Here is a 115,343-nt window from a genome sequence, read left to right as displayed (position 1 = left end):
GCGCGGTCGTCGTCGCCAAGGGCGCAGAGCCGGTCACGGCCATGGGTGTCGTTCCTCCCGCAGGTAGCGCGTCCCGCCGCGCGCGGCGAGCGGGGTCACGGCGCGACCGCGGCCCCCTCACTTCCAACGACGGGAAGGGCGCGGGAACACGGCCCGGCGGAAGATCCTTGGGCCTCGTCACGGTCCGGCGGTGCGGCACCGCAGCCGGCCGCTCCACCGGGGGATCTCGACGTGCCAGGCGCCACCGGACCCGTAACGTTTCCGCCGGGCCGCCTCACATCACCCCTGGCCACGGCTTCGTACCGACCGGCGCTGTGACGGAACCGTTGCGCTCCCGTCTGCCGTCTCCCACAGGCACCGGCATAGTGTGAGGGGCCGTTCGGCACCGGCCACTCGGGCGGGCCGCCGGGCGGTGGCACACGGCACCGCCCGGCCCTCGGCCGGAGAGTGCCCGGGCCGGAAGGCGGCACCGTCCCGTTCGGGCGGGCGCGTTGCCCGGCCGCGGCGCACCGCTGCCGCATCGAACGTCGTTCCAGGGGGAGTCAGACCATGCGATCCATACGCCCGTTCTTCGCCGTGCCCGAGGGGAGGGCGGCGCGCCGCAGGGCCCCGGTGGCGGCGGTGGCCGCACTGGGCGCGGTTCTCGCCCTCACCGCCACGGCCTGCGGGCCCGGTGACGACAACGCGGGGGGCGCACCGAGCCCGAGCGCCTCCGCGACGGCCGGCGACGGCGGGGTGCGGTTGCCCGACGGCCTCGCGGACCGGCTCAGGAAGCACGGCATCGACCCGGACAAGTGGAAGAACGGCGGCTGGCGGAACTGGGAGAAGGACGAGTGGCTGCGTGAGGCGCAGGACTTCGTCAACCCGATCATCGCCGGCCTCTGGAACCCGGACCGCATGCGGGACGCCAACCCCCCTGACAAGGGAGTGGACGGCGACGGCGTCTCGGGCGACCAGGGCGTGACGGACCCGACCCCGGCGCCGGTGCGGGCGCAGGAGGTGCGGGCGCCCTACCACGAGGACGCGGCACAGTCGGGCAAGCTCTTCTTCGACGGCCCCAAGGGGTCGATGGTCTGCTCGGCGACGGTGGTCGAGGACCCGGCGCACCCCGGCAAGTCCGATCTGGTGTGGACCGCGGGGCACTGCGTGCACGCCGGCAAGGACGGCGGCTGGTACCGCAACATCGCCTTCGTGCCCTCGTACAACGACGGCGGCAGGACGGCGAAGGAGCTCCAGACCGCGCCGAAGAGCGAGGTCGCCCCGTACGGCATCTGGTGGGGCACCTGGGCGCAGACGTCTCAGCAGTGGATCGAGCACGGCGGTCCGACGGGCGGCCAGGGAGCGCCGTACGACTTCGCGGTGATCCATGTGACGCCGGAGAAGGGCGGCTCGGGCAAGTCGCTTGAGGAGACGGTCGGTTCGGCTCTTCCGGTGGACTTCGACGCTCCGCCGGCGCCGACGATCGCCTCGCTGACGGCCAGGGGCTATCCCGCCGCGGCGCCGTACGACGGCCAGAAGCTGTACCAGTGCGCCGACAAGCCGGGGCGGCTCTCGCTCACCGCCTCCGACCCGACGATGTACCGCATCGGCTGCACGATGACCGGCGGTTCCTCCGGCGGCGGTTGGGTGAGCACCGGGGCGGACGGCAGGCCGGCGCTCGTCTCGAACACCTCCATCGGCCCGATCACCAGCGGCTGGCTCGCGGGGCCGCGGCTGGGCAAGGAGGCCGAGGGCGTCTACGACGCGGTGAGCAGGAAGTACGCCGCCCAGTAGGATGCGCCGTCTGCGGACCCCATGACGGGCCGGCCGGCACCCCGGCCGGGCACAGTGGGGTGTCACAGGTCAGGGGCGTACGGGCCCGCCCCGGTTACTGACAAGTACACGACACGATCCATCAGGCAATCTCTCAACTCGCCATCACAGCCACACGATCTCGGGGGTTACTGCACCATGCGTTCCATACGTCCGCCCTTCGCGCGCGGCCGGGGGCGGCGCGCCGTCCTCGCCGCCACCGGGCTGGTCGCGGCCCTGGCACTCACGGCCACCGCCTGCGGCCCCTCCACCGACGACGACGCGAGCGGCGCGTCCGACTCCTCCGCCGCCGCCCAGAGCGCCGGCGGCTCCTCCGGCTCCGACGCCGCCGGTCTCGCCGACGAGCTCTCCAACCGCCTGAAAGAGCACGGGATCGACCCCGACAAGTGGAAGAACGGCGGGTGGAAGAACTGGGACAGGGAAGAGTGGCTGCGTAACGCCAAGGACTTCGTCAACCCGTACATCAAGGACCTCTGGAAGCCGGAGCGGATGAAGTCCGCGAAGGATCCGGCCAAGACGGTCGCCAAGGACGCGGTGGCCGACCAGGGCGTCACGGATCCCGAGCCGCAGCCGGTCGAGGCCCAGGCCGAGAAGACCCCGTACCACGAGAACGCGGCGCCGGTCGGCAAGGTCTTCTTCGACTCGCCCAAGGGTCACATGGTGTGCTCCGGCACGGTCGTGAAGGACGTGCGCCACCCGGGCAAGTCCAACCTGGTGTGGACGGCGGGCCACTGCGTGCATGCCGGTGCCGGCGGCGGCTGGTACCGGAACATCGAGTTCGTCCCGTCGTACAACGACCTCGGCAAGCCCATGGCCGACCTCCAGAACGCCACGTACCAGGAGGTCGCCCCGTACGGAAAGTTCTGGGCGGACTGGGCCTCCACCTCGAACGAGTGGATAAACGAGGGCGGTGAGACCGGCGGAAACGGCGCACCGTACGACTACGCGGTGCTGCACGTGAAGCCGGAGCAGGGCGGCAAGTCGCTGGAGGAGACGGTGGGCGCCGCGCTGGACGTGGACTTCTCCGCGCCGTCCACGTCCGAGGCCGGCACGATGGGCGCCTGGGGCTACCCGGCTGCCCCGCCGTACGACGGGCAGAAGATGTTCAAGTGCCTCGACCGGCCGGGCCGGCTGTCGATCGAGCCGAGCAAGCCGACGATGTACCGGATCGGCTGCACCATGACGGGCGGCTCCTCCGGCGGTGGCTGGTTCCGTGTGGTGGGCAAGAAGACCGAGCTGGTCTCGAACACCTCGATCGGCCCGATCACCAATGGGTGGCTTGCGGGGCCGCAGCTCGGTGAGGGGGCTAAGGCTGTGTACGACAACATGAGCCAGAAGTACGGGGGTCAGTGAACTGACCGGTTTGCCCCGGGGTGGTGGCTGTGGGCCTCGGGGCGCCGGTTCCTCGGTGGGCGCGGCCTTGCGGGGCTGCGCCCCGGGGCCGGCCGGCAAGGGAGTTCTGCCGGCTCCGGGTCGGCGGGCTGCCTGTGGGTGCTTGCGCAGTTCCCCGCGCCCCTTTGTGCGGGGGCTGCGCCCCATCCCGCAGGGGGGTTCTGGCGGCTCCGGATCTACGGGCTGTTCCTGGTTGCTCGCGCCGTTCCCCGCGCCCCCAATACAGGGCTGCGCCCCACCCCGCCCGAAGACGGGACTTCTCACAGCTCCCGATCCACAGGCCATTCCCAGTGCTCGCGCCGTTCCCCGCGCCCCTTTTGGGGCGCGGGGAAGTGTGTCAGCGGAGGCCTGCGGGGACGTATGGGGCGAAGTCCGCGGCCAGTTCCTCGTGGACCCGGACCTTCAGGAGGGTGCCCTCCGGGGTGTGCTCCTCGGAGATCACCTCGCCCTCGGAGTGTGCGCGGGCGACGAGCTTGCCCTGGGTGTAGGGCACCAGGGCCTCGATCTCGACCTGCGGGCGCGGCAGCAGCGCGTCGATGTGACCGCGCAACTCCTCGATGCCCGCACCCGTGCGCGCCGACACCGCGATGGCGCGCTTCTCGGCGCGCATCAGGCGCTGGAGCGTGAGCGGGTCCGCGGCGTCCGCCTTGTTGATCACCACGATCTCGGGGACCTCGGTGGCACCGACGTCACGGATCACGGAGCGGACCGCGGCCAGCTGCTCCTCGGGCATGGGGTGCGCGCCGTCGACCACGTGGAGGATCAGATCGGCCTCGCCGACCTCCTCCATCGTGGAGCGGAACGCCTCCACCAGGTCGTGCGGCAGATGGCGGACGAAGCCGACGGTGTCGGCGAGCGTGTACAGCCGGCCGCTCGGGGTCTCCGCGCGGCGCACGGTGGGGTCCAGGGTGGCGAACAGGGCGTTCTCCACCAGGACTCCGGCGCCGGTGAGGCGGTTGAGCAGCGAGGACTTGCCCGCGTTGGTGTAGCCGGCGATGGCGACGGACGGGACCTTGTTCCTGCGGCGCTCCTGGCGCTTGACCTGGCGTCCGGTCTTCATGTCCGCGATCTCACGGCGCATCTTGGCCATCTTCTCGCGGATCCGCCGCCGGTCCGTCTCGATCTTCGTCTCACCGGGACCGCGGGTGGCGAGGCCGCCGCCCTTGCCGCCGCCCATCTGCCGGGACATCGACTGACCCCAGCCGCGCAGCCGCGGCAGCATGTACTGCATCTGCGCGAGCGCGACCTGCGACTTGCCCTCACGGGACTTCGCGTGCTGGGCGAAGATGTCGAGGATCAGGGCCGTGCGGTCGATCACCTTGGCCTTGACGACGTCCTCGAGGTGGATCAGCTGGCCCGGGGAGAGCTCACCGTCGCAGATGACCGTGTCGGCACCGCTCTCCAGCACGAGCTCCTGGAGCTCCTGCGCCTTGCCCGAACCGATGTAGGTGGCGGCGTCGGGCTTGTCGCGGCGCTGGATGACGCCGTCCAGGACCAGCGCACCGGCCGTCTCGGCGAGCGCGGCGAGCTCGGCCAGGGAGTTCTCCGCGTCGAGCAGCGTGCCGGACGTCCAGACGCCGACGAGCACCACGCGCTCCAGGCGGAGCTGCCGGTACTCGACCTCGGTGACGTCCTCCAGCTCCGTCGAGAGACCCGCGACGCGTCGCAGCGCCGCGCGCTCCGAGCGGTCGAGCTGGTCGCCGTCCCGCAGGCTGTCGATCTCATGGCTCCAGGCGACGTCCTCTTCCATCAGGGCATCGGCCCGAAGTCCTTCGGGGTGGTTCTGCGCGAGGCGCTGCGCGGCCTGGGAAGAGGAAGAAGAGGAGGTCATTGGATCCTTACGTCGAAGGGAGAAGGGCCGGCGGGACGGACACGTCTCCGCCACCGCTCACAACGCTCCGAGCGGCCCGAAGATTCCCCGTGCGCGCCCGGACCGGGGTCGCCGAGCGGGGGTCCGGTGAGCCGACCGTATCCGTTCTCGTCACCGTGTGCGACCGCCGTCCGCGTCGTCGACTCCATGATGGTCGCACGGTCCAGGCCGTCTCGTCACCGGGTTTTCACGCGTTCGCGTCCGGTCGGGCGCTCGTCCGCCGGGCGTGCGCGCGTCCTCGCCGGGCGGTCGTCCGGCTCGGTCGGCCGTGCCCGGTCGCGCTTCGCCCGGCACACGGGCCTCACCGAGGGTGAACGTGTCCGGGTGGCATGGGGTCGCTCGTCGCCCCACCCTGTGTAGCCGCCGTCCCGGGCAGGGGTGCGGCCCTGCGCGTGGAGCCGGCCGGGGCACCCGCCTTGGCGGGCGCCGCCGAGTGCCAGTCCGGATGCCCCGGCATGGGCGGCGTCTTCTTGCCGTAGAGCCACGGGCGGAGGAAACCGTCCAGGTCACGCCCGGTGACCCGGGACGCGAACCGGATGAAGTCCTCGGTGCCGACCGTTCCGTTCCGGTTCGCGCTCACCCATTCGCGCTCCAGGCGCTCGAAGGCGGGGACCCCGATGTGCTGCCGCAGCGCGTAGAGCACCAGGGCGCTGCCGTCGTACACGATGGGCCGGAAGATGCCGATCTGGTTGGCGGCGCCGGCGGGCTTCGGCGCGGCGGGCGGGCCGCCCGCGGCGCGCCACTGGTCGGAGCTCAGGTAGGCCGCGTGCATCCGGTCCACCAGGGTGGGGCCGCCCACCCGCTGCGCGTACACGTCCTCGTACCAGGTCGCGTGGCCCTCGTTCAGCCAGAGGTCGGACCAGGTGCGGGGGCTGACGCTGTCGCCGAACCACTGGTGCGCCAGCTCGTGGACCATGAGCGCCTGGACGTACCAGGCGGGGAACTGCGCGGAGCCCGTGCCGGCGAAGAGCCGCCGCTCGAAGAGCGAGAGGGTCTGCGTCTCCAGTTCGAAGCCGGTCTGCGCGTCCGCGACGAGCACGCCGTAGGTCTCGAAGGGGAAGCGGCCGGCCCTGGCCTCCATCCAGCGCATCTGGGCGGGCGTCTTGCCGAGCCAGGGCGAGAGCAGCGCGCGGTCCTGGCTGGGCACGACGTCGCGGATCGGCAGGCCGTGCGGGCCGGTCCTGCGCAGGACGGCGGAGCGTCCGATGCTCACCTGCACCAGTTCGGTGGCCATGGGGTAGGTGCTGCGGAACACCCGGGTCGACTGGCCTCCGCGCCGGGTGGTGCGCACGGGCAGGCCGCCGGCGACCACGGTGAGGTCCCGGGGAGCGGTGACCCGGAAGGTGAAGCGCGCCTTGTCGGAGGGGTGGTCGTTGCAGGGGAACACCCGGTGCGCGGCGGCCGCCTGGTTGGCCATGGCCAGCCCGTCCGAGGTCTGCACCCAGCCGCCCTCGACGCCCTTCTGCGGGGTGGGGTCGCTGGTGTGGCGCACGGTGATGTGCACCCGTTCGCCCTGGCGGATCCCGTCCTCGGGGGTGATGACCAGGTCTTCCTTGGCGGTGGCGAAGCGGGCTGCGTGGCCGTTGACGTCGACGGAGCGCACGCGGCCGTGCGTGAAGTCCAGGTTGATGCGCTCCAGCGGCGCCGTGGCGCGGGCGTCGATGCTGGTCACGCCGGTGAGCGGGGTCTTGTTGGAGCCGCGGTAGGTCAGCGCGACGTCGTAGTCCAGCACGTCGTAGCCGGGGTTGCCGAGCAGCGGGAAGAGCCGGTCGCCGACGCCCAGCGCGCCTCCGGGAGGCGGGGAGTCCGCGGCGACGAGGCAGACGCTCGCGGCGACGGCCAGCAGGCCGGTGCCGAGGCGTCGGCCGCGGGTACGGAGGGCGCGGGAGCGGGGCGTGAGCGGCGGCATGGATCACCGTTACCAGGGCCGCCCCGGGGGCACGCCGGCGACGCGCACCGGGCCCACCCGAACGGCAGCGGGCGCGGATCCGTTCGACGGCGCTCCGGACGGGACCGCTCCGGGCCCCGGGCCGGTCCTAGGGCATGGTGGTGGCGGGCCGGCGGGCCCGGCTGACGTCGTACACGCCCGCGACCTTGCGCATCGCCCGCATCAGGGACGGCAGGCAGGACGCGTTGGGGAGCTGGAGCGTGTACGTGTGCCGGACGCGCTGCTCGCTCGGGGGCTCCACCTCTGCCGAGAGGATCGCGACCCCTTCGACGGCGATGGCCTCGGTGAGGTCGGCGAGCAGCTGGGGCCGTCCGAAGGACTCCGCGAACAGCGTCACGCGGCAGGCGTCACCCTGGCCCCAGCGCACGCCCACCTCCGGGCGCCCCGCGCTCTTCATGCGCGCCACGGCCCCGCACTCCTGGCGGTGCACGGTGACGACGCCGCCGCGCACGGCGAACGCGGTCACGCTGTCGGGCGGCACCGGAGTGCAGCACCCGGCCAAGCGCACTGTCGCACCCGGGATGTCGACGATGGCGTTGGCGGGAAAGGGGCGCACGCCGGGCGTGCTGACGGGCGCACGTCGGGTGTCCTGGGGTGCTTCGGCGTTCTCCGGGTCGTGGGCGTCCTCCGGGTGGCACGCGAGCCAGCGCTCGATGGCGATCCGTGCGGCGGGGGTGCGGGCGTGCTCCAGCCACTGGCTGGAGGGCCCCGAGGAGGCGGCGTCCTGGCCCATCAGGAGCTGCACGGTGTCCCCGTCGCGCAGGATGGTGCCCAGCGTGGCCAGCCGGCCGTTCACGCGGGCGCCGATGCAGGCGTGGGCGTCCTCGCCGTACTGGGCGTAGGCGGCGTCGACGCAACTGGCACCGGCGGGCAGGCCGAGGGTGCGACCGTCCGGCCGGAAGACGGCGATCTCGCGGTCCTGGGCGAGGTCCTCGCGCAGCGTGGACCAGAAGGTGTCCGGGTCGGGCGCGCCCTGCTGCCACAGGAGGAGGCGGGAGAGCCAGCCGGGCCGGGTGGGGTCGGCGCGCTCGTCGTCGGCCGGTTCCTCCCCGGGCGCCGGCGCGGGCGGCACCTGCGCCGGCGCTCCCGGGGCGGGGACCCATGCGCCGGGCCGGGGGGCGGGAGCGGTGGGCGGCGCGCCGGGGGCGGTCCGCCCGGCGGGCACGGCGGGCGCGGGCTGGGCGTAGGGGTTGCCGAGTGCGACGACGCCGGCCTCGGCGGTGCGGTGCATCCGGTGGGTGCGGATGAGGACTTCGGCGACCTCGCCGTCCGGCCGGGCGACGGCCGTGTGCAGCGACTGGTAGAGGTTGAACTTGGGTACCGCGATGAAGTCCTTGAACTCCGAGATCACGGGCGTGAAGCAGGTGTGCAGCTCGCCGAGGACGCCGTAGCAGTCGGCGTCCTCGTTCACCAGCACCAGCAGCCGTCCGAAGTCGGCGCCCCGCAGCTCGCCTCGTTTTCGGCGGGTGCGGTGCACGGAGACGAAGTGCCGCGGGCGGATGAGGACTTCGGCGCTGATCCGGGCGTCCCGCAGCACGGCACGCACCTCGTGGGCGGTCTCCGCGAGGGGGTCGTGGCCGCCGCCGACGTGGGCGGCGATCAGCTCGCGGGTCTCCGCGTACTCCTCGGGGTGCAGGATCGCGAAGACCAGGTCCTCCAGCTCCGTCTTGAGCGCCTGCACTCCCAGGCGCTCTGCGAGCGGGATGAGCACGTCCCTGGTGACCCTGGCGATACGGGCCTGCTTCTCGGGGCGCATCACGCCGAGCGTGCGCATGTTGTGCAACCGGTCCGCGAGCTTGATCGACATGACCCGGACGTCGTTGCCCGTGGCGACGAGCATCTTGCGGAACGTCTCCGGTTCCGCGGCGGCGCCGTAGTCGACCTTCTCCAGCTTGGTGACCCCGTCGACGAGGTAGCGCACCTCCTCGCCGAACTCCTCCCCCACCTGATCGAGCGTCACCTCGGTGTCCTCGACGGTGTCGTGGAGCAGCGACGCCGTCAGGGTGGTGGTCTCGGCACCGAGTTGGGCGAGGATGAGGGTGACGGCGAGCGGGTGGGTGATGTACGGCTCGCCGCTCTTGCGGAGTTGGCCGCGGTGCGAGGTCTCGGCGAGGAGGTAGGCACGGCGCAGCGGTTCGAGGTCGGCGTCCGGGAAATGGGCGCGGTGGGCCTCGGCAACGTGCGTGATGGCGTCCGGCAGCCGGTCCCGGTCGGGACCGCCGAGCAACGCGGCCCGGCCGAGTCTGCGCAGGTCAAGGCGGGCACGCCCGCGCTTGCGCTGGGCTTCCGGTGACTGGGCATCAGCGGATCGGGTCGCCTGCGCACTCATGGGCACCTCCGGCTGCGTCGTCCGGCGGAGCGGCGGAGAGCCCAGGCATGCCCCTGGGGGAAGGGGGCGGTTCCCCGTCCGGGCCGGTGCTTGATGCTACCGAGCACACCGTCATGGCCCGACCGGCGCCCCCCGACCATCCGTCCGATCACTCCAAAGAGCGACACATCAGGGGGTACAACTACGAAGCGTGCTCAAAACACTCCGCATCGATCTCACCCTCGGCGACGATGACCGCGGGGCCGGTGAGTTCGATCTCGCCGTCGGGGCGCTCGGTGACCACCAGGCGCCCGCCGGGCACATCGACGGTGTACACGGCCGGGGAACCCGTCGCCGCCGGGTCGACGCCGTCCCTGCGGGCCGCGGCGACGGCCACCGCGCACGCGCCCGTTCCGCACGAGCGGGTCTCGCCCGAGCCGCGCTCGTGCACCCTCATGGCGACGTGCCGCTCGCCTGCGGGCACGACGAACTCCACGTTCACCCCCTGGGGGTATGTGGAGGCGGGGCTGACGGGCGGGGGCGCGAGGAGGTCGCCCGCGTGGCCGAGGTCGTCGACGAAGGCGACGGCGTGCGGATTGCCCATGTTCACGTTCCGCGCGGGCCAGCTGCGCTCGCCGACGCGCACCGTGACATCGCCGGAGGGCAGTGCGGCCCGGCCCATGCCGACGGTGATGTCGCCGTCCTTGTCTATGTGCGCGCTCTTCACGCCGCCGCGGGTGGCGATCGCGAGGTCGCCCTCGGTGACGAGTCCCGCGCGCTGGAGGTGGCGGGCGAAGACCCGCACGCCGTTCCCGCACATCTCCGCGACCGAGCCGTCGGCATTGCGGTAGTCCATGAACCACTCGGCCTCGGCGGCCATGTGCCGCGCCTCGGGGTGCGCCGCGGAGCGGACGGCGTGCAGCACTCCGTCACCGCCGATGCCCGCCCGGCGGTCGCAGAGCGCGACCACCGCGGCAGGGGTCAGCTCGACGGCGTTCTCAGGGTCGGGAACGATGACGAAGTCGTTCTCCGTCCCGTGCCCCTTGAGGAAGGTGATACGCGTGCTCATGCCCCGATCGTACGGGGTCGGTACGACAACGCGCCTGGCAGTGGGCCGCAGGCGGGCTCCCGACCGGGCCTCGGGCCGCCCGCGACGGTCCGGCGGGCCGCGTCACGGCGGCCTCGCGGACGCTCAGCGCAGGCGGGCCACCCGCCACACGGCGAGCACCGCCACGGCGGCGACCAGCACGGCGTAGCCGGCGATGACCCGCCAGTCGGGGCGGCGGCCCGAGCCGCGCGGCGGCAGGCCGGGCCAGGTGGAGCCGACGCGGCGGGCGGCCATCACCCCCCATCCGGCGGCGCAGGCGCAGATCAGCAGCCCCAACATGGCCACCACGGCACCGCCGTCGCCGAACTCGAAGGCGAGCGGGAACGCGAACATCAGGGAGCCGATGGCGGCCAGCACCACGATGGGCGCGAGCTGCCAGATGCGCAGCCTGCGCTGGGGCCGGAGCTCGACCTCGACCTCGGGCTCGGGGGCCAGCTCGGCGGGGTCCGGACCGTCGTCCACGGTATCCATCGGAGCGCTGTCCGGACCGTCAGGAGTGAGGCCGTCGGCCGCCGGGCCGTCCCCCACGGTGAGTTCGCCACCATCCCCAGAGGGCCCCTGGGTGTCCCGCGCGACGTCGTACTCACCGCCGTGTGCCGGGTTGCGAGGGCCGGCCTCCATCGCCACGCGCCCTCCCACTCGGACTCCAGGTCGATCGATGGTCGATGATGGCACGCCACCGGGGGGCCGGATGACGGCCGGGGCGTCCCGATGCCATGACGTGATCAGGCTGTGACCGGTCGTTCGACCAACGTCAGCGCCCGTGCGGGGAGTTCCGGTCGGTCCGCTTCCGCGCCGCTCAGCCAGTGCACTCTGGGGTCTCTCCGGAACCAGGAATCCTGACGGCGCGCGAAGCGCTTCGTAGCGCGTACCGTCTCCGCACGCGCCTCCTCTTCGGAGCACTCGCCGGCGAGCGTCGCGAGGATCTGCTGGTAGCCGAGCGCACGGGAAGCGGTGCGCCCCTGCGGCAGCCCCCGCGACTTCAGCGCGCGCACCTCGTCCACGAGGCCGCCTGCCCACATCCTGTCGACCCGCCCCGCAATGCGCTGGTCGAGCTCCGGGCGTGACACGTCCACCCCGACCTGGAGAGTCTCGTAGAACGAGTGGGACGACTGATGGGAGGGCAGGTTCGCCGTGAACGGCCTGCCGGTGATCGCGATGACCTCCAGCGCACGGACGATCCTGCGGCCGTTGCTGGCCAGGATGGCGCGGGCGGCCTCCGGGTCGGCGGCGGCAAGGCGCGCGTGCAGCGCGCCGGAGCCGCGCTGCACGAGCTCCTCCTCCAGGCGCGCGCGGAGCACCGGGTCCGTGCCGGGGAACTCCAGCTGGTCGATGGCGGCTTTGATGTACAGCCCCGATCCCCCGACCAGGACCGGCGTGCGCCCCAGGGCGAGGAGCCTGTCGATCTCCGCGCGCGCCAGCCGCTGGTACTCGGCGACGCTCGCCGCCTCGGTCACGTCCCAGACGTCCAGCAGGTGGTGCGGCACTCCGCCGCGTTCGTCGGGGGCCAGCTTCGCGGTGCCGATGTCCATCCCTCGGTAAAGCTGCATCGAGTCGGCGTTCACCACTTCGCCACCGACATGCTGGGCCAGGAAGACGCCCAGATCGGATTTTCCGGCGGCCGTCGGTCCTACGACGGCGATGACTCGCGGGGGGGTGGCTGCACTTCTCACCGCTTCAGTCTCCCAAATCGACCGGCCCTCCTCGAACGAGTTAGGTGACGTCACAGGCACGGAGTCGTTGCCCGTTGCGAGGTCCCGGCCGTCTGTTTCGGGGACCGGTGCCGCGGGTGCCGCCCTGGCACGCACGGAGCACGGGCTCTGTCCGCTGAAGACAATGGAGTTGATATGGGCGTTTTTGCGCGTTTCTTTCGTAGGTCCAAGGACACGGAGGTGGCGTCCACGGCCGAGACGCCGGCCGGCGCCCTGACGGCCGGGGCGGAGGAGCAGGAGACCGGAGGCCCCGCCGTGGACGGCTCCACGGGCGAGGGCTCCAGTGGAGCCGGATCCGGATCTGAAGCCGGAGTCGGAGCCGGTGCCGGAGCCGCTGCGGCCGCCGAGAAGGCCGAGCCCCCGGCGGATGACACCGCCGAGTCGCCCGTCCCCGCGCCGCCGACGGAGGCCGCAACGGATGCGGTGCCGGCGTCAGCGGGCGGGTCGACGGCCGCCGTCACCGATCGCCCGGCCAGGGAGGCCGACGAGGGTGGAGAGGACGGAGAGCGCGGGGAGGGCGCCGGAATCCCGAAGCAGCAGTCCGCGGACGAGGCCGCCGACAGCGAGACGGGCGAGGGCGCCCGGCAGTAGCCGGCTCCCGCTTCCCGTTCCGCGGGGCACGTCCGCGGGGTCCCGGGTCCGCAGGGCCCTCGGGGACGGGACGGCGCCAGGACCACGCCCCGGGTGCGGGACCGCGCTAGGACCAGGCCGCGACCATGTAGCCGACGCCATAGGGCGCTTCGTCGTGCAGGAGCGTGCCGTGCAGGTCCGCGCCCTCGGCGGCCCCGGCGAGGACCTGCCAGGGAGCGCGGCCCGCGGCCTTCAGCTCCCGGGCGAGTTCCACGTCCACCCCCTTGAGCGCCTGGGTATCGGCGGCGGCCAGGGCCTCTGCGACCGCCGCGTCGAAGGCCGCGGCACGCTGGTCGAGGTAGCCGGGCGCCTTGAGCGTGCGGCATGCGCTGCCGTCACCCATGGCCAGCAGCGCCACGCGCTCCGGTGCGGCCGCGATCTCCGTGCCCGTCCGGACGCACTGGCCGGCGTCGAGGTCCTCCGCCACGGCCATCCCCTCGACGGGCGCGCGGGACCACGCGGCGTACCCGAGCAGCCAGGCGCCCACCGCGAGCGGCAGCGGCAGAACGCGACCCGGCCCGACGTCGCCCTCCCCGGCACCCGCCCCGCTCGCCCCGTCCGCCGGGGTTCCGAGGATCACGTCCAGGTCCACCCCGAAACCGCGGAACGAACCGGTCGCGCCCGCCGGGAAGGCCGTACGCCCCTCCCCCGCCGCCGGCCCCACGACGATCAGGCGGTCGGGCCGGGCGCCGGCCAGCACCGCGACGGCTCGCGCACAGGCCGCCCGCACCGCGTCCATCTCGGGAGCCGCCCCCGCGGCGACCTCGGGGACCAGCAGCGGCGGACAGGGGCAGACTGCGGCGGCGACAAGCATGATCCACAGCCTAGCTCCGAGCCCCCGCAGGGCGGCCGGAGAAGGCGAGCCGAGCGAGGCAGGCAGTCCACGCCGATCAGAAGCGGGCCAAGCCGGTCAGAAGCGGGCCGACCCGATCAACACAGGGGTAAGTTGAGCGACATACCGCAAACTGGCCATATCGACCGATTCGGAACCGATCAGCGGCCGTTCAGTCGCCGCACCCGCAGGCGCCGGCCGGTGCGGTCGGCAGTGGCGCGGGTGCGCCCACCGTCGGCAGGCCCAGCATCACCCCGGCGGGCTTGTCGGCCCCCTGCCCAACCGCCTCACCGGCGCGCCGGCGCTCCCACGCGTCACCCGCGCGCGTGCGCCGCACGTCGAGGACGGGGCCCTCGGCGAGCAGATGATGGGGGGCGGCGTAGCTGATCTCGACGGTCACCACGTCCCCGGGGCGCACCTCCTGCTCCGGCTTGGTGAAGTGCACCAGGCGGTTGTCGGGGGCGCGGCCGGACAGGCGCTGGGTGGAGCCGTCCTTGCGGCCCTCGCCCTCCGCCACCATGAGGTGCAGGGTGCGGCCGAGCTGCTTCTTGTTCTCGGCCCAGGAGATGTCCTCCTGGAGGGCGACCAGCCGCTCGTACCGGGCTTGGACGACGTCCTTCGGGATCTGCCCCGGCATGTCCGCCGCGGGCGTCCCCGGCCGCTTCGAGTACTGGAAGGTGAAGGCCTGGGCGAACCGGGCCTCGCGCACCACGTGGAGGGTCTCCTCGAAGTCCTCCTCGGTCTCGCCGGGGAAGCCCACGATGATGTCGGTGGTGATCGCGGCGTCCGGGATGGCGTCCCGCACCTTGCCGATGATGCCGAGGTAGCGCTCCTGCCGGTAGGAGCGCCGCATCGCCTTCAGCACCCGGTCGGAACCGGACTGCAGCGGCATGTGGAGCTGCGGCATCACGTTGGGCGTCTCCGCCATGGCCGCGATCACGTCGTCCGTGAAGTCGCGCGGGTGCGGTGAGGTGAAGCGGACCCGCTCCAGGCCGTCGAGCCCGCCGCAGGCACGCAGCAGCTTGGAGAAGGCCTCGCGGTCGCCGATGTCCGAACCGTAGGCGTTGACGTTCTGGCCGAGCAGGGTGATCTCCGAGACCCCCTCGGCGACCAGCGCCTCGACCTCCGCCAGGATGTCCCCGGGCCGGCGGTCCTTCTCCTTGCCGCGCAGGGCGGGGACGATGCAGAAGGTGCAGGTGTTGTTGCATCCGACGGAGATGGAGACCCAGGCCGCGTAGGCGCTCTCGCGGCGGGTGGGGAGCGTCGACGGGAACGCCTCAAGGGACTCGGCGATCTCCACCTGCGCCTCCTCCTGGACGCGGGCGCGCTCCAGGAGGACGGGCAGCTTGCCGATGTTGTGCGTGCCGAAGACGACGTCGACCCAGGGCGCACGCCGCACGATGACGTCCCGGTCCTTCTGCGCGAGGCAGCCGCCGACCGCGATCTGCATGCCGGGCCGCCTGGACTTCACCGGGGCCAGCCGGCCGAGGTTGCCGTACAGCCGGTTGTCGGCGTTCTCGCGTACCGCGCAGGTGTTGAAGACGACGACGTCGGCATCACCGTCGGAGCCCTCGGGCGCGCGCACGTAGCCCGCGTTCTCCAGCAGGCCGGAGAGGCGTTCGGAGTCGTGGACGTTCATCTGGCATCCGTACGTGCGGATCTCGTAGGTCTTGGATGATCGAACGTCCACTGCCGGGCTCCGGTCGCTGCTCGTGGTCATGGCTCAAGAGTAGGCGCCCTCCAGGATGCCCCGCCCCCGGCTTCACCGTCGCCGCGCAGTGGCACGGCGACGTGCACCGCCACCGCGGTAAGGCCGGGGTCCGGCCTTGTTCTCGACCGACGATGCGGACTTCCCTCGGCGGGTGCTCCCTGTTGACCACAGATGATGTTACTGAGGAGTAATGCTCGGCGTGCGCACACCGCCGTCGTCGGACCCGGCACCGCGACCGGAGCGCTGGTGGCCGACCACTGGGCCCTGACGAACCAAGGCCGAACGCCGCTTTGACCGTTGGGCGGCGACGCCCGGACGGCACCGGCATCGACCCGGGTGGCGAATCGCCGCGGTTGCGACGGCGAGCCGATTCGCCCGGCCACGCGCGGCCGGTCGGCTCTGCCCCGAGGCGTTCCGCCGATGTCGCGGCTCTCGCCACCGCACCGGCGGAAGGATGCGTTTCCGCCGAACACCGACCACTTCGATCCCTCGACATGCCGGGCGAGCGGAGCGCCCGCACCGGCCAGGGGCGCCGGGTGAGCTCCAATGATCACCCACGAGAGCCACCCGGGGGCGAACTGGCGCTCTTCACCGGTACACACCACCATGGACAATGTAATAAAATGTAATAAATGCCCCTTTCCTCTGGCATGAAGGCCAGGTACGGGACCATGGACACACCCGGCGACCGCACGTGCGGTCGAATCGCGCCAGGGCTGGCCGGCATACCCGTCGACGCATCCCTCGCCGTGGCGGTGACGGACGAGGCCGGCCGGGTGACCGGCTGGAGCAGCGGAGCCCGGCAGCTGCTCGGGCACACCACTGGTGAGATCGTGGGCAGGCCGGTGGCCGACCTGTTCGTCCCGGACGGTGACGGGGGCGTAGTGGTGCGGCACCGCGACGGCCGGCGGCTGGGTGGCCTGGAGGGGAAGGCGTGTCCGCTCCTGGACGGCGAGCGGGTGTCCGGGCTCCTGCTCATCGCGGCTCCCGAGGACAACGCGCATATGCGCTGGGCGTTCGACCAGTTCCCCAAGGCTCTCGTGATCTACGACCGCGATGGACGGCTGCTGCGGATCAACGACAGCATGGCCCGGGCGATCGGCAGGTCCGAGAGCGCGGTCCGCGGGCTGCGCCTGACCGAGTTCATGCAGGGGCCTTCGTATGAGGAGGCCGAACAGCGGGTCCTCCGTGTGGCGGCGACGGGTGAGCCGGAATACATGGAGCACTTCGTGAAGGTTCCGGGCGAGCCCAGAGCACACGCCTGGGCCGTCCACATCTTTCCGCTCAAGAACGCGGACGGGCAGGCGCGTGCGGTCTGCCTTGAGGCGTTCGACCACTCCCAAGAGCACGGCTCGCGGGAACGGCTGGCCCTGCTGAGCGAGGCCAGGACCCGCATCGGCAGTAGCCTGGACGTGGTGGGCACGGCCCGGGAACTGGCCGATGTCGCCGTGCCGCGCTTCGCCGACTTCGTCACGATCGACCTGCTGGAAGCCGTCATCAGGGGCGAGCTCCCCGCATCGGCCGCGCCCGGCCCAGCCCTCCTGCACCGCGCGGTACACCAGTCCGCCGATCCGCAGGTACACGAGGCCGTACTCTCTCTCGGCGAGATGCACGCCCATCCAACGTCGTCGCCCGTATCCCGTTGCCTGGCCACCGGCCGCGCGGAACTGCACGATGTCAACGACCCCGAAATCGTTCGCTGGCTCGCCGAAGACACCACCCGCGCGGCTCGGAGCCGTCGCTACGGGACACACTCACTGATCGCGATACCGATCCGCGCCCGGGGCACCACCCTCGGCGTGGCCATGTTCTTCCGTCACGCGCGAACCCCCGAACCGTTCACCCCCGATGACCTGACCGTCACCGAGGACCTGGTCGCCAGAGCCGCGATCTGCCTGGACAACGCCCGTCGGTACACCCGCGAACGCGGCATCGCGCTCGCACTGCAACGCAATCTGCTCCCCCGGGGACCGGCCCCGCACACCGCTGTGGAAACAGCCATGCGCTATCGGCCCGCCGGCGGCGAGGCTCAGGCGGGGGGCGACTGGTTCGACGTGATCCCACTGCCCGGTGCCCGGATCGGCCTCGTCGTCGGCGATGTCGTCGGCCACGGCATCAACGCGTCCGCCACCATGGGCCGGCTGCGCACCGCCGTACGCACCCTGGCCGACATCGACCTGCCGCCCGGCGAGCTCCTCACTCACCTCGACGACATCGTGACCCATTCCGCACATGAGGAATCCGCCTACGGTGCGGGCGACATACCGGGCGATGTCGGAGCCACCTGCCTGTACGCCGTCTTCGACCCCGTCTCCCTTACCTGCACCATGGCCAGAGCCGGTCACCCTCCGCCCGTCCTGATCCACCCCGAAGGCACGGCCCAGGTCATCGACCTGCCGGCCGGCCCCCCTCTCGGCCTGGGCAGCCTTCCCTTCGAGTCGACCGAGGTCGAGATGCCCGAAGACAGCCTGTTGGCGCTGTTCACCGACGGACTGGTCGAGGCCCGCAACCGCGATGTCGACACCGGGTACGACATGCTGCTGCGCGCTCTCACCCGGCCCGCACCGTCACTGGAAACCCTCTGCGACAACGTCCTGGAAAGCCTGCGCCCCCGCCCTCAGACCGACGACATGGCCCTGCTCATCGCCCGCGCCAACGCCCTCGGCCCCGACCACGTCGCTTCCTGGGACCTGCCATCCGACCCCGCCGTCGTGGCGGAAGCCCGCAAACACGCCGGTGAACGTCTCAGCGTATGGGGACTGGACGAGGCGGCGTTCACCACTGAACTGGTCGTCAGTGAACTGGTCACCAACGCCATCCGGCATGCCACCGGCCCGATACGACTACGCCTGATCCTTGACCAGGCCCTGATCTGCGAGGTCTCCGACGCCAGCGGCACCACTCCGCGCATGCGCCGCGCCCGCCTCTCGGACGAAGATGGCCGCGGACTCCTCCTCGTCGCGCAGCTCACCGAGCGCTGGGGCACCCGCCCCACCCCGACGGGCAAGGCCATCTGGGCCGAACTGACACCTCGTCAAGCGGATATGAGCACATGTGCCCGCCGAAGCCCGCCTCGTGGCGGAGGATCCGCCCGGTGAGCCCGCCCGGTGGGTCCGGCCGCCGCGCACGGCAATCGGCCTGGCACCGGCCGGGGGCGGGGCGCGGCCGAACACCGCGATGGGGGGCGACAGGCCGGTCAGGACCACGAACGGTCCTCGTCGGACCAGCCGGAAATCCGGCTGGTCCGAGGGGTCCGGCTATCCGAGGGGTCCGGCTATCCGAGGGTCCGGCCGAGCAGGTCGAGGAGGGCCGCCCAGTGCCGCTCGTCGCCGTCCTTGTCGTAGTCGGAGGTGTCCGTCTGGGTGTAGCCGTGGCGCGCGCCGGCATAGACCTCGCAGCGGTGCCGGACGCCCGCCGCGGTCAGCGCGGCTTCCAGGCGCTCGGCCTGCTCAGGCGGCATCGAGGGGTCCTCGTCGGCGTGACCGAAGTACACCTCGGCCGTGACGCGGTCGGCCACCAGGTGGGGGCTGTCCGGGTCCTCGGTCGCGAGCCGGCCGCCGTGGAACCCGGCCGCGGCCGCGACCCGGTCCGGGTACGTGCCGGCCGTGAGCAGGGACAGCCTGGCGCCCAGGCAGTAGCCCGTCAGCCCCACCGGACCGTCGTTGACCAGGGGGGAGTCGGCCAGCCAGGCCAGGTACGCCTTGGCGTCCCGCATCGCCAGGTCCGGCGTGAGGGCCCTCAGCACCGGACCGAGCTGCTCGAACAGGTCGGACCGCGTCGACAGGTCGATGAGCTCGGGCAGCTCGAACACCGGCGTGCGGCCGTGCCGGTAGAAGAGGTTGGGCACGATCACCGAGTAGCCGGCGCCGGCGAGCTTGTCGGCCATCGACCTCAGGTGCGGTCGCAGCCCGAAGGCGTCCGAGTAGAGGAGCACGCCCGGCCGCGGCAGATCGCCGGACGGGTGCGTGAAGTAGGCGTCGGCGGTGCCGTCCTCGGTGACGATGTCGACGGCGGTCCCTTGTACAGATGTCATGACCATTCCTTATGACGCATGTCGAGCTGTTTCACGGTTCGCATGGGGTGGAGTACGGGGGCACGAAGGGGCGCTGCCCGCGGATCGGGGGCGCCCGAGAGTCCGCCGGGCCCGGGTTCGCCCACCGCCTGGACGGTGGCCGCCGGTTGGGTGTCGATGAGGGCTGTCCCGCCCATGACCGGCGGACGGCGGGCGCGGTGCAGGGTACGGCCACGGACCGCGCCGCGGATCGCGGAGCCGAGGGTGAACAGCACGGTGCACAGCGGAGCCTTGCGCGGGGAGTTGGGTATGCCCTGCTGGGGGGATGAGGACAGCACGGCGGAGGGCCCGGTGGAACCACCGTACAGCGCTGCCCCGACGGAAGATCCGGCCCGGTGGGTGCATCCCCGGAACGGGTGAGCACGCGAGCCCGGACGCCCACTGCGCGCGCAAGAAGCGCTGCCCTCTCCGCGGCAGTGGCCGTATGACCGTGCGTGCGGGGCGGTTCGCCGCCCGGCCCCGGGCCCTGGTCCGTACGGGGCCGGGCTGGCAGGATCGCGCGCATGCGTCTGGAATTCTCCCGTCTCGGCAGGGCCCGCGCCCTGGAGGGCTCGGCCGCGGGCCTCGTGGTCCTAGGCTTGCTGCTGTGGTGGCTGCTGCCATGGGGCGAGAGTTCGCCGCATGGCACGGTGGTGATCAGCACGGGCGCCCACAACGGCGTCTACGAGCAGTACGGCGAGCTGCTGAAGGGCGAGCTCCATGACGACATGCCGGACCTGAACGTCCGGTTGACGAACAGTGCGGGCTCCCAGCAGAACGTCGAGCGGGTCGCGACGGGCCAGGCTGACTTCACCATCGCGGCCGCGGACGCCGTCGAGGCGTACCAGCTGCGGAACGGGCCGGGCGCGGCGCACCTGCGCGGCTGTGCCCGGCTCTACGACGACTACGTGCAGCTCGTCGTCCCGCGGCGCTCCTCGGTGCGGTCGATCACGGACCTGCGGGGCAGGACGGTGGCCATCGGGCAGGTCGGTTCGGGCGTGCGGCTGATCGCGGAGCGGGTGCTCAGGGCGGCGAAGCTGGACCCCGCGAAGGACATCCGGGCGCGATCCACCGGCATCGACACCGTGCCCGAGGCCCTGAAGGACAAGAAGATCGACGCCTTCTTCTGGTCGGGCGGCCTGCCGACCGTCTCGGTGGCCAAGCTCTCGGCGAAGGTCGACATCCGTTTCATCCCGCTGGGCAACCTGGTGGACGCGTTGCACCGGCAGGGCGGCGCATCGGCCTACTACCGGTCCTCCGTCATGCCCTCCGACGCGTACCGCAACGCCGAGAAGGACGGACCCGTGGACACCCTCGCGGTGGCGAACCTGCTGGTCACCACGGACCGGATGGACGACGAGCTGACCGAGCGCGTGACCCGTTCGGTGATCGACAGCCGGGACCGGATCGGCAACCGGGTGCACGCGGCACAGAAGGTCGACCTCCGTACCGCCCTCTACACGGACCCGCTCACGCTGGACGCCGGTGCCAGCCGCTATTACCGCTCGGTCAAGCCCTGAACGCCCCGGACCGGCGGGAACGACCGCGACAACCGGAACGGCCGAAAGAACCGGAACGATCGCACGAACCGGAACCGTTGCGGGAGCCGGAACCGTTGCCACAGCCGGAACGGCCGCAACGATCGGAATGACCGGAGGGAGCCCGCGGGCCCCGGCCGGAGGCAGAGGCGCGACCCACGGGCGGCCCGGGCGCCCTCACGCCCTGGGCGCACCGCGGGGCACCCGCACGGTCACCTTCAGCCCCCGCGGCTCGTGGTGGGTGTACTCCAGGGCGCCGCCGCCGGCCGCGAGCAGGGCCCGGGTGATGGACAGGCCCAGTCCCGAGCCGTGGACGTTCTGGTGGCGGCTGCTGCGCCAGAACCGGTCGCCGATCCGGGCGAGTTCGTCCTCGGTGAGGCCGGGTCCGCCGTCGGTGACCACGATCGTGGACGTCTCGCCGTTCGAGGAGACCGTGACCGCGACCTCCTCGCCCGGCGGGGTGAACTTGAGGGCGTTGTCTATCACCGCGTCCAGCGCGCTGGACAGCGCGATCGGATCGGCCCAGGCGGTGACGGCCGGGCACTGCCCCGTCAGGCGCACGCCCTTCTCGTCGGCGACGGGGCGCCAGGCGTCGACGCGCTCGGCCGCCAGTTCCCCGATGTCGGTGAGCTCCAGGTCGGCGTCGGCGTGCTCGGCGAGCGCCAGGTCGAGCAGGTCGTCGAGCACCTGGGCGAGGCGCTTGCCCTCCGTGCGCACCGAGGCGATCTCCTCGTTGCCCTCGGGGAGGTCGAGGGCGAGCAGGTCGATGCGGAGCAGCAGCGCGGAGAGCGGGTTGCGCAACTGGTGGGAGGCGTCGGCGACGAAGGCGCGCTGCTGCTCCAGAACGCCTTCCACGTTGTCGGCCATCTCGTTGAACGACCTGGCCAGGCGCCTGAGTTCGGGCGGACCGCCGGCCTCCGCGACGCGGGACTTCAGGCGTCCGGTGGCGATGTCGTGGGTGGTGATGTCGAGCACCCGAACCGGGCGCAGCACCCAGCCGGTCAGGCGCAGGGCGGCGCCCACCGCGACCAGCATGGCGGCGAACTCGCCTGCGGCGATGAGCAGCCAGCCCCGCAGGATCTTGCCCCGCATGGCGTCGGTGGGCGACTCGGTGACGACGACCGAGACGACGTCGCCGTCGCGGACGACGGGCGTGGCGACCACGAGCCGGCCGTGCTCCCAGGGCCAGACCTGCTCGGGGTCGTGCCCGGGGCGGGACGCGAGGGCCACGTCGAAGGTGCTGCGGAGGTCGCCGGTCTTCGGCAGGTCCCATTCCGGGGGCGCCGCGGCGATGGGGGCGCCGTTCCGGTCGAAGACGCCCACCTTGATCCCGTACACCTGGTAGTAGCGGGTGAGCTCCTTCCTGAGGGTCTCCTCCCGCTCGTCCGGAGGGGCGGACCGCACCGTCCTGCCGGGCGGCAGGATCACGGTCGTGCCCGGGTTCGGCACGCCCTGCTTGATGTACTGGGCGAGGGAGGCGAAGCGGGCGGTGTCGTCGATGCGGTCGACGACGACCTTCTGCTGCTGGCTGCTGGCCATGCTGATCGCGAGCGGCATGCCGAGCGCGATCAGCATGGCCGCCATCAGGATGATGAGGAGCGGGAGGAGTCTGGTGCGCACGCCGCCCCGCTACGACGCCGGGGGGACGAGCCGGTAGCCCACACCCCGCACGGTCTCGATGAGGGACGGCATGGCCAGCTTGGAGCGCAGCGAGGCCACGTGCACCTCCAGCGTGCGCCCCGTCCCCTCCCAGCTGGTGCGCCACACCTCGCTGATGATCTGCTCCCTGCGGAAGACCACCCCGGGCCGCTGCGCGAGCAGCGCCAGCAGGTCGAACTCCTTGCGGGTCAGCGACACGGCCCCACCGTTCACACTCACCGCGCGGGTCAGCAGGTCGACCTGGACGGGGCCGAAGTGCAGATCCGTCTCGGCCGGTGCCGGCTCGCCGTCGCCGGGCGCCTTGCCCGCCCCGGCGAGCCCAGGGCGCCGGATGACCGCGTGGATACGGGCGATCAACTCGCCCGTGTCGTAGGGCTTCACGATGTAGTCGTCGGCGCCGAGGTTGAGGCCGTGGATGCGGGAGCGCACGTCGGAGCGGGCGGTCACCATGATCACGGGGATGCTGGCGCGTGCGCGGATCTTGCCGCAGACCTCGTAGCCGTCCTGATCGGGCAGGCCGAGGTCGAGCAGCACGACGCCGAAGGGGTCCTGCGCGGTCGCGGGGCTCGGCAGCAGCGCGCGCAGCGCCTCGTCGCCGCTGCGGGCGTGCACGACGGTGAAGCCGTGCCGTCTCAGGATCGCCGACACGGCGGCGGCCACGTGGTTGTCGTCCTCGACGAGCAGCAGTCTCACCCCGGCCCCCCTTCTGTCGGTCGTCTGTCCGGGCGCCCGAACATGCTCCCGTTCGCCCCCTGTTCCCGAGCCCGTACCCCGGAACCCGGTGGTCGGCCCCGTATCCCGCGCGTGGAGGGCCCTTCCTAAGAAGGCATCCACGCCGATACCCCGGGACGGCGTCAAGAGCGCGTGGCCCGGCGGAGGGTTCCGTTACGGACCCGGTACGGTACGCGACCCCAGCGGCGATCACCCACCGCGCACGGTTGCTACCGGATCGTTATCCTCAATTCTCCCTCAGATGTAATGCGCCTTGATCTGAGGGGTTATTACTGTCCTCCCAACCGAGGAGGACGGAGCAAAAGGCCGATGACGGAAGTTTCGGTTACCAAGGCCGACGCCGTGTCCGTGGCCGACCTGGTCGTGCTGCGAGACGTCAACAAGCACTTCGGCGCGTTGCATGTCCTCCAGGACATCGACCTGACCATCGCCCGCGGGGAGGTGGTCGTGGTCATCGGGCCGTCCGGCTCGGGCAAGTCGACGCTGTGCCGGACGATCAACCGCCTGGAGACCATAGATTCGGGCGCCATCACCATCGACGGCATCCCGCTGCCGGCGGAGGGCAGGGAACTGGCCCGGCTCCGTGCCGACGTGGGCATGGTCTTCCAGTCCTTCAACCTCTTCGCGCACAAGACGGTGCTGGAGAACGTGACGCTCGGCCAGGTCAAGGTCCGCAGGACGGACCGGAGGAAGGCCGAGGAGAAGGCGCGCGCGCTCCTGGACCGCGTGGGGGTGGGCTCGCAGGCGGACAAGTACCCCGCCCAGCTCTCCGGCGGACAGCAGCAGCGCGTGGCCATCGCCCGCGCGCTCGCGATGGACCCGAAGGTCATGCTCTTCGACGAGCCGACCTCCGCGCTCGACCCCGAGATGATCAACGAGGTCCTCGAGGTCATGCGGCAACTCGCCAGGGACGGCATGACGATGATCGTCGTCACCCACGAGATGGGGTTCGCCCGTTCGGCTGCCAACCGGGTCGTCTTCATGGCGGACGGCAGGATCGTCGAAGAGGCTGTGCCGGACCAGTTCTTCAGCAATCCGCGCAGCGACCGCGCCAAGGACTTCCTCTCGAAGATCCTGCACCACTGAGACGGAAGCGGCCGGCCCCTCGTGCCCGGCCCCGCCCGGAGGCTCCGCAGTCCGCCGTCCGGGCGCCACTTCGCTCCAGCCGGCGGCACGCCGCCCGCGGCCGTGCCGGCCGCGCCGAACCCGCTGATCGCGCCGACGCAAAAGGATGTTCACCATGAAGCTTCAGAAGGTCACCGCGACGGCCGCCGTCGTGCTCTCACTCGCCGTCACCGCGACCGCCTGCGGTTCGAGCAAGGACGACAACAGCGGTTCCGGCGGTGGAAGCAAGATCACCGTCGGCATCAAGTTCGACCAGCCGGGCCTCGGCCAGAAGAAGGCGGACGGCTCCTTCGCCGGCTTCGACGTCGACGTGGCCAGCTACGTCGCCAAGCAGCTGGGGTACGCCGCGAAGGACATCGAGTGGAAGGAGACCCCGAGCGCCGACCGGGAGAACGCGCTGGCGCGCGGGGACGTCGACTTCATCGTCGCCACCTACTCCATCACCCCCGAGCGCGAGCAGAAGGTCGCCTTCGCCGGCCCCTACCTGCTGGCGCACCAGGACCTGCTGGTCCGCAAGGACGAGAACATCAGCACGGGCACGGACCTGAACGGCAAGAAGCTCTGCTCGGTGACGGGCTCGACGTCCGCGCAGAACATCAAGGAGAGCATCGCCCCCAAGGCGAACCTCAAGCAGTACGGCACCTACTCGGAGTGCCTCGACGGGCTCGTCGGCGGCGCCGTGGACGCCCTGACCACGGACGACTCGATCCTCGCGGGCTACGCCTCCCAGGAGCAGTACAAGGGCAAGGTCAAGCTGGCCGGGCTCAAGCTCAGCAACGAGAACTACGGCATCGGCGTCAAGAAGGGCGACACCAAGCTCAAGGGCCAGATCAACGACGCCCTGGAGAAGATGGTGTCGGACGGTTCCTGGGACAAGGCCGTGAAGGCCAACTTCGGCCCCGCCGGCTACAAGAACGAGCCCGCCCCGAAGATCGGCGCCATCGTCAGGTAACAGCAGGAACGGGGGGTGTGCCGTGCTCGGGCAGGGCACACCACCGTCTCGACACACGCGGAAGCGCGGGAGATCGTGTTCGACTTTCTTGAAGGCTACGACGTGCTGGGGGCGTTCTGGACGACCGTCCAGTTGACGTTCTTCGCCGCCATCGGCTCGCTCATATGGGGCACGATCCTCGCGGGGATGCGTGTCAGCCCCGTTCCGCTGATGCGTGCCTTCGGCACCGTCTACGTGAACGTGTTCCGGAACATCCCCCTCACCGTCATCATCGTGTTCACCTCACTCGGCCTCGCCGACGTCTTCGGGATCACCCTCGGAGTGCCGGACGACTTCGACGCGCTCGGCTTCCGGCTCGCCGTGCTGGGCCTGATCCTCTACACGTCCACCTTCGTCTGCGAGTCACTGCGCGCCGGCATCAACACCGTTCCGGTGGGCCAGGCGGAGGCGGCGCGGGCCCTCGGGCTGGGCTTCACCCAGGTGCTCAGGCTGATCGTGCTCCCCCAGGCCTTCCGCTCGGTGATCGGCCCGCTGGCCAACGTCCTGATCGCGCTGACCAAGAACACCACGGTGGCGGCGGCCATCGGCGTGGGAGAGGCCGCACTGCTGATGAAGGAGATGATCGAGAACGAGGCGCAGCTGCTGCTGATCTCGCTGGTCTTCGCCCTCGGCTTCGTGGTCCTCACCCTGCCCACCGGCCTGATCCTCGGCTGGCTCGGCAAGCGGCTGGCGGTGAAGCGATGAGCTCCGTCCTCTACGACGCGCCGGGCCCCCGCGCCCGGCGGCGCAACGTCCTCTACACGGTCGTCTTCCTGGCCCTGCTGGTGCTCCTCGGGTGGTGGGCCCTGGGGGTGCTGTCCGACAAGGGCCAGCTCGCCTGGGTGAAGTGGAGCCCGTTCTTCACCGAGGCCCAGGCCTGGACGACCTACCTGCTGCCCGGCCTCGCCAACACCCTGAAGGCGGCCGCCCTCGCGGTGGTGATCGCCCTTCCGCTGGGCGCGGTCTTCGGCGTCGCCCGGCTCTCCGACCACGCCTGGGTACGGGTGCCCGCCGGTGTGGTCGTGGAGTTCTTCCGCGCCATCCCGGTGCTGCTGCTGATGGTTTTCGCCAATCAGCTCTACTCGGAGTCGACGAGCGTCAGCACCGACTCCCGCCCGCTGTACGCGGTGGTGACGGGTCTCGTGCTGTACAACGCCTCGGTGCTCGCCGAGGTGGTACGCGCGGGCATCCTGGCGCTGCCCAGGGGGCAGACGGAGGCGGCCCAGGCGATCGGGCTCCGCAAGGGCCAGACCATGGCGTCGATCCTGCTGCCGCAGGCCGTGACCATCATGCTGCCGGCGCTCATCAGCCAGCTCGTGGTCATCGTGAAGGACACCGCACTCGGCGGCGCCATGCTGAACTTCACGGATCTGCTGGACGCGCGCAAGACGCTGGCCGCGAACTACGCCAACGTCATCCCGAGCTTCGTCATCGTCGCGGTGGTCTTCATCGTCCTCAACCTCCTGCTGACCACGCTGGCCTCCCGGCTGGAGCGCAGGCTGCGGCGCAGCAAGCGCGGCACGGGCGCGGTGCTCGGCGCCCAGGCCGTGGGCGAGCTCAACGCCGGCGGCGAGGCACCGGACACCATGATGGTTCCGCAGATCCGGGTTCCCGGTCAGGGCACGGCCGGCAAGACGCCCTGAGCCAGCGGTTCCCGTTCCGGTGGAGTGCGGACCGCAGGCACGGGCTCCCCGGACCGAGGCGCTCCGGGTGCCGGCCAGGTTGCCCCGGCCGGCGTGGCGCACCGCCCCACGCCGGCCGCCGCATGGCCGGGATGCACACGGACGGAGGCACCGGTGATCGCGCCGGTGCCTCCGTCGCTTGACGGAGGCACCCCCAGTGGGTTGCATACGTTCTGTGATCGCGCACCCTGCACCTCCCTGTCCGACAGCACATCTCCTCACGAGGCTCAGGACTCCGCACCGGGCAGGGAGCGCCACGCCGTGGACCCGGTGATCATCGTCGGCGCCGGGCCCGTCGGGCTCGCGCTCGCCCTCGGCCTCGCCCGCCAGGGCGTGCCGTCCGTGGTCCTCGACGAGGGCAACGGCAAGCCCGAGCCACGGCCGGCGCGCACGGTCGTACTGCGCGAGGACACGGCCGCGCTGGCCGAGCGGCTGGCGGGCACCCGGCTCGCGGGCCTCGGTGCCTACTGGACCGGCTGGCGGAGTTTACGGCGCAAGCAGGTGATGCGCGAGGTCACCTTCGGCCCCGAACGGCCCGCCCCGCTGCACATCGCCCAGCACGCCCTGACCGCGGTCCTGCGCGACGCCGCTGCCGGGGCCCACCTGGTGAAGATCGCCACGGAGAGCCGCCTCGACTCCGTCGAGCAGGAGACGACGGGCGTGACCGCGCACACCCGCGGCCCCCGCGGCACCTGGTGGCGCGGCAGCCACCTGGTGGGCTGCGACGGGTCGCGCTCGACCGTGCGCAAGCTGCTGGACATCCGCTTCCCGGGGCGCACCGGCGTGGAGCGCCACGCCGTCGCGGCGCTGCGTGCCGAACTCCCCTGGCCCGGCCAGGCGGTGCTGCACCGTATGCCGCCCTGGCGGCTGGGGACCAGCGAGGTGACGGCCCGTCCGCTGCCCGGCAACGTCTGGCGCCTGGACTGGCTGCTGCCGCCGCGCAGCGAACTCGTCACCCCGGAGGCGCTGGTGGCGCGCGTACGGGAGACCCTGGCCGGCTGGTGCGGAGGCGACACGCCGCCCTACGAACTGCTCGACACGGGAGTCCACACCGTCCACCACCGGCTGGCCCGCCGCTGGCGCTCCGGCCGGGTCCTCCTCGCCGGGGACGCCGCCCACCTGCTCGGCGCGCTCGGCACCCACGGCGTCGACGAGGGGCTGCGCGACGCCGACAACCTCGCGTGGAAGCTCGCCCACGCCTGGCACCACGGCCACGGCGACGCGCTGCTCGACAGCTACCAGACCGAGCGCCGCGCCATCGTGGCCGCCCGGTTGCGCGCCGCCGACCAGGCGCTGCCGATACTGCGCGGCGGAGGGGGCCTGCGGGCCCACATGCCGGGCTCGGCCCGGGGGCAGGACATGCTGCTCACCGACGGCCACCTGGGGAGCGGGGCGCTCGGCGCGCCGGGCTCCTACGCCGCCTCGCCACTGGCTCCGGCGCGCAGCGAGGCCGAGGTGGAGACCGCCACGCCCCGGGGTTCGCTGACCGCCGACGTCCAGGTGACCGCGGAGGACGGCACCTTCGTACGGCTGCACGACCGGCTGGGCCTCGGCCGCCTGATGGTCGTCCTCGTCGCCCCTGGCACGGGGGTGTGGGCCCGCGAGCACTGGGTCGGCGCGGGGGTCATGCCCCGGCTCGCGGCCGCCGTGACCGCGCTCCCCCACCCTGCCGAACTCCTCGTCGCCGAGAACTATCCGGGGGCCGCGGCCCACACCGTGCTGCTGATCCGCCCGGACGGCCACCTCGTGGCGGCGTTCGGGGGCGTGCATCCCGGCGCGCTGTACGCGGCCGCGGAGACTGCGCTGGGGGGTGCGCGCGAGACCGCCGCCGCGCAGCCGCGCCAGATCGGCGGCGGGCAGGGAGGGGAGCGGGCGTGAGATCGGGGTGCGTGTGCTCGGGGGATGCGTGAACTCCGGGGACGCGCTAATCCGGTGGGCAGGGGCGCCTGGTGGGTGCGTGAAGCCGCCGAGGGTGCGTGAAGCCGCTGACCCTCGGTAAGCCAGGAGCGCGCGGGGCGCGCGAGAGACTCTCGCGCGCCCTATTTCCGGCGTGTCCCCCACATCCCCCACTCGCCCGTCGCGACCCAGTTGACCTGCGGTCTTCACCCATGGTGTACTCCGCTTCATGACCGACACAGCTGTGTACCTCTGGCGCCGGGTCCATATGGACCTCGTCCGCTACGTCGGCTGCGTATGTCTTCCGTCCGCCTGAATTCGCCTCTCCCCCTCACGCGTCACGCGTGTCCCGCACCACCCCGTATCCGGGGCGTGCGCGGTCCAGCGAACTCTCCGGACGGATCTGATGTCTCTCCCCCTCTCCCCGGCCTCCCCTTCTCCTGCCACCGACAGCGGCCGTGAAGCGGCCACCCACGCCCCGACGGCCGCCGAGCTCCTCGACTTCGTGCGCCGCACCGCCGAGGACGCCGAGCTGATCGCCTCCCTGCCGCTCGACCCCGAGGGCCGTACATGGGTGCGCCTCGAAGGCCCGGCGGGCAGCGAAGCCTGGCTCATCGGCTGGCCGCCCGGCACCGGCACCGGCTGGCACGACCACGCCGACTCCGTCGGCGCCTTCCTCACCGCCTCGGGTGAGCTGATCGAGAACTCCCTGGCCGCACGGCTCCCCACCGACGGCTGGCAGACCCTGGAGCTCACCGAGGGCGTCGACCGCACCCGGCAGCTGACCTCCGGCAAGGGCCGCGCCTTCGGCAGGCACCATGTGCACGAGGTCCTCAACGAGTCCGTGAGCGAGCACGCCATCTCCGTGCACGCCTACTACCCACCGCTTCCGCAGATTCGCCGTTACAGCCGCACCGGCCAGATCCTCAGGCTGGAGCAGGTCGAACGTCCGGAGGACTGGCAGTGAGCACCAGGGACCACGCACCCGTCTCCATCGACGACCACCTGGAGCGGGTCCGCTCCGGCCTCGACCGCGTCGAGGCCCCGGACGCCCACGCCGCCGCCGGGTCCGGTGACGCGCTGCTGGTGGACATCCGGTACGCGGCGCTCCGGGAGCGCGACGGGCTGATCCCCGGTGCGCTCGTCGTCGAACGCAACGAGCTGGAATGGCGTCTCGACCCGCAGGGCAGCCACCGCCTCCCCGAGGCCGAGGGCCATGACCTGCGGGTCGTGGTGATCTGCAACGAGGGCTACGCCTCCAGCCTGGCGGCGGCGTCCCTGCGGCAGCTCGGGCTGCACCGGGCGACCGATCTGGTGGGCGGGTTCCAGGCGTGGCGGGCGGCGGGCCTGCCGGTGACACCCGCTCCCTGACCCGGCGCCCACCCGATGCGGCCGCCACCCGGCACGGGAGCCGGCTGCTAGGTCGTGTCCGGCGGATCTTCGTGGATCAGCCTGCGGCGTCTGGTGCCGTGCATCGCAAGGCGGAGGATCATCCTCGTACTGGGCGTACCCGGATGACTCCGACAACGCGGCGAGGTGCGGTACTGGGGGCACTCCCCCACTGCCCTGAACGGGCGTGGGAGGTACCCCCACCCACGCCCTTCAGGCAGTGGGGGAGTCGCGGGCCCACGAAGATCCGCCGGACACGGCCTAGCGGCACGCCGCGGGCAGCCGGCGGCAGCGGCGAGGGCACCGCGGCTCTCCGTCGCGGACACCACCGCCTCACCGACGCGGACCCGCCGCCGCTCCGAAGTGCTCCGTCGCCTCACTGGAGCGGAAACGGCACCCCGTGCTCGGCCTCCGGGCGAGGGCCGAAGATGCGCCGCTCGCTCTCGTCGATGCGGAGGTCGTTGATGCTGGCCTCGCGGCGGCGCATCAGCCCCTCGTCGGTGAACTCCCACAGCTCGTTGCCGTAGCTGCGCCACCACTGCCCCGAGGCGTCATGGCACTCGTACTGGTATCGCACGGCGATCCTGTCGCCGGTGAAGCTCCAGAGTTCCTTGCGGAGGGCGTAGTCGAGCTCCCTGGACCACTTGTCGCGCAGGAAGGCGACGATCTGGTCCCGGCCGGTGACGAAGCGATCGCGGTTCCGCCAGACGGAGTCCTCGGTGTAGGCGAGCGACACGCGCTCGGGATCGCGGGTGTTCCACGCGTCCTCGGCGGCCTGGATCTTCTGGCGCGCGGTCTGCTCGTCGAACGGCGGGAACGGGGGCCTGGCCGTCATGGGTGTCCTCTCGTCAAGCGGGGTCCCGGCAGTGGGGCGGGAAGCGGAGAACGTCCGTTCTTCCGGTGATCGGATAGTCTAGAGAACGGGCGTTCTCAGCGGTAGCGGGAGAGGCTGTGGATGACGAAGAGGCCCGGATACGGCTGCTGGACGCCGCCGAGCGGCTGTTCTACCGGCGGGGGATACAGGCGGTCGGCATGGACGACCTGCGTGCCGCTGCCGGAGTGTCGCTGAAGCGGCTGTACCAGTGCTTCGGCTCCAAGCAGGAGCTGGTGGAGGCATATCTGCGCCGCCGGGACGGCCGCTGGCGCGCGGCGCTCTTCGACTATGTGGACGGCCACTCCGAGGCGCCGGAGGAGCGGCCGCTCGCGGTCTTCGACTGGCTGTACTCCTGGTGTGCGGATCCCGACTTCCGGGGCTGCGCCTTCATCAACTCGTTCGGTGAGCTGGGTGCCGTCTCCGATGGGGTGACCCAGGCGGCGCGCGATCACAAGCAGGCCGTCCACGACGGCGTACTCCGGCTCACGCGCGAGCTGCCCGTGACCGATCCGGTGGCGCTGGCCACGCAGTTGCTGCTGCTGATCGACGGGGCAATCACCACGGCCGCGATCAGCGGCGACCCGGAGGCGGCCCGGCATGCGCGGCGCGCGGCGGAGGTTTTGCTCGCGGCCGCCTCGGCACCGAGCGCGGTCTCCGGTTCCCAGAGCTGAGGCTGCCCGGATCCCCAAGTGGGTGGGGACCCTCTCAGCGGGTGGGGATCCCCTCAGCGGGGTGGGGATCCTCTCAAAGGGCCCCTCGGAAAGGACCCCCTCAGAAGGGTTCATCCCCCAGTCCCTCGGTGTCCTCGCCCTCCTCCTCCAGGGCGCGCCGGACCACCCGGAGCGCCATGCCTTCCGAGTAGCCCTTCCGCGCCAGCATGCCCGCGAGGCGGCGCAGCCGCTTGTCGGGGTCGAGGCCGCGCGTGGAGCGGAGTTTACGGACGACCAGCTCCCGGGCCGTCTGCTCCTCCTGCTCGGAGTCGAGTTGCCCGACCGCCTCGTCGATCAGCGCCTTGTCGACGCCCTTGGTCCGCAGCTCCTGTGCGAGGGCGCGCCTGGCCAGGCCGCGGCCGTGGTGGCGGGACTCCACCCACGCCTCGGCGAAGGCGCCGTCGTCGATCAGCCCCACCTCCTCGAACCGGGCCAGGGCCTCCTCCACGGCGTCTTCGGGGATCTCACGGCGGCGGAGGGCGTCGGCGAGCTGCTTGCGGGTGCGCGGGGTCCCGGTGAGCAGGCGCAGGCAGATCGCCTTCGCCCGCTCCACCGGGTCCGCGGGCGGTGCCTCTTTCCCGGCCCTCGACGGGAAAGAGGCACCGCGGTCCTGTTCCGCCGCCGGCCGGGGGCTGCCGGCGGTGTGGCCGCGGCCTGTGGCGCCGGACGGCTCCAGGGGCTCCGGCCAGTCGGTGCGCCGCGTCATGGGCTAGCTCTTGGCCGCGGCGGCCTTGGCCTTGGGCGCCTTGACGGCCGCTGCCGGCGCGGCCTTGGGGGCGTCCGGGACGGCGGCGGCGAGCGGGGCGTCCGCAGCAGCGGGCTCCGCCTCCGGGGTATCCGGCTTCACGCCCACGCCGAGCTTCTCCTTGATCTTCCGCTCGATCTCGTTCGCGAGGTCGGGGTTGTCCCTCAGGAAATTGCGGGCGTTCTCCTTGCCCTGGCCGAGCTGGTCGCCCTCGTACGTGTACCAGGCGCCGGCCTTGCGGACGAAGCCGTTCTCGACGCCCATGTCGATCAGGCCGCCCTCGCGGCTGATGCCCTGGCCGTAGAGGATGTCGAACTCGGCCTGCTTGAAGGGGGGCGCGACCTTGTTCTTGACGACCTTGACGCGGGTGCGGTTGCCGACCGCCTCCGTGCCGTCCTTCAGGGTCTCGATACGGCGGATGTCGATGCGCACCGAGGCGTAGAACTTCAGGGCGCGGCCGCCGGTCGTGGTCTCCGGGGAGCCGAACATCACGCCGATCTTCTCGCGGAGCTGGTTGATGAAGATCGCGGTGGTCTTGGACTGGTTGAGCGCGCTGGTGATCTTGCGGAGCGCCTGGCTCATCAGGCGGGCCTGGAGGCCGACGTGCGAGTCGCCCATCTCGCCCTCGATCTCCGCGCGGGGCACGAGGGCGGCGACGGAGTCGATCACGATCAGGTCGAGCGCGCCGGAGCGGACGAGCATGTCGGTGATCTCGAGCGCCTGCTCGCCGTTGTCCGGCTGAGAGAGGATCAGGTTGTCGATGTCGACGCCCAGCTTCTTCGCGTACTCGGGGTCGAGGGCGTGCTCCGCGTCCACGAACGCCACCTGGCCGCCCGCCTTCTGGGCGTTGGCCACGGCGTGCAGCGTCAGGGTGGTCTTGCCGGAGGACTCCGGGCCGTACACCTCCACGACGCGGCCGCGCGGCAGACCGCCGACGCCGAGGGCGACGTCGAGCGCGGTCGACCCGGTGGGGATGACCTCGATGGGCTCGTTCGGCCGCTCCCCGAGGCGCATCACCGCGCCCTTGCCGAATTGCCGTTCAATCTGCGCGAGGGCGGCGTCGAGGGCCTTCTCGCGGTCAGTACCTGCCATGGGTTCCACCCGGTTTGCTTGAGTCGATCGCTTCACGTCCTAGACGCTAACGCCTGCCACTGACAACGCGTCTCGACGCCCGCCCGGCCTGTGGATAACTCGCGTGGTTCCGGGGGGTGTCGGGCGGAGAATCCCTCGCACGCGTGCGGCCCGCACCCCATAAGAATGGATGTTCGATTTCAATGTCAAGCGCCCCACGCCGCGCTCGCCCGCTCCGGCGCCCGGCCGCCTCCCGGGCCTCCGGACCACGTGCCGACATGCCCACATGCCCACATGCCCACGTGCCCACGTGCCCACGTGCCCGCGAAGTACATGCGCGTGACCCGGCGCGTCCGCACCAGGGCGGACCCCGACGCCTGCCTCCCGCGCCACCGCAGGACCAGGACGCCGTGCCCCGGCCGGGGGCTCGGCGGGGACGACCCTACGCCTCCCCGGGCCCGGCGTCGTTCGCTTCGGCGCCGCCGGCGCCCGGCCGCGTCCAGGGCAGGCGCCCCGCCTCGCCCCTCGGCGCGGTGACGAGCCGCCGCAGCCGCGGGGGCACGGTGGGGCGCCGGCGCCTTCGGTGGCCTCCCACCCGCGGGTCGTCCAGGACCTCGTACCGCTTCACGTAGACGCTGAGGAACGCCTGGAGGGTCGCCACCGCGGGAATCGCGATCAGCGCGCCGACGGCGCCCAGCAGGGCCGTGCCGGCGATCACGGAGCCGAACGCGACGGCGGGGTGCAGGTCGACGGTGCGGGCGGTGAGCTTGGGCTGGAGGAGGTAGTTCTCGAACTGCTGGTAGACCACCACGAAGATGAACACCCAGAGCGCGTACCAGGGGTTGACCGCGAAGGCGAGCAGGATGGGCAGGGCGCCCGCCAGGTAGGTGCCGATCGTCGGGATGAACTGCGAGACGAGACCCACCCATACGGCGAGCACCGGCGCGTACTGGACGCCCAGCGCCTCCAGCAGTACGTAGTGCGCGAGGCCCGAGGCGAGTGCCATGAGCCCGCGGGAGTAGATGTACCCGCCGGTCTTGGTGGCCGCGATCTCCCAGGCGCGCAGCACCTCGGCCTGCCTGGCGGGCGGCAGCACGGAGCACAGGGTGCGCCGCAGCCGCGGCCCGTCCGCGGCGAAGTAGAAGGCGAACAGCAGGACCGTCAGCATCCTGAAGAGGCCGCCCAGGACCTGCGTGGAGACGTCGAGAACCCCGCTCGCGCTGTTGCGGACGTACGACTGGAGCCATGCGGAGTGCAGCAGGCTGTCCTGGATCTCGACCCTGCTGAGGTCAGTGCCGAAGGTGGAGTTGATCCAGTTGATCAACGAGTCGAGCGTCCCGGGGAAGTCCTCGACCAGCTGGATGATCTGGTCGGCCATGATCGTGCCGAGCAGCGTGACGAAGCCGGCGGACGCAACCAGCACCAGCAGGAAGACCAGGCCGGTCGCCAGGCCCCGGCGCATCCCGTGCCCGGACATCCAGCTCACCGCCGGCTCGACGGCGAGGGCCAGGAAGAACGCGATCAGCAGGTTGATCAGCAGGCCGACGACCTGGTGGAAGGCCCAGCTGCCGAACTGGAAGCAGGCGATCAGGGCCAGGGCGAGCACCATGGCACGCGGCAGCCAGACCGGCATGCGGCTGAGGCGTCCGGCCGGACCGCCCGGAGCGGGCGCCTCGGGCGCCTCGGGCGGTTCGGCCGTGCCGGCCGTCTCACCGGAGGCTTCGGGCGTGAGCGGGTCGCCGGGGGCGACTCGGGCGGTGTCGTCTGTCGGGGCCACGCAGCCAGTCTCACGTACTCCGGGGGTAGCCGTGCCACGGCCCCTTGCCGCGGGGTCGGAGCACCCTTCCGGTGCGGGGCCGGAGCGCCTTCCGGTGCGGGGCTGGCACCTTCCGGTGCGGGGCCGGAGCGCCTTCCGGTGCGAGCCCCGGGCACCCGTCTCCCGGGGCGCGCGCCCACCACGAGTGGGGCGCATCGAAGGGGGTGCGGGCGCACGGGAGTGAAGGCGCTTCTGCCGGGCGCGGGCCCGCCACCCCCCGATCGGTGAACCGTGTGCTCCGGGCAGCCGGATCCCCGGTCTCCCGGTCTCCCGGTCTCCCGGTCTCCCGCGGAGGGATCAGCGCTTCTCGGGCGGTATGTCCAAGGCGTCGCACACGGCACGCCAGACGTCCTTGGCCTCCCAGCCGGCATCCAGGGCCTCGTGGACCGTACGTCCGCCGAGCTGGGACATCACATGATCGCGGGCGAAGGAGTCGGCGTAGCCGGCGCCGAAGTGCTCCACCATCTGCTGCCAGAAGACCGTCAACCGCATGACCCCAGTATCCAGCCCCGGGAGTGCAGCCGGGCAGGACGGCCACGGTGACGGCCTGTTGCGGCCTACCGTCAGAACATGACCGAAACCGAGACAACTGCTCACACTCCGTCACCGCGCCGCCCGGTGCGCTCCTCGCACAGCGCGGTCCCGGCCCCGCCGCACCAGGCGCGCGCCGCGGCTCCCGCCGGTCCCAGGGTGACGACGGCGTCCGCGAAGTCCTCCGCGCTGCTGCGCGCCGAGGAGTTCGTCCGGCTGACCGCACGGGTGCTGGAGCAGCGACGGTTCGCGTACCACTTCCTCGGTGCGGGAGCCGCGGGCGCCGAGGCCGTGGAGACCGCCCTGGCGGCCTACAGGAATGACGACGAGGGGTTCGGGCACGCGCTGGACCCCCGGCTGCGGGGGCCGCAGAGCAGGCCGGCGCACACCGTGTACGCGCTGCGCGTACTGGACTCGATCGGCCGGTGCTGCGGCCGGCGGGTGGAGCGCCTGGGCCGCTACCTGACGGCGGTGTCGGCCCCCGACGGGGCACTGCCCGCGTTCCCACCCGGACGGCACCCCTTCGCGAGCGCCCAGGGCGAGCTGCTGACCACCGGGCCCGTGGTGGGCCTGCTGCACCGCAACGACGTGTGGCACGCGTGGCTGTTCAGGGCGACGGACTTCTGCTGGGGGGCGATCGAGTCGCTGGCGGCGCCGAGCCCGCACGAGGTCCGGGCGGCGGTCGCCTTCCTGGACTCCGTGCCCGACCGCCAGCGGGCGCAGGCGTCCGCCGACCGCCTCGGACGGCTGGTGCGCGAGCAGCGGCTGGCCGTGCTCGACCCGCAGCAGCCCGACACCTCCCCGGCCGTCCCCGGCTGCGCCCCGTCCGAACTCCACTTCCCGCACGACTACGCCCAGACGCCGCAGTCCCTCGCGCGCGCCTGGTTCACCGACGACGAGATGGACCGCTCCCTGGACTTCCTCACCGCGGACCAGCAGCAGGACGGGGGCTGGCCGGTCCTGCCCGGCAGCCCCGGCGGGCTGCGCGCGGAGCAGCGCTGGTCCCCCGGCGCGGTCGTGGAGCGCCTGGAACGCCGGCCCGGGCTGACGATCGAGGCCCTGCGCACCCTGCGGGCGTACGGGCGCACGATCGGCTGAGCCTCCGGGCGGCCGCGGCCCGCTCGCCACGGCGCCGCGGCCGGCGGGCCGGCCGGGCAGCAGGGCGGCGGGGCGGCAGGGCGGCAGGGCGGCAGGGCGGCAGGGATGCGGACGCGATCGGCGGGGCGCGGGGACGCGCACGCCCCGGGACGCGCGGTCACCCCGGCCGGGGTCGCCCCGGCCGGGAGGGGTTCACCCGGCCATGGCCCGCACGCCCGCGGTGACGAGCACGGCCGCCGCCACCACGAGCAGGAACGGCGCGCGGAACATGAGGGCCACCGCGGCGGCGGCCAGGCCGGCGGTCCTGGCATCGAGCAGGAGGGAGCGCCCGTCGGCGAACGTCTGCTGGGCGGTGAGCGCGGCGAGCAGGGCCACGGGGAGGAGGGCCGCAAGGCGCCTGACGAGCGGCCGCTCCAGGAGCCCGGCCGGCACGACGAGGCCCATGAGCTTCACGGCGTAGCAGCCGGCCGCGGTGACCCCGATGGCGATCCAGATGTTCACCGTTGTTCCTTCTGTGTGTCGTGCCCGTCGAGTGCGTGGGGGACGTCGTGCGTGTCGGGTGCGTGGGGGACGTCCGGCGTCGGGGGCGCGCCGGGCGTCCGGCGGCCCTCCGGCCCGCTGCCGGGGCTCTGGGCATCGAGGCTGCTCCTGCGGCCGTCCACCCAGAGCACAGCCGGGGCGGCGAGTGCCGCGACGAGGACGGGTACGCCCGTGGGCAGGACGGGCAGCAGGCCGAGGCCGAGGACGACAGCAAGGGCCGCGACGGCGCGTTCGGTGCCGGTGCGCAGCATGGGAGCGAGCAGCGCCAGGAAGACGGCGGGACCCGCCGCGTCGAGGCCCCAGGCCCTGGTGTCGCCGATGGCCTGGGCCCCCACCGCTCCCAGCAGGGTGGTGAGGTTCCACAGCAGGTAGAGGGTCAGCCCCGTGACGGTGAAGCCGATGCGGGCGCTGCGCCGGTCGGGCTGGGCCAGCGACACCGCCGTCGTCTCGTCGATGACCCACTGGGCTGCGGCGGGGCGCACCGCGCGCGGGAGGGCCAGAAGTTGTGAGAGCCGCAGCCCGTAGAAGGCGTTGCGCACGCCCAGGAAGAAGGCACCGGCGGCCGCGGTGAACGGGTTGCCGCCCGCGGCGAGCGCGCCCACCAGCGCGAACTGCGAGGCGCCGGTGAAGACGAGCAGGCTGAGCGCGCACGTCTGGAAAAGGCTGAGGCCGCTGCCGGCCGAGGTCACGCCGAAGGCGAACCCGGAGAGGCCGACGGCGACGCCCACCCCGAGCGCGTCCCTGACGACGGCGGCGTCCGACTTTCCGCCGTGCGTGCCGTCCGGTCCCGGGTGGAGGGGCCGTGCGCCGTGCGATTCCGGCCGGTGGGTTCGTGCGCCGTGCGCGCCGCGCTGAGGGGCCCCTTCGTCCGCTGTTGCTCTCTGGTCTGCCACGCCCCGGACGCTACGGAGGGCCGGGCCCGCCGGTCTTGTACGTTCTTGCGCTCCCGCTGGTAGGCACCCGGCGGCACCCCGACCGCCCGGGAGAAGTGCCGGGTGAGGTGGGACTGGTCGGTGAAGCCCACGGCGACGGCCGCCTCGGCGGGGACCGTGCCGCCGTCGAGCAGGCGGCGGGCACGGCGCACGCGCGCGTCGGTGAGCCAGGTGTGCGGAGGCATCCCGTAACGGGCGCGGAAGGCCCTCAGCAGCGCGAAGGGGCTGGTGCCGAGGCCGGTGGCGAGCGCCTCCAGGGTGGGCGGGTCGGTCATGCGCTCCTCCAGCACGGCACGCGCGCGTGCCGCGACACCGGCGCCCGCGCCGGACACCGGGCGATGGGGCAGCGCGCCGCCGTTCCGCCGCAGCAGCCGGGTCACTGTGAGGCGCAGCAGGGTGTCGGCGGCCAGGGCGTTGCCCTCGTCCGCGGCCCGCAGCACCTGGTGGACCAGGTGTGCGGCGTACGGGTCGTCCAGGACGGGGCTGGCGAAGCCGGGCGTGCCGCGGATGGCGGTGGTGTCCGCGGCGATCGCCGCGACCAGCTCCGGCGCCGGGTACACCGCGCCGTAGCGCCACCCTTCGGGCACCCCGGCGCGGCCCGTGTGAGGAGTGTCCGGGTTGACGAGGGCGAGGGCGCCGGGGCCCGCGAACTGTTCGGCGCCGCCGTGGTGGAAGACCTCCAGGCCCTCGGTGATGGCGGCGATCACGAAGGTCTCGTGGGTGTGCCGCACGAACGTCTTGTGGATGTACCGGGCGCGGAGCAGGTCGACGCCCGGAAGGTCCTCGTACTGCCAGTGCCGTGCCCGCTCTCCCGTACCCGCCATGCCCCCATTGTGTGCCGGGGCGCCCGCCCCGTCCCTCATCCGCGGTGCCCCGGCCGTGCCTGCGGCGGGCCGGGCGCCGGCCCGGCGCGCCCGCGAGGGCCGGGGCGTCCACGCAGGTCAGGCGCTATGTCAGTGGCCGGGTGCACGATGGTGTCATGGCGCACGACCCTCTCGACGGCTTCTCCCCCGCGACCCGCGGCTGGTTCACGGGGGCCTTCTCCGCGCCCACCGCGGCCCAGGCCGGTGCGTGGCGTGCCATCGGCGCGGGCTCGGACGTGCTGGTCGTCGCGCCGACCGGCTCCGGCAAGACCCTCGCCGCCTTCCTGGCCGCGCTCGACCAGCTCGCGTCCGCGCCGCCGCCGGCGGAGACCAAGAAGCGCTGCCGCGTGCTGTACGTGTCGCCCCTCAAAGCGCTCGCCGTCGACGTGGAGCGGAATCTGCGCAGCCCGCTGACGGGCATCCGCCAGGAGGCGGTGCGGCTCGGCCTGCCCGAGCCCGAGGTGCGGGTCGGCATCCGCTCCGGCGACACCCCCGCGGCCGAGCGGCGCGCGCTGGCCACCCGCCCGCCGGACATCCTGATCACGACCCCCGAGTCGCTGTTCCTGATGCTGACCTCCACCACCCGCGAGGCCCTGACCGGGATCGAGACGGTGATCCTCGACGAGGTGCACGCGGTCGCCGCCACCAAGCGCGGTGCGCACCTCGCCCTGTCCCTGGAGCGCCTCGACGCGCTGCTGCCGAAGCCCGCGCGGCGCATCGGCCTCTCCGCGACGGTGCGCCCGGTGGACGAGATCGCCCGGTACCTCTCGCCGCGCCGCAGGACGGAGATCGTCCAGCCGCCCTCGGGCAAGGAGTTCGACCTGTCCGTGGTCGTGCCCGTGGAGGACCTCGGCGAGCTCGGCGGCTCCCCCGTCGGCGACGACCAGGGCGCCGAGCGGCCCTCCATCTGGCCGCACGTCGAGGAGCGGATCACGGACCTGGTCCAGGCCCACCGGTCCACGATCGTGTTCGCCAACTCCCGGCGCCTGGCGGAGCGGCTGTGCAACCGGCTCAACGAGATCGCCTACGAGCGCGCCACCGGCGAGCCCCTGGAGGAGGCGCACTCCCCGGCGCAGCTCATGGGCGGCTCCGGCGCCGCACAGGGCGCACCGGCCGTCATCGCGCGCGCCCACCACGGCTCGGTGTCCAAGGAGCAGCGCGCGCAGGTCGAGGAGGACCTGAAGGCGGGCCGGCTGCCCGCCGTCGTGGCCACCTCCAGCCTGGAGCTGGGCATCGACATGGGCGCGGTCGACCTCGTCGTCCAGGTGGAGTCGCCGCCGTCGGTGGCGTCCGGCCTCCAGCGCGTCGGCCGGGCGGGGCACCAGGTGGGCGCGGTCTCCACGGGTGTGGTGTTCCCCAAGTACCGCGGCGACCTGGTGCAGGCGGCCGTGGTCACCGAGCGGATGCGCACCGGCGCCATCGAGGCACTGCGCGTCCCCGCCAACCCCCTGGACGTGCTGGCGCAGCAGCTCGTCGCCATGACCTCCATGGACACCTGGCAGGTGGACGACCTGCTGGCCCTGGTGCGCAGGTCGGCGCCGTTCTCGTCGCTCCCGGAGTCCGCCTTCACGGCCGTCCTGGACATGCTCGCGGGCCGCTACCCGTCCGACGCGTTCGCCGAGCTGCGGCCCCGCGTGGTGTGGGACCGGGTCGCGGGCACGATCACCGGCCGCCCGGGAGCCCAGCGGCTCGCGGTCACCTCCGGTGGCACGATCCCGGACCGCGGCCTGTTCGGTGTGTTCCTCGCCGGTGCCGACCCCAAGAAGGGCGGCGGGCGCGTCGGCGAGCTGGACGAGGAGATGGTGTACGAGTCCCGCGTCGGGGACGTGTTCACCCTGGGCACCACCTCCTGGCGCATCGAGGACATCACCCGCGACCGCGTGCTGGTCTCCCCGGCCCCCGGGGTACCCGGCAGGCTGCCGTTCTGGAAGGGCGACCAGCTCGGCCGCCCGCTGGAGCTGGGCCGGGCGCTGGGCGCGTTCCTGCGCGAGGTGAGCGCGCTGCCCAAGGACGACGCGCGGCTGCGGCTGCTGGCCGCCGGCCTCGACGCCTGGGCCTCGGACAACGTCCTCGCCTACCTGGACGAGCAGCGCCAGGCCTGCGGCCACGTCCCGGACGACCGGACGATCGTCGTGGAGCGGTTCCGCGACGAGCTGGGCGACTGGCGGATCGTCGTCCACTCCCCCTTCGGCGCCCAGGTGCACGCCCCGTGGGCGCTCGCCCTGGGAGCCAGGCTCGCCGAGCGGTACGGCATGGACGCCCAGGTGATGCACGCCGACGACGGCCTCGTGCTGCGCCTGCCCGACGCCGACATGATGGGCCTGGACCTGCTGGACCAGGACCCGGCCCGCCCCGGCGCCGAGTACGACGCGAGCCAGGCGCCGGTGGGCGCCTCGGACGTCGTCTTCGACAAGGGCGAGGTCGACCGGACGGTCACGGAACAGGTCGGCGGCTCGGCCCTGTTCGCCGCCCGCTTCCGGGAGTGCGCCGCGCGGGCGCTGCTGCTGCCCCGCCGCAATCCCGGCCGGCGCACGCCGCTGTGGCAGCAGCGCCAGCGCGCGGCACAGCTCCTGGAGGTGGCCAGCGAGTTCGGCTCCTTCCCGATCGTGCTGGAGGCGGTGCGCGAGTGCCTCCAGGACGTGTTCGACGTGCCGGGGCTCGCCGAGCTGATGGGCGACATCGAGTCCCGCAAGGTGCGCCTGGTGGAGGTCACCACTCAGGAGCCGTCCCCGTTCGCGCGCTCCCTGCTCTTCGGGTACGTGGCGCAGTTCCTGTACGAGGGCGACTCCCCGCTCGCCGAGCGCCGCGCCGCCGCGCTCTCGCTGGACTCCCGGCTCCTCGCCGAGCTGCTGGGCCAGGCCGAGCTGCGCGAGCTGCTCGACGTCGACGTGCTGGTCGAGCTGGAGCGCGAGTTGCAGTGGCTCGCGGAGGACCGGCGCGTGAAGGACGCCGAGGGCGTCGCCGACGTGCTGCGGGTGCTCGGGCCGCTCACCGGGGAGGAGCTGGCGGAGCGCGGAGCGCGGCCTGAGTGGGTCGAGGAGCTGGCGGGCGCGCGCCGCGCCATCCAGGTGCGCATCGCGGGCACGGAGCACTGGTCCGCCGTGGAAGACGCGGGCCGCCTCCGGGACGCGCTGGGCACGGCGCTGCCCGTCGGCGTCCCCGAGGCGTTCACGGAGCCCGTGCGTGACCCCCTGGGAGACCTCCTCGCGCGCTATGCGCGCACCCACGGGCCGTTCACGTCGGCGGCGGCCGCCGCGCGCTTCGGGCTCGGCGCCGCCGTCACCGACGGCGCGCTGAACCGCCTGACGGCGAGCGGACGCCTCGTCCAGGGCGAGTTCCACCCGGCGGGCGTCGGCCAGGAGTGGTGCGACGCGACGGTGCTCCGCAGGCTGCGGCGCCGCTCCCTGGCGGCCCTGCGGCACGAGGTGGAGCCGGTGCCCCCGGCCGCGCTCGCGCAGTTCCTGCCGCAGTGGCAGCACCTCGGCGGGCACGGGCTGCGCGGCATCGACGGCCTGGTACGGGCCATCGAGCAGGTGCAGGGGGCTTCGGTGCCCGCCTCGGCCCTGGAGCGGCTGGTGCTGCCGTCCCGGGTCTCCGACTACGCCCCCACGATGCTGGACGAGCTGACCGCATCGGGCGAGGTGGTCTGGGCGGGCGCCGGCGCGCTGCCCGGCAAGGACGGCTGGGTCAGCCTCTACCTGGCCGACGCGGCGCCCCTCCTGCTGCCGCCCCCGCACCCCCTGGAACTGACGGCACTGCACCAGGCGGTCCTGGACGCGCTCTCCGGCGGTTACGGCTTGTTCTTCCGGCAGATCGCGGACCAGATACGCGCCACCACCCACCCCGACGTCACCGATCCCCAGCTCGCCGACGCGATCTGGGAGCTGGCCTGGTCGGGGCGGCTGACCAACGACACCCTGGGCCCGCTGCGCGCCCTGCTCGGCTCGGGCCGCACCGCGGGCGCCACCGCGCACCGCGCGAAGCGCGCCGTCCCCCGCGGCCGTTACGGGGCGCTCGCCTCGTCCCGCACCACGTCGCGCAACGGCCCGCCCACCGTCGGGGGCCGCTGGTCGCTGCTGCCCGAGCGGGAGAGCGATGCCACGGTCCGCGCGCACTCCCTGGCGCACACCCTCCTCGACCGGCACGGGGTCGTCACCCGTGGCGCGGTGGCCGCGGAGGGCGTGGAGGGCGGCTTCTCCGCGGTCTACCGCGTGCTGTCGGCCTTCGAGGACAGCGGTCAGGCCCGGCGGGGCTATGTCGTCGAGGGCCTCGGCGCGGCGCAGTTCGCCATGGACGGCGCGGTGGACCGGCTGCGCGCGGTGGCGAACGCCCGTGAGCGCGGCGAGCCGCTGCCTCCACCGCCGGGCGGCGGAGGCGAGGGTGAGGCGGGGCCGTCCCCCGAGTGGACCCCGGGATTCGGTACGGACGGGACGGCATGGGCCCCCGGGACCACGGGGCGCGGCGGGGGTGGCGAGGTGCCCCGGTTCGAGGGGCCGCGCAGCTTCCACGGCACGCGTGGATTCGGGGAGGACGGCGCGTTCGAGGAGTTCTTCGAGCCTGACGGAGGGGCGTATTCCGGTGGGAACGGCGGCCGCTACGGGGCCGAGGGGCGCTCGGGCGCGCAGGGCAGTGCTCGTGGCTTCGGGCGGCGCGGCCGGCCCCGTGGCGCGCCGCGTGCCGTGGTGCTCGCCGCCGCCGACCCCGCGAACGCCTACGGGGCGGCGCTCTCCTGGCCGGAACCCCCGACGGGCGCCGGGCACAAGCCGGGCCGCAAGGCGGGGTCGCTGGTCGTGCTGGTCGACGGGGAGCTGACGCTCTATATGGAGCGGGGCGGCAAGACGCTGCTGGCCTGGCCGGAGAACCCGGATGCCGCGCTCACCGCCGACGACTCCCGCCTCGCCGCGGCGGCGGAGGCGCTCGCCGAGGCGGCACGGGCGGGTCGGCTGGGCACGGTCACCGTGGAGCGGATCAACGGCGAGTCGTCGCTCACGTCGCCGGTCGCCTCACTGCTGGAGGACATGGGTTTCCACGCCAATCCGAGGGGGTTGCGGCTCCGGGCGTGAGGGTGCGCCCGGACCCGGTGCCGGGGGCGTTCCGGACCGGGGTCGTCCGGGTGCCCACGGGCTCCGCCCCCAGGGCCGCCCATCCCAGGACCGCTCAGCCCCGGACCGCTCAGCCCGAGGCTCGCCAGGGTGCCCGGGGCGAGCGGGTGGGAGTCCTGCGTGGCCGGGCGGCGGGGTCCGGGGAGGGGCCCACCTGGCATCCGGGGCACCAGTACGTGGGGCGCTCCCGTGAGCCGTTCCCCTGGTCGCCGACCCGGATCGGGGCGCCGCAGCGCAGGCAGGGGCGCGGGGCGCGGCCGTACACGAAGAGCCGGGGCGCGCGGCGGCCCGTGGTGGAGCGGTCGGGCTCGGTACGGTTCGCCTCCAGCAGCCGCTTCGCGAGGCCCGGGAGCCGTTCGGCGACCTCGGCGGGCAGCTCGCCCACCGGCAGCCAGGGAGTGGCCCCGATCAGGAAGCACAGCTCCGATTTGTAGACGTTTCCCACACCGGCGAGATTGCGCTGGTCGAGCAGTGCCTCGCCCAGCGCGCGGCCGGGTTCGCGGAGCAGGTTGGCCAGTGCCGCGTCCGGGTCCCAGTCGGGGCCGAGCAGATCGGGTCCGAGGTGGCCGACCGCGCGTGCCTCGTGGGAGGTGCGCAGGAGTTCCAGGACGGGCAGCCGGTAGCCCACGGCGGTGGGACCGGCGGTGCCCAGAATCGCGCGGATCTGGTGGCCGGGGCCGCCCCGCCAGCGATCGCCTGGTGCGTACACCTTCCAGGAGCCCTCCATGCCCAGGTGGGAGTGGAGGGTGAGGCCGCCTTCGACCCGGGTGAGCAGATGCTTGCCGCGGGAGACCACCTCCAGCACGCTGCGCCCCGTGAGGTCGGCCGTGGCGAACGCCGGCACACGCAGGTCGGAGCGGGTCAGCTCGCGCCCGGCCAGGCCTCGGTGCAGCCGCTGCGCGGCCTGAAAGACGCTGTCTCCCTCGGGCATGGTCTCCAGGGTGGCATGGCGCCCTGGGCGAGGGGAGCGGAGGCGGCACGGACGAACCGGCTCGGATCGGCGGAGCTGAAGGAGGCTGAAGGAGGCTGAAGGCCGACCGGAATGGGACGAAGAACACACAGAACGTCGATAAGTAGCGACAGCGACAAAGACCTCTGGGGTGATCGAGGAGCGACCTACTCGAACAGCCCCAAGGGCGGCGGGAGGGCACGCGAAGTCGCGCGAGGGGACGCAAGCCCGCCCCGTCTCACCGGCAGACGGCTCGAACAGGCCCGAACGGCCGATCCCGAGGTCGCGCCCCGAAGTCCTCGCCCGGAACGGTCGCCCCCGCAGAACCCGCCCCGACCCCCCAGAAAGCGGCACGAGCCCCGGCCGGGACGGTCACGTGATCCGTGCCGCCCCGGCCGGGGCTCGGTGCTCGATTGACAAGTCTGGTGGTTGTCCGGTGAACGACAGGTCGCTGGGCGTCACACCCGGTGCAGGACACCCGCGCGGGGGGTGCGGCGTCCGGAGGGAACCGGCAGCGGCGTCGGTCAGGCGGCGACCACGTCCACCGCTTCGGCCGGTGCCTTGATCGTCACCCGTTCCGGTGGCACACCGGTGACCGAGACCGAGTTCAGCATCGGGTGCACCGCCGCCGATGCCGGCACAGGCTCGGGCGCTGCCGCCGACTCGGCGAGCTCGGCGAGGGCGAGTTCGTCGCTCACCTCGTGCATGAGCTCGGACATCCGTACCTCAAGCGCGTCGCAAATGGCGGAGAGCAGCTCGGAGGAAGCCTCCTTCTGCCCCCGCTCCACCTCGGAGAGATAGCCGAGCGAGACTCGGGCCGACGAGGAGACTTCGCGCAGAGTACGGCCCTGGCGCTGGCGCTGCCGACGCAGCACGTCACCCAGCAGGCGACGGAGCAGGATCATCGGTGGCTCCCTCCTCGGACCGTGTAGCCGCTTCCATTACGCCCCACCGTACCGCCTCCCGCAGCGGCTGTGCGGGGAGCGATGACGTGTTCACTAAGGGCTGCAAACATCAAGTCCCCCCGTTCTGTTCCGTATCCTGTGCCCCGCCCTTCCCGGGCCGTTCGCCGGGAAGCTGCTGGAGCAGCAGTTTGAGCACGCTCCGTACACTCTCCATACGGATTTCCGCTCGCTCGCCGTTCAACCTCAGCTCGGCCACTTTCTCCACGCCGCCGGGTCCCGCGACCGCCACGAACACCGTTCCGACGGGTTGCCCGTCCTGCGGATCCGGCCCGGCGACGCCGGTGGTCGCCGTGCCCCAGTCGGCGCCGAGGGCCTGGCGGACGCCGCGGGCCATCTGGAGCGCCACCTCGGGGTCGACGGCGCCGCGCTCGGCCAGCAGCATGCCGTCCACGCCGAGGATCTTCTCCTTGAGATCGGTCGCATAGCTCGTCACGGAGCCGCGGAAGACCTTCGAGGCGCCGGGCACGACCGTGATCTCCGCGGCCACCAGGCCGCCCGTCAGGGACTCCGCGACGGCCAGCGTCTCGCTGCGCTCCAGCAACTGGCGGAGCACCGCTTCGGCCCCAGGGGTCATCGCGGCGGCTCCTCACCGCGGCGCTCGCCGCCCAGCGCGCCCGCGTCCGCGGCGTGGTGCCGGGCGCCCGCGGCCTCCGCCGCGACCACACCGGCCGCACCGTACTCACGAGCCCCGCCCGGCTCCCCGGCCTCCGCGAGCTCCGGGGACTCCCCCGCGGACGCGGCCCCGGCGGCCTCGGCGGACCCAGCAGTCCCAGCAGCCCCGGTCGTGCGCTCCGCGCGCTTGCGGCGCAGTCCGCGCTGCCGCAGCACTACGGCGCGGTTCACGTAGTCCAGACCGGTCGCCACAGTGAGGACCACGGCGAGCGCCATCACCCAGAAGCGCAGCGACGCCAGGGGCCCGGTCAGCGCCAGCACGTACATGCCGACGGCCACGCCCTGCGCGAGCGTCTTCAGCTTGCCGCCCCGGCTGGCCGGGATGACCCCGTACCGGATCACCAGGAAGCGCAGCAGGGTGACGCCGAGCTCCCGGCCGAGGATGACGCACGTCACCCACCAGGGCAGCTCGCCCAGCGCGGAGAGGCAGATCAGGGCCGCGCCCATGATCGCCTTGTCCGCGATCGGGTCGGCGATCTTCCCGAAGTCGGTGACCAGACCGTACGTCCGGGCGAGGTGCCCGTCGAAGAGATCCGTGATCATCGCGATGGCGAAGGCGGCCCAGGCGAGGGAGCGCCAGGCGGGGTCGTAGCCGCCACCGGCGAGCATCAGGGCGATGAAGCCCGGCACGAGCAGCAGCCGGATCACCGTGAGGAGATTGGCCACGTTCCACACGCTGGCCTGGGCGACCGCCGCGGCGCCCAGCTTTCCCCCGGGCACGGGCCTGCCGGAACCGCCCGTGGCGGATGCCGGGACTCCGGTCATCTGCCCGCCTCCTCGGTACCCACGCCGCCGTCGATGACCTCAGCCATCAGGTCGACGCCCTCGGTGCCGACCACCTTGGCCACGACCATACGGCCGACTGCGGGCGCGGCACCGTTCGTCGCGGCGGCTTCGCCACCGGTGAACACCACCTGACCGTCCGTCTCCGGCGCCTGGTGCGCGGCCCGGCCCGTCGCCGGCTCGCTGCCGTCCCCGGAGCCGGCCGACTCGACCAGCACCTCGACCGTCTCACCCAAACGCTCCTCGGCGCGCTGGGAGGTGAGCTCCTCGGCCAGCCGGGAGATGTGCGCGAGGCGTTCCGCCACCTCGTCCTCGCCCAGCTTGCCGTCGAAGCCGGCGGCCTCCGTGCCGTCCTCGTCGGAGTACCCGAAGACGCCGATGGCATCCAGCCGCGCCCCGGTCAGAAAACGCTCGAGCTCGGCCAGGTCGTCCTCGCTCTCGCCGGGGAAGCCCACGATGAAGTTGGACCGGACGCCCGCCTGCGGCGCTCTGGCGCGGATGCGGTCGAGCAGTTCCAGGAATCCGTCGGTGTCGCCGAACCTCCGCATGGCACGGAGCACGCCGGGGGCGGAGTGCTGGAAGGAGAGGTCGAAGTAGGGGGCGACCTTCTCCGTGGCGGTGAGCACGTCGATCAGGCCGGGGCGCATCTCGGCCGGCTGGAGGTAGCTGACCCGCACCCGCTCGATGCCGTCCACCGCGGCCAGCTCCGGCAGCAGCGTCTCCAGCAGGCGGATGTCGCCGAGGTCCTTGCCGTACGAGGTGTTGTTCTCGGAGACGAGCATGACCTCCCTGACGCCCTGTTCGGCGAGCCAGCGGGTCTCGGCGAGGACGTCGGAGGGCCGGCGGGAGATGAAGGAGCCGCGGAAGGACGGGATGGCGCAGAAGGTGCAGCGGCGGTCGCAGCCGGAGGCCAGCTTCACGGAGGCGACGGGTGAACTGCCGAGTCTGCGGCGCAGCGGAGCCCTGGGTCCCGAGGCGGGGGCGAGACCTGCGGGGAGGTCCGCGGGGGCCTGCTCGGCCGCCTGCTGCCCGCTCGGCTTCCCCTCGGTGTCCGCCGGGGCGTCGGCGCCCCGCTCGGAGCCCTCGACGGCGGCGGGCCGCCCCGGGGAGTTCTCCGGGGCGGCCGCCGTGCCGTGTCCGGGCAGTGCGATGCCGGTGCCCGCGCTCTGGCGCTCCACGGGGCTGACGGGAAGCAGCTTGCGCCGGTCGCGAGGGGTGTGGGAGGCGTGGATGCCGCCGCCGAGGATGGTCGACAGGCGGTCGGAGATGTCCGCGTAGTCGTCGAACCCGAGGACGCCGTCCGCTTCGGGAAGGGCCTCGGCGAGTTCCTTGCCGTACCGCTCGGCCATGCAGCCGACGGCGACGACGGCCTGGGTCCTGCCGCTTCCCTTCAGGTCGTGGGCTTCGAGGAGTGCGTCGACGGAGTCCTTCTTGGCGGCCTCCACGAAGCCACAGGTGTTGACCACGGCGACGTCCGCGTCCTCGGCTTCATCGACGAGCTGCCAGCCGTCCGCCTCCAAGCGGCCTGCCAGCTCCTCCGAATCCACCTCGTTGCGGGCGCAGCCGAGTGTGACGAGAGCGACGGTGCGGCGTTCAGGCATGCGCTCAGGTTACTTCGTCGCACCGGCAGCCCCCGCCCCCAGGGCTCCGTGGTCGTGCTGAACCCCCTGCTCACCGCCGGTCAGCCGACCTCAGGATCACCCTTGGTGTAGGACAGGCGCCCCACCTGGCCGGGCTTGAACTGGTTGTCGATCTTCTTTCCGTTCACGAACAGTTCGACGGAGGAGACGTTGCCCACGATCAGGTCGATCTTGTCGCTGTCCTGGAACGTCTTCTTCTCACCCTTCTGCAGGGTGCCGTCGAAGATCACTTGGCCGTTGTGGTCCTTGGCCGAGACCCAGCTCCGGCTCTGGGCGGCGTTGATCATGACCGTCACCTTGTCGCGCGGGGCGGCGGCGATGGCGCTGTCGGAGGGAGCCGGCTTGGGCGCGGCGGGCGGGGCACTGTGGTGGGGGGTGGGCGTGGGCTTGCTCTCGGCCGGGTTGGCGCCTTCGGCGGCCTGCGTGCCGGAATCGCCCGCCGGATCGTTCCCCTGGAAGAGCGTGAAGCCGACGAAACCTATGACCGCGACGATGGCGGCGACCATGGCGGCGGTCCAGTTGGGGCCCCGGCGCTCGGGGCGGATCCGCTCGGCTTCGAAGAGGGGGCTGGCGGGGGTCAGCGATTCCGAGGTGCCGTATTCGGCGTCGTACCGCTCCAGCAGGGGCCGGGGGTCGAGGCCGACGGCGCGGGCGAGTGTCTTGATGTGGCCTTTGGCGTAGACGTCGCCACCGCAGCGGCTGAAATCGCCCTGTTCTATCGCCTGGACGATCGGGATGCGCACCCGGGTGGCGGTACTGATGTCGTCGATGCCCAGTCCGGCGTCGAGGCGGGCGCGCTGGAGGACGCGGCCGATCGCCATGGTGTCGTCGGCCTCCAGGGGGTCGTCGCCGGCCTCCGGGAGGTCGTCCGCGGCCTCGGGCAGGAGGTCGTCGCCGGGCGTCGACAGGAGCGCGTCGTCGGCCGCCAGCAGCTCGTCGTCACCGTCCGACAGGAGGGGGGCCTGCTCCTCGGACAGGCTTTCGCCCGCCCGCACGGAGGTGTTCTCGGTGGCCGCACGATCACCGTCTTCCCGGCGGCGGCCTTCTTCGTCCGGCATAGGGTCGTTTTCGGCCGTTGGACGGCCTTCTTCCGCCGTGAGGCGGTCTGTTTCAGGGGAGTTGCCGATGGACACGGGGGCGCCTTTCGAGCGTGTAACCACCTGCTGGGGGTTCAGTTTATTCAGGGTGCAAAAGGGCTGAGCAACCGGGCGAGAGGGATTCATACGCTATCCGGATGGGGCTGATCCCCGATGGGGGAAGCCAATGTGCGCCTCCCTTCAACTTGACGTATGCGGAGGCGAAACGGTTGCCCCACGCCCCTGGCGACTCGGTGGGCACGACGGCTCGGCCAGGTCCCCCCGAGTGCCCGGCGCACCAGGGGTACCCATGCCCTCTGCCACGTCCCGTCCGAGCCGGGCTGAGGCGCCGCGGCTTCGGGGCCACACAAGGTCCGCGCCGCATGTGCACCGGCTCGTGCGCCGATGTATGCGCCGTGTGCGACCCGCCGTCCGTCGCGAGCGCGGGTTTCACTCCCTATGGTTGAGCTTCCCCGCGGATCACCGCGAGCACTCCATCCAATTCGTCGGCCTTCACAAGAACGTCACGTGCCTTGGAGCCCTCGCTGGGTCCGACGATGTTACGGGACTCCATCAGGTCCATCAGCCGGCCGGCCTTGGCGAAGCCGACCCGCAGCTTCCGCTGGAGCATCGAGGTCGAGCCGAACTGGGTGGAGACGACCAGCTCAGCCGCCTGGCAGAGCAGGTCGAGGTCGTCGCCGATGTCCTCGTCGATCTCCTTCTTCTGCTTGCTGCCGACGGTGACGTCGTCCCTGAAGACCGGTGCCATCTGGTCCTTGCAGTGCTGGACGACCTGGGCGATCTCCTCCTCGGTGACGAAGGCGCCCTGCATGCGGACGGGCTTGTTCGCCCCCATCGGCAGGAAGAGCCCGTCGCCCTTGCCGATCAGCTTCTCGGCGCCCGGCTGGTCGAGGATGACGCGGCTGTCCGCGAGCGAGGAGGTGGCGAAGGCGAGCCGGGAGGGGACGTTCGCCTTGATGAGGCCCGTGACGACGTCCACGGAGGGCCGCTGCGTGGCCAGCACCAGGTGGATGCCGGCCGCGCGGGCGAGCTGGGTGATGCGCACGATGGCGTCCTCGACGTCCCGGGGGGCGACCATCATCAGGTCCGCCAGCTCGTCGACGATCACCAGCAGGTACGGGTACGGCTGGAGCTCCCGCTCGCTGCCCTCGGGCGTCTTGGCCTTGCCGCTGCGGACGGCCTGGTTGAAGTCGTCGATGTGCCGGTAGCCGTAGGCGGCGAGGTCGTCGTAGCGCAGGTCCATCTCCCGGACGACCCACTGGAGTGCCTCGGCGGCGCGCTTGGGGTTGGTGATGATCGGTGTGATCAGGTGCGGAATGCCCTCGTAGGCGGTGAGTTCGACGCGCTTGGGGTCGACCAGTACCAGGCGGACGTCCTCGGGGGTCGCGCGCACCATGACCGAGGTGATCAGGCAGTTGATGCACGACGACTTGCCGGATCCGGTGGCGCCCGCGACCAGGATGTGCGGCATCTTGGCGAGGTTCGCCATCACGTAGCCGCCTTCGACGTCCTTGCCGAGGGCCACCAGCATCGGGTGGTCGTCCCCGGCGGCGTCCGCGAGGCGCAGCACGTCGCCCAGATTGACCATTTCCCGGTCGGTGTTGGGGATCTCGATGCCGACGGCGGACTTCCCCGGGATGGGGCTGATGATGCGCACGTCCGGGCTGGCGACGGCGTAGGCGATGTTCTTCGTGAGCGCCGTGATGCGTTCGACCTTGACGGCGGGGCCGAGTTCGACCTCGTAGCGGGTGACCGTGGGCCCGCGCGTGAAGCCCGTGACGCCGGCGTCGACCTTGAACTGGCTGAAGACGGAGGTGAGGGAGTCGACCACCGCGTCGTTCGCGGCGCTGCGCGCCTTGCCGGGCCCGCCGCGCTCCAGGAGGTCCAGCGAGGGCAGCGAGTAGGTGATGTCGCCGGAGAGCTGGAGCTGTTCGGCGCGCGGGGGCAGGGGGCGCGATTCGTCGGGGGCGGACTTCGTCAGGTCGGGCACCGCGGTGGAGCGGGACGCCTCGTCCGCGGCCGGCGCGTCCTGGTCGTCCTTGGTGAGGCGGGCGCGGGCCGCGGGCACCGGCGTGGTCTGCCCGGGCCGCTTGTCCCCCGTGACGCCCTGGGTGAGGTCGGCCACCAGCGGGGAGGGCGGCATGCCGTGCAGGACGGCGCCGTCGAGCGCGGCGGCGGCGGCCGCGGCCACGTCCACCGGGTCCATGGGCCGCTCCGTGCCGGCCGCACGGCCCGCGCCGGCTCCCGCTGCCGGCTTGCGGCTCTTGCGGCGCTTGGAGAGCGCCTGCTCCTCCGCCTGGTCGTGGTCGGGGATCTCCGCCGATGCGCCCCGGCGCCGGGAGCGGGGCAGCGCTTCGCGCCACTGCTGCTCGTACCGGTCGTCGTCGCTCTCGTAGGCGGCCTGCTCGGCCTCGGCGTCCTCGTCGCGGTCCGGGTGGATCAGGCCGAGCCTGGTACCGAGCAGCCGCAGCCGCTGCGGGATGGCGTTCACGGGGGTGGCGGTGACCACCAGCAGCCCGAAGACCGTGAGCAGCAGGAGCAGGGGGATCGCGAGCGCGTCGGTCAGGGCGTGGCTCAGCGGCGTCGCCACCGCCCAGCCGATGAGGCCGCCGGCGTCCCGGATGCCCTGCATGCCGGAGCTGCGCGCGGGCGAGCCGCAGGCGATGTGCACCTGCCCGAGCACGCCGATGATCAGGGCGGAGAGCCCGATCGCGATCCGGCCGTTGGCCTCGGGGCGCTCGGGGTGGCGGATGAGCCGGATGGCGAGGGCGGCGAGGAGGACCGGCACCAGCAGGTCGAGCCGGCCGAAGGCGCCAGTGACCAGCAGCTCGACCAGGTCGCCGACGGGGCCGTCGAGGCTGGACCAGGTACCTCCGGCGACGATCAGGGCGATGCCGAGCAGCAGCAGCGCGAGGCCGTCCTTGCGGTGCGCCGGGTCGAGGCCCTTGGCGCCGCGCCCTATGCCGCGGAAGAGGGCGCCCACGGTGTGGGCGGCGCCGAGCCACAGGGCGCGCGCCATGCGGTAGATGCCCCCGGTGGGGCTGGGCGCCGGCCTGGGCGCGGCCTTCTTCGCCGGCGGCCTGCGGGCGGGCGCCTTCTTCGCCGTGCTCTTCCTGGAGCCCGGCGCGGCCTTCTTCGCCGTGCCCTTCGCCGGCGCGGCCGCCTTCTTCGCGGGCGTCTTCTTGGCTGCGGACTGACGTGAGGCCATGGGGGTGAGATTACCGCCGCGGGTCCCGGTGGACACGCGTGCCCACTGCTTCACCCGATCGTGTCGGGTGTCGCGCTACGGGAGGCTGACAGGACGTCAAACGGGGCCTGAACGCCGCAGGCGATTCCGGCCACCAGGGGCCGGCGCCGCCTGCGGAGTCGTCAGCTCTGCGACGGCAGGGGCGGGACGCCGTTTCCCGTGCCGGGCTCCAGGGCGTCCAGCGCCCGGCGCAGCCCGGTGAGCTTGCGCTCCAGGTGTGCGGCGGTGGCCACGGCGGACGCGTCCGCCGAGTCGTCGTCGAGCTGCTTCGACAGGGCCTCTGCCTGCTCCTCGACCGCGGCCAGCCTGGCGGACAGCTCCGCGAGCAGTCCGGCGGGCTCCTTCGCGTCTCCCACGGGTGCCTTGCCGCTTCCTTCGAGCTGGAGCCGGAGCAGGGAGGCCTGCTCGCGCAGCTGGCAGTTCTTCATGTACAGCTCGACGAACACCGAGACCTTGGCGCGCAGCACCCACGGGTCGAAGGGTTTTGAAATGTAATCCACCGCGCCCGCCGCGTAGCCGCGGAAGGTGTGATGCGGGCCATGGTTGATGGCAGTGAGGAAGATGATCGGGATGTCGCGGGTGCGCTCGCGGCGCTTGATGTGCGCAGCCGTCTCAAATCCATCCATACCCGGCATCTGGACATCCAGCAGGATGACTGCGAAATCGTCCGTAAGCAGTGCTTTGAGCGCTTCCTCCCCGGACGACGCCCGCACCAGTGTCTGATCGAGCGCAGAGAGGATGGCCTCCAGCGCCAGCAGATTCTCCGGCCGGTCGTCGACCAGGAGGATCTTGGCCTTCTGCACCATGGCCCGCCCTCCTCGCCCCGGCATGGGGCCTCCCCTGTCCAAAGGACTCGGGGCGGCACCAGGGGCCGCCCCGGGGGACGACTCCCTTACGCCGTCCGTCCTTGTGCCGGTCATCGTAGCCGCACCCCGCTTGTCGCCACACCCTGTCACTGCCATGTCACCGTGCATGAATCTCAGCACACTGCGGAAACGCGGGGCGAGTCCAAAAGGTTCCCCGATTACCGTAGTTCTACACGACGCCCGGGCCGGTTCAAGGCTACAACTTTGCCACCTGCGACCGTACGCCACTCAGGTGTTGGCCATCCACCTCCGCATGACGGACAGCAGATGGTCGGGGTCGACCGGCTTCGTGACGTAGTCCGACGCGCCGGACTCGATCGCCTTCTCCCGGTCGCCCTTCATGGCCTTCGCGGTGAGCGCGACGATCGGAAGGCCCGCGAACTGCGGCATCCGCCGGATCGCCGTCGTCGTGGCGTAGCCGTCCATCTCGGGCATCATGATGTCCATCAGGACGACCGCGACGTCGTCGTGCTGCTCCAGCACCTCGATGCCCTCACGGCCGTTCTCCGCGTACAGCACCGCGAGACCGTGCTGTTCCAGGACGCTGGTGAGCGCGAACACGTTGCGGATGTCGTCGTCGACGATGAGGACCTTCTCGCCGTCGAACACGACGGCCTCCCAGTCCTCGGCGACGGCCTCCAGCTCCGCGCCCGCCCCGGACACCGGCACCAGTTCGGCCCCCGGCCCGTCGTCCACGGCGTCCCGGGCCGGGACGGCGGGCTTCTCGGGAGCCTCCTGCGGCTGCTCCGGCTCCGGCTCGGCCGAGGGCAGCTGCGGAAGGGCCCTGCGACGGCGCCTGAAGAGGGCTGCGGGCCCCGTCTGGGAGTCCTGGTAGGACTTCACCTCGGGGGGCATGTCCGTGTCCTCCACGGCCGTCAGGGTGTCGCCCGGCTCGATGGACGGGGCGAGCTGCGCGAAGTCGGAGGGCATCTCGCTCGGGTGCAGCGGCATGTACAAGGTGAACGTCGACCCGCGGCCCGGTTCGCTCGCCGCGTTGATCTCGCCGCCGAGCAGCCGGGCGATCTCCCGGCTGATGGACAGTCCGAGGCCGGTGCCGCCGTACTTGCGGCTGGTGGTGCCGTCGGCCTGCTTGAACGCCTCGAAGATCACCCGCATCTTGCTGGCCGCGATGCCGATGCCGGTGTCCGTGACGGAGAACGCGATCAGCTCGCCGTCCGGGTCGCTGAGCGCGCCGGTCTCCAGCAACTGCTCCCGGATGGCCGGCGGCACGTCCGCGCCGGCGGTCCTGATGACCAGTTCGACCGCTCCCGAGTCGGTGAACTTCACGGCGTTCGACAGGAGGTTGCGCAGGACCTGGAGCAGCCGCTGCTCGTCGGTGTGCAGCGTCGCGGGCAGCTCCGGCGACACGCGCACGGAGAAGTCGAGCCCCTTCTCCGCGGTGAGCGGCCGGAAGGTGGCCTCCACGTAGTCCACCAGCTGGACGAGCGAGATGCGCGTCGGCGAGACGTCCATCTTGCCCGCCTCGACCTTCGTCAGGTCGAGGATGTCGTTGATGAGCTGGAGCAGGTCGGAACCCGCGCCGTGGATGGTCTCCGCGAACTCGACCTGCTTCGGGGAGAGGTTCCCCTCGGCGTTGTCGGCGAGGAGCTTGGCCAGGATCAGCAGCGAGTTGAGCGGGGTGCGCAGCTCGTGCGACATGTTGGCCAGGAACTCGCTCTTGTAGCGCATCGAGACGGCCAGCTGCTCCGCGCGCTCCTCCAGGACCTGGCGCGCCTCCTCGATCTCGGTGTTCTTCACCTCGATGTCCCGGTTCTGCTGGGCGAGCAGTTCGGCCTTCTCCTCCAGCTCGGTGTTGGACTCCTCCAGCGCCTTCTGGCGGTTCTCCAGCTCCGCGGAGCGCTCCCGGAGCTGCTCGGTCAGCTCCTGCGACTGCTTGAGCAGCACCTCGGTCTTGGTGTTGACGCTGATGGTGTTGACGCTGGTCGCGATCATCTCGGCGATCTGGCTCAGGAAGTCCTTCTGGATCTGGGTGAACGGCTGGAACGAGGCCAGCTCGATCACGCCGAGGACCGTGCCCTCGAAGAGCACCGGGAGCACGATGACGTGCGCGGGCGGTGCCTCCCCGAGGCCGGATGCGATCTTCAGGTAGCCCGGCGGCACGTTCTCCACGAGGATCGTCCGCCGCTCCTTGGCGGCCGTCCCGATCAGCGTCTCACCGGGCCTGAAGGACGTCGGCATGGAGCCCATCGAGTAGCCGTAGCTGCCGAGCATCCGCAGCTCGTAGGCGTCGTCGGAGGCCGTTGCGAGGTCCTGGGCGTCGTCCGTGGGCATCGCCATGAAGAAGGCGCCGTGCTGCGCGGAGACCACCGGCGTCAGCTCGCTCATGATGAGCGAGGCGACGTCCTCCAGGTCCCTGCGGCCCTGCATCAGGCCGGAGATGCGGGCCAGGTTGCCCTTCAGCCAGTCCTGCTCCTTGTTGGCGATGGTGGTGTCGCGCAGGTTGGCGATCATCGTGTTGATGTTGTCCTGGAGGACCTGGATCTCGCCCGCCGCGTCCACGTCGATCTTGAGGTTCAGGTCGCCGCGGGTCACCGCGGTCGCCACGGCCGCGATCGCGCGCACCTGGCGGGTGAGGTTGCCGGCCATCTCGTTCACCGACTCGGTCAGGTCGCGCCAGGTGCCGTCGACGTCCCGCACCCGGGCCTGACCGCCCAGCTGCCCCTCCGTGCCCACCTCGCGGGCCACCCTGGTGACCTGCTCGGCGAAGCTGGAGAGCTGGTCGACCATGGTGTTGATCGTGGTCTTCAGTTCGAGGATCTCACCGCGGGCGTCGATGTCGATCTTCTTGGTCAGGTCGCCCTTGGCGATCGCGGTGGTGACCATGGCGATGTTGCGGACCTGGCCGGTGAGGTTGGACGCCATCGAGTTCACGGACTCGGTGAGGTCCTTCCAGGTGCCCGAGACGCCCGGCACGCGCGCCTGGCCGCCCAGGATGCCGTCGGTGCCGACCTCGCGGGCCACCCGGGTCACCTCGTCGGCGAACGACGACAGCGTCTTCACCATGATGTTGACGGTGTCGGCGAGCTGGGCGACCTCGCCGCTGGCCTCCACCGTGACCTTCTTGGTCAGGTCGCCGTTGGCGACCGCCGTCGCGACCTGGGAGATGTTCCGCACCTGGCTGGTGAGGTTCTTGGCCATCAGGTTGACGTTGTCGCTGAGGTCCTTCCAGATGCCGGTGACGCCCGGCACGCGCGCCTGGCCGCCCAGGTTGCCCTCGGTGCCCACCTCGCGGGCCACCCGGGTCACCTGCTCCGCGAAGTTCGACAGCTGGTCCACCATGGTGTTCACGGTGGTCACCAGTTCCAGGATCTCGCCCTTGGCGTCGACCGTGATCTTCTTCGACAGGTCGCCCATGGCGACCGCGGTCGTCACCTCGGCGATGTTCCGCACCTGAATGGTGAGGTTGTTGGCCATGAAGTTGACGGACTGGGTGAGGTCCTTCCAGGTGCCGGAGACGCCCTGCACCTCGGCCTGACCGCCGAGGATGCCCTCGGTGCCCACCTCGCGCGCCACCCGGGTGACCTGCTCCGCGAAGTTCGAGAGCTGGTCGACCATGGTGTTCAGGGTGTTCTTCAGCTCCAGGATCTCGCCCCGGGCGTCCACCCCGATCTTCTGGGACAGGTCGCCGCGGGCCACCGCGGTCGCCACCTGGGCGATGTTGCGGACCTGCGCGGTGAGGTTGCCGGCCATGCCGTTCACGGAGTCGGTGAGGTCCCGCCAGACGCCGGCCACGCCGGGCACCTGGGCCTGGCCGCCCAGCCTGCCCTCCGTGCCGACCTCGCGCGCCACCCGGGTCACCTGGTCCGCGAAGGCGGAGAGCTGGTCGACCATCGTGTTGATGGTGTTCTTCAGCTCCAGGATCTCGCCGCGCGCGTCCACGTCGATCTTCTGGGACAGGTCGCCGCGCGCCACTGCGGTGGTCACCTGGGCGATCTGCCGCACCTGGGAGGTCAGGTTGCCCGCCATGAAGTTGACGGAGTCGGTCAGTTCCTTCCAGGTGCCGCTGACGCCGTCCACCCGGGCCTGGCCGCCCAGGCGGCCCTCCGTGCCCACGTCCCGGGAGATGCGCGTCACCTGGTCGGCGAAGCTGGAGAGTTGGTCGACCATGCTGTTGACGGTGTTCTTCAGCTGGAGCATCTCGCCGGAGACGTCCACGGTGACCTTCTGCGACAGGTCGCCGTTCGCCACCGCCGTCGTCACCTGGGCGATGTTGCGGACCTGGCCGGTGAGGTTGCGGAAGGCGGTGTTCACGGAGTCCGTGAGGTCCTTCCAGGTGCCCGCGGCGCCCGGCACCTGCGCCTGGCCGCCCAGCTCACCCTCGACGCCGATCTCCCGGGCGACCCGGGTGACTTCCGCGCCGAACGAGGAGAGCCAGACCACCATCGTGTTGACGGTGTTCTTGAGCTCCAGCATCTCGCCCGCGACGTCGACGGTGACCTTCTGCGACAGGTCTCCGTTCGCCACGGCGGTCGTCACGGCGGCGATGTCCCGCACCTGAGTGGTCAGATTCCGGAAAACCGTGTTCACCGAATCGGTGAGGTCCTTCCACGTGCCCGCCGCACCGGGCACGTTCGCCTGGCCGCCCAGCCGGCCCTCGGCGCCGACCTCGTTCGCCACGCGGGTGACCTCGTCGGCGAACGTGCGCAGCGTCTCCGTCATCTGGTTGATGGTCTCGGCGAGCTGGGCCACCTCGCCGCGCGCACTGACGGTCACCTTCTGCGACAGGTCGCCGTTGGCGACCGCCGTGGTGACCTGCGCGATACCGCGCACCTGGGCGGTGAGGTTGCCGGCCATGAGGTTCACCGAGTCGGTGAGGTCCTTCCACACCCCGGCGACGCCGGGCACGCGCGCCTGACCGCCCAGCTCGCCCTCGGTGCCCACCTCGCGGGCCACCCGGGTCACCTCGGACGAGAACGAGGAGAGCTGGTCCACCATCGTGTTGACGGTGTTCTTCAGCTCCAGCATCTCGCCGGCCACGTGAACCGTGACTTTCCGGGACAGATCGCCCCGCGCGACGGCGGTCGTGACGAGAGCAATGTCACGCACCTGAGCGGTGAGCCGTTCCGCCATGGTGTTGACGGAGTCGGTGAGGTCCTTCCAGGAGCCGGACATGCCGCGCACCCGGGCCTGCCCGCCCAGCTTGCCCTCCGTACCGACCTCGCTGGCCACCCTGGTGACCTCGTCGGCGAACGTGGAGAGCTGGTCGACCAGGTTGTTGACGGTCCGGCCGACCTTCAGGAACTCGCCCCGCAACGGCCGGTCGCCGCCGTCCGACGCCGGCGAGCGCAGCTCCATCCGCTGCTCCAGGTCACCCTGGGCCACAGCCGTGAGCACCCTGCTGACCTCGGACACCGGGCGCACCAGGTCGTCCACGAGCGCGTTCGACGCCTTGATGGCGGCCGCCCAGGAGCCCTCGCCGGCGCCCCCGTCCAGCCGCTCCGTGAGCTTCCCCTCACGGCCCACGACACGCCGTACGCGGGACAGCTCACCCGTCAGATGGAGGTTCCTGTCGGCGACCTCGTTGAACACGGCGGCGATCTCCGCCATCACGTCGTCACCCGAGACGGTGAGGCGTTTGCGGAAGTTGCCGTCACGCATCGCCACCAGTGCCGCGAGCAACTTGTGCAAGGCAGCCGTATCCACGGCGGTTGTCCCGTTATGCCGCGATGTGCGCGGCTTTGTCGGGGACTGTCCGCCTTGTGCGCGCGCGGTCCGCGTCGCTGCGCCAGACTCCACCGTGTCCCTCCCGCAGGGGTCGACCTTGTGCTCGGGCTCTCGTGAAACTTCTCGAGCTTCGTTCGAAGCCTCTGAAGCCTCGTTCTCAGAAGACTGTTCTCACTAGAAGCGTGCCCAGTGTTTCACCCTTGCGGAACCAGGCCATAACAGTTCGGCAGCTTCCCACACCGTCCGCACACCCTCTGGGCGGAAACTCCTACGGGCGGCATCCGCATAGACGGCGAAGGTAAGTAACCTGGCATGCGGCTGTCCAACCATGCCGGGTGCCGGGCTGGGCGGAAGCACGAGTACGAGCAGGTATCGGAGGGGCGGCCGCACCATGACCACCGGAGTGCACCTTCCCGCGGCCGAGCCCCCGGACCGGCCCGGCGACGTGGCCGGCCGCAAGGAGACGCACAACGAGACCCGGACGAGGAGTTCTGTGATCACCGCGCGCGCGGCCGCCACCTTCGAACCCGTGGGGCGCTCCGTCGCCACGGCCCGCTCCTTCGTGCGCGACACCCTGCAGGGCTGGGGCCTGACCGACATCGCCGACGATGCCGTGGTCCTCACCAGTGAACTGGTCACGAACGCCGTTGTCCATGCCGGAACCGCCGCGCAGGTGCTCTGCCTGCGCGCCGCCGAGGGGGTCCGCATCGAGGTGGCCGACCGCTACCCCGAGCGCGAGGTGCCCCTCCAGTACAAGCCGGTGGACATGGGCAGCCCCGACAGCGAGGGCGGCCGAGGCCTCCAACTCTGCGCGGCCCTCGCCAGCAAGTGGGGCGTGGAGTACTCCCGCACCCACAAGCAGGTGTGGTTCCAGCTCACCTCGCCCGACCGCCCCGTGGGCACCCGCACGGCGGGCCCGCCGCTGCCGGTCAACCTGCTGCCCCTGGCGGACGGCCGGGTGCGCGTCGCCGTCGCCCAGATCGACCGCACCGGCTCGCTCACCGCCTGGAACGAGGACGCCGAGGAGCTCTTCGGCTACCCCGAGGAGCAGGTCGTCGGCAAGCCCCTCACCGACTTCGCCGCCTGGCCGCACACCCCGGGCACCACGACGGGTGTCGCCGACGCCCTCCAGCTCTCCCGCTGGGAGGGCAGCTACGGCATCCGCAGCTCCTCCGGCCGGGTCGTGCCGGTGTACGCCTCGCACCTGCGGGTCCGGGACGCCGACGGCGAGCCGTCGACCGTCTGCCTGCTGGTCCGCGACCACGAACGGGCCGTCCTCCAGACACCGCAGCGCCCGCCGTCGTCCGACCCCGCGGTGAGCACCGATGCCCAGGCCGCCGACGCCTTCGAGGTCTTCATCGGCTCCCCCGCCCCCGACGACCTGGACGGCCTGCTGCAACGCACCGTGGAACGCGCCCGCGACATGCTCGACGGCGACGCCGCCTTCCTGCTGCTGGCCACCGACGACGAGACCGAGCTGGAGGTGCGCGCCTCCACCGGCCTGCCCTCCGCGCGCCAGAGATTCGCCAGGGTGCCCGTGGAGGCCGGCCACGGCCGCTTCGGCACGGCCAGGATGCCCGCGGTGCACGAGGACCTCTCCGTGGTCCACGGCGCCGTCCCGCTGCTCGACGGGACGGGCATGCGTTCCGTCGTCACCGTGCCCCTGAAGGTGGAGGGCCGCCTCACGGGCTCCCTGGGCGTGGCCGCCGAAGGCCCGGCGCGGTACTCGAACGAGGAGGCGCTGCGGCTCCAGTTCGCGGCGGACCGCATCGCCCTCGCCGTCGAGTCGGCCCGCCTGGGCGAGTTGGAGCGGCTGCGCCGCGGCTCGCTGTCCTTCCTCGTGGAGGCCTCCGACCTGCTCGCCGGCACCCTCGACCGCGACCAGACGCTCGCCCTGATGGCGCAGATGACGGTGCCGACCCTGGCGACGTGGTGCGCGGTGTACACGATCGCCGACCAGTCCTCGGAACCGGACCTCTCCTACGTGCTCCACGAGGACGAGGAGCGCATCGACGGCCTCAAGGCACTGCTGTCGACGATCGACCCGCCGGACCCGGTGCCCACACCAGGCGCGCGGGTGTGGAAGGCGCCCGCGGACGCGGCCCATCAGGCGGCGCTCCAACGGTCGTTGCTGAGCCTCGACTCCCGGGAGCCGGCCACGGTCTCGTCCGGCATCGGGACGACCCTGGCGACGGCTTCCGCGGTCGGCGGCGAGACCGTCGTACTGCCACTGGTCGCCCGCAACCGCGTCATCGGCATGCTGACACTGGGGAAGCCCTCCGAGGACCACTTCCGCCAGGAGATCCTGGAGCTCGCGGAGGACCTCTCGCGCAGGGCGGCGCTCGCTCTGGACAACGCCCGCCTGTACTCGGAGCGCACCGCCATCAGCCAGTCGCTGCAACGGAGCCTGCTGCCGCCTGAGCTGCCCGACGTGCCGGGTGTCGAGGTCGAGGTCATCTACCGCGCCGCGGGCGAGGGCAACGAGGTCGGCGGCGACTTCTACGACCTCTTCCCCATCTCCGATGGCTCCTACGGCTTCGCGATCGGCGACGTCTGCGGCACCGGCCCGGAGGCCGCCGCGGTCACCGGACTCGCCCGCCACGCGCTGCGGCTGCTCGCCCGTGAAGGGTTCGGCGGTCCCGCCGTCCTGGAGCGCCTGAACGCCGCCATCCTCGACGAGGGCGCCCGCAGCCGGTTCCTGACGCTCCTGTACGGGGAGCTGTGGCCGCAGGACGACGGCAGCGCGCTGCTGAAGGTGGTCTGCGCGGGCCATCCGCTGCCGCTGCGCCTGCGCCAGGACGGCTCGGTGGAGCCCGCGGCGGAGCCTCAGCCGCTGCTCGGCGTCATGGAGGACCTCGACCTCTACGAGCAGACGGTGAAGCTGGATCCGGGCGACGTCCTGCTGTGCGTCACGGACGGGGTGACGGAGCGCCGCGAAGGCACCCGCATGCTCGGCGACGACGGCCTCACGGACGTGCTCACGACGTGCACGGGCCTGACCGCCGGCGCGGTGGCGTCGCGCATCCTGCGCGCGGTGGAGCGCTTCGCCTCTGACGCCCCTTCGGACGACATGGCGATTCTGGCGATGCGGGTGCCGGAGCCGCCGGCGGTGTGAGGCGGTGCTCTTACGGGGGACGTGACGCTACGGGACCTGTGCCGTTGCGGGACCTGGTCGTTACGGTGCCCGTATCGGTACGGGGCCTGTGCCGGTACTGCGGCGGAATTCCGGTGGCTGCCGGGTGGTGGCTGACGGCCGGTCAGGCAGGTGTACGCGGGCCGGAGACAGGCGGCAGGCGGGCCTAGGCGGGCTGGAGGAGGCCTCCGAGGGAGTTGCAGGCGGAGATGATGCGGCGCATGTCCCGGGCGCAGAGGGCGGCGTCCACGGGGATGGCGAGGGTCTCGTCGGCCGCGCGCTCCGTCTCCGGAAGGCTTATGTCGCGACGGAACCGCGGCATCCGGTGCACCGGGGTCTTCACGGGTACCCGGCAGGTGACACCGCGGGCACGCAGAGCGCGTGCGAAGGCGTCCCGGTCGGGGCGTCCGTTCCCGGGTACGCGGACGACGTACTGCTCGTAGGTGTGCTCGGGACAGCCGGTCGGGGGGAGAACACCGGTGAGGCGCCCGTTGAGGAGCTCGGCGTGGGCGCGGCGCTCGGCGACTCCGCTGAAGCCGGCTTCCTGCTCGGTCTGTTCGAGCAGGAGGAGGGACTGCTTCTCACAGATCGTGCGCAGCGCCGCCAGGTCGGCCGGCTGGCCGAAGCGGTGGACCACGACGACGCCGACCGTCCGCGGGCCCACGGAGTGGGCCACGGCGTCGGGATCGAGGCAGTAGCTCGCCGGGTGGATGTCGGCGAAGACGGGGAGCGCCCCGGCGTCGGCGACGGCCTCCGTGGCGTCGACATTCCCGAATGCAGGAACGATGACTTCGTCGCCCGCTCCGATACCTGCCGCGCGCAGCAGATCAAGAGTGCCCATGGCACGGATGGTGCGTTCGCAACGTGAACGGGGCGTAAAGAGGGGCCAAATGCAAATGGTCCCGGAACCGAAGTTCCGGGACCATTTGTAATATAAGTTCGGCGGCGTCCTACTCTCCCACAGGGTCCCCCCTGCAGTACCATCGGCGCTGAAAGGCTTAGCTTCCGGGTTCGGAATGTAACCGGGCGTTTCCCTCACGCTATAACCACCGAAACACACACCACCAACCACCACACCCCCCACCCCATACGGGCAGAAGCATGTGTGTGGTTGTTCGTGGTTTCAGAACCAACACAGTGAACGCGAGCACCTGAGGACAAGCCCTCGGCCTATTAGTACCAGTCACCTCCACCCCTCACAGGGCTTCCAGACCTGGCCTATCAACCCAGTCGTCTACTGGGAGCCTTACCCCATCAAGTGGGTGGGAGCCCTCATCTCGAAGCAGGCTTCCCGCTTAGATGCTTTCAGCGGTTATCCCTCCCGAACGTAGCCAACCAGCCATGCCCTTGGCAGAACAACTGGCACACCAGAGGTTCGTCCGTCCCGGTCCTCTCGTACTAGGGACAGCCCTTCTCAAGACTCCTACGCGCACAGCGGATAGGGACCGAACTGTCTCACGACGTTCTAAACCCAGCTCGCGTACCGCTTTAATGGGCGAACAGCCCAACCCTTGGGACCGACTCCAGCCCCAGGATGCGACGAGCCGACATCGAGGTGCCAAACCATCCCGTCGATATGGACTCTTGGGGAAGATCAGCCTGTTATCCCCGGGGTACCTTTTATCCGTTGAGCGACGGCGCTTCCACAAGCCACCGCCGGATCACTAGTCCCGACTTTCGTCCCTGCTCGACCCGTCAGTCTCACAGTCAAGCTCCCTTGTGCACTTACACTCAACACCTGATTACCAACCAGGCTGAGGGAACCTTTGGGCGCCTCCGTTACCCTTTAGGAGGCAACCGCCCCAGTTAAACTACCCATCAGACACTGTCCCTGATCCGGATCACGGACCCAGGTTAGACATCCAGCACGACCAGAGTGGTATTTCAACAACGACTCCACGAACACTGGCGTGCCCGCATCACAGTCTCCCACCTATCCTACACAAGCCGAACCGAACACCAATATCAAACTATAGTAAAGGTCCCGGGGTCTTTCCGTCCTGCTGCGCGAAACGAGCATCTTTACTCGTACTGCAATTTCACCGGGCCTATGGTTGAGACAGTCAAGAAGTCGTTACGCCATTCGTGCAGGTCGGAACTTACCCGACAAGGAATTTCGCTACCTTAGGATGGTTATAGTTACCACCGCCGTTTACTGGCGCTTAAGTTCTCAGCCTCGCCCACCCGAAAGTGAGCTAACCGGTCCCCTTAACGTTCCAGCACCGGGCAGGCGTCAGTCCGTATACATCGCCTTACGGCTTCGCACGGACCTGTGTTTTTAGTAAACAGTCGCTTCTCGCTGGTCTCTGCGGCCACCCCCAGCTCAGACAGCACGTGCCATCACCAGGAACGGCCCCCCTTCTCCCGAAGTTACGGGGGCATTTTGCCGAGTTCCTTAACCATAGTTCACCCGAACGCCTCAGTATTCTCTACCAGACCACCTGAGTCGGTTTAGGGTACGGGCCGCCACAAAACTCGCTAGAGGCTTTTCTCGACAGCATAGGATCATCCACTTCACCACAATCGGCTCGGCATCAGGCCTCACCCACAAGCCAGGCGGATTTACCTACCTGACGGGCTACACCCTTACCCCGGGACAACCACCGCCCGGGATGGACTACCTTCCTGCGTCACCCCATCACTCACCTACTAACCGCTTGGACCGGCGGCTCCACCACTCTCCCCGACGGTAAACCGGCAGGGAACGGCTTCACGGCCTTAGCATCACGATGCTCGATGTTTGACGCTTCACAGCGGGTACCGGAATATCAACCGGTTATCCATCGACTACGCCTGTCGGCCTCGCCTTAGGTCCCGACTTACCCTGGGCAGATCAGCTTGACCCAGGAACCCTTAGTCAATCGGCGCACACGTTTCCCACGTGTGAATCGCTACTCATGCCTGCATTCTCACTCGTGAACCATCCACAACTACCTTCCGGCGCTGCTTCACCCGGCACACGACGCTCCCCTACCCATCACGACCTCCGTTGGGAGTAATATCGCAATGACACGACTTCGGCGGTATGCTTGAGCCCCGCTACATTATCGGCGCGGAATCACTAGACCAGTGAGCTATTACGCACTCTTTCAAGGATGGCTGCTTCTAAGCCAACCTCCTGGTTGTCTCTGCGACTCCACATCCTTTCCCACTTAGCACACGCTTAGGGGCCTTAGTCGATGCTCTGGGCTGTTTCCCTCTCGACCATGGAGCTTATCCCCCACAGTCTCACTGCCGCGCTCTCACTTACCGGCATTCGGAGTTTGGCTAAGGTCAGTAACCCGGTAAGGCCCATCGCCTATCCAGTGCTCTACCTCCGGCAAGAAACACACGACGCTGCACCTAAATGCATTTCGGGGAGAACCAGCTATCACGGAGTTTGATTGGCCTTTCACCCCTAACCACAGGTCATCCCCCAGGTTTTCAACCCTGGTGGGTTCGGTCCTCCACGACCTCTTACAGCCGCTTCAACCTGCCCATGGCTAGATCACTCCGCTTCGGGTCTTGAACACGCTACTCAACGCCCTCTTCGGACTCGCTTTCGCTACGGCTCCCCCACAACAGGTTAACCTCGCAACATGCCGCAAACTCGCAGGCTCATTCTTCAAAAGGCACGCAGTCACGACACACCAACAAAGTTGGCATGCGACGCTCCCACGGCTTGTAGGCACACGGTTTCAGGTACTATTTCACTCCCCTCCCGGGGTACTTTTCACCATTCCCTCACGGTACTATCCGCTATCGGTCACCAGGGAATATTTAGGCTTAGCGGGTGGTCCCGCCAGATTCACACAGGATTTCTCGGGCCCCATGCTACTCGGGAAACAAACAAGTGAGCCGCTGACATTTCAGCTACGGGGGTCTTACCCTCTACGCCGGGCCTTTCGCATGCCCTTCGCCTACATCAACGGTTTCTAACTCACCCAACAGCCGGCAGACCATTGAAGCTCGCTCCCACAACCCCCAAGACGCAACCCCTGCCGGGTCTCACACGCCCAAGGTTTAGCCTCATCCAGTTTCGCTCGCCACTACTCCCGGAATCACGGTTGTTTTCTCTTCCTGCGGGTACTGAGATGTTTCACTTCCCCGCGTTCCCTCCACACTGCCTATGAGTTCAGCAGCGGGTGACAGCCCATAACGACTGCCGGGTTACCCCATTCGGACACCCCCGGATCAAAGCTCGGTTGACAGCTCCCCGGGGCCTATCGCGGCCTCCCACGTCCTTCATCGGTTCCTGGTGCCAAGGCATCCACCGTGCGCCCTTAAAAACTTGGCCACAGATGCTCGCGTTCACTGTGCAGTTCTCAAACAACGACCAACCACCCACCACCCCAAGCAACAGCCTGAGTTCACCGGGGCCGGCAACCGAAAACACAACCACCACGTGGCCGTGCCCTCAGACACCCAACAGCGTGCTCGACACCCCTCACCCTCCAAACCCGCGTTCCACGCCTCGAAGAGGCAGTACTAACGCATCCAGAATCACGAGAGATGCCGAATAGTCAACGTTCCACCCATGAGCAACCAGCATCGAACACTCGCCGATGTACTGGCCTCTGCGTCGGTCTAAGCCGACGTGGAGTGCTCCTTAGAAAGGAGGTGATCCAGCCGCACCTTCCGGTACGGCTACCTTGTTACGACTTCGTCCCAATCGCCAGTCCCACCTTCGACGACTCCCTCCCACAAGGGGTTGGGCCACCGGCTTCGGGTGTTACCGACTTTCGTGACGTGACGGGCGGTGTGTACAAGGCCCGGGAACGTATTCACCGCAGCAATGCTGATCTGCGATTACTAGCGACTCCGACTTCATGGGGTCGAGTTGCAGACCCCAATCCGAACTGAGACCGGCTTTTTGAGATTCGCTCCACCTCACGGCATCGCAACTCATTGTACCGGCCATTGTAGCACGTGTGCAGCCCAAGACATAAGGGGCATGATGACTTGACGTCGTCCCCACCTTCCTCCGAGTTGACCCCGGCGGTCTCCCGTGAGTCCCCAGCACCACAAGGGCCTGCTGGCAACACGGGACAAGGGTTGCGCTCGTTGCGGGACTTAACCCAACATCTCACGACACGAGCTGACGACAGCCATGCACCACCTGTACACCGACCACAAGGGGGACCGTGTCTCCACGGTTTTCCGGCGTATGTCAAGCCTTGGTAAGGTTCTTCGCGTTGCGTCGAATTAAGCCACATGCTCCGCCGCTTGTGCGGGCCCCCGTCAATTCCTTTGAGTTTTAGCCTTGCGGCCGTACTCCCCAGGCGGGGCACTTAATGCGTTAGCTGCGGCACGGACGACGTGGAATGTCGCCCACACCTAGTGCCCACCGTTTACGGCGTGGACTACCAGGGTATCTAATCCTGTTCGCTCCCCACGCTTTCGCTCCTCAGCGTCAGTATCGGCCCAGAGATCCGCCTTCGCCACCGGTGTTCCTCCTGATATCTGCGCATTTCACCGCTACACCAGGAATTCCGATCTCCCCTACCGAACTCAAGCATGCCCGTATCGACTGCAGACCCGGAGTTAAGCCCCGGGCTTTCACAACCGACGCGACACGCCGCCTACGAGCTCTTTACGCCCAATAATTCCGGACAACGCTTGCGCCCTACGTATTACCGCGGCTGCTGGCACGTAGTTAGCCGGCGCTTCTTCTGCAAGTACCGTCACCCTAAGGCTTCTTCCCTGCTGAAAGAGGTTTACAACCCGAAGGCCGTCATCCCCCACGCGGCGTCGCTGCATCAGGCTTGCGCCCATTGTGCAATATTCCCCACTGCTGCCTCCCGTAGGAGTCTGGGCCGTGTCTCAGTCCCAGTGTGGCCGGTCGCCCTCTCAGGCCGGCTACCCGTCGTCGCCTTGGTAGGCCATCACCCCACCAACAAGCTGATAGGCCGCGGGCCCATCCTTCACCGCCGGAGCTTTCCACACCAGAAGATGCCTCCCAGTGTCCTATCCGGTATTAGACCCCGTTTCCAGGGCTTGTCCCAGAGTGAAGGGCAGATTGCCCACGTGTTACTCACCCGTTCGCCACTAATCCCCGACCGAAGCCGGATCATCGTTCGACTTGCATGTGTTAAGCACGCCGCCAGCGTTCGTCCTGAGCCAGGATCAAACTCTCCGTGAATGTCTCACCCACACACACGGTGCGGGATTCACACATCACGAGAGCGGTGCAGGAAGCGGAATACAACTTCCCGCACACAGCGTCCTCGCTGTGTTCTTGTTACTTCAAAGGAACCACGTCACCACAAAGACCCAGTGCAAGCGTCTTCGGGTAGACGGGGTATCAACATATCTGGCGTTGACTTTTAGCACGCTGTTGAGTTCTCAAGGAACGGACACTTCCTTCGTACTCACCACGAAAACCTGCTTCGCGGCTTTCCTCCGGGCGTTTCCCTTCGGTGTTTCCGACTCTATCAGATCCTTCGGACCCGATTTCCCCGGTCGGAGCAGGGTCGCCGTTACGGCGGTGCCTTCGCGGTCTTGCGGCCGCTCCGGCGATCCAAACCTTAGCCCAGTCTCCCGGAGGCTCATAATCGAGCCGACCGTATCGAATTTCGGGCGCGCCGAATTCAATGCCACCGGGAGGCGGTACTGAGATTTGGGATTGCCGCTGGTGCGGCGGGATGCGCTGCCATGGAAGTGTTACGGCTCCGTGGCAACTCGAAGAACTTTACGGATCACTCGGAAGGCTGTCAACTGAGTTCCGCCGAGGCGGCTCAGTCAAGGTCTTCGAGGCGTCCGCCGCCGTCGTGCTGGGTCTGCTCCACGCGGCGGAGCAGACGGACCAGGACGTGTCCCAGTGATGTGCGCTCGTCGCGCGAGAGGTCCTGGAGGAGGTCCTGCTCGAAGAGGGAGGCCAGGTGCATGGCCTCCAGCCACTTGTCGCGCCCCTCGGGCGTGATCTCGACGATCACGCGTACCCGGTTGCTCTCGTCGCGGTCCCGGGTGACCAGTCCCTCGTCGACCATGCGGTCGATGCGGTGGGTCATCGCGGCGGGCGTGAGGCCCAGGCGCTTGGCGAGGTCGCCGGGGCCGAGTCGGTAGGGCTTGCCGGAGAGGACGAGTGCCTTGAGGACCTCCCACTCGGCGTTGCTGATGCCGAGCGTGGCGTTCTGCCGGCCGTAAGCGACGTTCATGCGGCGGCTGAGGCGGCCGAGTGCCGAGACGATCTGCTCGACCTGGGGGTCGAGCTCCTCGAATTCTCGCTGGTAGGCGGCGATCTGGTCCTCGATCGCCGGCTCACGCGCATGCGGGGTGTCGTCCATGCGGCCAGTATGGCACGGCTCTCCTTTGCGTTGAAGTCCTTCATTATATAAAGTTAACAGTCGAACTTTAAGTGTGAAGACTTCAGGGGAGTGAGAGTGACCAGGGAGGTGGGCGCCGCGGTGCGGCGGGTTCAGGCAGGCAGCGCGCTGAGTGCGTTCGGGGTGGGTTTCACGGTCCCCTTCCTCTACGTCTACGTGGCGCAGGTGCGGGGGCTCGGGGCCGGTGCCGCGGGGCTGGTGCTGGCGGCGTTCGCGCTGGCGGCGCTGTTCGTGCTGCCTTTCGTCGGCAGGGTGATCGACCGGCGCGGTCCGCTGTCGGTCCTGGTGGGCGCTGCCTTGGCGGCGGCGGCGGGCTCGGTGGGCCTGGGGCTTGCGGACAGTGCGCCCGTCGCGCTGCTGTCGGCGTCGGTGCTCGGTGCGGGCACCGCCGTGATGCAGCCCGCGCTCGCCACGCTGATCGTGTGGTGCTCGGGCGCGGCCACGCGCACGCGTGCCTTCGCCACGCAGTTCTTCCTGCAGAACCTCGGCCTCGGCGTGGGCGGTCTGCTGGGTGGACAGCTCGTCGACGTGCACCGTCCGGGCAGCTTCACGCTGCTGTTCGCGATCGAAGCGGTGATGTTCCTGGTGCTCGCCGGCATCGTGCTGTCGGTGCGGGTCCCCCAGGTGCTCGTCGCCGCCCGCGGTGGCGAGGTGCTTCCGGGCGATGGCGAGGCTGCCGGGCGCGGCGGTGTCCGTGCGCTGCTGTCGCACCGGATCATGGTGCAGTTCTGCGCGCTCGCGTTCGTGGTGTTCTTCGTCTGCTACGGGCAGTTCGAGTCGGGGCTGTCCGCCTTCGGTGTGGACGCGGCGGGGATATCGCCGTCCAGCCTGGGGATCGCCCTTGCGGCGAACACGGCGATGATCGTCGTGGCGCAGTTCGCGGTGCTGCGGCTGGTGGAGCGCCGGCGGCGGTCGCGGGTGATCGCCGCTGTCGGTCTGGTGTGGGCGCTGGCGTGGGCGGCGGCCGGTTTCGCCGGCCTGGGGCGCTGCGGGCAGGCGATGGCGACGACGGTGTTCGTTTCCGCTTACGCGCTCTTCGGGTTGGGCGAGACGATGCTGTCGCCGACGCTCGCGCCGATGGTGGCCGATCTGGCGCCGGCCGGGATGGCGGGCCGGTACAACTCCGCTTTCGCGCTGGTCAAGCAGCTTGCTCTGGCGGTGGGCCCCGCCGTGGGCGGGCCGATGGCGGCGGCGTGGCACGCGCCCTACGTGGCGACGTTCGTGGCGCTCTCTCTGGGGGTGACGGTGCTCGCCGTCCACTTCGGGCGGCGGTTGGCGCCGGCGCAGGATCTGCCGCACCCCGCCGGCAGCAGGGTGGTCGCCGCGGGCGGGTCCCCGGCCGAGCCCGAGCGGGTGCCGGCGGCCCCGGCGGACGCCTGAGCGCTGCCGTCGGCCGTCAGCGGGGTGCTCGGGACGGCGGCGGTGTGGACGGCAGGGTGAACTCGCACCACACCGCCTTGCCTCCGTCGGGGGTGCGGCGGGCGCCCCAGTTCTCGGCGATGGTGGCGACGATGGCGATGCCGCGGCCCGCTTCGTCGGCGGGCTCGGCCCGGCGGCGGCGCGGCAGGTGGTCGTCGCCGTCGGTGACCTCGATGATCAGCCGGCGGTCGGTGCGGCGGAGTCTGAGCCGCATCGGCGGGGTGCCGTGCTGGAGGGAGTTGGCGACGAGCTCGCTGGCGGCGAGGACGCCCAGGTCGTGGAGTTCGGTGGGGAAGCGCCAGCTGGTGAGGACGCCGGAGGCGAAGGCACGCGCGCGTGGGGCGGCTTCCACGCCGCCGAGCAGGTCGAGCGCGGCGTTGCGGAAGAGGTCGCGGTCGGGGCCGCTGCGCGCGGTGTGCTGGAGGACGAGGACGGCGACGTCGTCGTCGTGGTCGGCCGTCACCCCGGCCGTGCGCAGCAGGCGGTCGCAGACGACCTGGGGTGTGCCGGTGGCGCCTGCGAGGGCGGCCTCCAGGTTGGTGACGCCTTCGTCGATGTCCTTGTCGCGCCGTTCGACGAGGCCGTCCGTGTAGAGCACGGCGGTGCAGCCGGGGCCGAGCGGCACGGAGCCCGAGGAGTGCAGCCAGCCGCCGGTGCCGAGCGGGGGTCCGGTGGGTTCGTCGGCGCGGCGGACTGTGCCGTCCTCGCCGCGGACGAGGACGGGCGGGTGGCCCGCGGAGGCGTAGACGAGGCGGCCCTCGTTGGGGTCGTGGACGGCGTAGACACACGTGGCGATCTGGTCGGGGTCGATGTCGGCGGCGAGGCCGTCGAGGAGCTGGAGGACCTCGTGCGGGGGCAGGTCGAGGCGGGCGTAGGCCCGTACCGCGGTGCGGAGCTGGCCCATGACGGCGGCGGCACGCACCCCTCGGCCCATGACGTCGCCGATGACGAGGGCGGTGCGCCCGCCGCCGAGGGTGATGACGTCGTACCAGTCGCCGCCGACGGCGGCCTCGGTGCCGCCGGGGCGGTAGGTCGCGGCGATGCGCAGGTCGTCGGGCTCCTCGAGCTTCTGCGGCAGCAGGGAGCGTTGCAGGGTGACGGCGGTCTCGCGCTGGCTGCGCTCGCCGGCGCGGAGCCGCTCGGCGACCTCGGCGTGGTCCGTGACGTCGGCGGCGAAGATCAGGACGCCGCCGTCCTCGTGGGCGGCGGGTGACTCGACGGGCGTGCAGGTGAACGTGTAGGAGCGGCCGTCGGGCGCCTTCCGGGACTTGACGGTGCGCGGCTTGTGGCTGCGCAGCACCTGGTCGAGGAGGGGCAGCAGGCCGAGTTCGTCCAGCTCGGGGAGGGCCTCCCGGGCGGGGGCGCCGTGCGGGCGGGGGCCGAAGGCGGCCTGGTAGGTGTCGTTGACGTAGCTGACGCGGTGGTCGCGGCCGTGCACCAGGACGACGAGGGCGGGGAGGCGGTCGAGGATCTCGCGTACGCGCGCGTCGGTGACCCCCGCCGGCGACAGGGGTGTGTTCTCGGGGCTTGCGACACCGTGCGTCTGGTCGGCGGGTCTGCCCTGGTGTGCCTGCTGCTCGGCACGGGCCGCGGGTACGGCGTTCTCCCCTCGCTGTGCCGGGGAGGTCGCGCTGTCGGTGCGTGCGCGACGCTGCGTTCCGGAGAGCCGGGCGCTCCAGCGGGTGAAGTTCACCGAATTCTTGCCTCGTGTCGTCGGGTGGGCCTGTCCCTCTACGGCGGTCCCGGGGGTGCTCCGGGGAGACACAGCACGGGACAGCTGCCTTGCGATTGTGGGGGACGCCGGGGTGCCGGGGTGTCAGCGATGTCATGGGGTGTCATGGATGTCGCCGGGCGGACGCTTCCCTGATGGGGCGGGCACCGCCCATGGTCACGGATCCAGTCTGGCCGACGGGGCGGAAATCCGTTATCCGTCAGACGGTTGTCCGGTTCTTGGAGTTCCGGGCTCCGCTCAGGAGGACTCCTTCGGGTCCTTGGGGGGCTTCCCCCCGGCCGCGAGTTCGAACTCCGCACGAGGGTGTTCGAGTGAGCCCAGGGAGACGATCTCACGCTTGAACAAGCCCGAGAGGGTCCATTCCGCGAGCACGCGGGCCTTGCGGTTGAAGGTGGGCACCCTGCTCAGGTGGTAGACGCGGTGCATGAACCACGCAGGATAGCCCTTCAGCTTCCGTCCGTAGACATGTGCGACTCCCTTGTGGAGCCCCAGGGAGGCGACGGAGCCGGCGTAGGAGTGCGCGTACTCCTTCATGGGTGCGCCCTGGAGCGTGGCGGCGATGTTCTCGGCGAGCACCTTGGCCTGGCGTACGGCGTGCTGCGCGTTGGGGGCGCACTCGGCGCCGGGCCGGTCGGAGGTGGAGTCGGGGACGGCGGCGGCGTCGCCGGCCGACCAGGCGTGCGGCACTCCCTCGATGGCCAGCCGGGTGGTGCAGGCCAGCTTGCCGCGCCCGTTGCGGGGCAGGTCGCTGGCGGCCAGGACGGGGTGCGGTTTGACGCCGGCGGTCCACACGAGCGTCCGGGTCGGGAAGCGGGACCCGTCGTCGAGGACGGCGACGCGGTCCTCGCAGGACTCCAGGCGGGTGTCCAGGCGGACGTCGATGTTGCGTCCGCGCAGCTCGCGCACGGCGTAGGTGCCCATGTCCTCGCCGACCTCGGGCAGGATGCGCCCGGTGGCCTCCACGAGGATCCACTTCATGTCCTCGGCCTGGATGTTGTGGTAGTAACGCGCGGCGTAGCGGGCCATGTCCTCCAGTTCGCCGAGCGCCTCGACGCCGGCGTAGCCGCCGCCCACGAAGACGAACGTCAGGGCGGCGTCGCGGACGGCGGGGTCGCGGGTGGAGGAGGCGACGTCCATCTGCTCGATGACGTGGTTGCGCAGGCCGATGGCCTCCTCGACCGTCTTGAAGCCGATGCCGTGGTCGGCCAGGCCGGGCACGGGGAGGGTGCGTGAGACGGAGCCGGGGGCGAGCACCAGCTCGTCGTAGCCGATCTCCACGGGTCCCGTGCCCTCCTCGTGGGTGGAGAGGGTGGCGAGCGTGGCCGTCCGCTTGGCGTGGTCGATGGACTGGGCCTCGCCGATGACGACCCGGCTCCGGTCGAGGACCCGGCGCAGCGGTACGACGACGTGGCGCGGGGAGATCGATCCCGCGGCGGCCTCCGGCAGGAACGGCTGGTAGGTCATGTACGGGTCGGGGGTGACCACGACGATCTCGACCTCGCCCCGTGCGAGCTCGCGTTTCAGCCTTCTCTGGAGGTGCAGGGCGGTGTACATGCCGACGTAGCCGCCGCCCACGACGAGAATGCGCCTGGCCGCTGTGGGGCCGGGAGTGGTCCCGGGTGATAGTGAGGCCTTCACCTTCCCATGAGGCATCGCAACCGTGCGTTTGTCCACAGGCTCAGCAATTTGTATGACTGGAAGTCGTACGAATGACCAACCCGCCGAATTGCTGGGATATCTGAAATCTCCGCAGGTCAGAAGGGGCATGCGGGGTGCCGGTGCGGGGTGTGTCCGGGGGTGAACCGGTGAGTAGCCCGATCGGGCGGGGGGTCGCCAGGGGTCTCCCTCTTCTGAATTGACCCCAGCTCAACTATGTTCGTGTGACGCGGAGCGCTGGGGGATGCGCTCGGCAGGCTCGCACCGGGGCCGCGCCGTTGGGTTGTTCCCCACCGTTCCGGTTGTCGATGACGGGGAGAGTCTCCGGGGGGAGACGTCATTACCGGGGGAACATTCATGCACGTTCATGACTCTCATTGGTCTGCCGCGCCCGCAGTCGCTCCCAGCGGAGTCGGCGGTGGCGGCGGCAAGGTCGCCTCGGGCGGAGGCCGGACGGCTCCGCTACGGGTGGACGCACAGCGCAATCTGGAGCACGTCCTGCGTGCGGCGAGAGAGGTCTTCGGCGAGCTCGGGTACGGGGCGCCGATGGAGGATGTGGCGCGCCGCGCGCGGGTCGGTGTGGGCACGGTCTACCGGCGCTTTCCCAGCAAGGACGTGCTGGTCAGGCGGATAGCCGAGGAGGAGACCGCCCGGCTGGCCGACCAGGCGCGTGCCGCGCTGGGCGAGGAGGAGGAGCCGTGGTCGGCCCTCTCCCGCTTCCTGCGCACATCGGTGGCGTCCGGCGCGGGGCGGCTGCTGCCGCCGCAGATACTGAGCGTCGAGGTCGACCTCGAAGCCGTCCGTGCCGAGTCCGGTACGGGCTTCGAGCGGGACGGCGGCGGCACCGGCCACGCCGGGCACGGGCTTCCGCAGCAGCGCGGCACGGGCGCCGGGGAGTCCGGCGGGGCGGAGAGGATTCCCGCGGCGGGAGCGTCCTCCGGGCGGACGGCACCCGACCTGCGGCTCGTGGGGTCCGCTCAGGCCGAGCGGCGCCCGGCGGGCAGCGAGCCCCGGGGGCTGCTGGACGAACCGGGCGCGCGTGCGCTGCTCGACGTCGTCGGCCGGCTGGTCGAGCGGGCCAGGACCGCCGGCGAGCTGCGCCCGGACGTCGCGGTGTCCGACGTACTGCTGGTGATAGCCACGGCCGCGCCCGCGCTGCCGGACGCCGCGCAGCAGGCGGCCGCGTCGGAGCGGTTGCTCGACATCCTCCTGGAGGGGCTGCGGTCGCGTCCCGGCCGCGGGTAGCCGGGCGCGGGGCGGGTCCTGGGGATCGGGCCGGCCGGTAGGGGGCTCCGGCCGGTAGGGGCCCTGCCACGGACACCGGTTCGGCGAGGGCGTGACGTCACGCGGCTCGGCGGTGCGCGACCAGGCACCGCGGACCGGTGTTCGACGCCCCGGGGGCGTGTTCGGTCCCCGCTGGGACGCCTTGGGTGCCCGGCGGGGTCGTGGCCAGCCGCGCCGGGCGGTGATCGTCCAGGTCGGCAGGGTGCGGTGGAGCCCGGGGCCGTGACGGGCGGGACGGGAGGGAGACCAGCGGGCGGAAGGGACGAGCACCGGAGGGTGACGGCGTCCAAGGGGGCCCTGACGGACCTGATGGTGTGGCACGCTGAGCCGATGGGTGGGGCATACGGGCAAGCGGAGGCTTTCCCCGATGAGCGGTGACGGGCGGGACGAATCACTCGGCGACAAGGGCATGCCGGACGGCGTGAGCGTGCCCGCACAGCGAACGGGCTCCGGGAGCACGGCATCTGACGGCCGGCCCGGTGGTGCCTCGCAGCAGCCGGACGGCGCGGCGGACCCGGCCGGCGGCACCGGACGCGACCCGGCCGGCGGCACGGTGCCCCCTCCGGCCGGCACCATCGCGCCGTCCGACGCCGACCTGATCGCGCGTATGCGGTCGGGCGACGACAGCGCCTACGAGGACCTGTTCCGCCGGCACGCCGCGGCGGTACGCCGCTACGCGCGCACGTGCTGCCGGGACGCGCACACCGCCGACGACCTCACGGCCGAGGTCTTCGCGCGGATGCTCCAGGCGGTGCGCGGCGGGGCCGGGCCGGAGTACGCCGTGCGCGCCTACCTGCTGTCCACCGTGCGGCGGGTGGCCGCGGGCTGGACCAAGTCCCGCAGGCGGGAGGAGCTGGTCGACGACTTCGCGGCGTTCGCGGCGGAGTCCGCCCGCGGCGCCGACTACCCCGGCGACGTGACCGTCGACCTGGGCGCGGATGTGCTGGCCATGCGGGAGGCCGAGCAGTCGCTGGCCATGCAGGCCTTCCGCAGCCTGCCGGAGCGGTGGCAGGCGGTGCTGTGGCACACCGAGGTCGAGGACGAGTCCCCGGGCCAGGTCGCCACGCTCTTCGGCCTCGACGCCAACGGCGCGAGGGTGCTGGCGAGCCGGGCCCGTGAGGGCCTCAAGGAGGCGTATCTCCAGGCGCATGTGAGCGCGGCGCTGGCCGCCGACGAGGAGTGCGCGCGGTTCGCCGACCGGCTGGGCGCGTACGCACGCGGCAGCCTGCGCGCCCGCGCCGAGCGCGGACTCCGCAAGCACCTGGCCGAATGCGCGCGGTGCCGGCTGGCGGCGGGGCAGATCAAGGAGGTCGCAGGGGGCATTCCGGGCGTGGTACCGGTCGCGGTCATCGGCTGGTTCGGCGCCGCCGGATACGCGAAGGTGGCGGCGCTCTTCGCGGGCGGCGCCGCGGGAGCGGCCGGGACCGCGGCGGGAGCCGCGGCCGGCGGGACTTCGGGCGGCGCTTCCGGTACCGCGGGGGCAGGCGCGGCGAGCGGTTCAGGGACGGCCACGGGCACAGGCAGCGGCGGCGCGGGCGGTGGGTCGTCCGCGGCTTCCGGTTCCGCGGGCTCCGGTTCCGGTGGGGCCGGCTCCTCGGGGCTGAGCACGCCGGTGAAGGCCGGGCTCACGGCGACGGTGGCAGCGGCGGCCGCGGCCGTGGTGGCCCTCGCCCTCGTGGGCGGTGAGGCGACACCGCCGGGCAAGCACGACGCCAGGCCACCGGCGTCGGAACCCGTGCCACCGCAGCAGCCGCCGACGGCGCAGCCGCCCACACCGCACAAGCCCGGCCCCGGACTGCCGCCGGTCGCCAAACCGATGCCGATCACTCCGCCGGGCACCGCGCCCGGCAACGCCGCGGCACCTGCGGCGGAGAAGCCACCGCACAGCACGCCACCCACCACGCCGTCAGGCAAGCCGCCAACGCCCGCGCCCACACCGCCCCCGACCCATCCCGCACCTCCGCCGCCGTCCACTCCTCCCGCACCTCCGCCGCCCGATCCGGTACCGGTCGTCTACCAGTGGAGCCAGTTGGCGTACGGCCCGGTCGGTGACGGCAGCAAACCGGAGATGCGGCTCGGCGGCAGCTGGGTGTGGCAGCGGCACGGCCTGCGGACGGGACACGTGCGGTACGCCCACGGCGTCACGGTGCACGGCACGTCGTCCGTCACCATCGACCTCAACCGCTCCTGCTCCGCCTACGACGCGCTGGTCGGCATCGACGACACCACGCTGGGCCTGGGCGCGGTGCGGTTCTCCGTGCTCGCCGACGGGGTGCGGATATGGCAGTCGCCGGTGGTGAAGGGCGGCCGGCCGGCGATGCCCGTGCACGTGCCGCTGAACGGCCACAGCACCGTCCGGCTCGTCGTGGAGCCGCACGGCCTGCTGGACGGGCTGATACTCGCGGACTGGGCGGAGTCCCGCTTCACCTGCCGCTGAGCCGAGCACCTGATCGGTGCCGGCGGTCGCGAGGCGTCCTCGCGCCGGTGGTCAGAGGGGCGGTGGCGGCCAGAGGGGGCGGCTCTCCGCCAGCGGGCGGGGTGGTTCGGCGCCGACGGCGGCGGCCAGTTCGGCGAGGACGGCGTCGGATTCCAGACGGGCGCCCGCCGCGCGCTCGGCCTCGTAGCGGTCCCGGCCGAGGGCTGCCACCGCCTCCGCCTCGGCTTTCTCGGCCGCCGCGTGCTCGGGCATCGGCCTGGGACAGCCGTGCCGCCGGGACAGCCCGGCGGCCAGCAGCCGTACCGCGCGCCTATGGTCACCCAGCTCCGCCACGAGCAGGGCGCCGGTGTCGATCAGGCTCGCCGTCAGCGTGTCGGCGCACTGGGCCACCAGCGCCTCGTGCAGCCCGGCGACCAGCACCGGAAGCCCCGCCGCCGGGCCGCGCTCGGCGGCGACGACGCGGCCCTCGATGGCGTTCAGCAGGGCCGTGAACTGCGGTGGCGGGCTGCCGTGCGCGGCCTCGGCGCGCGCCGCGTCGTAGTGGGCGCGGGCCTGGGTGACGTCGCCGCGGTCCAGGGCGATGAGGCCGCGCAGGAGGCGTATGAAGGTGCGCGAGTCGTGCACGCCGTAGCGGTCGGCGGCGTCGGCCGCCTCGTCGACCAGCTTGGCCATCAGGCCATAGTCGCCGGCGCGGTAGGCGATCTCGCCGAGCCGGGCCAGCAGGAACGGGGTCTCCGCGTAGGCCCCCACCTCGTAGGCGAGGCGCAGCCCCTCCTCGTACTCCTGCTTGGCCTCCCCGAACCTGCTGCGGGCCATGGCCGCCTCACCGCTCGCACTGCGCACCTGCGCGCGTATCCACCGGTCGCCGATCCGGCCGCTGAGCTCCCGCAGCTCCGCCAGGTCCGCGTCGATGGCGGCCATGTCGGCAGGCCCGTCGATGCCCATGTGGGCGCGGAACATGAGCAGGCAGCCGACCTCCCAGTCGCCGCCGTACGTCCGGCAGTTGTCGATGCTGGCGTTCAGGGCGGGGATGATGGCGGCCGGCCCGTCCAGGAAGAAGACCGTGAACGGCCAGATGATCCCCGGGAAGCGGGCCGACTCGGGACCGGGGCGCTCGAAGGCGCGGCGCAGGCGCGCGACGAACGCGCGGGAGCGCTCGTCGTGCAGTGCGCCCACCGGCCCCGTGTCGGCCACCAGGAACATGTAGATCAGGCACAGGTTCATCCGCGGCCAGTACAGGGGGTGGTCCGTGTCGTCGACCTGCTCGCCGGCGGCCGTCGTCGGAAAGCTCAGGACGGTCGGGTCCGGGGAGCCGCCCGTGAGAGGGCGAGCGTGGTCGGCGGCGGTGGCTCCGGGCACCTCGGAGGCGAGACCTTCCGTGATGGAGTGCCTGCCGGTGCGCACCGCGGGGAGGGCGGTGGACGACGGTGTGCCCGCGGACGGCGAGGGAAGACCCGGCGAGGACGTGCCGGTGGACGGGGTGCCGGGCTCGCCGGGCGCGGCGCCGGGCTCCTCGGGTGTGGGGAAGGCGAGGCGGAGGATGCGGAGGATCCAGTCGGTGCCCTCCCTGCGGTAGTTGCGCAGCCACCAGAACCAGCCGATGGCGAGGGCCACCGACGTGGCCAGTTCCTCGTCGCCGGCGGCGAGGGCGCGGTGCAGGACCGCGCGGACGTTGTCCAGCTCGGTCTCCAGGCGGTGGATCCAGGGGAGCTGTTCGGCGGAGCGCAGCAGCGGCTCGGCCTCCTCGACCAGGGCGCGGATGTAGGCGCTGTGGCGGCGCTCGGCTCCGGCGCGCACGGTGGGGCGCTGGGCGGCGCGCTCCACCGCGTACTCGTGGATCGTTTCGAGGAGGCGGTAGCGCATCCCGCCCGAGGGGCCGCCCGACGGGCTCTCGACCGGGTTCGCCACGATCAGGGACTTGTCGACGAGGGCGCCGATGAGATCGGCGGCGGGGCCGGTGCAGACGGCCTCGGCGGCGGGCAGCTCCCAGCCGCCGGCGAAGACGGAGACCTCGCACAGGACCGTGCGCTCCTCCTCGGTGAGCAGGTCCCAGGACCAGTCGACGACGGCGCGCAAGGTCTGCTGGCGCGGCAGGGCCGTACGGCTGCCGCTGGTCAGCAGGCGGAAGCGGTCGTCGAGGCGGTCCGCTATCTGGCGGGGCGTCAGCAGCCGCAGCCGGGCGGCGGCCAGCTCGATGGCGAGCGGGAGGCCGTCGAGGCGCCGGCAGATCTCGTCGACCGCGGCAGGGTCCTGGGCCGGGTCGAAACCGGGGCGGACGGCGGCGGCGCGCTCGGCGAAGAGACGGTGTGCCGGGTCGGGCGGCAGCGGCTCCACGGGGCGCACGCACTCCCCGGGCACGCCCAGGGGCTCGCGGCTGGTGGCGAGGACGGTGAGCCCGGGGCAGCGGGTCAGCAGGGTCTCCGCCAGCCGGGCGGCGGTGTCGACGACATGCTCGCAGTTGTCGAGGACCAGGAGCAGTTCGCGGGCCGAGCAGTACTCCACGAGCAGGGCCACGGGGTCGTCCTGCGGGACGGTCCTGTCGGCCGTCAGCAGCACCGTCTCGCGCAGGCCCAGGGCGCTGACGACCGCTCCGGGGACCGCCTCCGGGCTGTCGAGCGGGGCCAGCTCGACCAGCCACGCCCCCGGATGGCCGGCGGCGGCCTCCTCCGCGAGGCGCGTCTTGCCCGAACCGCCCGGCCCCGTGAGGGTGACCAGGCGTGCGGTGCGTATGTCCGTGCGGATGGCGTCGAGTTCGGGCTCCCGTCCGACGAACGAGGTCAGCCGGGGCCGAAGGTTGCCCTTCCGGTCAGCCGGCGCGCGGGGTGGCACGGGCGGTGAGGACTGCGAACGGCGCGCGGACGCCGGGTCGTGCGGGGCCGGCAGGGGCGGTGCGAAGTGCCGGGGCGGCGGGGAGGGGAGCGGGTCCGCTAGCGGCGGGGGGTGTGAGGACGGTGGGGGTTGTGAGGCGTGCGGGGGCGGCAGGGGTTGCGGGGACAGCGGGGAGAGCGCGGCGTCGTCGGGGTGCGCCGGTCGTGTCGGGTGCACCGATGGGCCGGGCCCCGGGGTGGCTCCGTCTGCTGCGGAGGGCGGGTCCGAGGCGGTGGGACCCTCGCCGATGGTGGGTGAGGATGTGGCGCGGTTCCCGGGCGGTCCGCTCGGGGCTGCCTGGTCCAGCGGGGCCCCGTCCAGCGAGGTCCGGTCCGGCGCGGTACGCGGGGTGACCTGGCCGGACAGGGCACTCGGGGTGCCCGAGCCCGGAGCGGCACTCGGTGCGCCCCGATCCGACGGTGCACGCGAGGGTCCCCGGCCGGCCCAGGCGCTCGGGGTGACCCCATCCACCGGCCCGCCGCCCGGGCTCAGAAGCTCGGCATGCATGGCCCGCAGCTCCGGACCGGGGTCGGCGCCCAGGCCGTCCGCCAGGGTGCGGCGCGCCCGCTCGTACGCGGCGAGGGCGTCGGCGCCGCGGCCGGCGGCGCGCAGGGCCCGGATGAGCAGGGCGTGCAGGGGCTCGTCGTAGGGGTGGACCGTGGTCAGCTCCGTCAGCTCCGGTATCAGCTCGGAGGCGCGGCCCAGACGCAGATCGGCCTGCACGCGCGCGCGTGCCGCTTCCAGGCGCTGGGCCTCCGGGCGGGTGGCAGCGCTGCGGTCCGGCAGGTCGGCGAGGGCCGGTCCCCGCCAGAGGGCCAGCGCCTCGCGGAGCGTGCGGGCCGCGGTGACGGCGTCGTCGCGGCCGAGCGCCTCGGTGCCCTCGCGCACCAGCCGCTCGAACCGGAAGAGGTCGACGTCGTCGGGATCGGCCGCCAGCCGGTAGCCGCCCGCGTCGGAGGCGACGGCATCCCTGCCCAGCGCCCGGCGCAGGCGGCCGACGAGGGCTTGCAGGGCGGCGGACGCGTCGGACGGAGGATCGTCGGGCCAGACCTCCGCCATGAGCGTGCCCGTGGTGACCGAGCGGCCCGGGTGCAGGGCCAGAGCGGTCAGCAGCGCGCGCAGGCGTGGGCCGCCCAGGGCTATCGGGTCGCCCTGGGCGGTCTGCGCCGCGGTTGCGCCGAGGATCTGGTACCGCACGGGTCCATTCTCACCGCCGATGCGCCACTGAGCGGCCGATTTTCCTCGGTGCGCTGCCGGGGTGTCGTAACCCACACCCGGCGGCGAGGGCGGCGTGCTCCCACTTGAGGCACGAGGGGATGTCGCCCCCGCACCGGTGCACGGCCTTCGTCATCGGGCTGCACGGCTGCGTGAGCGGCTCATGGCGCGGCACGGCTGCGTGCGCGGCTCATCGCGCGGCACGGCTCAGCGAGCGACTCATCGGTCCGCACGGCTCACTGAGGCTCATCGGACCGCACGGCTCACTGAGCGGCCGGGATCGACCGTCCACGCGCGCATGGCCGCTCGGAACCGGCTCGCGGCCACTCGAAACCGGCTGGGCGACCATCCCAAACCGACCCGTAGCCGTCCGAAGATCAGCCCCGCGATCACCCGAAACCACCCCGTGGCCGCTCGAAAAAGCCGGGGATCACCCGAAACCAACGCCTGCCCGCCCCGACCACCGCCTCACTGCGGCCGTGCGGCCCCCAGAGCGGTTCGCTGCGGGACGACGCTGCCGGAGGGGACGGCGCGCTGGCGGGACGGGGTGCCGGTCCAGCAGGTGCCGCGGCGGGCGAGGAGGCGGCGCAGCCAGACCTCCAGGGAGACCAGGTCGGCGAGGCCGTCGAGCGGCAGGGGTTCGCCTTCGGAGGCGGCGCGCAGGGCCTTGCGGACCACCCGGGCCTCGACGAGTCCGGCCTCCGCGAGGAGCGGGGTGTCGAAGAGGCCGACGAGATCCCCTATGGCGGCGCGCATGCCGATGCGCTGGGTGGCCGTGGCACCGGCCGGCGAGGGGGCGCCCCAGCCCGGGGGCAGCTCGGCCACGCCGGAGCCCTCCAGCACCTTGCGGAGGATGCCGGCCCGGGCGCCGGGCTGGACGCGCAGCGAGACGGGCAGGGCGCGGCAGGCGCGGACGACCTGGTTGTCCAGGAACGGGGTGTGCAGGCGCTGGAAGCGGATCTCGGCGGCCTGTTCGAGGACGCGGAGGTCGGCGGCGTGCCGGGCGAGGGCGGCACGCGCGCGGAAGTCGCCCGGCCGCAGCCCGGAACCGGGTCCCGGGCGGGCCATGGCGGCGCTCAGGCGAACCGATACTTCAGCCAGGGCCTCGCCCGTCAGCCACCGTGCGGCAGGACCGGGTCTGCCCCAGGCGAGCGCCGCGAGCGAGGCGCCCACCGGGCCTGACGGATCGGCCGGTTCGTCGAAGCGGCGGCGGAGCAGGGCCTCGGCGAGGGCGTCGACGCCCGCGCGGTAGGGCGTGCGGGCGAGGCGGCGTGCCGCGCCGTACACGCGCGCGGGGACCATCACGGAGCCGTCCGCCTTGGCGAGCGCCGCGACGGGCCGCACCAGATGCCGGCGCTTGCGGTCCATCAGCAGGTCGGCGAGGCGGGCGGGGTGGGCGTCGAGGACCTGCCGCGCGCCGTGCCCGGTGACGTGGTCGGCGCTGCCCGCGGCGAGCCTCGCGCGGTGGCGGCCCGCGACCACCAGGGAGGGGCCCGGCTCGTCGGTGAGCGGGGCGTCGAGGCTGACGTACGGGAGGGTCTCCTCGCCGCCGGCGACGACGACGTGGTGGAGGCGGGGGTTGGCGGCGATGGCGCCCGCGCGTTCCACCTCGTCCTGCTGGCCGGCGACCGTGAGGTCGTTGAACGTGACCGCCAGGAGCCGCTCGCCGGCGCCGGTGCCGTGCCCGAGGACGGTGCCGGGCATGCCGGGCAGGCCGGCCGCGAGCAGGGCGAGGGTGCCGGAGGCGGGGCCGCCGGAGAGGTCGGCGCCGATGCCCGGCACCGGCATGCCGCGCGCCGCGCGCCGCTCCGCCGGTCCCATGCCCGGAACGGGGCCCGGGTCGATGCCGGCCCCGGGAACGTGCCGCGGGGCCGCGAGACGGGCGCGTACGGCCTCCACGAGGGCGTCACGGAGGCCGTCCAGCGCGCTGGTGGCGTCGACCGGCGGGGCGGCGACGGCGAGGGAGGCCGTGGGCTCGTATCCGGCGATCTCGCGGGCGCCCGTGCGCAGGATGAGCGCGTGGCCGGGCGGGATGCGCCGTACGCCGTCGTAGGGCGTGGAGTCCTGGATCGCCTCGGGCACGTCGGGGGCGGCGAGCAGGGCGGCGAGGTGGCCGATGTCGAGGGGGGCCTCGATGAGGTCGGCCAGCGGGAGTGCGGCGGTGGCGTAGGCGGTGCCGCCCGCCCAGGGGGTGTAGAAGACGGGGCGCGCGCCGGCGAGGTCGCCCAGGATGGCGACGCGGCGGCCGACCTGGACGACGGCCGTGTAGCAGCCCGCCCAGGCGGTGAGGTGTCTCAGGGCGCCGCCGCGGGCCGCGAACATGGCGACGCGGAGCTGTTCGTCGCTGGCGGCGCAGGTGCCCAGGATGGCGATGCGGGTCTCGGCGTCGGCCTTGACGACGCGGACCTCGTCGGGGCGCCAGTCGCCCACGGCCCACAGCGGATCGGGGTCCCCCCACAGCAGTTGGGAGCCCACGGGGTGCACGGTCTCGCCCTCGATGTCGCTCCAGCCGCCCGCCGGGGCCGGGCGTACCCCTGACGACCTGGCGCTTCCCGCGGTGGCGCTGCTCCACCCCACCAACCACCGCATTGCCGCCTCCACAGGCCGTGGACAACCACTACGAGCACTGCGACCAGTGCAACCAGGGCGCCGAGGGAACCACCACACTGCACGAACGGGACCATGCTGCCACGAAGGAGGCGCACAAGGCTGCTTACAGAACGGCTTCCGTGCTCCCGCATGCGCCCCTGGCATGCGACGGGTGACGCACCACAAGTACTTGCTTATGGGGCCCGGCACAACCATGTCCGCGGCACGCGTGCTGCCGTGCGCCCCGGCGGGGTGGGGCTCGGCGGGGCGAGCGCGGCGGGGCGGGGCGCGGGTCAGGGCGCACCGCAGTGGCGCACCGGCCCTGTGACACGTGGCGCACCGGCCCCGTAACGCGCCCTTGTGGAGGCCCGTTGGGGCGTTCCGCCGGCGGACTCCCCGGGCGCCCAGGCGCGTTGACATTGCTCGACTTCACAAGTGCATACGGAAATCGGCGGCGCGGAGTCACCCTTCCGGGCGCCGTATCGGGGCCGCCCGGGGCCGGGCTCGGGGAGGGGCGGGCAGGGGTCCCCGCGGGTCGCGTGGTGCGGGCCGACCGGAGCGCGTCGTCACGGTGCGTGCATCTGGTACCCGCGCGCGCCCCCACGGTGCGGACGGAGCCGGACCCGGAGGCGGACAGGGCCAACGGGGCGCCCTGGGGCGGCCCAAGGCCGTTCGGAGCTCGGCGGAGCGGGCGAGCGCGCCACGGCCGCCGCGCCCGGGGAGGCCCCGGGCGGCACGAGCCGTGCACGAGCGCGCGGAAGGAGACACCCCGCCCTACGGTTGACGCCCGAGTGCCGGGCGGAGGAGGCCGCCGGGCCCCGAAGGGCCCGACTCCGTAGGGCGGGATTCAGCCATTTCGGCCGGGATGAAATCGCGCTACGCACTCCATCCCAGCGGGCGGACCCAACTCACGGTCCGGGAGGCGGGATTCGCCTCCCGGACCGGTCCGCCGCCCGCGGGGATGGAGGCGGCGGTGTCCCCCAGCCCACTGGACCCAGTACAGCGGGCCGACCCACGCGTGATCCATCGAAGCGCTCCCACCGTGGCCGGAGAAGAGCGCACGGCCAGGCGCACGGCCACACGCGCGGAGCGCGCGCCGGCATGATCGCACTTCGCGACGGGCAACAATCTCGCCATCCGGAACTATGCCTCTTAACGCTTGGGATGCACCGAACTACCCTGTGTGTGCCTGTGTTTTCACGGTGGCATATACCCCGGGGCTCGGACACCCGCTCTTGCGGCCGGGGGGCCGGGGAGGGCGGCCGTGTGGGCACGGTACGAATGCCGGGCGGTGGTGCGACCGCCATGGCAGCCTTCTGTGTCGAGGGGTGGCGCATGTCCAGGGACCAACGCGGGCCGAACGAAAAGCTCGGCGCCGTCCTCGCCCTCGCGGGAATCAGTAATGCGGGACTCGCGCGCAGGGTCAACGACCTAGGAGCGCAACGCGGGTTGACGCTCCGCTACGACAAGACATCGGTCGCCAGGTGGGTGTCCAAGGGCATGGTGCCCCAGGGCGCTGCGCCGCACCTGATAGCGGCCGCCATCGGACAGAAGCTGGGCCGTCCCGTGCCTTTGCACGAGATCGGCCTGGCTGACGCGGACCCGGCACCGGAGGTGGGCCTCGCCTTCCCTCGGGACATCGGTGCCGCCGTCAAGTCGGCGACAGAGCTCTACCGTCTCGACCTCGCGGGCCGGCGAGCCGGCAGCGGGGGTATCTGGCAGTCCCTCGCGGGCTCGTTCGCGGTCAGTGCGTATGCGACGCCGGCGTCGCGCTGGCTCATAACCCCGGCCGACAGTTCCGTGGAGCGCAACGCCGGCCCGTCCGGCGGCGGTGGTCCGCTGAAGGTCGGCCACAGCGACGTGCGCAAGCTGCGTGAGGCCGCCGAGGACGCCCGCCGCTGGGACTCCAAGTACGGCGGCGGCGACTGGCGTTCCTCCATGGTGCCCGAGTGCCTCAGGGTCGAGGCGGCGCCGCTGCTGCTCGCCTCGTACTCCGACGAGGTGGGCCGCGCCCTGTTCGGCGCCAGTGCCGAACTGACGCGGCTGGCCGGCTGGATGGCCTTCGACACCGGTCAGCAGGAGGCGGCGCAGCGGTACTACATCCAGGCCCTGCGCCTGGCCCGTGCCGCCGCGGACGTCCCCCTGGGGGGCTACGTGCTGGCATCGATGTCGCTCCAGGCCACCTACCGCGGCTTCGGCGACGAGGGCGTGGACCTGGCCCAGGCCGCTCTGGAGCGCAACCGCGGCCTGGCCACCGCCCGCACGATGAGCTTCTTCCGGCTCGTCGAGGCGCGTGCCCACGCGCGCGCGGGCGACGCCCAGGCGGCGGGGGCCGCGCTGCGGGCGGCCGAGGGCTGGCTGGAGCGCTCCCGCGAGGGCGACAACGACCCGTCCTGGCTCGGCTTCTACTCCTACGACCGGTTCGCGGCGGACGCCGCGGAGTGCTACCGCGACCTGAAGGCCCCCCGCCAGGTGCGGCGCTTCAGCGAGCATGCGCTGTCCCGGCCCACGGAGGAGTTCGTGCGCTCGCACGGCCTGCGCCTGGTCGTCTCCGCGGTCGCCGAGCTGGAGTCCGGGAACCTCGACGCGGCCTGCGAGCAGGCCGTGCGGGCGGTGGAGGTGGCCGGGCGGACCTCGTCCGCGCGGACCACCGAGTACGTCCGGGACCTGCTGCACCGGCTGGAGCCCTACGGGGACGAGCCGCGCGTGGTGGAGCTGCGGGAGCGGGCGCGCCCGCTGCTCATGGCGCCGGCGTGACCCGACTGGCCACGGCGGCCGGCGACGGCCCCGTGCGGTACGGCCACGGCACCCTGCCGGGACCGGAGCGGCACCGTCCGTCGTCGGACCTGCCCGCTCCGGTCCCGGCGGGGGCCGGTCGCGTGCCTGGTCGGATACCCGCTCGGGCACCCGGCCGGGTGTCTGGTCTGCCGTGCTCCGGTGTCCTGGGGCCGTGGCGGTCCGCGAGCCCGCGTCCCGGGCGGGGCCGCAGGCAACCGTCCGGGCGGGGCCCCGAGCGCCCGCCCTGACGGGACCCGGTCGTCGTCGCGGGCCCTCGCGGCGGGCGGCCGATGGGGCGGTTTCGGCGGCTCCCGGGCCGCCCGCCTGTGGGTGGGCCCCGGCGCCGTTCTCCGCTCTGTCGCCCGGACGGTAGGCGTCCGGGAACCCCGGCCGGGCCCCGACCGGACCCCGGGGGGCGCATGGCATGCCACCACCGGGTTTGAGCGCGTCGCCAGTGGTGCAGTGCACTATCGGACGTGGGAGGTGGGGCGTGTGGCGGGGACCGACTGCGACGTGCTCGTGATCGGCGGCGGGATCATCGGCCTGTCGACCGCGTACGCGCTCACGCGTGCCGCCCCGGGCACCCGGGTGACGGTCCTGGAGAAGGAGCAGGGCCCGGCACGCCACCAGACCGGCCGCAACAGCGGCGTGATCCACAGCGGCATCTACTACCGCCCCGGCTCGCTCAAGGCCCGGTACGCGGTGCGCGGCGCGGCGGAGATGCTGAAGTTCTGCGCCGAGTACGACATCCCGCACGCCCAGACCGGCAAGCTGATCGTCGCCACCGACCGCGCAGAACTGCGCGGTCTGCACGCGCTCGTCCAGCGCGGCCGCGAGAACGGCATCCCGGTCCGTGAGCTGGGACCCGCCCAGATCGCCGAGTACGAGCCGCATGTGCGCGGCATCGCGGCCATCCACGTCGGCACCACCGGCATCTGCGACTACCAGCAGGTCGCGCGCCACCTCGGGGAGGCCTCCGGGGCACGCATCCGCTACGGCGCGCGGGTGACGCGGATCGACCGGCGGCCCGAGCGGGGTGTGGCGGTGCGCACGTCCGACGGGGCGGTGCTGCGGGGCCGGGTGCTGGTGAACTGCGCGGGGCTGCACTGCGACGAGGTGGCGCGCCTCGCCGGCGACGAGCCCGGGATGCGGATCGTCCCCTTCCGCGGCGAGTACTACGAGCTGGCCCGGCCCGAGCTGGTGCGCGGGCTGGTGTATCCGGTGCCCGACCCGGCGTTCCCGTTCCTCGGCGTGCACCTCACCCGCGGTATCGACGGCGGTGTGCACCTGGGGCCGAACGCGGTGCCGGCGCTGGCCCGTGAGGGATACGGCTGGAAAACGGTCCGGCCGCGGGAGCTCGCCGCGACGCTCGCGTGGCCCGGTTCCTGGCGGATCGCCCGCCGCCACTGGCGGTACGGGGCCGGGGAACTGCGGCGGTCGGTGTCCCCGCAGGCGTTCACGGAGGCGGTGCGGAGGTTGCTGCCGGGGATCTCCGTGGGGGATCTCGTTCCCGCGGCTGCGGGGGTGCGGGCGCAGGCGGTGTTGCGGGACGGGACGCTCGTGGATGATTTTCTGATACGGGAGTCGGTGCGGACGGTGCATGTTCTGAACGCGCCGTCGCCTGCGGCTACCGCTTCGCTGCCGATCGGGCGTGAGGTGGCTCGGCGGGCGCTGGGGGTTCTTTCCGGGGCGTAGTGCCCCGGTTCCCTCCTCCTTGGTGGGTGCGGCTTGCTTCCCGTGACGATCTGACGCGTCCGTCGTGGCTCTTCGCGCAGTTCCCCGCGCCCCTTATCAGGTGCCACTTGCTCCCCGTGATCGTCCGACGCGTCCGTCGTGGTTGTTTGCGCAGTTCCCCGCGCCCCTGGTGAGTCCCCCTGATCCCCGCTAACACCTGACGCGTTCCTCGTGGCTCTTCGCGCCCACGGAGCCGCGCATCGGCACAGCCCCGCGCCCCTCTAGTGGTGACCGTGGTGACCGTGGGGCTCGACGTGCTCGTGAGGGTCCGTAGGATGGAGGAACTGTGGCGGAGGATGAAGAGCGCCCGGGTGGGCAGGGGGACCGGGGCGAGCGTAAGCGGATGTTTCCTGTTGGTGCCGGGCCCGCGGCCGATCCTGTTCGGGGGCGGGTCGAGCGGGGGATCCGGAGTTTCCAGCCGCGGCGGGGGCGGGTGACCTCCGGGCAGGCCGCTGCGCTGCGGCGGTTGTGGCCGCGGTTCGGGTTCGAGGTCGACGGGGCGAGCGTGCTCGATCTGGACTCGCTCTTCGAAGGCCGGCCCGTCGTCCTGGAGATCGGTTTCGGCATGGGCGACGCCACCGCCCGGATGGCCGCCGACGATCCGGAGACCGGCATCCTCGCCGTCGACGTGCACACGCCCGGCCAGGGCAACCTGCTCGCCCTCGTGGAGCGTGCCGGCCTCACCAACATCCGCGTCGCGAACGGCGACGCCGTCATCCTGCTGCGCATGATGCTGCGGCCCGCGTCCCTCGACGGGCTGCGCGTCTACTTCCCCGATCCGTGGCCGAAGAAGCGGCACCAGAAGCGGCGGCTGATCCAGCCCGCGTTCCTCGACCTCGCCGCGAGCCGCCTCAAGCCGGGCGCGCTGCTGCACTGCGCCACCGACTGGGAGCCGTACGCGGAGCAGATGCTCCGGGTGCTGACCGCGCACCCCTGCTTCGACAACACCAGCGCCGACGGTGGTTTCGCGGCCCGTCCGCCGTTCCGCCCCCGCACCCGTTTCGAGGAGCAGGGCGAGGAGAAGGGGCACGTGGTGCGCGACCTGCTGTTCCGGCGCAACACCGCCGACGTGCCTGCGGGCAGCACGGAACGTCCCGCCGGCGGCGAGCCGCCGAAGGCCCCGGGCGCCCGCCCGTAGTCCCTGACCGCAGTCCCTGACCGCAGTCCCTGCCCGTAGTCCCTGACCACAGTCCCGGCGGAGCCGCCGGGCGTGACGAGGCGCCATCGCGGGCGGGACGTCCGCCGTTTAGGGTCGAGAGCGTGGACACACGTCCGAACCCGTTCGCTCCGGCGGACCCGCCCGCCATCCCGCCCGCCATCCCGCCCGCCATCCCGCCCGACACTTCGATCGCCGTTCCCGCCACCGCCGTACCCGCCTCCCGCCACCCGCACTGGTGGCAGCGACGTTCCGTGCAGGCCGGCGCGGTGACCACCCTGCTGGCACTGAGCGGCCTGGTGATCCTGGCCCTGGTCCGGGAACAGACCGGCACCCAGGGCTTCCTGGTCGGCCTCGGGCTCGCCGTGCTCCCGGTGCCGCTGCTGGTGGCGGCGTTCCGCTGGCTGGACCGGGTGGCGCCCGGGCCCTGGCGGAACCTGGTCTTCTGCTTCGCCTGGGGGGCCTGCGCGGCGGCGCTCATCGCGATCGTCGCCAACAGCTTCGCGACCCACTGGATAGCCGCCGCCACCGCCGACCCGTCCAGCGCCGACACCCTGGGCGCGACCGTGATCGCGCCGTTCGTGGAGGAGTCCTCGAAGGCCGCGGCGGTGCTGCTGCTCTTCCTCTTCCGCCGCCGGGACCTCACGGGGCTGGTCGACGGCGTGGTGGTCGCCGGGGTCACCGCGACCGGCTTCGCGTTCACCGAGAACATCCTCTACCTGGGCACCGCGTTCGGCGACGACCAGCTCTCCGGCGACAGCGGCTTCGCCTCGATGACGGTGGCCACGTTCTTCGTCCGGGTGGTGATGTCGCCCTTCGCGCACCCGCTGTTCACGGTGCTGTCCGGCATCGGCATCGGGCTCGCCGCCGGCTCCGGCGAGGGGCGCCGGATACGCAAGGTGGTGCTGTCGCTCGCCGGGCTGCTGCTGGCCATGGGCATGCACGCGATGTGGAACGCGTCCTCCGACTTCGGCGACTACGGCTTCCTGCTGGTCTACGTCGCGCTCATGGTGCCCGCGTTCGCGGGGCTGACCTGGCTGGTGGTCTGGAGCAGGCAGCGCGAGCTGCACACGGTCCGCACCGAGCTGCCGGTCTACGTGGCGGCCGGGTGGCTGCCGCCGCACGAGCCGTTCGTGCTGGGCTCCATGCGGGCACGCCGTTCGGCGCGCCAGTACGCCGGCCAGGCGCTCGGCGGCAAGGACGCCGCCCGCGTCGTCGCCGACTACGAGGCGTACGCCACCTCCCTGGCCTTCCTCCGGCACCGGGGGCGGCGCGGGCGCGCCGGCGGGGACTTCGCAGCCCGCGAGGAGGCGCTGCTGCAAGAGCTGTGGGGGCGCAGGGAGGTGGCCCGCCCCGCGCTGGCGTACGCCACCCGGGAGCTGCCGGCGTCCGTCTGGTTCACCCCGCACTGGTCACCGGGCCCCTACGGGCCCCCGCTCCACACCCCCTACGGCTACGCCCCGCTGCCCGCCACCCCGCACGGCCACCGCGCGCCCGGTGGCCCGGGGCTGCCCCCCGGCGGCCCCGGACCCATCCATGGCCCCGGACCCGCCCATGGCCCGGGCCCCGTCCAGGGCCCGGGGCTCCCCTACGGCCATGGCCCGGCGCTCCCCCACGGCTCCGGAGCCCTCCACGGCGCGCCCTACGCGCTCCCGGCGATGCCCCACAGCCCACCGCAAGGCCAGGGCCAGGGTCAGGGCCAGAACCCCGGGCCCGGCACCGCCTTCGGCCCGGCTGGGAGGCCGGGGCATTCCGGGGGCGTCGGGTCCGGGCACCCGGGCGCCGAGTGAGCGGTCCCGCCCCGTCAGTGGCCCCTCAGGCGGGGACCTCCCCGTCAGTGGCCCCTCAGGCGGGGACCTCCCCGTCAGTGGCCCCTCAGGCGGAGACCTCCCCGTCAGTGGCCCCTCAGGCGGAGACCTCGGTGAGGAGCCGGACCTCGTCGTCGGTGAGGGTGAGGTCGTTCACCGCGAGGAGCGCCGGGAGTTGCTCCAGGGTGCGGGCGCTGGCGATCGGGGAGACGACGGTGGGGCGGGTGAGGAGCCACGCGACGGCGACGGTGGCGAGCTCCACTCCGTGCGCCCCGGCGACGGTCTCCAGCGCCTCCAGCACCGCGAGGCCCCGCTCGGTCGACGCGTATCCGGCCGCGCGCTCCGCGCGTGCGCTCTCGACGGTCGTGCCGGGACGGTACTTGCCGGTCAGGAACCCGGCGGCGAGCGAGAAGTAGGGCGCGGCGGAGAGGCCGGCCGCCTCGGCGGTGTCCAGCAGGGCGCCCTCGTAGGTGTCGCGGGAGACCAGGTTGTAGTGCGGCTGGATCGCCACGTACCGGGCGAGGTTCTCGCGCTCGGCGAAGTCGAGGGAGGCCTTGAGGCGCTCGGCGGAGATGTTCGAGGCGCCCAGCGCCCGCACCTTGCCCGCCTTCACCAGGTCGTCCAGGGCGGTGACGATGTCCTCCACGGGCACGGACGGGTCGTCGAAGTGCGTGTAGTAGAGGTCGATGTGGTCCGTGCCGAGGCGGCGCAGCGACTCCTCGGCGGCGGCCTTGATGGTGGCCGGGGCGAGGCCCGTGTAGTCGGGGTGCCCGCCGACCTTGGTGGCGACGACGACCTCGTCGCGGTTGCCGCGTGATGCCAGCCACTTGCCGATGACGGTCTCGGACTCGCCGCCCTTCAGGCCCTCGATCCGGGCCATGTAGACGTCGGCGGTGTCGACGAAGTTGCCGCCGGCGGCGGCATAGGCGTCGAGGACCTCGAACGACTGCTTCTCGTCGGCGGTCCAGCCGAAGACGTTGCCACCGAGGCAGAGAGGGGAGACGGCGAGGTCGGATATGCCCAGCGGACGGAGTGAAGTCATGACAGCGGCCAACACCGTAACCGGAATATCTATTCCGCTCAGCGCATCGTCCAGTCCGCTCAGCCATCGTCCGGTTCCGCTCAGCGCTCGTCCATGCCCGGCTGACCTGCGGCGACCTGACGGTGTGAGACGCCTCACCACCTCGCGGCGTGAGACGCCCCGCATGGCGTGCCGCGCCACCGCTTCACGGCGTGAGGCGCCGCACCGCCTCGTGAATGAGACGCCTCATCCGGGACCGTGTGAGCCGCCTCACGGTGTCATCCCGTCCTTCTCGAGCCAGGGGAACGGGTCGACGGCCGCGCCGCCGCCGGGGTGGACCTCCAGGTGGAGGTGGGGTCCCGTGACGTTGCCGGTCGCGCCGACGCGGCCGATGACCTGACCCGTCGTGACCTTCTGGCCGACGCTGACGTTGATCTGGGACTGGTGGCAGTACCAGAGCTCCGTGCCGTCGTCGAGCTGGAGCACCGTGCGGTAGCCGTACGAGCCGGACCAGCCCGCCTCCTTGACCGTGGCCGTGTGGATGGCCTTGAGCGGGGTGCCCGTCGGGGCGGCGAAGTCCAGGCCCGTGTGGAAGCCGGACGACCACATCGAACCGGGGTCGCCGAACCGGGAGGTGAGGGTGTACGAGGAGACGGGGAGGGTGAAGCTCTTGGCGAGCCGGGCCAGCCGCTCGGCCTCGGCCTTGCGCCGGGCCGCCTCCTCGGCCTTCTTCTTCTCGGCGGCGGCCTTGTCCACAGCGGCCTGCTTCTGCTTGGCCGCCTCCTCGGCCGCCTGCTTCGCGGCGGCGCTCTCCGCGGCCCGCTCGACGGCGGTCTCGGCCTGGTCCTGCTGCTGCTCGGCCTGCTGGAGGATCCGCTCGCGCAGCGCCTCGCCCGCGTCGGTGGTGCCGTGCTTGGCGTCCTCCGCGGTGACTCCGGCGCCACTCAGCGGGGCGGCGTCCGTGCCGGACGAGCCGGAGCCGCCGGGGAGCAGGTGGCCGACGCCGGGCAGCGCCCTGGCCTCGGCGGGCAGTTCGTGGGCGACGGAGGACAGGTCCGGCATGGCGATGTGCACCGGGGGCTTGCCGCCCTCCGCGGTGGCGATGCCGCCCGCGCCGACGGCGGCGATCACGCCGACGCCGAGGACGGTGGAGCTGCGGGCGAGGCCGCCGCGCTGCTTCATGACCTTGTGTCTGCCGCGCATGGGGCGTACGGAGTCGGCTGTGGGGTTCCACTCGCCGAGCTCTTCGTCCTCGTCGGGGCCCGCGCCGGCGAAGAAGCCGTCGCCGGGCCGCCTGACGTCGTCGTAGGGCCCGGCCTCGCCGTCGGCGCCGGTGAAGTCGCCGGCGTAGCCGGCGTCGAAGTCCGGGACGGGGAACTCACGGGTGCTACGCGCGTCACCGGACGCGAGGCCGGCGGAGGGGGCGCCGGCGGAGGGGGCGTCGGCGGCGGCGATGTCGTGGACGCCGAAGGTGCGGGTGCCGTAGTCGCCGGCGACCGCGTCATGCGTGGCGAGGCCCTCGAAGCCGGCGCCCTCGGCGCCGAAGGAGTGCGTACCCCGGTTGTCCCGCCCGCCGGCGGGGGCGCGGGTGCCGCGCGGCGGGGTGGGCTGCCAGCCGCCCGGCAGGGGCACCTGGCCGGTGGCGCCCGGCGGGGGCACCTCGGCGGTCGCGTACGGGTGAAACGTCTCGCCAGTGGTCTGCTGCGGGGGAACGAACGCCCCGCCGGCGGGATGCGGAGCGTAGAAGCCCTCACCGGTGGCACGCGGCGGCAGCGGAACCTCACCGGTGGCTCCCGGCGCCGCGGGCCACGCGGCCCTCTGCCCGGGGGCGGGGGCCCGGCCCGGCTGCTGCGGGTGGGCGTAGGGGTGGGGCCGGCCGGGGTAGGACTGACCGGTGTGCTGCTGGCCGGGGTCGGCGTACCCGGCGTACCGGGGACCGCCGTAGGGGTTTTCGGCGGCGAGAGCGGGAGAAGACTGAGGGGGCTGGGATTCGCCCGGGGTGAAGCGGGCAGGCCGGTTGGACGCCACGGGGGCGCGCTCCTTTCCTTCCTTCTCGCCTACCGGGTTAGCTGACGGGTTCGGAGCAGGAAGGTCTCCTACGGGCGACTCGCACCGCACGGATCGCTCCGTACGGACAAAGCGCGCCCGATTCACCCCACTTAGGTGGTTCCCCGGCTCCCTTTCGGGATTCGGCGCGTGCGCGCGGAGCCGCCTTATGACGGCTGGGACGACCGCGCTGCGTTATCGAACGTTAATAGACGACCATGCCCGATTCCAAGCCGTTCCCGCTGATCGTTCGCCCCAGAGTGGGGGACTTAACGGGGCACGACGGGGCGGAATCGGGCGAGTTGACCCCGCTTACGGAGTATCAATTTTACTGACGTTGTGTCAGTTGTTATGCGCAGGGGCGTCGTCCGGTCACCGATGGTGACGGAGGGAGAACGGGCCGGCACGCGGGCCGGCGGGCGGTCACGGCCGGCGGACCGCGAGCAGTGCGAGGTCGTCCTCGCCGGCCCCGGCGGTGTGGCGGCGGACCTCGTCCACGACGACGTTCAGCAGCCGGCCCGGGGCGCCCACGATCTGCCCGCTCAGGCTCGCCGTCGGGTCGAAGAAGACGCCCTGCGCGTCGCGGGCCTCGGTGACCCCGTCGGTGAACATCAGCAGGGTCGCCCCGCGGGGGAAGGTGAGGTTCTGGGGCTGCGGCGGCCAGGCGCCCAGTTCGGACATGCCGAGCGGCAGCGAGCCCTCGTCCGTCGCCACCTCCAGCAGGGCGCCGTCCGCGTAAAGGATCAGGGGCCAGGGGTGACCGCGGTTGACGATCCGGACGGCGCCGCCGCCGTGCGGGATCTCCGCGAAGACGGCGGTGGCGAACTCCTCGAACGCCTCGTCGCCGCGCCGCATCGCCGCCTCCCTGGCCAGCGCGCGGTCGAGCCGCTGCGCCACCGCCTCCAGCGAGGTCTCCTGCTCGGCGGCCTCCCGGAACGCTCCGATGAGCACGGCGACGGCGGACACCGCCCCCATGCCCTTGCCCCTCACGTCGCCGACCAGGACCCGCACGCCGCGCGGCGTGTCCTGTACGGCGTAGAAGTCACCGCCGATGGAGGCCCCCGCCTGGGCCGCCTCGTAGCGCGCCGCCACCTCCAGGCCGGCGATCCGTTCGGCCGGTTCGGGCAGCACCGCACGCTGGGCGGCGGAGGCGATCTCCCGGGCGGAGACGAGCAGGGTCTCGCCGCGCCGCACCACGCGGTTGATGACCACCGCGAGCAGGGTCACCACGACGCACGTGCTGAGCTGGGTGATGCCGCTCGGCGCGTCGATCGACATGCGCTCGATGTTGCGCACCAGCACGCCGATCACCGCGATCGCGTTGACGATCAGCACGAACCGCATCTGGTAGAACGGCGCGGCGATCAGCGGCGCCGCCACGAAGATCGGCACCGCGCTGTAGCGCACCGGCAGCGTCGCGTCGAAGAACAGCCCGCCCGCGAGGAGCACCCACGGCGCCAGCCGCACCAGGAGGCGGGTCAGCCCGATCCACCGGCCGCCGGCCGCCGCGAGCTGCTGGTCGCCCGCGGAGATGTACACCCTGGAGCCCGGGCGGGCGGGGCCGACCAGGTGGGACATGACGGGCCAGGTGGACGGGTCCCGGCGCCGGCCGTACCGGGTGGAGCCCCTGCCCCCGGACCGGGAGCGGCGGCCCGGCTGGGGGCGCGGCGCGAGGAAGCGCCGGACGCCCCCGCGCGCGGGACCTCCCGGACGGCCGCGGGACGGCCCGGAGGCACTGGACGCACCGGAGGCACTGGACGCACCGGCCGGACCGGACGGACCGGATGGACCGGACGCCCTGGACCCTGCCCTGGAGCCACGGGGGACGCGACGGGCACCGGAGAGCCGGGCGCCACCGGCGGGCGCGCCGCCGCGGCCACCGGCCGGTGCGTTGCCACGCCCCGCCGGACCGCCGCCTCCACGCCCCGCCGGACCGCCACCGCCGCCGCCCGCGGGCGTGCCGCCGTCAGGCCCGTCCACCTCGCGGTGTCCGTCCGCGCCTGGCCCTGGCTGCGTCACCGCTCGTCTCCTGCCACTGCTGCGCCCGTCTCGGCAACAATGTCAAGCTTGTCCGCTTTGCTGGCCTATGGCCAGTTGGGCCGCCGATCGGTGCCGGGGAGTCGGTCGCCCGGAGCCAGTGCGGGCTTCGCCCGATCCGGTACGCCGCAGCCCCTTCCGGCCCCTCGCCCGACCACCCGCCGGCGGGGCTCGCTCGCGCAGTTCCCCGCGCCCCTTTGCCACGGGCTCCGCCCGATCCGGTACGCCCAGCCCCCTCCGGCCTCTTGCCCGACCACCTGCCGGCGGGGCCGTTCGCGCAGTTCCCCGCGCCCCTTTGCCACGGGCTCCGCCCGATCCGGTACGCCCAGCCCCCTCCGGCCTCTTGCCCGACCACCTGCCGGCGGGGGTGTTCGCGCAGTTCCCCGCGCCCCTGCCGGAGCGCGGCCCCGGCCCGGGGCGGACACGCCTAGGGGCCGGAACCTTGCTGGTTCCGGCCCCTAGGCCTTCAGTAGCGGGGACAGGATTTGAACCTGCGACCTCTGGGTTATGAGCCCAGCGAGCTACCGAGCTGCTCCACCCCGCGTCGGTGAACACAAGTGTACGCCATGTTTGCGGCACCCCGACCCACCAGCACCGCGGGCACCCGGCGCGGACGCCCAGCCCCCTCACTCCCCGAGGTTGTCCGCGTTCGTGAGGGTCTCCCAGGCGACGAAGAGGCCGTCGGTGCCGGCCGGGCGCATCCTGCGGGCCAGTTCGCCGGTGCGCGGCAGGGGGATGTGGAGCCGGTTCGCGAGGTGGTTGAGGGGGACCTCCAGGTCGGGGCCGAGGGTGAGCTCGGGGTGGCCGCCGCACAGCCAGCGCGGTGCCGGCTCGCCGAGCTGGTAGCGGGAGTGCAGCTCCAGCGCGGCCCGCAGCCGGTCCTTGACGCCGCCGTAGAGGTCGATGCCCTGGTGCCACGCCGTCTCCGCGATGTGCCCGGTGGCGGCCAGCGCGTACCCGACGTGCATGAAGTTGCGGCAGCTCTCCTGGGCGAGGCCGTCGCGGAACGTGTGCTGGCCGAACCAGTACGTGTCGATGCCGGCAGCGTTCCGCGCGCCGAAGCCCGGCACGGTGGCCGGCAGCGGGCCGTCGGAGCGGAGGTAGAAGTACGCGGGCACCCTCGCGTGGAACCGGGCGAGAGCCTTCCGGAAGGTCCGGTGGTCGTCGAGGAAGACGGCGATGCCGGTGGCGGCGTCGGTCATCACCAGGTCCCAGTTGCCGTTGTAGTCCGGTACCCGGCGCGTCACCTCGGGGAGGTAGACGGTGCGCAGCATCGCCGCGAAGCGGTGCGCACGCGCCCGCGGCCAGCCCGCGCCGGTGTGCCGGACGATCTCGCCCGCGCGCGCCCACGTCGAGCCGGCCCAGGCGGCCTGGAGGGCGGCGTTGCCCTCGGTGTGCCGGCGGACGGTGGCCGACCAGGCGTCCATGATCCGCTCGGCGGTGCGGGCGTGCGCGCGCTGGCCGGTGAGGTACCAGAGCAGGGCGTGCGTGTAGGCGGCGATGGCGTCCTGGCGCTCTTCCACGCAGCCTCGGCCCGCCTCGTCGCCCGGCGGGCAGGCCACGGTCGCGTACGGCTGCGGGCGGTAGGCCAGCGCGCCGTACCGGCTGTCCCGCATGGCCAGGTACGCGGAGAGCCACGGCTCCTTGCCGGCGGCCACGCGGTCCCGGGCGGTGTCGAGCTGGGCCTTGCTGACCAGCACGCCCGGGTGCCGGAACTGCCGTCCCGGCGGCCTGGGCCGCGCGTCCGTCCGGGTGCCCGGCAGCGCGCCGCAGCCCGACACCAGCGCGACGACGAGCGAGGCGAGCAGCGCCGCCACCACCGGCTGGACCAGCGGCACGCGCCGCACACGCAGGACGGGACTCATGCAGCCACCTCTCCGGTCGGGCTGCCGCACGCGCTGGGTTTCCGCGGGCCCGACGCGACGGCCTCCATGGGGGCCTCCGTGGGGCCTCGCACGAAGTCGTGGACGGCGCCCCGGACGGCGCACGGCCCCGAACCGGCCGGGCGCCCCGAACCACTCCGTACCGCGCGGAGTGGCCCGTGCCGCGCCGAGGCGGCGGGAAGGCGTCGTACGGGGTGATGTGCGTGGGCCGGATGGGGGTGCGGGCAGCCGCGGTGGCGGAGGCCGGGCGCCCCGGCCCCGTCCGCCTGAGGGGCCCGGCTCCGTCCGCGCCCGGGGCCGGCCCCGTGCTCACACCCCGTGTGAATCACGCACCCGTGTTCGCGGTGCGCGCACACTGCCCGGGCGCCCCCGGTGCGGGGTCCACTGGAGCAAGGCCGTGCGGGCTCCTGAGTGCCCGCACGGAGGGGGCCGCCTCACTTCCCTGCCCACGCCGGCGGCTCTCACCGACTTCGGCCGGTGGAGCGGTCCATCCACCGACCGAGGCCAGGTGTCCCGGCACCGGTCCATCCGAGGGGGCGGCTGTCAGCCGCGCCCGCCGGTGCCGGACACCTTGGCAGGCCGCGGGCCGCGATCAGACCAGGTGCTGCGAGGAGAGCCACGCCTTGGCGACGTCCAGCGGGTCCTTCTGCTGGTTCTGGACCTCGGTGGCGAGCTTGAGGAGCGTCGCGGTGTCCAGCTTCGCCGAGACGGCGTTGAGGGCGGCCTCGGCGTTCTTGGGCAGGTCGGGCTTGTACACCAGCGGGACGACGTTCTCGAAGCCGAAGAGGTTCTTCGGGTCCTGGAGCGCGACGAACTTGTTCTTCTGGATGGACGGGTCGGTCGTGAAGACGTCGCCGACCTGGATGTTGCCGCCCTTGAGCGCCGCCACGGTGAGCGGGCCGCCGGCGTCCAGCGCCTTGAACGACTTGAACTGGAGCCCGTAGACCGACTTCAGGCCCACGACCCCCTGCTGGCGGGTCTGGAACTCGGGCGAGCCGCCGATCACCAGGTCGGGCGCGGCGTCGGCCAGGTCGGCGATCGTCGAGTCGGACGTGAGGTGGTACTTCTTGGCCGTCTCGGCGTTGACCGTGACCGCGTCCTTGTCCTGGGCCTTGGACGGTTCGAGCAGCCCGAGCTTCGGCGCGAGCTTGTCGGTGACGGCCTTGTCGGTCTCGTCGACGGTCTTCGGGGTGGCCTTCTTGTCGAGGTACGCGAGCAGGGCGCCGTTGTACTCGGGCATCACCGTCAGCGTGCCGTTCTTGATGAGGCCGTAGGTGGTCTCGCGGCTGCCGATGTTGTTCTTGTACTCGACCTTGACGCCCTTGGCCTTGAGCGCCTCGCCGTACATGTCAGCGATGAGGGTGCTCTCGGCGAAGTTGTTGGAGCCGACGACCACCGTGCCGCTCTTGCCCGCGTCGCCCTTGAGCGGGTCGCCGCCACCGGAGCCGCTGTCGGACGAGGAACAGCCGGTCAGGGCCGCCGTCAGGGCGCTGGTCAGAGCGGCCGCCGTGATCGCGAGGGTGCGCTTTCTGCTGCTCATGGTTCCGGTCACGTTTCCTTATCCAGGCAGAGGCTGTGGCGTGCCGACCGCACGGTTGTACGGGAGGCACGTGCGCACGATCCAACGGGGGCCCGAACGCAGAGTCAAGCGCGTTCGGATTGCGATACGGCCGCGCCGGGCGGCCCGCGGGGCCGGTGCCACCTGGCACGGGCGGCCCGGCGCACCCCGCGAAGCGGCCGGACTGGCGGCCCTGGGCACAGCCGTTCGGGAGGCCGGCCGGACTGCCGGAGGCGTCCGCCCGGCGGGCGGCCGGATGGCGTGCTCTGGTGCAGATGTGATCGACTTCGCCCCGGATCGTGGCCGATTGTTGGTCGATTCGTGGGCGCGGCGGTTTGACGTGTCGCTAGTCTCGCCATACGTACGGTCCCGTGGACCCTGTCCCCCACCATGCAGTCCGTGTCCCGTAGCACGCAGTCCGCCGCACCCCCATAGCACGTCGCTCGTCGTCCGTGGCTCGTCGTTCGTCGTTCGTGGCTCGTTCGTGGCTCGTCGCTCGCCGCTGCAAGGAGGCCTGGTGCCCGCGCACAGGAAGGACCCGTCGAGACCCGGCGCGCCCGAGGTGGGCGGTGGAGGGCGCTCGCGCGGCCCGCTGCTCGACCGCCTGCCCTTCCGGCGCAAGCTGGACATCATCGTCTTCGTGCCGGTGCTGGTGGTCGCGGCGATGCTGGCCTTCCTCGCGTACCAGCAGATCGGCCAGGCCAGGGCCGCAGGCGACACGGCCCGGCTGGTGCGCAGCAGCGAGCAGGTCGCGAAGCTGATCGACGGCCTCCAGGCGGAGCACCGCCAGGCGCTGCTGGTCGGCCTGCGCTACGAGGCGATGGGCGCGGACGTCACCGAGGCCCCCGACACCGCCCCCTACCTCGCCGCGCAGCAGACCGTGAACGCGCAGGTCCAGACCGTCCGCGAGGCCTTCGGCAGCCGCCTGCCGGCGGCCGAGGCGCAGGCGCTGAAGGAGATCGAGGGCCTGGACAGCCTGCGCAGCAGCGTCGAGCAGGGCCCCATCCCCGCCGACAACATCGACCCCGCCTACGGCGGTGCCGTCGACGACCTCATCAACGGCCTCGGCATCAACGGCTCCACCCCCGCCGACAGCACCGGAACGGCGGACGCCGGCCCCGCCGCGGGCGACCCCGACCGCGTGGACGACCTCGCCGGATCCGCGCCGGCCACGGACACGCCCACGCCGCTCACCGGCACCTCGGCCACCCTGCTGGACGCCCTGCTGCGCGCGGACACCGCGCACGCCACCTTCGAGACCAGCGTGTTCGCGGCGCGCACCGGCGACGCCAACGCGCTCATCGAGTTCACGTCCGCGGTCGGCGCCCACGACCAGTTCGGCTACCAGGCCGACCGGTTCCGCCGGCACGCCGACGCCGCCCAGGGCCAGAGGCTGGGCGCCATCGAGCGGACGGCCGACCAGAGCGTCATCGCCGAGCACTACGCCGCGCTCCAGGTGGACCCGAGCGGCCTGGTCGCCGAGAAGCCGGAGCAGGTGCACGCCGCGCTCGCCGCGTCGCTGCGGGACGTGGGCACCTACGAGCGCCAGGCCCGGCACCGCCTCTCGGTCACCCGCTCGCTGATCGGCGACATCGCGGCCGAGACCCAGCAGGCGTCCAAGCAGGCCTGGTGGCGGGCCGGTGCGCTGCTGCTGGCGGCCGTGCTGGCGTTCGCGGCCTGGCTGCTGTTCTCCGTACTGGCACGCCGCTCGGTGCTGCGGGCGGTGCGCACGCTCACCCGTGCGGCGCACCGGGTGGCCGAGGCGACCGGCGAGGAGCTGGCCCGGGTCGCCGACGACGACGCGGCCGACACCGGGCCGCCGCGGCTGGCCGCCGTCGCGGTGCCGGTGCGCGACGAGATCGGAGAACTGGCCGAGGCGTTCAACCAGGTGCAGGTCAAGGCGACCGCGCTGCTGGAGCGCCAGGTGCTCAGCCGCCGCAACTTCGCGGAGATGTTCGGCAACATCGGGCGCAGGGTGAGCAATCTCACCGCACGCCAGCTCGCGCTGATCGACGCGGTCGAGCGCGGCGAGACCGACCCTGAGGTGCTGGAGCGCCTCTACCGGATCGACCACATCGCGGTGCGGCTCCAGCGCAACGCCGACAGCCTGATGCTGCTCGCCGGGCTCCGCGAGACCGGCTCCGACCTCGGCCCGGTCCGGCTGAGCAACGTGGTGCGGGCCGCCCTCGGCCAGATCGAGTCCTACCAGCGGGTGAGCCCGCGCGCCGACGGCGACGTCACCATCTCGCCGGACGTGGTCGGGGACCTGACGCTGATGCTGGCGGAACTGCTGGAGAACGCGGTGACGTTCTCCCCGGCCAGCACCCGGGTCGAGGTGCTGCTGCGGGTGGGCGCCGGCGTCCCCTCCGGGAGCGGCGCGGGTGCCGCGGGCACGGCGGCGGAGGCAGACGAGGACGTGGCGGACCCGTGGACCGGCGCCTCCCGGCGGCTGGTGACCGACGGGGCCGTGGTGGAGATCGTCGACCACGGCCTGGGCATGAGCCCCGGGCGGCTGGACGAGGAGAACGCGCGGCTGGTCCGCCGCGAACGGCTCGACCTGGTGCCGACCAAGGTGCTCGGCCTCTTCGTGGTCGGCAGCCTGTCGCGCCGCTGGGGCATCCAGGCCAGGCTGTCGCGCACGCCCGGCGGGGGTGTCACCGCGACGGTCATCGTTCCGCCCATGCACCTGCTTCCGGTCCATGCGGAGGCGGTGCCGCCGCGGCCGATTCCCGCGCGGCGGCCGGATGACCCGGCCCGGCGGCCGGCCCGCTCGGGGCCGGCCACGGGGAAGGGGTTGCCCCGGCGGGTACCGGCGCCGAGGGCGGCGACCGGGTCGGCGACCGGCGACGACGGATCGGGCAGCCGGTCGGCGGCCGGCGATCCGTTCTCCGCTGGGGGGCCGTTGCCCCCGGAGGGCCCCTTCACCGCGGACGGCCCGTTCCCGGCGGACGGCCCGTTCCCCACCGACGACCGGTTGCCCGCCGAGGACCCGCTGCCCGCCGAGGACCCGCTGCCCGTCGAGGACCCGTTCTCCACCGGCGGCCGGTTCCCCGCTGACGACCCGTTCTCCACCCGCGCCCCGTTCCCGACCGGCGGTCCTTTGGGGACTGACGGTCCTTTCTCGACCGACGGTCCGCTGTTCGCCGACGACGCCTCGTTCATCGACGGGTCCTCGTTCCGGCGGGGCTCGGTGTCCGCCGACCGGTCTCCGGCGGCGGCGGGCGGCCCGGAGGCGGCCGGCCGGCGGGTGCCGCGGGAGCGGGGCGCGCGGGGTCCGGCGGGCGGCGCGCAGGACCGGCGCACCCCGGTGCCCGGGGCGCACTCGCCGCATCCGCTGCGGCGCCGGGTGCGCGGGGCGACGCTGTCGGCGACCACCGCGTCGAGCGTGCTGCCGCCGCAGCCCAGCACCCAGGCGCCGCCGGGGTGGCGGCCGGTGGACGCGGAGGCGGCACGGCGGGAGATGGAGGAGTTCGAGGCCGCCGTGGAACGGGCCCAGCGCGACAGCGCACGCCAACTGGGCGCAGGCTATCTTCGACTACGCGATCGGCTGACGGGAACTCAGGAAGCGCAACCTCCACAGGGGTCACGGGCGTCTGTTCCGCCGGACGCATCTCGTCAGGTACCACCCAGTCAGGCACCACCTCGCCAGGGACCGCCCCCGCACCCCGGGGGACGCCCCACCACCGGGACAGAGCAGTCCTCATCCTCAGAAGGGATGGGTCAATGACCACCAGGACCGACGGGTCCGCTTCCGGAGCGGCCGAGCCGCGCCCCGGCGCACGCATACCGCACCTGCCTTCCCCTCAGGCCGACCCCGAACTGCACGGCGCGGCCGAGGACTTCAACTGGCTGCTGAGCCGGTTCGCCACCCAGACCGCGGGTGTCGTGGACGCCATAGGCGTCTCGTCCGACGGCCTGCTGATCGCCGTCTCCCGGCTGCGCGACCACGCGGACTCGGAGCGGCTGGCGGCGATCGTCTCCGGCCTGACCAGCCTGGCCGCGGGCGCCTCCGGGCACTACGGCCTCGGCGGCCTCAACAAGGTCATCGTCGACCTGGAGGGCGGGCACCTGCTCGTCTCCGCGCTCGGCGCGGGCGCCGTGCTCGGCGTCGTCACCTCGAAGGAGGCGAAGCTGGGCAACATCGCGTACGAGATGGCGCTGTTCGCCAACCGCGCGGGCGCCGCACTCAGTCCGCAGCTCATCATGGAGCTGAAGAACTCGGTGGGCTCCGCGGCCGCCGAATGAACCCGATCCGGCGGCGGCACGTACGGGACGGTGGAGACGGCGAACGGGCACGAGCGCGAGGGAGGTGGACCCGATGAGGGCCGGTGACACACCGTCCGGGCGCCCTGCGGACGACGGGTCGTACCCCGCGGGGCCCGGCGCCGGGGGACTGTTCGCCGACGACGCGTACGCCGACGGCGCCTATCCCGACCTGACGCGACACGACTTCCCGCGCCCCGGCCTCCCGGGTTCCGGCCTCACGGGCCCCTCAGGCATGCGCCCCGACGGCTCTGCCCCCGACGGCTCGCTCCTCGACGGCTCAGCCCCCGACGGCTCGCTCCTCGACGGCACGCGGGGCGGCGGCCCGCGGCACGAGCGGGCGCCCGGCGGCGGTTGGAGTCCTGAGAGCCCGTATGATGAGGCGGGGTACCCTGAGGCGCCGGGTCCGTACCCCGAGGCGGAGTACGGCGATTCCGGATACGCCGAGCCCGAGTATCCCGCCTCCGCGGTCCGTCCGTTCCTGCTCACCGCCGGCCGGGTGGCGGGGGGAGACGGGCTGGTGCCGCCTCTCCCGGTGGAGACGCAGGTCGTGGCGACGAGCAGCGGTATCGCCGCTCTCGACACCTTCGCCTTCGAGCACCGGGACATCGTCGCCGTCTGCCAGGAGCCGCAGTCGCTGGCGGAGATCGCCGCAAAGCTCCGTATGCATCTCAACGTCATCCGGGTGCTCGCCGACGACCTGCGCGCCGACGGCCAGCTGTCCTTGTACCTCCCGCAGGGCAACCCCGCCCGCGATGCCTCCGTCCTGAGAAGGGTTATCGATGGACTCCGCGCCGTTCCCGACTCCAGGGGTGCCCGCCGTGACCTCTGACGCCCCGGAGCACGGTACGGCCGTTCGGCAGGAGAGAGCCGACGGCGTTCCGGCGCGCCCGCCGCTGCCCGTCAAGATGGTGATCGCGGGCGGTTTCGGGGTGGGCAAGACGACCACGGTGGCGTCCATCTCCGAGATCGAGCCGCTGACCACGGAGGCGTCGATCACGTCGGTCGCCGCGGGCGTGGACGACCTCAGCCACACCCCGCAGAAGACCACCACCACCGTGGCGCTGGACTTCGGCTGCGTCACGCTCGACCCGACGCTGAAGCTGTACCTGTTCGGCACGCCCGGCCAGGAGCGGTTCGGCTTCATGTGGGACGACCTGGTGGAGGGCGCGCTCGGCGGCCTGGTGATCGTGGACACCCGGCGGCTGGACGACTGCTACGCCGCCGTCGACTACTTCGAGCACCGCGAGATCCCGTTCGCCGTGGCCGTCAACGCGTTCGACGGTCAGCTCGAACACGACCTCAGCGATGTGCGGTGGGCGCTGGACGTGCGCGAGAACGTTCCGCTCACGGTCTTCGACGCGCGTGAGCGGGGGTCCGTGCGGGACGCGCTTCTGGTGGTCCTGGAACACGCGCTGGCGCGCGCGACGAGCTGAGCGCCCCGTAAGGGGGGCGAGGAACCGCGCGAGCAACCACGACGAGACCGTCAGATCGCCACCGGCCCGAAGAGGGCGGTTTCTGTCGCGTGCGGCCATCGGCCGGTGGTGGTTGCTCGCGCAGTTCCCCGCGCCCCTATCGGGGCACCGGAGCGTGGGTCAGCGCCTCCGTACCCCCCGGGAGACGAACGTCCGCCCCACCGTCCAGAAGAGGGCGAGGACCAGCAGGGCGAGGACGGCGACCAGGGCGGCGCCGCCCACCACCTTCTCGTAGTTCCGCTGGTAGAGCCCGTCCACGATGTAGCGGCCGATGCCGCCGAGGCTCACGTACGCCGCGATGGTGGCCGTGGAGACGATCTGGATCGCCGCCGACCTGAGCCCGCTGAGTATCAGCGGCAGCGCCACCGGCAGCTCCACCTGGAAGAGGATCTTCACGGGGTGCATCCCCATGCCGCGCGCCGCGTCCACGGGCGAGGCCTCCACGCTGCGCACCGCCTCGTAGGTGGTCACGAGGATGGGCGGCACGGCCAGCACCACCAGCGGGATCATCACCGGCAGCGTGCTCAGGCCGATCAGCACGAACATCAGCACCAGCAGGCCGAAGCTGGGCAGCGCACGCGCCGCGGTCGCCACGAACGCCAGCGCGTTGCCGCCCCGGCCGGTGTGCCCGGTGACCATGCCGATCGGCAGCCCGATCGCGGCGGCGATGGCCAGGGCCGCGGCCGAGTACTCGATGTGCTCCAGCACCCGCTGCGGGATGCCGTCGTAACCGTGCCAGTGGGCGCTGTCCGAGAAGAAGGCCTGCATGAAGTGGAAGACGTTCACGGCACACGCTCCAGGGCCGGCGCGGCGCCCTCTCCGGCGCCCGGGGACGACGTGCTTTCGTCATGCGATCCGCCGCCGCGGCGCCCGGCACGGGCAGAGCTGCGCGCGCCGCGCGGCTGCCAGGGCGTGAGGAGCCGCCTGACCAGCACGAGCAGCGCGTCGGCGAGGATGGCGAGCACGGCGGTGGTGACCACGGAGCTGACCGCGAGGATCGGCCGGTGGTAGAACATCGCGTCGGCGAGCAGGTTGCCCAGCGCGCCCTGGTTGCCGATCAGGGTGCCGACGCTGACCAGGCTGATGCTGGAGACCGTCGCCACCCGCAGCCCCGCGATGATCGCGGGCACCGCGATGGGCAGCTGCACCTGGAGGTAGCGGCGCACCGGGCCGATGCCCATGGCGGCGGCCGCGGCGTTCGTCTCCTCGGGCACCGACCGCACACCGTCGACGATCGCCGGGACCAGCACCACCAGGCTGTAGAGCGACAGCGGGATCATGACGGTGATCTGGCTCTGACCGGTGTAGTCGATCAGGACGACGAAGAAGGCCAGCGACGGCACCGCGTACAGCACCGTCGTGACCCACAGGACGGGTGGGTAGATCCACTTGAAGCGGACGCAGAGCTGCCCGATCGGCAGCGCGATCAGCAGCCCGGCGACCACCGGGATCAGCGCCTCCTCCAGATGCCAGCCGACGAGCCCCAGGTAGCTGTGCTGGAGGTCGCTGGGCATGTCGAAGAACTCGTTCACTGCGCGGCCTCCGCGCCGGCGCCCGCCGCGGTGTCGGGCTCCCCGCCGGGCTCCGCGGCCGTCCGGTCGTCCGGGCGCTCCGCGGCGCCGCCGGCCCCGCTCGCCGCGCCGGGGCCGCCGGAGCCACCGGATACGCCGGAGCCGCCCGCACCCGCACCGCGCGCCGCGCCCGCCCCGTACGCGGCCTCGTCCCGGGCCCGGATGGCGCGCTCGGCGTGCGCCGCGCGGATCGCCGTGGCCACCGTCTCCTGCGAGGCGACGCCCACCACGCTGCCGGTGCGGTCCACGCCGACGGCCCAGCCGGTCGGCGACAGCACCGCGCAGTCGAGGGCGACGCGCAGGGAGTCCCGGCCGAACTCGAAGGTCTGTCCGTACGGCGTGAGCGTCTTCTCCCCGTCCGTCCACTCGGCCGGCTCCGCCCACCCGAGCGGCTTGCCGTCCACGTCCGTGACCAGCACGTACGGCACGTCGGGGGTGACGCGCTTGGCGACCTGCTTGGCGGTGGCGTCGACCGCGACGACCGGGGCCGGGTCCAGGTTCAGCCCCGCGGAGGAGAAGAACGAGAGGCCGCGGATGCCGCGGTCGGCGCCGAGGAAGTCCGCCACGAACGGGTCGGACGGAGCCGACAGCAGCTCGTCGGGCGCCGCGAACTGCGCGAGCTTCCCGCCGGTGCGCAGCACGGCGACCTGGTCGCCGAGCCGGATGGCCTCGTCGATGTCGTGCGTGACGAAGACGATGGCCTTGCCCAGCTCCGCCTGGATCCGCAGCAGCTCCTCCTGGAGGCCGCGCCGGACGACCGGGTCGACCGCCGAGAACGGCTCGTCCATCAGCAGCACGGGCGGGTCGGCCGCCAGCGCCCTGGCCACGCCGACACGCTGCTGCTGGCCGCCGGAGAGCTGGTACGGGTACCGCTTGGCCATGGACGCGTCGAGGCCGACGCGCTCCATCAGCTCGGCCGCACGCGCGCGTGCACGCTGCTTGGACCAGCCGAGCAGCCGCGGCACGGTGGCGATGTTGTCGACGACCGTGCGGTGCTGGAAGAGGCCGGCGTTCTGGATGACGTAGCCCATGGAGCGGCGCAGTGCGTTGACCGGCTGCTGCTGGATGTCCGCCCCGTCGAGAAGGATCCGGCCCGCGGTCGGCTCGATCATGCGGTTGATCATTCGCAGGGTGGTCGTCTTCCCACACCCCGAGGGGCCCACCAGCACGGTGATCGAGCGGTCTGGAATCTCCAGCGACAGCCTGTCGACGGCCACGGTGCCGTCTGGATACCGCTTGCTGACATCTTCGATGACTATCAAGGCGCCAAACACCCCTCGGTCTTGGCCTGGCGGGTTGGAAGAAGCTTCGGATACGTGGCTGCGGCTGCGTGGGCTCCTGGCGGGCTCCTCGGGCCCACCGGCTCATCAAGCTCGTCCCGCCCGTGCTCTGCACCTCCCGGCCGCGAAGCTGTCCAGGACGGCAGGGGGCAGCCGTGAGTGCGAAAGTGTAGGCGGCCTCCGTGCGCCGGAGCGCCCCAGGGGTGCCGGACACGCCGGTGAGGCGCTGTGGGGAGCCCTCCGACCTGCCTGTTTGCGGCCGTCCGGCCACACCGCTCATCCGCGGCGGCACGGGCCCGGTCCGGCGGCACGTCCGGCCGGGGTGTCCGGGAGTCCGGGGTCCGGGTGTCCGGCTGTCCGGCTGTCCGGCTGTCCGGCTGTCCGGCTGTCCGGCTGTCCGGCTGTCCGGCTGTCCGCGCAGCTCAGCAGCGGTGACGGGGCTCTGGCACCGCTGCTGGGGGGATTCCGGACGGCGCGGTTGACGGGACTCCGGTCAGCGTTGCTGAGGGGACTCCAGCCGGCGCGGCTGAGCGGTCCGGCACGGGCCGGGTCGACGTACCTGATCCGGCACGGGCCGGGTCGACGTACCTGATCCGGCACGGGCCGGGTCGACGTGCCTGATCCGGCAAGGTCGGGTCGACGTACCCGGCGCGGCGGGGAGCAGCCGGCCGCCGGCCAGAGCGCGGAAGAAGGTGTTCAGGTCGGCGGCGGTGCTCACCACGCCGGAGTCCGCGGTGTGCTGGAAGCTGTGCTCGGTGACGTCGAGGCGGTTGCCGTCGGGGCCGGTCAGGTACGCGTTCACGTGCAGGTCGGGCAGGTGCGGGTCGAGCCCGGGGATGGAGGTGTCCCGCAGTCCCAGTCGCGCGATCACCCGGCGCTCGGTCTGCTCCTCCCAGCTCGCACCGCCGGCCTTCTCGGCGACCATCGCGGCCAGCAGGTAGTTGGTGTTGGAGTACGCCCACCGGGTGGCCCCGCCCGGCCGCGGCACGAACAGCGGGCGGTGCTTCATCGCCACGGCGACGAGGTCGGCCGCGGGTGTGGTGTCGTAGCGGTTCTCGTCGAAGTGGTTGACCAGCCGGTCCTGGACCTCCGGGGCGTCGACGTAGTCGTACAGGCCGCTGGTCTGGCGGAGCAGGTCGCGGACGGTGATGCGGCGGCCGTCGTTGCCGTTGCCCGCGACGACCCCCGGCAGCCAGTGCTCGACGGTGTCGCCGAGCGAGAGCCGCTTCTCCGCGACGAGTTGCAGGACCACGGTCGCCGTGAACGTCTTCGTCGTACTCGCCACCCCGGAAGTGCGCGTTCCACGGGATCGGCTCCGAGGACCCGGCCCTCCGGCTGCCGATCCGCGCCATGGGCGGAGCTGCGCCGTGCGCCCCGTCGACCCTGGCCAGGACGTTCACGTCGCCTCCCCCGGCCTCCCGTACGGCGGCCAGGTCCCGGCGCAGCGCGTCCTCGCCGTAGGGGTGAGTCGGCGCCGGGTGGCCGGCGGGGGCGGAGGCGGGGGCGGCAGGGTCAGCGCTCGCGGCGGTCGCGGTCATCGGTGAGGCCATGGGCGAGGCCACCGCGAGCAGGACCGCGGTCAGTACGACGGCCCCGGTCTTCCTGTATGTCTTTCTGGACGACGGCATCTGCATGATCGGATCCCCCGGTGCGGTGCTGCTGATCGGTGACGATCACCAGCCAACCCGTTCCGGGAGCGCGAGAGGATGGTGCTGCCTCCCGAATGAGGGGTGTGGACAACCCCCACCCGCACACAAGTTGCGGCGCCCGAGCCAGTGCACCCCTTGCCGCGTTGGAAGAAGGCGGCGCTTTCGTCGTGCTCGCTACCCGAGACGCATGCGATGCAGCATCAGCAGGGCTGATACCGCGTTCGCCGAGCGGATCGCGCCTTGCTCGATCAGCTCTGGCACCTTGGCCAGTGGCACCCATTCACGGCGCGCCGACTCGAACGCGTCCCTCGGCGTACCGATCTCCTTTGCCGAGTCAGCCCAGTACACACGGTGATGCGATGTGGAGATGCCGGGCATCGGATCCAGCGCCAGCAGCAACCGCATGGGCCCCGGGCGCCAACCGGTCTCCTCTTCCAGCTCCCGCGCCGCGGCGACGGCGGGGTCTTCCCCTCTTCGGCCACACCGCCGGAGGGCAGCTCCCATCCCCATGCCTCGGTGATGAACCGGTGGCGCCACAGGAGCAGCACCTCGTTCGCGTCGTTGACAACCGCTGCGACCGCGACGGGCCGCAACCTGATCACGGTGTGATCGAGATGTCGGCCATCCGGCAGTACGACATCGGCCATGTTCACGGTGACCCACCGGTTCTCGTAGACCGTACGTTCCTCAAGAGCCCGCCACACGGACACCCGCCACACCTCTCCCTCGGCTCCCTCGGGGGTCTCACGCTACAGAGGGATGGTCAGCGTCTGATCGATGCTGGCCACGATCTCCTTCGTGGCAGCGCTGCGAGTCGTGGCGAGGCGCCGGCGTACGGTCATGAGCCTCTCGGCCAGTCGCTGCGACTCCATCCCCTTGACGGTCTCCAGCATGCGCGCCGCTGTGCTCACCGCACGGTCCACGTCGCCGGCACGCAGTTCCACGTCAGTGAGCGTGGCGAGCCGGTGTACCCGGCCCCGATCGTGCGCCTGTACCGAGACGGCTTCGGTTGCGTACCGTTGGGCCGGACTCATTTCACCGAGCCTCATCAGGGTGTCCGCCATGTTGGATTCCAGCAGGCCCGGCTGAACGTACCCGGTCTCTTCCGGCTCCTCGTCCGGACGGATCCTCCCCGCCGCGGTCTCCGCGTGTGTCATGGCCCGGTGTGCAGCGGCCTGGTCACCCATGCGGGAGAACGCCTTGGCCTGCATGGCGTGCAGATCGCAGGCCAGGGCCTGAGACATGGCGGTCCCGGCGGTGCGCAAGCCTGCCTCGGCGAATGACACAGCCTGCCGGTACTCGCCCATGTACAGGGACTGATTGACGAGCAGCGCGACCACGTACCCGCCGAATGCCCTGTCACCGCTCGCCTTCGCGAGCCTGAGCGCCTGATGAAAGTACCGCTGGGCGAGCCCCTGGGAGTTCGAGTCGTAAGAGCAGATGCCGGCAATGGCTACGAGGCCTCCGACTGCCCGGTGCAGTTCACGGCCGGTCGCATCCGAGTAGCTGCCCCGCAACAGGGGTGCGGCCTCGGTGACCAGGAAGTTTCGGACGCGACCGCGTGTCGCGACACCACCCGTCTTCCGGTACATCTGCTCGTAGTGGGCGCGCAGCTCGCAATGCGTCGACGTCCTGAAGGCCGACCTGGATGGTGCCTCGGCTGGACACGTCCATGTCGTCGGGAGGGTTCTCCCATTCCCACACCGGTCCCACTGCCGGGAGCCCTGTGATGACGGTTGCGTTCTGGAGGTCGTCACGCTGCTGTTCGTCGCCGCGCCACAGGGCGATCGCTCGACCTACGAAGCCGTCGAGCGGCGACGAAGCAGCGGGCGCCGCAGTGCCCATGCCGATGTCGTCGAGGGAAACCGTGCGGCCCAGCCGATGGGAGAGGACGGTTGCGATGACGTCGGGAACGGTGCCGCGAGGCCGCTGGCCCTTCAGCCAACGGATTACTGAGCTGTGGTCGTAGCGCATTGATTTCCCCCGTGCAGCGCCGGCGTGGTTGACGCGCGCGGCGAGGCCGACGCGTGACATGCCCGCTTCGTCCAAGAGGGCATCAAGCAAGGTGTTCGGTTCCATGACGTTGCCCCTCAGTGACCAAGTGAAGCCAGCTTAGTGACGGTCCGATCACACAGTGTGTGAACGACTCAATGACGCACAGCCCTCGCGCACACTCCCCAGGACCGCTCTCCCCAGGCAATCTCAATGGCCTGGCAGCTCCGTCAACCGCTCTCGGTTCCGGGGCATGGCTGCTGAGTTGCAAGGAGCCGACGTGACCGAACACGTCCCATTGACGGCTGAGGAAGCCCGCCTCCGGCCGCTTGATCTCGCACCGCTGCGCGCGGCCGCTGCCGAACCGCTCGACGACGGCGCACCGCTGCCCCGGTTCGATGACCTCGCGGAGCTGACGTCCCGGCTGCGAGGCCATCTCCAGGTCCTGATCCCTCCGGTGGAGGACGCCGCCCGCGCCTTCCCGGAGTACGACGGCGGCCGTGTCCGTGCGCTCCTGTCCGTTCAGAGTGCGCGCGTGCGCCTGGGCTCGTCCCCGGGCGCCGGCCTGGTGTCCGCGCGGGAGCACGCTCGGGGCCTTGCGCGCGAACTGGCCTCGCTGTGCGACCACTACGAGACGCTCACCGGCGCGAGCACCGTGGAGCGGGCATGACCGGCAGGTGGCCGAGCGCCGCGGACCGTGAGCCCACCCATCCCCGCATGGCCACGACCTGGTGCCACTGGCATCAGGGCGAAACCATCACCGGCCTGCTCATCGCCGTGATCGAGCAGGCGTCAGGGCCTGGTGCCGCCCTCTACGCCTGCGAGACCTGCCGCCGGAAGTTCCGGCTGGAACCGGCCTGACACCGCCCTGCCGCTGAGGCGG

73 protein-coding genes, 1 tRNA gene, 3 rRNA genes, 3 pseudogenes and 1 riboswitch (1 of these 81 only partly in view) are annotated in these 115,343 nt (G+C 72.0%); of the genes and pseudogenes, 30 read left to right on the top strand and 50 right to left on the bottom strand.

Annotated features, from left to right (window positions below):
- Positions 1–43: the 5' portion of a diaminobutyrate--2-oxoglutarate transaminase family protein gene (locus tag Sm713_RS29950; protein WP_212913108.1), read on the bottom strand. Its footprint begins 1,337 nt before the window's first position; the window shows 43 of its 1,380 coding nt (coding positions 1–43); it begins with the start codon at positions 41–43; its stop codon lies off the left edge, out of view.
- A gap of 506 nt (positions 44–549) precedes the next feature.
- Between Sm713_RS29950 and Sm713_RS29945 the strand changes: the two genes are divergently transcribed.
- On the top strand, positions 550–1,773 hold the full coding sequence (locus Sm713_RS29945; RefSeq protein ID WP_212913107.1) for a serine protease: 1,224 nt from the start codon (positions 550–552) through the stop codon (positions 1,771–1,773).
- A gap of 177 nt (positions 1,774–1,950) precedes the next feature.
- Entirely contained in the window at positions 1,951–3,165 is a 1,215-nt protein-coding gene (locus tag Sm713_RS29940) for a serine protease (protein ID WP_212913106.1), read from the top strand.
- Between the two features lie 376 nt (positions 3,166–3,541).
- On the opposite strand, the gene hflX is transcribed toward Sm713_RS29940, so the two are convergent.
- The 6 genes from hflX to miaA all read right to left on the bottom strand — a co-directional run bounded on the left by hflX (position 3,542) and on the right by miaA (position 12,111).
- Entirely contained in the window at positions 3,542–5,035 is a 1,494-nt protein-coding gene (gene hflX / locus Sm713_RS29935) for a GTPase HflX (RefSeq protein WP_212913105.1), read from the bottom strand.
- Between the two features lie 340 nt (positions 5,036–5,375).
- Positions 5,376–6,983 (bottom strand): M1 family metallopeptidase, encoded by a 1,608-nt coding sequence (locus Sm713_RS29930; RefSeq protein ID WP_212913104.1) that lies wholly within the window; start codon positions 6,981–6,983, stop codon positions 5,376–5,378.
- Between the two features lie 127 nt (positions 6,984–7,110).
- Positions 7,111–9,351, bottom strand: coding sequence for a bifunctional (p)ppGpp synthetase/guanosine-3',5'-bis(diphosphate) 3'-pyrophosphohydrolase (locus tag Sm713_RS29925; protein ID WP_212913103.1), 2,241 nt, complete (start codon positions 9,349–9,351; stop codon positions 7,111–7,113).
- 181 nt (positions 9,352–9,532) lie between these two features.
- A complete protein-coding gene (gene dapF, locus Sm713_RS29920) occupies positions 9,533–10,399 on the bottom strand; it encodes a diaminopimelate epimerase (protein ID WP_212913102.1) in 867 nt (288 codons plus the stop codon).
- Positions 10,400–10,522: 123 nt separating this feature from the next.
- Positions 10,523–11,077 carry a hypothetical protein gene (locus tag Sm713_RS29915; protein ID WP_374196090.1) on the bottom strand — a complete coding sequence of 185 codons (555 nt, stop codon included), beginning with the start codon at positions 11,075–11,077 and terminating at the stop codon, positions 10,523–10,525.
- Positions 11,078–11,163: 86 nt separating this feature from the next.
- Positions 11,164–12,111, bottom strand: coding sequence for a tRNA (adenosine(37)-N6)-dimethylallyltransferase MiaA (gene miaA / locus Sm713_RS29910; RefSeq protein ID WP_212913100.1), 948 nt, complete (start codon positions 12,109–12,111; stop codon positions 11,164–11,166).
- Positions 12,112–12,330: 219 nt separating this feature from the next.
- On the opposite strand from miaA, the gene Sm713_RS29905 reads away from it, so the two are divergent.
- On the top strand, positions 12,331–12,741 hold the full coding sequence (locus Sm713_RS29905; protein ID WP_212913099.1) for a hypothetical protein: 411 nt from the start codon (positions 12,331–12,333) through the stop codon (positions 12,739–12,741).
- A 106-nt stretch (positions 12,742–12,847) separates the two neighbouring features.
- On the opposite strand, the gene Sm713_RS29900 is transcribed toward Sm713_RS29905, so the two are convergent.
- The gene (locus Sm713_RS29900; protein WP_212913098.1) at positions 12,848–13,594 is read right to left on the bottom strand and encodes a class III extradiol dioxygenase subunit B-like domain-containing protein; all 747 of its coding nucleotides are present in this window, start codon (positions 13,592–13,594) and stop codon (positions 12,848–12,850) included.
- 190 nt (positions 13,595–13,784) lie between these two features.
- The gene (gene miaB, locus Sm713_RS29895; protein ID WP_212913097.1) at positions 13,785–15,332 is read right to left on the bottom strand and encodes a tRNA (N6-isopentenyl adenosine(37)-C2)-methylthiotransferase MiaB; all 1,548 of its coding nucleotides are present in this window, start codon (positions 15,330–15,332) and stop codon (positions 13,785–13,787) included.
- A 623-nt stretch (positions 15,333–15,955) separates the two neighbouring features.
- Here miaB and Sm713_RS29890 point away from each other — a divergent pair.
- Positions 15,956–18,421, top strand: a complete 2,466-nt coding sequence (locus Sm713_RS29890) for a SpoIIE family protein phosphatase (protein WP_249416787.1) — start codon at positions 15,956–15,958, stop codon at positions 18,419–18,421.
- 176 nt (positions 18,422–18,597) lie between these two features.
- Here Sm713_RS29890 and Sm713_RS29885 read toward each other — a convergent pair whose 3' ends face one another.
- Positions 18,598–19,356 (bottom strand): dienelactone hydrolase family protein, encoded by a 759-nt coding sequence (locus Sm713_RS29885; RefSeq protein WP_212913096.1) that lies wholly within the window; start codon positions 19,354–19,356, stop codon positions 18,598–18,600.
- 542 nt (positions 19,357–19,898) lie between these two features.
- Between Sm713_RS29885 and Sm713_RS29880 the strand changes: the two genes are divergently transcribed.
- The gene (locus Sm713_RS29880) at positions 19,899–20,894 is read left to right on the top strand and encodes a TAXI family TRAP transporter solute-binding subunit (RefSeq protein ID WP_212913095.1); all 996 of its coding nucleotides are present in this window, start codon (positions 19,899–19,901) and stop codon (positions 20,892–20,894) included.
- Positions 20,895–21,089: 195 nt separating this feature from the next.
- Here Sm713_RS29880 and Sm713_RS29875 read toward each other — a convergent pair whose 3' ends face one another.
- Together Sm713_RS29875 and Sm713_RS29870 are read right to left on the bottom strand one after the other, a co-directional pair.
- Positions 21,090–22,532, bottom strand: coding sequence for a HAMP domain-containing sensor histidine kinase (locus Sm713_RS29875; protein WP_212913094.1), 1,443 nt, complete (start codon positions 22,530–22,532; stop codon positions 21,090–21,092).
- Between the two features lie 9 nt (positions 22,533–22,541).
- A complete protein-coding gene (locus Sm713_RS29870) occupies positions 22,542–23,264 on the bottom strand; it encodes a response regulator transcription factor (protein WP_212913093.1) in 723 nt (240 codons plus the stop codon).
- Between the two features lie 348 nt (positions 23,265–23,612).
- Between Sm713_RS29870 and Sm713_RS29865 the strand changes: the two genes are divergently transcribed.
- From Sm713_RS29865 to Sm713_RS29835, 8 genes are all read left to right on the top strand, one after another.
- A complete protein-coding gene (locus Sm713_RS29865) occupies positions 23,613–24,389 on the top strand; it encodes an amino acid ABC transporter ATP-binding protein (RefSeq protein WP_249416786.1) in 777 nt (258 codons plus the stop codon).
- Positions 24,390–24,543: 154 nt separating this feature from the next.
- Positions 24,544–25,380: a glutamate ABC transporter substrate-binding protein gene (locus Sm713_RS29860; RefSeq protein ID WP_212913092.1), complete on the top strand. Its 837-nt coding sequence runs from the start codon at positions 24,544–24,546 to the stop codon at positions 25,378–25,380.
- 75 nt (positions 25,381–25,455) lie between these two features.
- Positions 25,456–26,124 (top strand): amino acid ABC transporter permease, encoded by a 669-nt coding sequence (locus Sm713_RS29855; protein ID WP_212913091.1) that lies wholly within the window; start codon positions 25,456–25,458, stop codon positions 26,122–26,124.
- Positions 26,121–27,062: an amino acid ABC transporter permease gene (locus tag Sm713_RS29850; RefSeq protein ID WP_212913090.1), complete on the top strand. Its 942-nt coding sequence runs from the start codon at positions 26,121–26,123 to the stop codon at positions 27,060–27,062. Before Sm713_RS29855 ends, Sm713_RS29850 begins: the two co-directional genes overlap by 4 nt.
- Before the next feature lie 300 nt (positions 27,063–27,362).
- Positions 27,363–28,979 carry an FAD-dependent monooxygenase gene (locus Sm713_RS29845; RefSeq protein ID WP_212913089.1) on the top strand — a complete coding sequence of 539 codons (1,617 nt, stop codon included), beginning with the start codon at positions 27,363–27,365 and terminating at the stop codon, positions 28,977–28,979.
- Between the two features lie 247 nt (positions 28,980–29,226).
- Complete coding sequence (locus Sm713_RS41790) at positions 29,227–29,313, top strand: putative leader peptide (RefSeq protein ID WP_374196131.1); 87 nt, start codon at positions 29,227–29,229, stop codon at positions 29,311–29,313.
- 90 nt (positions 29,314–29,403) lie between these two features.
- Positions 29,404–29,964 (top strand): cysteine dioxygenase, encoded by a 561-nt coding sequence (locus tag Sm713_RS29840; RefSeq protein WP_212913088.1) that lies wholly within the window; start codon positions 29,404–29,406, stop codon positions 29,962–29,964.
- A complete protein-coding gene (locus Sm713_RS29835) occupies positions 29,961–30,368 on the top strand; it encodes a rhodanese-like domain-containing protein (protein WP_249416785.1) in 408 nt (135 codons plus the stop codon). The genes Sm713_RS29840 and Sm713_RS29835 overlap by 4 nt, the downstream gene beginning before the upstream one ends.
- A 394-nt stretch (positions 30,369–30,762) precedes the next feature.
- Here Sm713_RS29835 and Sm713_RS29830 read toward each other — a convergent pair whose 3' ends face one another.
- On the bottom strand, positions 30,763–31,221 hold the full coding sequence (locus Sm713_RS29830) for a nuclear transport factor 2 family protein (protein WP_212913087.1): 459 nt from the start codon (positions 31,219–31,221) through the stop codon (positions 30,763–30,765).
- Between the two features lie 116 nt (positions 31,222–31,337).
- Here Sm713_RS29830 and Sm713_RS29825 point away from each other — a divergent pair, with 116 nt between their 5' ends.
- On the top strand, positions 31,338–31,931 hold the full coding sequence (locus tag Sm713_RS29825; protein ID WP_212913086.1) for a TetR/AcrR family transcriptional regulator: 594 nt from the start codon (positions 31,338–31,340) through the stop codon (positions 31,929–31,931).
- 100 nt (positions 31,932–32,031) lie between these two features.
- On the opposite strand, the gene recX is transcribed toward Sm713_RS29825, so the two are convergent.
- From recX to Sm713_RS29805, 4 genes are all read right to left on the bottom strand, one after another.
- Positions 32,032–32,676, bottom strand: coding sequence for a recombination regulator RecX (recX, locus tag Sm713_RS29820; RefSeq protein WP_212913085.1), 645 nt, complete (start codon positions 32,674–32,676; stop codon positions 32,032–32,034).
- A 3-nt stretch (positions 32,677–32,679) separates the two neighbouring features.
- Entirely contained in the window at positions 32,680–33,807 is a 1,128-nt protein-coding gene (gene recA, locus Sm713_RS29815; RefSeq protein ID WP_212913084.1) for a recombinase RecA, read from the bottom strand.
- A 421-nt stretch (positions 33,808–34,228) separates the two neighbouring features.
- Positions 34,229–35,563, bottom strand: coding sequence for an AI-2E family transporter (locus tag Sm713_RS29810; RefSeq protein WP_249416784.1), 1,335 nt, complete (start codon positions 35,561–35,563; stop codon positions 34,229–34,231).
- A gap of 336 nt (positions 35,564–35,899) precedes the next feature.
- Entirely contained in the window at positions 35,900–36,094 is a 195-nt protein-coding gene (locus Sm713_RS29805; RefSeq protein WP_212913083.1) for a DUF3046 domain-containing protein, read from the bottom strand.
- Positions 36,095–36,172: 78 nt separating this feature from the next.
- Here Sm713_RS29805 and Sm713_RS29800 point away from each other — a divergent pair, with 78 nt between their 5' ends.
- The gene (locus tag Sm713_RS29800) at positions 36,173–37,231 is read left to right on the top strand and encodes a hypothetical protein (RefSeq protein WP_249416783.1); all 1,059 of its coding nucleotides are present in this window, start codon (positions 36,173–36,175) and stop codon (positions 37,229–37,231) included.
- A gap of 192 nt (positions 37,232–37,423) precedes the next feature.
- Here Sm713_RS29800 and Sm713_RS29795 read toward each other — a convergent pair whose 3' ends face one another.
- The 3 genes and pseudogenes from Sm713_RS29795 to Sm713_RS29785 all read right to left on the bottom strand — a co-directional run.
- A complete protein-coding gene (locus tag Sm713_RS29795; protein WP_212913082.1) occupies positions 37,424–37,732 on the bottom strand; it encodes an AzlD domain-containing protein in 309 nt (102 codons plus the stop codon).
- Positions 37,729–38,664 carry an AzlC family ABC transporter permease gene (locus tag Sm713_RS29790; protein WP_212913081.1) on the bottom strand — a complete coding sequence of 312 codons (936 nt, stop codon included), beginning with the start codon at positions 38,662–38,664 and terminating at the stop codon, positions 37,729–37,731. Before Sm713_RS29790 ends, Sm713_RS29795 begins: the two co-directional genes overlap by 4 nt.
- Positions 38,665–38,777: 113 nt before the next feature.
- Positions 38,778–39,527 (bottom strand): annotated as a pseudogene (locus tag Sm713_RS29785) (AraC family ligand binding domain-containing protein); the annotation flags it as partial.
- A 155-nt stretch (positions 39,528–39,682) separates the two neighbouring features.
- Between Sm713_RS29785 and Sm713_RS29780 the strand changes: the two are divergent.
- Positions 39,683–44,629: an ATP-dependent helicase gene (locus Sm713_RS29780; RefSeq protein WP_212913080.1), complete on the top strand. Its 4,947-nt coding sequence runs from the start codon at positions 39,683–39,685 to the stop codon at positions 44,627–44,629.
- A 109-nt stretch (positions 44,630–44,738) separates the two neighbouring features.
- On the opposite strand, the gene Sm713_RS29775 is transcribed toward Sm713_RS29780, so the two are convergent.
- The 9 genes from Sm713_RS29775 to Sm713_RS29735 all read right to left on the bottom strand — a co-directional run bounded on the left by Sm713_RS29775 (position 44,739) and on the right by Sm713_RS29735 (position 60,644).
- Positions 44,739–45,599, bottom strand: a complete 861-nt coding sequence (locus Sm713_RS29775) for an Fpg/Nei family DNA glycosylase (RefSeq protein WP_212913079.1) — start codon at positions 45,597–45,599, stop codon at positions 44,739–44,741.
- A gap of 542 nt (positions 45,600–46,141) precedes the next feature.
- A complete protein-coding gene (locus Sm713_RS29770; RefSeq protein WP_212913078.1) occupies positions 46,142–46,522 on the bottom strand; it encodes a helix-turn-helix domain-containing protein in 381 nt (126 codons plus the stop codon).
- A 109-nt stretch (positions 46,523–46,631) separates the two neighbouring features.
- Positions 46,632–47,156 (bottom strand): CinA family protein, encoded by a 525-nt coding sequence (locus Sm713_RS29765; protein WP_212913077.1) that lies wholly within the window; start codon positions 47,154–47,156, stop codon positions 46,632–46,634.
- Positions 47,153–48,019 carry a CDP-diacylglycerol--glycerol-3-phosphate 3-phosphatidyltransferase gene (pgsA, locus tag Sm713_RS29760; protein WP_212913076.1) on the bottom strand — a complete coding sequence of 289 codons (867 nt, stop codon included), beginning with the start codon at positions 48,017–48,019 and terminating at the stop codon, positions 47,153–47,155. The genes Sm713_RS29765 and pgsA overlap by 4 nt, the downstream gene beginning before the upstream one ends.
- Positions 48,016–49,638 carry a 30S ribosomal protein S12 methylthiotransferase RimO gene (rimO, locus tag Sm713_RS29755; protein WP_212913075.1) on the bottom strand — a complete coding sequence of 541 codons (1,623 nt, stop codon included), beginning with the start codon at positions 49,636–49,638 and terminating at the stop codon, positions 48,016–48,018. The genes pgsA and rimO overlap by 4 nt, the downstream gene beginning before the upstream one ends.
- Positions 49,639–49,718: 80 nt before the next feature.
- Positions 49,719–50,498, bottom strand: coding sequence for a helix-turn-helix domain-containing protein (locus tag Sm713_RS29750; protein WP_249417042.1), 780 nt, complete (start codon positions 50,496–50,498; stop codon positions 49,719–49,721).
- A gap of 712 nt (positions 50,499–51,210) precedes the next feature.
- Complete coding sequence (locus Sm713_RS29745; protein WP_212913073.1) at positions 51,211–53,982, bottom strand: DNA translocase FtsK; 2,772 nt, start codon at positions 53,980–53,982, stop codon at positions 51,211–51,213.
- A gap of 161 nt (positions 53,983–54,143) precedes the next feature.
- A complete protein-coding gene (locus Sm713_RS29740) occupies positions 54,144–54,827 on the bottom strand; it encodes a two-component system response regulator (RefSeq protein ID WP_212913072.1) in 684 nt (227 codons plus the stop codon).
- A 288-nt stretch (positions 54,828–55,115) separates the two neighbouring features.
- Complete coding sequence (locus Sm713_RS29735; protein ID WP_212913071.1) at positions 55,116–60,644, bottom strand: HAMP domain-containing protein; 5,529 nt, start codon at positions 60,642–60,644, stop codon at positions 55,116–55,118.
- A gap of 319 nt (positions 60,645–60,963) precedes the next feature.
- On the opposite strand from Sm713_RS29735, the gene Sm713_RS29730 reads away from it, so the two are divergent.
- A complete protein-coding gene (locus tag Sm713_RS29730) occupies positions 60,964–63,687 on the top strand; it encodes a SpoIIE family protein phosphatase (protein ID WP_212913070.1) in 2,724 nt (907 codons plus the stop codon).
- Between the two features lie 184 nt (positions 63,688–63,871).
- Here Sm713_RS29730 and Sm713_RS29725 read toward each other — a convergent pair whose 3' ends face one another.
- The 5 genes from Sm713_RS29725 to Sm713_RS29705 form a co-directional block, all read right to left on the bottom strand.
- The gene (locus Sm713_RS29725) at positions 63,872–64,546 is read right to left on the bottom strand and encodes a DegT/DnrJ/EryC1/StrS family aminotransferase (RefSeq protein ID WP_249416782.1); all 675 of its coding nucleotides are present in this window, start codon (positions 64,544–64,546) and stop codon (positions 63,872–63,874) included.
- Positions 64,547–64,642: 96 nt separating this feature from the next.
- Positions 64,643–64,759 (bottom strand): 5S ribosomal RNA (rrf, locus tag Sm713_RS29720).
- Positions 64,760–64,858: 99 nt separating this feature from the next.
- Positions 64,859–67,981, bottom strand: a 23S ribosomal RNA gene (locus Sm713_RS29715).
- Between the two features lie 316 nt (positions 67,982–68,297).
- A 16S ribosomal RNA gene (locus tag Sm713_RS29710) occupies positions 68,298–69,826 on the bottom strand.
- Together the 16S, 23S and 5S rRNA genes form the textbook arrangement of a ribosomal RNA operon.
- A 595-nt stretch (positions 69,827–70,421) precedes the next feature.
- Positions 70,422–70,970 (bottom strand): MarR family winged helix-turn-helix transcriptional regulator, encoded by a 549-nt coding sequence (locus Sm713_RS29705; protein WP_212913069.1) that lies wholly within the window; start codon positions 70,968–70,970, stop codon positions 70,422–70,424.
- Positions 70,971–71,078: 108 nt separating this feature from the next.
- Here Sm713_RS29705 and Sm713_RS29700 point away from each other — a divergent pair, with 108 nt between their 5' ends.
- Positions 71,079–72,389 carry an MFS transporter gene (locus tag Sm713_RS29700; protein ID WP_212914938.1) on the top strand — a complete coding sequence of 437 codons (1,311 nt, stop codon included), beginning with the start codon at positions 71,079–71,081 and terminating at the stop codon, positions 72,387–72,389.
- A 16-nt stretch (positions 72,390–72,405) separates the two neighbouring features.
- On the opposite strand, the gene Sm713_RS29695 is transcribed toward Sm713_RS29700, so the two are convergent.
- Together Sm713_RS29695 and Sm713_RS29690 are read right to left on the bottom strand one after the other, a co-directional pair.
- The gene (locus Sm713_RS29695; protein WP_212913068.1) at positions 72,406–74,121 is read right to left on the bottom strand and encodes a SpoIIE family protein phosphatase; all 1,716 of its coding nucleotides are present in this window, start codon (positions 74,119–74,121) and stop codon (positions 72,406–72,408) included.
- A gap of 276 nt (positions 74,122–74,397) precedes the next feature.
- The gene (locus tag Sm713_RS29690) at positions 74,398–75,813 is read right to left on the bottom strand and encodes an NAD(P)/FAD-dependent oxidoreductase (protein WP_212913067.1); all 1,416 of its coding nucleotides are present in this window, start codon (positions 75,811–75,813) and stop codon (positions 74,398–74,400) included.
- Between the two features lie 360 nt (positions 75,814–76,173).
- On the opposite strand from Sm713_RS29690, the gene Sm713_RS29685 reads away from it, so the two are divergent.
- On the top strand, positions 76,174–77,061 hold the full coding sequence (locus Sm713_RS29685; RefSeq protein WP_212913066.1) for a TetR/AcrR family transcriptional regulator: 888 nt from the start codon (positions 76,174–76,176) through the stop codon (positions 77,059–77,061).
- A 406-nt stretch (positions 77,062–77,467) separates the two neighbouring features.
- Entirely contained in the window at positions 77,468–79,537 is a 2,070-nt protein-coding gene (locus tag Sm713_RS29680; protein WP_212913065.1) for a sigma-70 family RNA polymerase sigma factor, read from the top strand.
- A 51-nt stretch (positions 79,538–79,588) separates the two neighbouring features.
- Here Sm713_RS29680 and Sm713_RS40825 read toward each other — a convergent pair whose 3' ends face one another.
- Entirely contained in the window at positions 79,589–83,602 is a 4,014-nt protein-coding gene (locus Sm713_RS40825) for a BTAD domain-containing putative transcriptional regulator (RefSeq protein WP_249416781.1), read from the bottom strand.
- Between the two features lie 486 nt (positions 83,603–84,088).
- Positions 84,089–86,209 carry an asparagine synthase-related protein gene (locus tag Sm713_RS29665; RefSeq protein ID WP_212913064.1) on the bottom strand — a complete coding sequence of 707 codons (2,121 nt, stop codon included), beginning with the start codon at positions 86,207–86,209 and terminating at the stop codon, positions 84,089–84,091.
- Between the two features lie 1,335 nt (positions 86,210–87,544).
- Here Sm713_RS29665 and Sm713_RS29660 point away from each other — a divergent pair.
- The 4 genes from Sm713_RS29660 (at position 87,545) to Sm713_RS29645 (ending at position 93,667) form a co-directional block, all read left to right on the top strand.
- Positions 87,545–88,966: an MFS transporter gene (locus tag Sm713_RS29660; RefSeq protein WP_212913063.1), complete on the top strand. Its 1,422-nt coding sequence runs from the start codon at positions 87,545–87,547 to the stop codon at positions 88,964–88,966.
- 504 nt (positions 88,967–89,470) lie between these two features.
- On the top strand, positions 89,471–90,682 hold the full coding sequence (gene lhgO, locus Sm713_RS29655; RefSeq protein WP_374196130.1) for an L-2-hydroxyglutarate oxidase: 1,212 nt from the start codon (positions 89,471–89,473) through the stop codon (positions 90,680–90,682).
- 382 nt (positions 90,683–91,064) lie between these two features.
- A complete protein-coding gene (gene trmB, locus Sm713_RS29650; RefSeq protein WP_212913061.1) occupies positions 91,065–91,859 on the top strand; it encodes a tRNA (guanosine(46)-N7)-methyltransferase TrmB in 795 nt (264 codons plus the stop codon).
- A gap of 209 nt (positions 91,860–92,068) precedes the next feature.
- Positions 92,069–93,667 (top strand): PrsW family intramembrane metalloprotease, encoded by a 1,599-nt coding sequence (locus tag Sm713_RS29645; RefSeq protein WP_249417039.1) that lies wholly within the window; start codon positions 92,069–92,071, stop codon positions 93,665–93,667.
- A 115-nt stretch (positions 93,668–93,782) separates the two neighbouring features.
- Here Sm713_RS29645 and Sm713_RS29640 read toward each other — a convergent pair whose 3' ends face one another.
- The 6 genes from Sm713_RS29640 to Sm713_RS29615 all read right to left on the bottom strand — a co-directional run bounded on the left by Sm713_RS29640 (position 93,783) and on the right by Sm713_RS29615 (position 102,212).
- Positions 93,783–94,727 (bottom strand): aldo/keto reductase, encoded by a 945-nt coding sequence (locus Sm713_RS29640; RefSeq protein ID WP_212913060.1) that lies wholly within the window; start codon positions 94,725–94,727, stop codon positions 93,783–93,785.
- Between the two features lie 249 nt (positions 94,728–94,976).
- Complete coding sequence (locus tag Sm713_RS29635; protein ID WP_374196129.1) at positions 94,977–96,161, bottom strand: M23 family metallopeptidase; 1,185 nt, start codon at positions 96,159–96,161, stop codon at positions 94,977–94,979.
- A gap of 584 nt (positions 96,162–96,745) precedes the next feature.
- A riboswitch (cyclic di-AMP (ydaO/yuaA leader) is annotated at positions 96,746–96,911 on the bottom strand.
- Between the two features lie 264 nt (positions 96,912–97,175).
- Positions 97,176–98,330: a PP2C family protein-serine/threonine phosphatase gene (locus tag Sm713_RS29630; protein WP_212913059.1), complete on the bottom strand. Its 1,155-nt coding sequence runs from the start codon at positions 98,328–98,330 to the stop codon at positions 97,176–97,178.
- A 929-nt stretch (positions 98,331–99,259) separates the two neighbouring features.
- Positions 99,260–99,333, bottom strand: a tRNA-Met gene (locus tag Sm713_RS29625).
- 82 nt (positions 99,334–99,415) lie between these two features.
- Positions 99,416–100,654 (bottom strand): alginate lyase family protein, encoded by a 1,239-nt coding sequence (locus Sm713_RS29620; protein WP_212913058.1) that lies wholly within the window; start codon positions 100,652–100,654, stop codon positions 99,416–99,418.
- A 610-nt stretch (positions 100,655–101,264) separates the two neighbouring features.
- Entirely contained in the window at positions 101,265–102,212 is a 948-nt protein-coding gene (locus Sm713_RS29615) for an ABC transporter substrate-binding protein (protein WP_212913057.1), read from the bottom strand.
- Between the two features lie 535 nt (positions 102,213–102,747).
- Here Sm713_RS29615 and Sm713_RS29610 point away from each other — a divergent pair.
- The 4 genes from Sm713_RS29610 (at position 102,748) to Sm713_RS29595 (ending at position 107,929) form a co-directional block, all read left to right on the top strand.
- Positions 102,748–105,957 (top strand): HAMP domain-containing protein, encoded by a 3,210-nt coding sequence (locus Sm713_RS29610; RefSeq protein ID WP_249416779.1) that lies wholly within the window; start codon positions 102,748–102,750, stop codon positions 105,955–105,957.
- Positions 105,954–106,475 (top strand): roadblock/LC7 domain-containing protein, encoded by a 522-nt coding sequence (locus Sm713_RS29605; RefSeq protein WP_212913056.1) that lies wholly within the window; start codon positions 105,954–105,956, stop codon positions 106,473–106,475. The genes Sm713_RS29610 and Sm713_RS29605 overlap by 4 nt, the downstream gene beginning before the upstream one ends.
- 73 nt (positions 106,476–106,548) lie before the next feature.
- Entirely contained in the window at positions 106,549–107,325 is a 777-nt protein-coding gene (locus Sm713_RS41785) for a DUF742 domain-containing protein (protein ID WP_374196089.1), read from the top strand.
- 76 nt (positions 107,326–107,401) lie between these two features.
- Positions 107,402–107,929 (top strand): ATP/GTP-binding protein, encoded by a 528-nt coding sequence (locus tag Sm713_RS29595; protein ID WP_249417037.1) that lies wholly within the window; start codon positions 107,402–107,404, stop codon positions 107,927–107,929.
- A 159-nt stretch (positions 107,930–108,088) separates the two neighbouring features.
- Here Sm713_RS29595 and Sm713_RS29590 read toward each other — a convergent pair whose 3' ends face one another.
- The 6 genes and pseudogenes from Sm713_RS29590 to Sm713_RS29565 form a co-directional block, all read right to left on the bottom strand.
- Positions 108,089–108,754: an ABC transporter permease gene (locus tag Sm713_RS29590; protein WP_212913054.1), complete on the bottom strand. Its 666-nt coding sequence runs from the start codon at positions 108,752–108,754 to the stop codon at positions 108,089–108,091.
- Entirely contained in the window at positions 108,751–109,500 is a 750-nt protein-coding gene (locus Sm713_RS29585; protein WP_212913053.1) for an ABC transporter permease, read from the bottom strand. The genes Sm713_RS29590 and Sm713_RS29585 overlap by 4 nt, the downstream gene beginning before the upstream one ends.
- On the bottom strand, positions 109,497–110,801 hold the full coding sequence (locus tag Sm713_RS29580) for an ABC transporter ATP-binding protein (RefSeq protein WP_212913052.1): 1,305 nt from the start codon (positions 110,799–110,801) through the stop codon (positions 109,497–109,499). The genes Sm713_RS29585 and Sm713_RS29580 overlap by 4 nt, the downstream gene beginning before the upstream one ends.
- A gap of 511 nt (positions 110,802–111,312) precedes the next feature.
- On the bottom strand, positions 111,313–112,104 hold the full coding sequence (locus Sm713_RS29575; RefSeq protein WP_249416778.1) for a serine hydrolase: 792 nt from the start codon (positions 112,102–112,104) through the stop codon (positions 111,313–111,315).
- Positions 112,105–112,642: 538 nt separating this feature from the next.
- Positions 112,643–113,115 (bottom strand): annotated as a pseudogene (locus Sm713_RS29570) (NUDIX hydrolase).
- A 102-nt stretch (positions 113,116–113,217) separates the two neighbouring features.
- Positions 113,218–114,547 (bottom strand): annotated as a pseudogene (locus Sm713_RS29565) (transcriptional regulator).
- A 193-nt stretch (positions 114,548–114,740) separates the two neighbouring features.
- Here Sm713_RS29565 and Sm713_RS29560 point away from each other — a divergent pair.
- Together Sm713_RS29560 and Sm713_RS29555 are read left to right on the top strand one after the other, a co-directional pair.
- On the top strand, positions 114,741–115,130 hold the full coding sequence (locus Sm713_RS29560) for a DUF6415 family natural product biosynthesis protein (RefSeq protein ID WP_212913051.1): 390 nt from the start codon (positions 114,741–114,743) through the stop codon (positions 115,128–115,130).
- Positions 115,127–115,321 carry a hypothetical protein gene (locus tag Sm713_RS29555; protein WP_212915158.1) on the top strand — a complete coding sequence of 65 codons (195 nt, stop codon included), beginning with the start codon at positions 115,127–115,129 and terminating at the stop codon, positions 115,319–115,321. Before Sm713_RS29560 ends, Sm713_RS29555 begins: the two co-directional genes overlap by 4 nt.
- The last annotated feature ends 22 nt before the right edge of the window (positions 115,322–115,343 follow it).

Source organism: Streptomyces sp. TS71-3, from assembly GCF_018327685.1.
GTDB lineage: Bacteria > Actinomycetota > Actinomycetes > Streptomycetales > Streptomycetaceae > Streptomyces.
The sequence above is the reverse complement of the archived record's forward strand: the minus strand, read 5'-3'. Positions and strand labels throughout refer to the sequence as shown.

What these genes read in the sequence shown, in the direction of transcription:
- Sm713_RS41790 (WP_374196131.1), top strand. Translation starts at nt 29,227, where the DNA reads ATGACCGACACAGCTGTGTACCTCTGGCGCCGGGTCCATATGGACCTC.
- recX (WP_212913085.1), bottom strand. Translation starts at nt 32,676, where the DNA reads ATGACGCGGCGCACCGACTGGCCGGAGCCCCTGGAGCCGTCCGGCGCC.
- Sm713_RS29750 (WP_249417042.1), bottom strand. Translation starts at nt 50,498, where the DNA reads ATGGCGATCGGCCGCGTCCTCCAGCGCGCCCGCCTCGACGCCGGACTG.
- Sm713_RS41785 (WP_374196089.1), top strand. Translation starts at nt 106,549, where the DNA reads ATGAGGGCCGGTGACACACCGTCCGGGCGCCCTGCGGACGACGGGTCG.
- Sm713_RS29805 (WP_212913083.1), bottom strand. Translation starts at nt 36,094, where the DNA reads ATGCGGTTGACGGTCTTCTGGCAGCAGATGGTGGAGCACTTCGGCGCC.
- recA (WP_212913084.1), bottom strand. Translation starts at nt 33,807, where the DNA reads ATGGCAGGTACTGACCGCGAGAAGGCCCTCGACGCCGCCCTCGCGCAG.
- Sm713_RS29890 (WP_249416787.1), top strand. Translation starts at nt 15,956, where the DNA reads ATGCCCCTTTCCTCTGGCATGAAGGCCAGGTACGGGACCATGGACACA.
- Sm713_RS29595 (WP_249417037.1), top strand. Translation starts at nt 107,402, where the DNA reads ATGGTGATCGCGGGCGGTTTCGGGGTGGGCAAGACGACCACGGTGGCG.
- Sm713_RS29705 (WP_212913069.1), bottom strand. Translation starts at nt 70,970, where the DNA reads ATGGACGACACCCCGCATGCGCGTGAGCCGGCGATCGAGGACCAGATC.
- Sm713_RS29740 (WP_212913072.1), bottom strand. Translation starts at nt 54,827, where the DNA reads ATGGTGCAGAAGGCCAAGATCCTCCTGGTCGACGACCGGCCGGAGAAT.
- trmB (WP_212913061.1), top strand. Translation starts at nt 91,065, where the DNA reads ATGTTTCCTGTTGGTGCCGGGCCCGCGGCCGATCCTGTTCGGGGGCGG.
- Sm713_RS29620 (WP_212913058.1), bottom strand. Translation starts at nt 100,654, where the DNA reads ATGAGTCCCGTCCTGCGTGTGCGGCGCGTGCCGCTGGTCCAGCCGGTG.
- Sm713_RS29940 (WP_212913106.1), top strand. Translation starts at nt 1,951, where the DNA reads ATGCGTTCCATACGTCCGCCCTTCGCGCGCGGCCGGGGGCGGCGCGCC.
- Sm713_RS29730 (WP_212913070.1), top strand. Translation starts at nt 60,964, where the DNA reads ATGACCACCGGAGTGCACCTTCCCGCGGCCGAGCCCCCGGACCGGCCC.
- Sm713_RS29860 (WP_212913092.1), top strand. Translation starts at nt 24,544, where the DNA reads ATGAAGCTTCAGAAGGTCACCGCGACGGCCGCCGTCGTGCTCTCACTC.
- Sm713_RS29800 (WP_249416783.1), top strand. Translation starts at nt 36,173, where the DNA reads ATGACCGAAACCGAGACAACTGCTCACACTCCGTCACCGCGCCGCCCG.
- miaB (WP_212913097.1), bottom strand. Translation starts at nt 15,332, where the DNA reads ATGACCACGAGCAGCGACCGGAGCCCGGCAGTGGACGTTCGATCATCC.
- Sm713_RS29780 (WP_212913080.1), top strand. Translation starts at nt 39,683, where the DNA reads ATGGCGCACGACCCTCTCGACGGCTTCTCCCCCGCGACCCGCGGCTGG.
- Sm713_RS29630 (WP_212913059.1), bottom strand. Translation starts at nt 98,330, where the DNA reads ATGTCCCACCTGGTCGGCCCCGCCCGCCCGGGCTCCAGGGTGTACATC.
- Sm713_RS29690 (WP_212913067.1), bottom strand. Translation starts at nt 75,813, where the DNA reads ATGCCTCATGGGAAGGTGAAGGCCTCACTATCACCCGGGACCACTCCC.
- Sm713_RS29555 (WP_212915158.1), top strand. Translation starts at nt 115,127, where the DNA reads ATGACCGGCAGGTGGCCGAGCGCCGCGGACCGTGAGCCCACCCATCCC.
- Sm713_RS29685 (WP_212913066.1), top strand. Translation starts at nt 76,174, where the DNA reads ATGCACGTTCATGACTCTCATTGGTCTGCCGCGCCCGCAGTCGCTCCC.
- Sm713_RS29865 (WP_249416786.1), top strand. Translation starts at nt 23,613, where the DNA reads ATGACGGAAGTTTCGGTTACCAAGGCCGACGCCGTGTCCGTGGCCGAC.
- Sm713_RS29725 (WP_249416782.1), bottom strand. Translation starts at nt 64,546, where the DNA reads ATGGGCACTCTTGATCTGCTGCGCGCGGCAGGTATCGGAGCGGGCGAC.
- Sm713_RS29945 (WP_212913107.1), top strand. Translation starts at nt 550, where the DNA reads ATGCGATCCATACGCCCGTTCTTCGCCGTGCCCGAGGGGAGGGCGGCG.
- Sm713_RS29925 (WP_212913103.1), bottom strand. Translation starts at nt 9,351, where the DNA reads ATGAGTGCGCAGGCGACCCGATCCGCTGATGCCCAGTCACCGGAAGCC.
- Sm713_RS29770 (WP_212913078.1), bottom strand. Translation starts at nt 46,522, where the DNA reads ATGATCCTGCTCCGTCGCCTGCTGGGTGACGTGCTGCGTCGGCAGCGC.
- hflX (WP_212913105.1), bottom strand. Translation starts at nt 5,035, where the DNA reads ATGACCTCCTCTTCTTCCTCTTCCCAGGCCGCGCAGCGCCTCGCGCAG.
- Sm713_RS29605 (WP_212913056.1), top strand. Translation starts at nt 105,954, where the DNA reads ATGACCACCAGGACCGACGGGTCCGCTTCCGGAGCGGCCGAGCCGCGC.
- Sm713_RS29615 (WP_212913057.1), bottom strand. Translation starts at nt 102,212, where the DNA reads ATGAGCAGCAGAAAGCGCACCCTCGCGATCACGGCGGCCGCTCTGACC.
- Sm713_RS29830 (WP_212913087.1), bottom strand. Translation starts at nt 31,221, where the DNA reads ATGACGGCCAGGCCCCCGTTCCCGCCGTTCGACGAGCAGACCGCGCGC.
- Sm713_RS29880 (WP_212913095.1), top strand. Translation starts at nt 19,899, where the DNA reads ATGCGTCTGGAATTCTCCCGTCTCGGCAGGGCCCGCGCCCTGGAGGGC.
- rimO (WP_212913075.1), bottom strand. Translation starts at nt 49,638, where the DNA reads ATGCCTGAACGCCGCACCGTCGCTCTCGTCACACTCGGCTGCGCCCGC.
- Sm713_RS29665 (WP_212913064.1), bottom strand. Translation starts at nt 86,209, where the DNA reads ATGCGGTGGTTGGTGGGGTGGAGCAGCGCCACCGCGGGAAGCGCCAGG.
- Sm713_RS29640 (WP_212913060.1), bottom strand. Translation starts at nt 94,727, where the DNA reads ATGACTTCACTCCGTCCGCTGGGCATATCCGACCTCGCCGTCTCCCCT.
- Sm713_RS29745 (WP_212913073.1), bottom strand. Translation starts at nt 53,982, where the DNA reads ATGGCCTCACGTCAGTCCGCAGCCAAGAAGACGCCCGCGAAGAAGGCG.
- Sm713_RS29885 (WP_212913096.1), bottom strand. Translation starts at nt 19,356, where the DNA reads ATGACATCTGTACAAGGGACCGCCGTCGACATCGTCACCGAGGACGGC.
- Sm713_RS29930 (WP_212913104.1), bottom strand. Translation starts at nt 6,983, where the DNA reads ATGCCGCCGCTCACGCCCCGCTCCCGCGCCCTCCGTACCCGCGGCCGA.
- Sm713_RS29680 (WP_212913065.1), top strand. Translation starts at nt 77,468, where the DNA reads ATGAGCGGTGACGGGCGGGACGAATCACTCGGCGACAAGGGCATGCCG.
- Sm713_RS29775 (WP_212913079.1), bottom strand. Translation starts at nt 45,599, where the DNA reads ATGCCCGAGGGAGACAGCGTCTTTCAGGCCGCGCAGCGGCTGCACCGA.
- Sm713_RS29900 (WP_212913098.1), bottom strand. Translation starts at nt 13,594, where the DNA reads ATGCTTGTCGCCGCCGCAGTCTGCCCCTGTCCGCCGCTGCTGGTCCCC.
- Sm713_RS29840 (WP_212913088.1), top strand. Translation starts at nt 29,404, where the DNA reads ATGTCTCTCCCCCTCTCCCCGGCCTCCCCTTCTCCTGCCACCGACAGC.
- Sm713_RS29660 (WP_212913063.1), top strand. Translation starts at nt 87,545, where the DNA reads ATGTCCAGGGACCAACGCGGGCCGAACGAAAAGCTCGGCGCCGTCCTC.
- Sm713_RS29850 (WP_212913090.1), top strand. Translation starts at nt 26,121, where the DNA reads ATGAGCTCCGTCCTCTACGACGCGCCGGGCCCCCGCGCCCGGCGGCGC.
- dapF (WP_212913102.1), bottom strand. Translation starts at nt 10,399, where the DNA reads ATGAGCACGCGTATCACCTTCCTCAAGGGGCACGGGACGGAGAACGAC.
- pgsA (WP_212913076.1), bottom strand. Translation starts at nt 48,019, where the DNA reads ATGACCGGAGTCCCGGCATCCGCCACGGGCGGTTCCGGCAGGCCCGTG.
- Sm713_RS29765 (WP_212913077.1), bottom strand. Translation starts at nt 47,156, where the DNA reads ATGACCCCTGGGGCCGAAGCGGTGCTCCGCCAGTTGCTGGAGCGCAGC.